This is a genomic window from Pseudoalteromonas sp. 2CM28B (assembly GCF_023161935.1).
In genome coordinates this window covers 1-115,343 of sequence record NZ_JALNTH010000004.1, presented here as the reverse complement: position 1 = coordinate 115,343, position 115,343 = coordinate 1, and the positions used below count along the sequence as shown (strand labels likewise).

Annotated in this window: 107 protein-coding genes and 1 tRNA gene (1 of these 108 running past the window's edge); 57 read left to right on the top strand and 51 right to left on the bottom strand. The window is 40.9% G+C overall.

The annotated features are described in order from the left end of the window. From MTN96_RS07280 to MTN96_RS07220, 13 genes are all read left to right on the top strand, one after another. Positions 1–375, top strand: the end of a protein-coding gene (locus MTN96_RS07280; protein ID WP_138684550.1) for a monovalent cation/H+ antiporter subunit D. 1,143 nt of this gene lie to the left of the window's left edge; 375 of the gene's 1,518 nt are visible here — the last part of the coding sequence; the start codon falls outside the window, past its left edge; the stop codon is at positions 373–375. Further along, positions 375–911, top strand: coding sequence for a Na+/H+ antiporter subunit E (locus MTN96_RS07275; protein WP_029772199.1), 537 nt, complete (start codon positions 375–377; stop codon positions 909–911). Before MTN96_RS07280 ends, MTN96_RS07275 begins: the two co-directional genes overlap by 1 nt. Then, positions 905–1,174, top strand: a complete 270-nt coding sequence (locus MTN96_RS07270; RefSeq protein WP_004585896.1) for a K+/H+ antiporter subunit F — start codon at positions 905–907, stop codon at positions 1,172–1,174. Before MTN96_RS07275 ends, MTN96_RS07270 begins: the two co-directional genes overlap by 7 nt. Positions 1,175–1,183: 9 nt before the next feature. Next, positions 1,184–1,516 (top strand): Na+/H+ antiporter subunit G, encoded by a 333-nt coding sequence (locus tag MTN96_RS07265; protein WP_004585897.1) that lies wholly within the window; start codon positions 1,184–1,186, stop codon positions 1,514–1,516. Positions 1,517–1,807: 291 nt separating this feature from the next. Continuing rightward, positions 1,808–2,305, top strand: a complete 498-nt coding sequence (locus MTN96_RS07260; protein WP_054982209.1) for a DUF2059 domain-containing protein — start codon at positions 1,808–1,810, stop codon at positions 2,303–2,305. Between the two features lie 150 nt (positions 2,306–2,455). Then, a complete protein-coding gene (locus MTN96_RS07255; protein WP_055253052.1) occupies positions 2,456–2,893 on the top strand; it encodes a MerR family transcriptional regulator in 438 nt (145 codons plus the stop codon). After that, positions 2,890–5,133 carry a heavy metal translocating P-type ATPase gene (locus tag MTN96_RS07250; RefSeq protein ID WP_248531102.1) on the top strand — a complete coding sequence of 748 codons (2,244 nt, stop codon included), beginning with the start codon at positions 2,890–2,892 and terminating at the stop codon, positions 5,131–5,133. The genes MTN96_RS07255 and MTN96_RS07250 overlap by 4 nt, the downstream gene beginning before the upstream one ends. 10 nt (positions 5,134–5,143) lie before the next feature. Continuing rightward, complete coding sequence (locus MTN96_RS07245) at positions 5,144–5,494, top strand: cupredoxin domain-containing protein (RefSeq protein WP_024033779.1); 351 nt, start codon at positions 5,144–5,146, stop codon at positions 5,492–5,494. 101 nt (positions 5,495–5,595) lie between these two features. Further along, a complete protein-coding gene (locus tag MTN96_RS07240; protein WP_055017208.1) occupies positions 5,596–5,811 on the top strand; it encodes a TIGR02450 family Trp-rich protein in 216 nt (71 codons plus the stop codon). Positions 5,812–6,367: 556 nt separating this feature from the next. Continuing rightward, the gene (locus tag MTN96_RS07235; RefSeq protein ID WP_004585903.1) at positions 6,368–6,580 is read left to right on the top strand and encodes a calmodulin-like protein; all 213 of its coding nucleotides are present in this window, start codon (positions 6,368–6,370) and stop codon (positions 6,578–6,580) included. A gap of 422 nt (positions 6,581–7,002) precedes the next feature. Beyond that, positions 7,003–7,206 carry a hypothetical protein gene (locus MTN96_RS07230; protein ID WP_024033777.1) on the top strand — a complete coding sequence of 68 codons (204 nt, stop codon included), beginning with the start codon at positions 7,003–7,005 and terminating at the stop codon, positions 7,204–7,206. A gap of 73 nt (positions 7,207–7,279) precedes the next feature. Beyond that, positions 7,280–7,486, top strand: coding sequence for an EF-hand domain-containing protein (locus MTN96_RS07225; protein ID WP_029772194.1), 207 nt, complete (start codon positions 7,280–7,282; stop codon positions 7,484–7,486). Between the two features lie 232 nt (positions 7,487–7,718). Beyond that, positions 7,719–8,663 carry an EAL-associated domain-containing protein gene (locus MTN96_RS07220; RefSeq protein ID WP_054982213.1) on the top strand — a complete coding sequence of 315 codons (945 nt, stop codon included), beginning with the start codon at positions 7,719–7,721 and terminating at the stop codon, positions 8,661–8,663. A gap of 52 nt (positions 8,664–8,715) precedes the next feature. Here the strand turns inward: MTN96_RS07220 and MTN96_RS07215 are convergent, their stop codons facing one another. Then, positions 8,716–10,338, bottom strand: a complete 1,623-nt coding sequence (locus MTN96_RS07215) for a M28 family metallopeptidase (protein ID WP_248531101.1) — start codon at positions 10,336–10,338, stop codon at positions 8,716–8,718. A gap of 155 nt (positions 10,339–10,493) precedes the next feature. Here MTN96_RS07215 and MTN96_RS07210 point away from each other — a divergent pair, with 155 nt between their 5' ends. After that, entirely contained in the window at positions 10,494–10,643 is a 150-nt protein-coding gene (locus MTN96_RS07210; protein ID WP_024033773.1) for a hypothetical protein, read from the top strand. Between the two features lie 55 nt (positions 10,644–10,698). Here the strand turns inward: MTN96_RS07210 and MTN96_RS07205 are convergent, their stop codons facing one another. Then, on the bottom strand, positions 10,699–11,724 hold the full coding sequence (locus MTN96_RS07205; protein WP_374274895.1) for an MBL fold metallo-hydrolase: 1,026 nt from the start codon (positions 11,722–11,724) through the stop codon (positions 10,699–10,701). A 182-nt stretch (positions 11,725–11,906) separates the two neighbouring features. Between MTN96_RS07205 and MTN96_RS07200 the strand changes: the two genes are divergently transcribed. After that, positions 11,907–12,500, top strand: coding sequence for a TetR/AcrR family transcriptional regulator (locus MTN96_RS07200; RefSeq protein ID WP_024033771.1), 594 nt, complete (start codon positions 11,907–11,909; stop codon positions 12,498–12,500). 56 nt (positions 12,501–12,556) lie between these two features. On the opposite strand, the gene MTN96_RS07195 is transcribed toward MTN96_RS07200, so the two are convergent. Then, positions 12,557–12,796, bottom strand: a complete 240-nt coding sequence (locus tag MTN96_RS07195) for an RNA recognition motif family protein (RefSeq protein WP_024033770.1) — start codon at positions 12,794–12,796, stop codon at positions 12,557–12,559. Between the two features lie 215 nt (positions 12,797–13,011). Between MTN96_RS07195 and MTN96_RS07190 the strand changes: the two genes are divergently transcribed. Next, a complete protein-coding gene (locus MTN96_RS07190) occupies positions 13,012–14,289 on the top strand; it encodes a VCBS domain-containing protein (protein WP_248531099.1) in 1,278 nt (425 codons plus the stop codon). Here the strand turns inward: MTN96_RS07190 and MTN96_RS07185 are convergent. Beyond that, positions 14,278–15,216, bottom strand: a complete 939-nt coding sequence (locus tag MTN96_RS07185) for a LysR family transcriptional regulator (protein ID WP_024033768.1) — start codon at positions 15,214–15,216, stop codon at positions 14,278–14,280. The two genes, MTN96_RS07190 and MTN96_RS07185, sit on opposite strands and share 12 nt — an antisense overlap. 148 nt (positions 15,217–15,364) lie before the next feature. Here MTN96_RS07185 and MTN96_RS07180 point away from each other — a divergent pair, with 148 nt between their 5' ends. Both MTN96_RS07180 and MTN96_RS07175 read left to right on the top strand, forming a co-directional pair. Beyond that, entirely contained in the window at positions 15,365–16,597 is a 1,233-nt protein-coding gene (locus MTN96_RS07180; RefSeq protein ID WP_248462485.1) for an efflux RND transporter periplasmic adaptor subunit, read from the top strand. A gap of 2 nt (positions 16,598–16,599) precedes the next feature. Continuing rightward, positions 16,600–19,728: an efflux RND transporter permease subunit gene (locus MTN96_RS07175; RefSeq protein WP_248531098.1), complete on the top strand. Its 3,129-nt coding sequence runs from the start codon at positions 16,600–16,602 to the stop codon at positions 19,726–19,728. A 64-nt stretch (positions 19,729–19,792) separates the two neighbouring features. Here the strand turns inward: MTN96_RS07175 and lipA are convergent, their stop codons facing one another. The 13 genes from lipA to leuS form a co-directional block, all read right to left on the bottom strand. Then, entirely contained in the window at positions 19,793–20,758 is a 966-nt protein-coding gene (gene lipA, locus MTN96_RS07170) for a lipoyl synthase (protein ID WP_004585911.1), read from the bottom strand. Continuing rightward, positions 20,755–21,408, bottom strand: coding sequence for a lipoyl(octanoyl) transferase LipB (gene lipB, locus MTN96_RS07165; RefSeq protein WP_004585912.1), 654 nt, complete (start codon positions 21,406–21,408; stop codon positions 20,755–20,757). The genes lipA and lipB overlap by 4 nt, the downstream gene beginning before the upstream one ends. Before the next feature lie 19 nt (positions 21,409–21,427). After that, complete coding sequence (ybeD, locus tag MTN96_RS07160; protein WP_024033764.1) at positions 21,428–21,706, bottom strand: DUF493 family protein YbeD; 279 nt, start codon at positions 21,704–21,706, stop codon at positions 21,428–21,430. A 342-nt stretch (positions 21,707–22,048) separates the two neighbouring features. Continuing rightward, positions 22,049–23,209, bottom strand: coding sequence for a serine hydrolase (locus MTN96_RS07155; RefSeq protein ID WP_004585914.1), 1,161 nt, complete (start codon positions 23,207–23,209; stop codon positions 22,049–22,051). A 311-nt stretch (positions 23,210–23,520) separates the two neighbouring features. Beyond that, the gene (locus MTN96_RS07150; RefSeq protein ID WP_248531097.1) at positions 23,521–24,285 is read right to left on the bottom strand and encodes a septal ring lytic transglycosylase RlpA family protein; all 765 of its coding nucleotides are present in this window, start codon (positions 24,283–24,285) and stop codon (positions 23,521–23,523) included. Beyond that, positions 24,285–25,391 (bottom strand): rod shape-determining protein RodA, encoded by a 1,107-nt coding sequence (gene rodA, locus MTN96_RS07145; RefSeq protein WP_004585916.1) that lies wholly within the window; start codon positions 25,389–25,391, stop codon positions 24,285–24,287. The genes MTN96_RS07150 and rodA overlap by 1 nt, the downstream gene beginning before the upstream one ends. Then, positions 25,388–27,268, bottom strand: a complete 1,881-nt coding sequence (gene mrdA, locus MTN96_RS07140; RefSeq protein WP_248531096.1) for a penicillin-binding protein 2 — start codon at positions 27,266–27,268, stop codon at positions 25,388–25,390. The genes rodA and mrdA overlap by 4 nt, the downstream gene beginning before the upstream one ends. Positions 27,269–27,277: 9 nt before the next feature. Then, positions 27,278–27,748: a 23S rRNA (pseudouridine(1915)-N(3))-methyltransferase RlmH gene (gene rlmH, locus MTN96_RS07135; RefSeq protein WP_004585918.1), complete on the bottom strand. Its 471-nt coding sequence runs from the start codon at positions 27,746–27,748 to the stop codon at positions 27,278–27,280. Positions 27,749–27,784: 36 nt separating this feature from the next. Next, a complete protein-coding gene (rsfS, locus tag MTN96_RS07130) occupies positions 27,785–28,102 on the bottom strand; it encodes a ribosome silencing factor (RefSeq protein ID WP_024033760.1) in 318 nt (105 codons plus the stop codon). A gap of 54 nt (positions 28,103–28,156) precedes the next feature. Then, positions 28,157–28,792, bottom strand: a complete 636-nt coding sequence (gene nadD, locus MTN96_RS07125; RefSeq protein ID WP_248531095.1) for a nicotinate-nucleotide adenylyltransferase — start codon at positions 28,790–28,792, stop codon at positions 28,157–28,159. A gap of 11 nt (positions 28,793–28,803) precedes the next feature. After that, positions 28,804–29,841, bottom strand: coding sequence for a DNA polymerase III subunit delta (gene holA / locus MTN96_RS07120; protein ID WP_248531094.1), 1,038 nt, complete (start codon positions 29,839–29,841; stop codon positions 28,804–28,806). Further along, complete coding sequence (lptE, locus tag MTN96_RS07115; RefSeq protein ID WP_248531093.1) at positions 29,841–30,332, bottom strand: LPS assembly lipoprotein LptE; 492 nt, start codon at positions 30,330–30,332, stop codon at positions 29,841–29,843. The genes holA and lptE overlap by 1 nt, the downstream gene beginning before the upstream one ends. Beyond that, positions 30,333–32,921 (bottom strand): leucine--tRNA ligase, encoded by a 2,589-nt coding sequence (gene leuS / locus MTN96_RS07110; protein WP_029772179.1) that lies wholly within the window; start codon positions 32,919–32,921, stop codon positions 30,333–30,335. A 174-nt stretch (positions 32,922–33,095) separates the two neighbouring features. Here leuS and MTN96_RS07105 point away from each other — a divergent pair, with 174 nt between their 5' ends. From MTN96_RS07105 to MTN96_RS07095, 3 genes are all read left to right on the top strand, one after another. Next, a complete protein-coding gene (locus MTN96_RS07105) occupies positions 33,096–33,554 on the top strand; it encodes a hypothetical protein (protein ID WP_004585924.1) in 459 nt (152 codons plus the stop codon). Between the two features lie 77 nt (positions 33,555–33,631). Next, positions 33,632–36,055 carry a Lon protease family protein gene (locus tag MTN96_RS07100; protein WP_241232299.1) on the top strand — a complete coding sequence of 808 codons (2,424 nt, stop codon included), beginning with the start codon at positions 33,632–33,634 and terminating at the stop codon, positions 36,053–36,055. Beyond that, positions 36,056–36,532 carry an FKBP-type peptidyl-prolyl cis-trans isomerase gene (locus MTN96_RS07095; RefSeq protein WP_029772177.1) on the top strand — a complete coding sequence of 159 codons (477 nt, stop codon included), beginning with the start codon at positions 36,056–36,058 and terminating at the stop codon, positions 36,530–36,532. Between the two features lie 147 nt (positions 36,533–36,679). Here MTN96_RS07095 and MTN96_RS07090 read toward each other — a convergent pair whose 3' ends face one another. Continuing rightward, positions 36,680–37,132: a DUF302 domain-containing protein gene (locus MTN96_RS07090; protein ID WP_029772176.1), complete on the bottom strand. Its 453-nt coding sequence runs from the start codon at positions 37,130–37,132 to the stop codon at positions 36,680–36,682. 451 nt (positions 37,133–37,583) lie between these two features. On the opposite strand from MTN96_RS07090, the gene MTN96_RS07085 reads away from it, so the two are divergent. After that, positions 37,584–39,719, top strand: coding sequence for a TonB-dependent siderophore receptor (locus MTN96_RS07085; protein WP_248531092.1), 2,136 nt, complete (start codon positions 37,584–37,586; stop codon positions 39,717–39,719). A 29-nt stretch (positions 39,720–39,748) separates the two neighbouring features. On the opposite strand, the gene MTN96_RS07080 is transcribed toward MTN96_RS07085, so the two are convergent. From MTN96_RS07080 to MTN96_RS07060, 5 genes are all read right to left on the bottom strand, one after another. Beyond that, positions 39,749–40,828 (bottom strand): mechanosensitive ion channel family protein, encoded by a 1,080-nt coding sequence (locus tag MTN96_RS07080; protein ID WP_248531091.1) that lies wholly within the window; start codon positions 40,826–40,828, stop codon positions 39,749–39,751. 169 nt (positions 40,829–40,997) lie between these two features. After that, positions 40,998–41,399 (bottom strand): DUF6691 family protein, encoded by a 402-nt coding sequence (locus MTN96_RS07075; protein ID WP_248531090.1) that lies wholly within the window; start codon positions 41,397–41,399, stop codon positions 40,998–41,000. 4 nt (positions 41,400–41,403) lie between these two features. After that, entirely contained in the window at positions 41,404–41,817 is a 414-nt protein-coding gene (locus MTN96_RS07070; protein ID WP_096042003.1) for a YeeE/YedE family protein, read from the bottom strand. Position 41,818: 1 nt separating this feature from the next. Then, a complete protein-coding gene (locus MTN96_RS07065) occupies positions 41,819–43,078 on the bottom strand; it encodes an OmpP1/FadL family transporter (RefSeq protein WP_096740395.1) in 1,260 nt (419 codons plus the stop codon). 221 nt (positions 43,079–43,299) lie between these two features. Beyond that, positions 43,300–44,724: a sugar porter family MFS transporter gene (locus tag MTN96_RS07060; RefSeq protein ID WP_248531089.1), complete on the bottom strand. Its 1,425-nt coding sequence runs from the start codon at positions 44,722–44,724 to the stop codon at positions 43,300–43,302. Positions 44,725–45,210: 486 nt separating this feature from the next. Here MTN96_RS07060 and MTN96_RS07055 point away from each other — a divergent pair, with 486 nt between their 5' ends. From MTN96_RS07055 to MTN96_RS07045, 3 genes are all read left to right on the top strand, one after another. Beyond that, positions 45,211–45,576, top strand: coding sequence for a type II toxin-antitoxin system RelE/ParE family toxin (locus MTN96_RS07055; protein WP_232510930.1), 366 nt, complete (start codon positions 45,211–45,213; stop codon positions 45,574–45,576). 1 nt (position 45,577) lies between these two features. Further along, the gene (locus MTN96_RS07050; RefSeq protein WP_096739896.1) at positions 45,578–45,880 is read left to right on the top strand and encodes a DNA-binding transcriptional regulator; all 303 of its coding nucleotides are present in this window, start codon (positions 45,578–45,580) and stop codon (positions 45,878–45,880) included. A 265-nt stretch (positions 45,881–46,145) separates the two neighbouring features. Further along, the gene (locus tag MTN96_RS07045) at positions 46,146–46,625 is read left to right on the top strand and encodes a hypothetical protein (protein WP_096739895.1); all 480 of its coding nucleotides are present in this window, start codon (positions 46,146–46,148) and stop codon (positions 46,623–46,625) included. 91 nt (positions 46,626–46,716) lie between these two features. Here MTN96_RS07045 and MTN96_RS07040 read toward each other — a convergent pair whose 3' ends face one another. Further along, positions 46,717–47,211: a dual specificity protein phosphatase family protein gene (locus MTN96_RS07040; RefSeq protein WP_096739894.1), complete on the bottom strand. Its 495-nt coding sequence runs from the start codon at positions 47,209–47,211 to the stop codon at positions 46,717–46,719. Between the two features lie 89 nt (positions 47,212–47,300). Between MTN96_RS07040 and MTN96_RS07035 the strand changes: the two genes are divergently transcribed. From MTN96_RS07035 to MTN96_RS07025, 3 genes are all read left to right on the top strand, one after another. Beyond that, entirely contained in the window at positions 47,301–49,538 is a 2,238-nt protein-coding gene (locus MTN96_RS07035; protein WP_096739893.1) for an exonuclease domain-containing protein, read from the top strand. A gap of 135 nt (positions 49,539–49,673) precedes the next feature. Continuing rightward, a complete protein-coding gene (locus MTN96_RS07030) occupies positions 49,674–50,567 on the top strand; it encodes a hypothetical protein (RefSeq protein WP_096739892.1) in 894 nt (297 codons plus the stop codon). Positions 50,568–50,629: 62 nt separating this feature from the next. Further along, positions 50,630–51,583, top strand: coding sequence for a hypothetical protein (locus MTN96_RS07025; protein WP_248531088.1), 954 nt, complete (start codon positions 50,630–50,632; stop codon positions 51,581–51,583). Here MTN96_RS07025 and MTN96_RS07020 read toward each other — a convergent pair. After that, positions 51,567–52,913: a S8 family serine peptidase gene (locus MTN96_RS07020; protein ID WP_248531087.1), complete on the bottom strand. Its 1,347-nt coding sequence runs from the start codon at positions 52,911–52,913 to the stop codon at positions 51,567–51,569. The genes MTN96_RS07025 and MTN96_RS07020 overlap by 17 nt on opposite strands. A 139-nt stretch (positions 52,914–53,052) precedes the next feature. On the opposite strand from MTN96_RS07020, the gene MTN96_RS07015 reads away from it, so the two are divergent. The 5 genes from MTN96_RS07015 to MTN96_RS06995 all read left to right on the top strand — a co-directional run bounded on the left by MTN96_RS07015 (position 53,053) and on the right by MTN96_RS06995 (position 60,421). Further along, positions 53,053–53,544 (top strand): RNA polymerase sigma factor, encoded by a 492-nt coding sequence (locus tag MTN96_RS07015; protein ID WP_054982238.1) that lies wholly within the window; start codon positions 53,053–53,055, stop codon positions 53,542–53,544. Beyond that, on the top strand, positions 53,541–54,281 hold the full coding sequence (locus tag MTN96_RS07010; RefSeq protein WP_248531086.1) for an anti-sigma factor: 741 nt from the start codon (positions 53,541–53,543) through the stop codon (positions 54,279–54,281). Before MTN96_RS07015 ends, MTN96_RS07010 begins: the two co-directional genes overlap by 4 nt. A gap of 25 nt (positions 54,282–54,306) precedes the next feature. Further along, positions 54,307–54,819: a hypothetical protein gene (locus MTN96_RS07005; protein ID WP_096739887.1), complete on the top strand. Its 513-nt coding sequence runs from the start codon at positions 54,307–54,309 to the stop codon at positions 54,817–54,819. A gap of 494 nt (positions 54,820–55,313) precedes the next feature. Beyond that, complete coding sequence (locus tag MTN96_RS07000) at positions 55,314–57,668, top strand: TonB-dependent receptor (RefSeq protein WP_248531085.1); 2,355 nt, start codon at positions 55,314–55,316, stop codon at positions 57,666–57,668. Between the two features lie 350 nt (positions 57,669–58,018). After that, positions 58,019–60,421 (top strand): TonB-dependent receptor, encoded by a 2,403-nt coding sequence (locus MTN96_RS06995; protein ID WP_096041992.1) that lies wholly within the window; start codon positions 58,019–58,021, stop codon positions 60,419–60,421. Between the two features lie 515 nt (positions 60,422–60,936). Here MTN96_RS06995 and MTN96_RS06990 read toward each other — a convergent pair. The 4 genes from MTN96_RS06990 to MTN96_RS06975 are packed head-to-tail and all read right to left on the bottom strand — an operon-like array spanning position 60,937 to position 65,487. Next, the gene (locus tag MTN96_RS06990; protein WP_248531084.1) at positions 60,937–61,791 is read right to left on the bottom strand and encodes a nuclear transport factor 2 family protein; all 855 of its coding nucleotides are present in this window, start codon (positions 61,789–61,791) and stop codon (positions 60,937–60,939) included. Continuing rightward, positions 61,788–62,891: an ester cyclase gene (locus MTN96_RS06985; RefSeq protein WP_064386752.1), complete on the bottom strand. Its 1,104-nt coding sequence runs from the start codon at positions 62,889–62,891 to the stop codon at positions 61,788–61,790. The genes MTN96_RS06990 and MTN96_RS06985 overlap by 4 nt, the downstream gene beginning before the upstream one ends. Positions 62,892–62,900: 9 nt before the next feature. Further along, positions 62,901–63,866: an ester cyclase gene (locus MTN96_RS06980; protein WP_248531083.1), complete on the bottom strand. Its 966-nt coding sequence runs from the start codon at positions 63,864–63,866 to the stop codon at positions 62,901–62,903. A gap of 10 nt (positions 63,867–63,876) precedes the next feature. Next, on the bottom strand, positions 63,877–65,487 hold the full coding sequence (locus MTN96_RS06975; RefSeq protein WP_096739882.1) for a sodium/solute symporter: 1,611 nt from the start codon (positions 65,485–65,487) through the stop codon (positions 63,877–63,879). A gap of 238 nt (positions 65,488–65,725) precedes the next feature. Here MTN96_RS06975 and MTN96_RS06970 point away from each other — a divergent pair, with 238 nt between their 5' ends. Continuing rightward, positions 65,726–66,739, top strand: coding sequence for an ester cyclase (locus tag MTN96_RS06970; RefSeq protein WP_096739881.1), 1,014 nt, complete (start codon positions 65,726–65,728; stop codon positions 66,737–66,739). Between the two features lie 55 nt (positions 66,740–66,794). On the opposite strand, the gene MTN96_RS06965 is transcribed toward MTN96_RS06970, so the two are convergent. The 5 genes from MTN96_RS06965 to hisD are packed head-to-tail and all read right to left on the bottom strand — an operon-like array spanning position 66,795 to position 71,578. Beyond that, positions 66,795–67,817, bottom strand: a complete 1,023-nt coding sequence (locus MTN96_RS06965; protein WP_138684582.1) for an ester cyclase — start codon at positions 67,815–67,817, stop codon at positions 66,795–66,797. Beyond that, entirely contained in the window at positions 67,804–68,583 is a 780-nt protein-coding gene (locus MTN96_RS06960; RefSeq protein WP_248531082.1) for an HpcH/HpaI aldolase/citrate lyase family protein, read from the bottom strand. The genes MTN96_RS06965 and MTN96_RS06960 overlap by 14 nt, the downstream gene beginning before the upstream one ends. After that, a complete protein-coding gene (locus MTN96_RS06955) occupies positions 68,580–69,281 on the bottom strand; it encodes an alpha/beta fold hydrolase (protein ID WP_096739878.1) in 702 nt (233 codons plus the stop codon). Before MTN96_RS06955 ends, MTN96_RS06960 begins: the two co-directional genes overlap by 4 nt. 14 nt (positions 69,282–69,295) lie before the next feature. Beyond that, positions 69,296–70,303, bottom strand: a complete 1,008-nt coding sequence (locus MTN96_RS06950; protein ID WP_024033720.1) for a LacI family DNA-binding transcriptional regulator — start codon at positions 70,301–70,303, stop codon at positions 69,296–69,298. Continuing rightward, a complete protein-coding gene (gene hisD, locus MTN96_RS06945) occupies positions 70,304–71,578 on the bottom strand; it encodes a histidinol dehydrogenase (protein WP_248531081.1) in 1,275 nt (424 codons plus the stop codon). Positions 71,579–71,707: 129 nt separating this feature from the next. On the opposite strand from hisD, the gene MTN96_RS06940 reads away from it, so the two are divergent. Continuing rightward, complete coding sequence (locus MTN96_RS06940; RefSeq protein WP_024033718.1) at positions 71,708–72,448, top strand: SDR family NAD(P)-dependent oxidoreductase; 741 nt, start codon at positions 71,708–71,710, stop codon at positions 72,446–72,448. A gap of 18 nt (positions 72,449–72,466) precedes the next feature. Continuing rightward, complete coding sequence (locus tag MTN96_RS06935) at positions 72,467–73,465, top strand: cupin domain-containing protein (RefSeq protein WP_096041984.1); 999 nt, start codon at positions 72,467–72,469, stop codon at positions 73,463–73,465. 29 nt (positions 73,466–73,494) lie between these two features. Here the strand turns inward: MTN96_RS06935 and MTN96_RS06930 are convergent, their stop codons facing one another. After that, a complete protein-coding gene (locus MTN96_RS06930) occupies positions 73,495–74,379 on the bottom strand; it encodes a DMT family transporter (protein WP_096041983.1) in 885 nt (294 codons plus the stop codon). Between the two features lie 106 nt (positions 74,380–74,485). On the opposite strand from MTN96_RS06930, the gene MTN96_RS06925 reads away from it, so the two are divergent. Next, the gene (locus MTN96_RS06925) at positions 74,486–75,010 is read left to right on the top strand and encodes a hypothetical protein (RefSeq protein WP_096041982.1); all 525 of its coding nucleotides are present in this window, start codon (positions 74,486–74,488) and stop codon (positions 75,008–75,010) included. A 2-nt stretch (positions 75,011–75,012) separates the two neighbouring features. On the opposite strand, the gene rsmS is transcribed toward MTN96_RS06925, so the two are convergent. The 6 genes from rsmS to dinG are packed head-to-tail and all read right to left on the bottom strand — an operon-like array spanning position 75,013 to position 79,836. Continuing rightward, positions 75,013–75,165 (bottom strand): pleiotropic regulatory protein RsmS, encoded by a 153-nt coding sequence (gene rsmS, locus MTN96_RS06920; protein WP_024033713.1) that lies wholly within the window; start codon positions 75,163–75,165, stop codon positions 75,013–75,015. Next, entirely contained in the window at positions 75,149–75,430 is a 282-nt protein-coding gene (locus MTN96_RS06915; protein ID WP_004585951.1) for a late competence development ComFB family protein, read from the bottom strand. The genes rsmS and MTN96_RS06915 overlap by 17 nt, the downstream gene beginning before the upstream one ends. Positions 75,431–75,479: 49 nt before the next feature. Then, the gene (locus MTN96_RS06910; RefSeq protein WP_096041981.1) at positions 75,480–76,376 is read right to left on the bottom strand and encodes a histone deacetylase; all 897 of its coding nucleotides are present in this window, start codon (positions 76,374–76,376) and stop codon (positions 75,480–75,482) included. After that, positions 76,376–76,984: a primosomal replication protein gene (locus MTN96_RS06905; RefSeq protein WP_004585953.1), complete on the bottom strand. Its 609-nt coding sequence runs from the start codon at positions 76,982–76,984 to the stop codon at positions 76,376–76,378. The genes MTN96_RS06910 and MTN96_RS06905 overlap by 1 nt, the downstream gene beginning before the upstream one ends. Then, a complete protein-coding gene (locus tag MTN96_RS06900; protein WP_024033710.1) occupies positions 76,985–77,761 on the bottom strand; it encodes a TSUP family transporter in 777 nt (258 codons plus the stop codon). Next, on the bottom strand, positions 77,761–79,836 hold the full coding sequence (gene dinG / locus MTN96_RS06895) for an ATP-dependent DNA helicase DinG (protein ID WP_248531080.1): 2,076 nt from the start codon (positions 79,834–79,836) through the stop codon (positions 77,761–77,763). Before dinG ends, MTN96_RS06900 begins: the two co-directional genes overlap by 1 nt. Positions 79,837–80,068: 232 nt before the next feature. Here dinG and MTN96_RS06890 point away from each other — a divergent pair, with 232 nt between their 5' ends. From MTN96_RS06890 to MTN96_RS06855, 8 genes are all read left to right on the top strand, one after another. Beyond that, complete coding sequence (locus MTN96_RS06890; RefSeq protein ID WP_248531079.1) at positions 80,069–82,411, top strand: DNA polymerase II; 2,343 nt, start codon at positions 80,069–80,071, stop codon at positions 82,409–82,411. A 245-nt stretch (positions 82,412–82,656) separates the two neighbouring features. Then, entirely contained in the window at positions 82,657–85,278 is a 2,622-nt protein-coding gene (locus tag MTN96_RS06885) for a TonB-dependent receptor domain-containing protein (RefSeq protein ID WP_064386740.1), read from the top strand. 67 nt (positions 85,279–85,345) lie between these two features. After that, positions 85,346–86,215, top strand: coding sequence for a class I SAM-dependent methyltransferase (locus tag MTN96_RS06880; RefSeq protein ID WP_248531078.1), 870 nt, complete (start codon positions 85,346–85,348; stop codon positions 86,213–86,215). A 455-nt stretch (positions 86,216–86,670) separates the two neighbouring features. Next, complete coding sequence (locus MTN96_RS06875) at positions 86,671–89,508, top strand: TonB-dependent receptor (RefSeq protein WP_029774022.1); 2,838 nt, start codon at positions 86,671–86,673, stop codon at positions 89,506–89,508. Between the two features lie 60 nt (positions 89,509–89,568). Next, a complete protein-coding gene (locus tag MTN96_RS06870; RefSeq protein WP_248531077.1) occupies positions 89,569–91,392 on the top strand; it encodes a putative 2OG-Fe(II) oxygenase in 1,824 nt (607 codons plus the stop codon). Positions 91,393–91,406: 14 nt separating this feature from the next. Next, the gene (locus MTN96_RS06865) at positions 91,407–91,637 is read left to right on the top strand and encodes a hypothetical protein (RefSeq protein WP_029774020.1); all 231 of its coding nucleotides are present in this window, start codon (positions 91,407–91,409) and stop codon (positions 91,635–91,637) included. 233 nt (positions 91,638–91,870) lie between these two features. Then, a complete protein-coding gene (locus MTN96_RS06860; protein WP_004585960.1) occupies positions 91,871–92,173 on the top strand; it encodes an H-NS histone family protein in 303 nt (100 codons plus the stop codon). A 171-nt stretch (positions 92,174–92,344) separates the two neighbouring features. After that, positions 92,345–94,096 carry a DEAD/DEAH box helicase gene (locus MTN96_RS06855; protein WP_248531076.1) on the top strand — a complete coding sequence of 584 codons (1,752 nt, stop codon included), beginning with the start codon at positions 92,345–92,347 and terminating at the stop codon, positions 94,094–94,096. A gap of 16 nt (positions 94,097–94,112) precedes the next feature. On the opposite strand, the gene MTN96_RS06850 is transcribed toward MTN96_RS06855, so the two are convergent. Continuing rightward, positions 94,113–94,448, bottom strand: a complete 336-nt coding sequence (locus MTN96_RS06850) for a ribonuclease E inhibitor RraB (protein ID WP_024033700.1) — start codon at positions 94,446–94,448, stop codon at positions 94,113–94,115. A gap of 238 nt (positions 94,449–94,686) precedes the next feature. On the opposite strand from MTN96_RS06850, the gene MTN96_RS06845 reads away from it, so the two are divergent. The 3 genes from MTN96_RS06845 to MTN96_RS06835 are packed head-to-tail and all read left to right on the top strand — an operon-like array spanning position 94,687 to position 100,975. Beyond that, positions 94,687–96,390, top strand: coding sequence for an autotransporter assembly complex family protein (locus MTN96_RS06845; protein WP_374274985.1), 1,704 nt, complete (start codon positions 94,687–94,689; stop codon positions 96,388–96,390). Beyond that, entirely contained in the window at positions 96,390–100,073 is a 3,684-nt protein-coding gene (locus tag MTN96_RS06840) for a translocation/assembly module TamB domain-containing protein (RefSeq protein ID WP_248531074.1), read from the top strand. The genes MTN96_RS06845 and MTN96_RS06840 overlap by 1 nt, the downstream gene beginning before the upstream one ends. A 20-nt stretch (positions 100,074–100,093) precedes the next feature. Then, on the top strand, positions 100,094–100,975 hold the full coding sequence (locus MTN96_RS06835) for a peptidylprolyl isomerase (protein ID WP_121637247.1): 882 nt from the start codon (positions 100,094–100,096) through the stop codon (positions 100,973–100,975). Between the two features lie 65 nt (positions 100,976–101,040). Here the strand turns inward: MTN96_RS06835 and queF are convergent, their stop codons facing one another. Next, the gene (gene queF, locus MTN96_RS06830) at positions 101,041–101,886 is read right to left on the bottom strand and encodes an NADPH-dependent 7-cyano-7-deazaguanine reductase QueF (protein ID WP_121637248.1); all 846 of its coding nucleotides are present in this window, start codon (positions 101,884–101,886) and stop codon (positions 101,041–101,043) included. 59 nt (positions 101,887–101,945) lie between these two features. Between queF and syd the strand changes: the two genes are divergently transcribed. Then, a complete protein-coding gene (gene syd, locus MTN96_RS06825; protein ID WP_121637249.1) occupies positions 101,946–102,485 on the top strand; it encodes a SecY-interacting protein in 540 nt (179 codons plus the stop codon). A gap of 226 nt (positions 102,486–102,711) precedes the next feature. Here the strand turns inward: syd and MTN96_RS06820 are convergent, their stop codons facing one another. The 3 genes from MTN96_RS06820 to MTN96_RS06810 form a co-directional block, all read right to left on the bottom strand. After that, positions 102,712–103,485 (bottom strand): Zn-ribbon-containing protein, encoded by a 774-nt coding sequence (locus MTN96_RS06820; protein ID WP_004585968.1) that lies wholly within the window; start codon positions 103,483–103,485, stop codon positions 102,712–102,714. Between the two features lie 13 nt (positions 103,486–103,498). Then, entirely contained in the window at positions 103,499–103,762 is a 264-nt protein-coding gene (locus tag MTN96_RS06815) for a hypothetical protein (protein ID WP_004585969.1), read from the bottom strand. 270 nt (positions 103,763–104,032) lie between these two features. Next, a complete protein-coding gene (locus tag MTN96_RS06810) occupies positions 104,033–104,272 on the bottom strand; it encodes a DUF2789 domain-containing protein (RefSeq protein WP_004585970.1) in 240 nt (79 codons plus the stop codon). Positions 104,273–104,483: 211 nt separating this feature from the next. On the opposite strand from MTN96_RS06810, the gene MTN96_RS06805 reads away from it, so the two are divergent. Beyond that, positions 104,484–105,128: a GNAT family N-acetyltransferase gene (locus MTN96_RS06805; protein ID WP_055255230.1), complete on the top strand. Its 645-nt coding sequence runs from the start codon at positions 104,484–104,486 to the stop codon at positions 105,126–105,128. A gap of 740 nt (positions 105,129–105,868) precedes the next feature. Here the strand turns inward: MTN96_RS06805 and MTN96_RS06800 are convergent. Together MTN96_RS06800 and MTN96_RS06795 are read right to left on the bottom strand one after the other, a co-directional pair. Beyond that, positions 105,869–106,168 (bottom strand): DUF3301 domain-containing protein, encoded by a 300-nt coding sequence (locus MTN96_RS06800; protein WP_004585972.1) that lies wholly within the window; start codon positions 106,166–106,168, stop codon positions 105,869–105,871. Further along, on the bottom strand, positions 106,168–107,196 hold the full coding sequence (locus MTN96_RS06795; RefSeq protein ID WP_024033692.1) for a DUF3549 family protein: 1,029 nt from the start codon (positions 107,194–107,196) through the stop codon (positions 106,168–106,170). The genes MTN96_RS06800 and MTN96_RS06795 overlap by 1 nt, the downstream gene beginning before the upstream one ends. A gap of 105 nt (positions 107,197–107,301) precedes the next feature. On the opposite strand from MTN96_RS06795, the gene MTN96_RS06790 reads away from it, so the two are divergent. Genes MTN96_RS06790 through MTN96_RS06780 form a run of 3 tightly spaced genes read left to right on the top strand, consistent with a single transcriptional unit; the run spans position 107,302 to position 108,828 of the window. Continuing rightward, positions 107,302–107,622, top strand: a complete 321-nt coding sequence (locus MTN96_RS06790) for a YqcC family protein (protein ID WP_121637250.1) — start codon at positions 107,302–107,304, stop codon at positions 107,620–107,622. Further along, complete coding sequence (truC, locus tag MTN96_RS06785; protein ID WP_248531072.1) at positions 107,615–108,379, top strand: tRNA pseudouridine(65) synthase TruC; 765 nt, start codon at positions 107,615–107,617, stop codon at positions 108,377–108,379. Before MTN96_RS06790 ends, truC begins: the two co-directional genes overlap by 8 nt. After that, positions 108,379–108,828, top strand: coding sequence for a flavodoxin (locus MTN96_RS06780; protein WP_024033689.1), 450 nt, complete (start codon positions 108,379–108,381; stop codon positions 108,826–108,828). Before truC ends, MTN96_RS06780 begins: the two co-directional genes overlap by 1 nt. 273 nt (positions 108,829–109,101) lie before the next feature. Here MTN96_RS06780 and MTN96_RS06775 read toward each other — a convergent pair whose 3' ends face one another. Both MTN96_RS06775 and gloB read right to left on the bottom strand, forming a co-directional pair. Next, the gene (locus tag MTN96_RS06775; protein WP_248531070.1) at positions 109,102–110,679 is read right to left on the bottom strand and encodes a LysM peptidoglycan-binding domain-containing protein; all 1,578 of its coding nucleotides are present in this window, start codon (positions 110,677–110,679) and stop codon (positions 109,102–109,104) included. Positions 110,680–110,863: 184 nt separating this feature from the next. After that, positions 110,864–111,637, bottom strand: a complete 774-nt coding sequence (gene gloB / locus MTN96_RS06770; RefSeq protein ID WP_248531068.1) for a hydroxyacylglutathione hydrolase — start codon at positions 111,635–111,637, stop codon at positions 110,864–110,866. A 53-nt stretch (positions 111,638–111,690) separates the two neighbouring features. Here gloB and MTN96_RS06765 point away from each other — a divergent pair, with 53 nt between their 5' ends. Further along, positions 111,691–112,467: a class I SAM-dependent methyltransferase gene (locus MTN96_RS06765; protein WP_004585979.1), complete on the top strand. Its 777-nt coding sequence runs from the start codon at positions 111,691–111,693 to the stop codon at positions 112,465–112,467. Positions 112,468–112,545: 78 nt separating this feature from the next. Here the strand turns inward: MTN96_RS06765 and rnhA are convergent, their stop codons facing one another. After that, complete coding sequence (gene rnhA, locus MTN96_RS06760) at positions 112,546–113,010, bottom strand: ribonuclease HI (protein ID WP_248531066.1); 465 nt, start codon at positions 113,008–113,010, stop codon at positions 112,546–112,548. A gap of 68 nt (positions 113,011–113,078) precedes the next feature. On the opposite strand from rnhA, the gene dnaQ reads away from it, so the two are divergent. From dnaQ to MTN96_RS06745, 3 genes are all read left to right on the top strand, one after another. Then, a complete protein-coding gene (dnaQ, locus tag MTN96_RS06755) occupies positions 113,079–113,792 on the top strand; it encodes a DNA polymerase III subunit epsilon (RefSeq protein WP_138579816.1) in 714 nt (237 codons plus the stop codon). 8 nt (positions 113,793–113,800) lie between these two features. Then, positions 113,801–115,171: a TIGR03503 family protein gene (locus MTN96_RS06750; protein WP_248531064.1), complete on the top strand. Its 1,371-nt coding sequence runs from the start codon at positions 113,801–113,803 to the stop codon at positions 115,169–115,171. Positions 115,172–115,269: 98 nt separating this feature from the next. Next, a tRNA-Asp gene (locus MTN96_RS06745) sits at positions 115,270–115,343 on the top strand.

Genomic DNA, 115,343 nt, shown 5'->3' with positions numbered 1-115,343 from the left:
ATTGCTGCATTAACCGTAGTAGGTATGCCGCCGCTATCGGGGTTTGTTGGAAAAGTTTGGATCCTCAAAACAACCTTAAATAGCGAGCAAGCCTTACTATTTTGGCCTGTTTATTTAATTGCTAGCTTTGTTTTATTAGTTGCACTTTCTCGTGCTGGTACAAGTATGTTTTGGGAAAGAAAAGGCAATAAAACAGAAAGCGCCGAGGGCGAAAATGCTCACCCATTACAAGTGATGATAATTGTAGGGCTACTTGCGTGCTCACCTTTGTTAGTTGTTTTTGGCGGACCAATAAGTGAATACATGGTCAGTGCTGCTACGCAATTGCATGATATAAGTGGTGGCATTAATGCAGTTATGAAGGGAGGTGAGTAATGAGGTTACAAGCCCGTTATCGTTGGTTGCCAACGCCGTTTCGTAGTTTGTTTTTATTTTTAATTTGGTTGTTGCTTAATAATAGTGTATCCGCAGGGCATATAGTATTAGCTACGTTTTTTGCGATATTTATTCCGCTATTAAGTGTTTCATTACGTGATCCGCAACCTTTAATACTAAAACCAGGTTTGGCACTAAAACAATTGCTCATTGTACTTTACGATATAGTGGTTGCTAATTTACAGGTAGCCTTATTAATCATTGGTCCAGCTAAAAAGTTACGTCCTGCTTTTGTTAAAGTGCCTATAGATTTAATACACGATATGCCCATTACTATTCTTGCCAGTTGTGTATCTCTTACACCTGGTACAGTAAGTGCCGAGGTATATCCTATTCCTGAGTCACTAGACGAAGGCGAAAAGCCTAAACAGCGCTATTTACTTATACATGTGCTTGATTTAAAAGATGAAGAGGCACTTATTAAACAAATTAAACAGCGCTACGAAGCTCCCCTAAAGGAGATATTTCAATGTTAGATACTGTATTACTTATTGTATTTGCCATGATTGGTTTATCGTTACTGTTAAACCTATGGCGATTAATTATAGGCCCCTCAGTGCCTGATAGAGTTTTAGCCCTAGATACTATGTACATTAATGTTATCGCGTTAATTATTTTATACAGCATTAGTATGGGCACTGGTTTGTACTTTGAAGCCGCGTTATTAATCGCGATGCTTGGCTTTATAAGTACTGTTGCAGTATGTAAGTATTTACTACGCGGCGACTTAATTGAATAGGATATTATAATGATAAGCGAGTGGGTTGTATCAATATTACTACTTTTTGGTGGGCTATTTATTTTAATAGGGTCACTGGGCTTAATTAAATTACCTGATTTTTACATGCGCTTACACGGCCCTACTAAAGCAACAACACTGGGTATGGCCAGCATATTAATTGCTGCAATGGTATTTTTTGCAACGTCGGTGCACACCATAAGCGTAAAAGAGATTTTAATTACCGTGTTTTTATTAATTACTGCCCCTATTAGTGGGTATATGTTAATAAAATCAGCGATTCATCATAAGCTTAAAGCAAAAGAAGGCACAAAAGGGCTCGATAACGTAGAAGACGATTAGCCCCTGTGCACTGATAAAAAGGCCAAATAAACATGTTTTATTTGGCCTTTTTAGTATGGGTTTACACATTTACAAACTATTTTATACCCGTTCGCATAATTAAGTAATTTATTCTGAGGCTGGTAAAACGTGTTGATAATTTAGTAAAAAATTAGCTATTTAGTTGTTCTGAATGAGCATTTTTTAACGTAAGTAGCGACCCGTTTAGCCCCGTAAAATGAGTAAGTATTATTGCGGATTGATATTAATCATGTGAGTATGGTCTTACTTTTTATATTTAAGGATATGACAATGGCTAAGGCACTATTACTTTCGTTACTTATATTTTCTGGCAGCGTATTGGCTGACGAAGCAACTAAGCAGCAAAAAATAGACGAGCTGATAAACGTGATGAACATGGATGCTATGGTTGACTCAATGTACGGGCAAGTTGAAGGCATGATGAAAAATATGTCTGCACAAATGGGTGTTAAGCCCTCTGAGCAAGCTATTTTTGATAAATACTATGCAGATATGACCAACGTACTTAAAACCGAAATGAGCTGGAAAAAAATGCAACCGATGATGGTTAACGTTTACGACAAACATTTTAACGAGCAAGAAATTGCCGACATGCTGGCGTTTTATAAAACTGAAACAGGGCAAAAAATTCTTCAAAAAATGCCTGTAGTAATGCAAGAGTCTATGCAAATGTCGCAAAGCTTAGTGCAGGATGCAATGCCAAAAATTCAGCAAATAGCCGGTGAGCTAAGTGAAGAGCTAAAAGCCTCTCGCCAACAAGAAAATTAATCTCTCTGCCTCTTTTTAAGCGCGCTCATTAGCGCGCTTTTATTTTATCAGCTCCAGTAAATTTAAATTATGCTTTAATACTCCCCTCTATTGACCTGTGTGTCACACATAGGTTTACAATTGAGCTCTAAAATCTAAGGGGGCTAAATTATGTATGTTAAGCAATTAGCGAAGTTAATGGGTGTAACGCCTGATACAGTTCGTCATTACACACGAATAGGCCTTTTATCGCCCATACGTAGCCAAAGTAATGGCTATCAACAATATACAAAAGCAGACCGCCAACGTTTACAGTTTATTATAAGCGCCCGAAAGCTCGGGTTTTCCCTAAAAGATATACAGCATATCATTGGCGAGTCAGAACAAGGGCATTGTCCATGCCCCCTTACACGGCAAATTATTGCAAAACGTTTAGAAGAAACCGAAGCCTTGTTTCAAGAAACCCTTAAATTACGAGTGCGTATGCAAGCGGCGTTAAAACAGTGGGAAACATCGGCAGACGGCGCTGTTGCAAGTGATGTGTGTAGCTTAATAGAGACGTTTGTTGACCCACTTGTTGAGCCAAATAAAAGCGGAGATGTGCAATGAGTAGCAGTAAAACAACAGAGCAAAACTTTATTATTGAAGGTGCTAATTGTGGCAGTTGTGTAGCCAAAATAGAAAAAGCCCTCAATAGTGTGCAAGGCGCAAACAATGTCGAAATGAACTTTGCAGATCGCACGGTACGAGTAGAGGGCAGCGCGCAGCAAAGCACATTAATTAGCGCCGTTGAAAATATAGGTTACGGCGCAAAACCTATGGATAACACATCAGAGCAAGATGCGCTTGATGAAAAAGCCAAGTCAGACGAGGCACATTACAAAAAGCTAATGCGCAACATGATGCTGGCTTTAGGTGTGGGCGTACCGCTTATGATTTATGGGCTTATTTTTGATATGAGCGTGACAACCATTAACCAGCGAATTGCATGGGGTGTGGTCGGTATTATCACGTTTGTCGTTATGGCTGTAGCAGGTAAGCAATTTTATAAAGGTGCTTGGCAGTCATTTAAAAATCATGGGGCTAACATGGATACGCTTATTGCTTTGGGAACGGGCACTGCGTGGTTATATTCAATGTTTGTTGTGCTTGCGCCTAGCTTACTACCTGTGGTTGCAAGGCACGTTTATTTTGAAGCTTCTTCAATGATAATCGGGTTAATTAGTTTAGGCTTGGCTTTTGAAGTGAAAGCGCGTGGACGTACTTCGCAGGCTATTAAGCGTTTAATTGGCTTACAAGCAAAAACAGCCCGTGTAATACGCGATGGCGCAGAGCAAGATATAGACATTAGTGATGTGCAAAAGGGCGACCATGTAAGGGTACGCCCAGGCGAAAAAATCCCGGTAGATGGTGATGTGCTCGAAGGTAGCAGCAGATTAGATGAATCTATGCTCACGGGTGAGCCTATGCCAGTGAGTAAACAAGCTGGCGATAAAGTGGTTGCTGGCAGCATTAATAAAAGTGGTACATTATTATTTGAAGCCACACATATAGGCCAAGAAACAACCCTTGCCAATATCATTAATATGGTAAAACGCGCGCAAAACTCTAAGCCTTCAATAGGGCGATTAGCCGATGTTATATCGGGCATTTTTGTGCCCACAGTAATGATAATTGCGATACTAGCAGCCCTTGCATGGTTGAATTTTGGCCCAGCTCCTTCAATAGCTTATGCAGTGGTAGCGTTAACCACCGTGCTGATTATTGCATGCCCATGTGCGCTGGGTTTAGCAACGCCTATGTCGGTAATGGTGGGAATAGGTAAAGCCGCCGAGTTTGGCATATTAATTCGCAATGGCGAGTCACTGCAAACTACCTCTAAAATTACTACCATGATTTTAGATAAAACCGGCACTATCACCCAAGGTGCACCACAGGTAACAGATGTTGTAACGTTTAATAACGCAGATGAAAATAACGTAATGCAATTAGTTGCAAGCCTAGAGAGTAGCTCTGAGCACCCACTTGCGGAGGCGATTACACAGTACGCTAAAAAGCAAAGCGTAACCTTGAGTAAAGTTACCGACTTTGATGCCATTACCGGTAAAGGTGTAAGTGGAACGGTGAATGAGCAAACACTGTTATTTGGCAATAAAGCGCTTATGGATAAATACGAGATTGCAGTTGATGACGCCACAGAGCAAGCACACACCTTTGCAAATGATGCAAAAACCCCGATGTACTTTGCCTGTAATAACCAACTTATGGCCTTAATTGCGGTGGCGGACCCGCTAAAAGAAGACTCAGTACAGGCAATCAAGCGCCTGCAAAATGAAGGTATTCATCTAGTAATGCTCACTGGCGATAATAAAGCGACCGCACACGCTGTGGCTAAAAAAGTCGGTATTGATGATTTTATCGCAGAAGTGTTGCCAGAGGATAAAGTAAACGAAGTCACTAAACGCCAGCAGCAAGGCGAGATTGTAGGCATGACGGGTGATGGGATCAATGATGCCCCCGCGCTTGCTAAAGCAGATGTCGGTTTTGCAATTGGCACAGGTACAGATGTAGCCATAGAAAGCGCCGATATTACTTTAATGCGTGGCTCACTTCATGGCCTTGCCGATGCTATTGCCATTAGTAGCGCAACAATTAAAAACATTAAACAAAACTTGTTTGGTGCCTTTATTTATAACGTTGCGGGCATCCCTATTGCAGCCGGTGTGTTGTATCCGTTTATTGGTGTACTACTAAACCCAGTAGTGGCGGGCGCAGCTATGGCGCTTTCATCACTGACAGTAGTCACCAATGCTAATCGCTTACGTTTTTATAAACCCAATAAGCGCTAAGGAGTCGATAATGTTAATGATAAATTTACTTGGTGCAGTATTAATAGTGGCCATTATTTATTGGTTTTGGCTTTATAAGCCAAAGCAAATACACAGTAATGATAATACGCAAACCATAGTGGTAGATAACGGCGTTTATCAACCAAGTCACATAAAGGTGGCGGCCAATAAAAAAGTAACACTTACATTTGATAGAAAAGACAGTGCACCGTGCGCCGAAACTATGGTGTTCCCGCAGCTTGATGTAAGTGAAAGCCTTGCAATGGGAGATAATAAAATCACTTTGCCTGCACTAAAAGCAGGTGAGTACGACTTTCATTGCCAAATGAAAATGTATAAAGGTAAGTTAATCGCTGAGTAACCAGTAAGTTGATTAAGTAACATTAATACGGCCTAACTTTATGTTGAGCTAAACAACGGGTTATGTCGTATTAGTGTTAATTAAGCACACTAGATTATTTAATGAATAACTTAAACCCTAAAAAATTACTAAACAGTAAGTGGACTGCCACTCCAGCTATCAACAAAGAAAAACACTTTATCATTGTAGAAGTAGAATACGATGAAGAGGGTAATGTAATTGAATGCATTACCGAGTCGGTATTTTCTAAAAATCAGTACCCAATACGCTGGCGAGATTTAAAAGACACACAAAAATGGCGTCAAGGCTGGAAGTAGTTAAATTGTTTTTATACTTTAAAAACGCCAATTTGTTATGCCCAACTAAATGCAATGCCCAACTAAATGCAATGCGCACCCTTTTTAACCCCTGCCTTTTACTAAATTCGCCATTTGGCAACAAATGCCTGTTTTTTACAGGCTTGCCATGCTTATAAAAAATAAACGCTAAAAACTTTATAAATATCAATACATTTCAATTGGTTATGTTTTAGGTTTTATAACGTTTAATTGTTTTAATTAAGCTGTTCAGCTTTAGTTTATTCTTAAACTTCCCCACATTATGTTTTTAGTTAGCTTTTAGCTCATGTGTGGCTTTTTTATAAATCATAAGTTGTTGATTCTATTGTTTTATTTTAAGTGGCTCATCTAACTGTTGCTAAAAAGCAACAAAAATACCCCTCGAAGCTTAATTTTTTCATATACTTACCATGTAACTTATTGTTTATTAAGTAAAAATAAAACATGGCACTGAAGTTGTAATAGCTAAGCTGTATTAAGCAAAACGTGGGTAACGCCAATTGGCTACTCCCCTAACCCTATGAAGGATTTCATTATGAAAAAGGCACAATCAACATTGGTATTAATGGCTTTAGCCTCTTCATCAGCGGCTTTTGCAGTAACAGATTTTGACACACTCGATAAAGATGGCAGTGGCACATTAAGCCCGTTAGAAGCATCTGCTGATGCTGAATTAATGAGTCAGTTTACAAAACTTGATACTGACAAAAACAACGAGCTATCTAAGAGTGAGTTCGACAAAGCATAAGTGAGTGCTTTGAGTAGTTAACGCCCAGTGACACGTTAATTCTGAGTTGCCAAAGACAACCTAAGTAGGCAAGGGAGCTTACCATAAAGAATAACAAGGACAGTGTAATACACAGGGCATTTTATTATAAACGCATAGCGAAGGAATCGATATGTAAAAGCGATACCCAACTTTGCTTGCAATAGCGCTGGTATTTTCTGGCACATTTGCAAAGTTTGATACCAACACAAACGGTAAACTTTTTAAAGCAGAGGTTTTACAAGCGTAGACGATTAATGCGCTGTGGTGTAAGCATAATTCTGAGTTGCCAAAGACAACCTAAATAGGCAAGGGAGCCTATTAAAAAGAATAACAAGGAAGTGAATTGTAACCACCTCAGTGCAAATTTATACAGGTAATGCATATTATTGAAGGATTACATTATGACTAAGCTGAAAACAACACTTGTACTTATCACCTTGGTGTCATCATCGGTGGTATTGGCAAATACAGAGTTTAAAACACCTATGCAAGGCGAAGGTGGTTTAACAAACCAAAGTGATCAATCAGCAGAACAAATAATGCAGCAATTAAATATGCAAAGCCGAAATGGCCTAACCGAAAACGATTTTTTTGAATACAAATAACCGATTCTCCCTTTATGGATCTCAGAAAAGGATTTCTTCCCCTTTGCCAAGCACTTAGCCTAAGGAAATGATTATGAAAAAATTTATCGCACTTCTAGCCCTTGCCTCTTCATCAGCGGCGTTTGCCGCGGTCGACTTTAACAGTTTTGATGCCAATGGCGATGGCGTAATTAGCAAAACAGAAGCACAAGCCAACGCACAGTTAGCACGGTTGTTTGATAAGCTCGATACAGATAAAAATGGTGAGCTTTCACAGCAAGAGTTTTCTAAAGTACAATAATTTTATGGCGTAGTTTTACGCGCTTAAAATTTATCAGGTCATACTCACAAAGCAGTTAAGTAACATTTACTTAGCTGCTTTTTTTGTGCATGGCGCAGGCATAACGGCTTTTTCACCAAATAGGTGCAAATGAGCGTATGTTAAAACCTTAACCTTATGAATAAAAACACTTTTTATACTTGGTTTTAAACTTGCTTAGTTAACGCTATAGCAATTGAGTGAGTACACAATTATGGCGCGAATGAGTTATATAAGTAGTGTTGAGCGCTACCATGAGTATGAGCAAGTAATACACAGCTTGCTTGACTCTATTTTAATGAGTATTGAAGATGGGCTTAACAAAAATCGAGATACACGTTTTTTAGTAAAGCAATATCCCTTTTTAGAGCTGCAATATTGTTTAAACGAATCTGGGCTTCAGCAAGGCAATAACGTTTGCTTTAAGCGTGCCTATAAAAAATTAGCCGAGCAAGGCAATCAGCAAGACTTAAGTGAGCGCCCTTACTTTTTACAATCTAAACAAACCGATTCGGTGTGCTTTACCGATCCGTATATTTCTATCGCAACTAACCATTTATGTATTTCGGCTATTAAAGAGTTAAAAAAGCCAATTAACCAGCAGCATTATTTAGTGTTAGACGTATGCTTAACCCAGTTAATTGAGTTTGTAATGGGAGACAGCGCGCGTGCCGGTATTTCGCCTTATTTTAAAGCGGGTTATGGGGTGATTGTGGCGTGTTTATTTACTTTGGTACTCTTTTTACTGAGCATAGTATTTAACGATATATATGCATTATTAACCCACTTTGACTCAGCGTCTGATCCCCTCGAGCCCTTTAGCATTATTATATATATTACTTTAGCGTTGGCCGTGTTTGATTTAGGAAAGACCATTCTCGAAGAAGAGATTTTAATGCATAAGGATATATTTAGGCACTCTTCTACACGGCGCACAATTACTCGGTTTATATCTACCGTGCTAATTGCAATATCTATTGAGGCGCTATTAACCATGTTTAAGGCAGCGTTGGGGCAGGCTGAATACTTATTACCGGCCATTGCGATGATGCTTGCGGTGGTAGGGCTTTTAATAGCCTTGGCTATTTATGTGTATTTAGGGGCCAAAGCCGAAACCTTACTAATGCGGGCGCGCTCAAAATTAAAATCCTCCAAGTAGGAGGATTTTAATGCGATTGGTATGATTATTATTTAGCTTTAAACTTTACCTGCTAATGCGGCTTATCTTGCTCGCGCTTTGCTTTAAAGTCTGAGTCACTCGTCCATGTAGGCCAATCGCCATTGTTAGCAAGCTGCGTGGCTATATCAACAATAAGCTCTATGTCTTGCTTTACGCCACCTAAGGACCACTGCGGCGAGTAATCGTCGGCTTCTTTATGGTATTTATGCGCAATGTAATCAGGGTCGGTATCGCCAAGGCTCATAAATAATAAACTCGGCACACCTTGCTTAGCTAAAGAAAAATGATCTGATCTAAAAAACAAACCGTTTTGCGGGCGAGGGTCCATTTTAACAAGGCGACCTTGAGCTTTTGCCGCGTTTGCTAGGTAGTTTTCTAGGGTGGATAAATCGTTACCGTATTGCAAAATGTAATCGGTGCCATCTAGCACGTTCATTCCGTCAATATTCAATAGCCCGACCATTTGTTTAGTGGGCACAACGCCACCGGTTGCAAATTCTTGCGAGCCAATGAGGCCAGTCTCTTCTGCGGTAAAATTAGCAAATAAAATAGAGCGTTTAAACGGTGTTTGCTGGTGGATTTGATTCATAATGCGGGCAATTTCGAGTGTTGCCGCTGTGCCAGAGGCATTATCCACTGCACCGTTATAAATTTTAGGGCCGCTGTCGGTTTGCTTGGTACCAAAATGATCCCAATGAGCACCTATTACCACGTACTCATTAGGGGCGTCGCTTCCTGTAATTTGCGCAACTACGTTATGTGATTTGGCATGCGATACTTCGTTTTTAAATGAAAGGTTGGCTGTTAAATTAAGCGCTGTGGCTTTAAAGTCATCACTGAAAGCCTTTTGTTTTAAATTTTGATAGTTAAGCTGTGCGGCATTAAAAATTTGCTCAGTAGTATTAAGTGTTAGCCAGCCCATAACTGGGAGCTTAGAAGCGTTTAGGTTATTGTCCATCAGGGTGTATTTAGTCCCTGTGTTTGAGCTTTCAACCACGCCCCAAGGGTAAGCCGCAGGGGCAGTTTCGTGCACAATAAATACCGCTTTGGCACCTTGGCGTGCGGCTTCTTCGTATTTGTAAGTCCAGCGGCCGTAGTAGGTCATAGCATTACCTGTAAATAACGCATCGTTTTGTGTAGCAAAGCCAGGGTCGTTTACCAATACAATAACGGTTTTACCTTCAACATTAATGTTTTCGTAATCGTTCCAGTTGTATTCGGGGGCATTAATACCGTAACCCACAAATACAATGTCAGAGTTTCGTACATCTATTACTGGCTGTAATTGCTCTGTACGGGCGGTAAAATCGTTACCTGCTTTAAACTTTAAGTCGCCTACCTGCAATTGCATATTTTGATTGGCCGTGACCATTGTCATTTTTACCGGCTGTAAAAACTTACCATTATACGCCCCAGTTAAACCCATAGCTTCGTATTGCTCGCTCAAGTAACCCACTGTTTTTACTTCACCATGAGTAAGTGGGCCGCGACCTTGAAAGTCATCAGAGGCTAGCGTTTTTATATGCTGTTTAACGTTATTTAGGCTTACGCCGGGCGTATTTTCTAAAGAAGAATGCTCGCTTGCAGGTTCAGAGCAACCAAAGAGAGCGACTAGCAGGCTTAGGCTAGCGCTTTTAAAAAAAGTAGAGGCCATAGTTTTCTGAATAGTTTTAAAAATTGGCTTTTAATATAAAGGAAGCACTGATGTGAGTCGAATATTTATCATCTTGCCAGTTCTATTTTTCAAAAATTGAAAATTGCCGGTGTAGGGTGTATAAATAATCGACAACAATAAATGGAGCACACACAATGAGCCAATCTAAAAAAAGCGGATACCTGTTTATAGGCAGCGGCGTAGCATTTTTTGCAGCAGCTTTGCTCGCACAGCAAGCGATGTTTTTTGCTTTAGCTGCATCTTTTGTAGTGTTAGGTACAATTAGTATAAAAAAAGCGGCTTAATAGCCGCTTATTTAATTAACACCTTGTAATAAATACCTTTAAAACACCTACCAAATTAGTTTTTCCACCATTTATGGGTTATTGCAGCGTCGGTAGGGGTAAATATTTGTCCAAACTTGGGTGTACTCAATGTTACGTTATTTATGTTGCTTGCAACCGTTACTCGTTCAAATGGGTCAACCCAAGCATGAAACGCCAAGTCAAACGTACCGTTATGAATAGGCACTAAAGTTTTACCTTGTAAATCAATATGAGCTTGAACCGATTGCTCTGGTGTCATGTGTATATCGGCCCAATCTTTGTCGTAGGCGCCTGTCTCAATTAGGGTTAAATCAAAAGGACCGTACTTGTTACCAATTTCTTTAAAGCCTGCGAAATAACCCGAATCACCACTAAAATAAACACTTTGCTGGGAGGTTTTAATAACCCACGAACCCCAAAGTGTGTTGTTTGCATCACTTAATCCACGGCCCGAAAAATGCTGGGTAGGAGTAAAGGCAACTAATGCATGTTCGGTTTGTAACTCCTGCCACCAGTTAAATGTGCTAATTTTGTTTTCATTCACTCCCCACTTAACTAAATCGGTATCTACACCAAGTGGCACATAAAACTGCTTAGTTTTTGCAGACAGCTTTTTAATAGCTGATTTATCAAGGTGATCGTAATGGTTGTGCGAAATAAGCACCTTATCGATTGGTGGCAGTTCGCTAATACTAATAGGTAATTTAGAAAAGCGCTTTGGCCCTACAAAAGAAAAAGGAGATGCGCGCTCACTAAATACCGGATCGAGTAACCAGTATTCGCCATGCACTTTTAAAAGCACGCTAGAGTGGCCAAGTTTAATGACATGCACAGTATTATTTGCAAGGGAGTTAAGCATTTTTGCTGTAACACTTTTAATTGCAATGGGCTTTTTAGGTGTAATGTTGGTACGCTTTTCTGTTATGTAACGCCCTAAAATTCCGAGTGTTTTCTTAAAGCTATTCGGCTCAACCTGTTGATGGTTATGAAATCTACCATTTTCGTAGTTATCTACATTAGGTGCTTCATTAACACCTTGCGCAACTATCTGTTTATTCACGCTACAACCTCCAAAAACAATGATGGCGATGATCACAACTACCCATTTTATAAATGTCATCGTTAAACCTTAAAGTAAACTAATGAGTGTAGTTTTTCATTGTTTTGATGAAAAGTAAACTATACAGTGCATTTTTTTATTGTTTAGTTAAAATGTAGCTATTAACAATTGCAGAACCTATTATGAAATTATCAGAAAAAAAACGCATAAATATTCTTCAAGCAGCAGAGCATCTGTTTTTTGAAAAAGGTGTAGAGCACACTAGTATGGATCAAGTTGCTGCAAAAGCGGAGGCTTCTAAGCGAACTGTTTATAATCACTTTGCGACAAAAGAAGAGCTATTTCAGGCTATTTTAACGACTATGCTGGCTAAAATTAATCATGGTGATGTTATTTACTTTAATAAAAATCAACCAATTGATTTGCAGCTTACTGCTATTGCCGAGCAAGAAGTGGCTATGCTTACATCGCCTGATTTTTTACGTTTAGCTAAAATTGCCTTTATGCAGATGCTACAAGAGCCGCAGCTAGCAAAGTCTTTAAGTAATAATACTATGGGGTGTATGACTTATTTAGAAGATTTTTTAGAGCAAGCTAGAACAGCAGGTGTTTTAAAAGGTGATGAGCTAAATATAGCTGCTAAACAGTTTGTGTATCAATTAAAATCGTTTGTGTTTTATCCGCTACTTTATGGGTTTGAAACAATAACAGAGCAGCAAAATAATAAAGTAATTGAACAAACAGTCAGCTTATTTCTGGCTAAATATAAAGCGTAAACTTAAAAGTAAAAAACCAGCAAATAGCTGGTTTTAATCATATAGCAAGTAACTAATTACTCATCTGCGTATTTTACGCGAATTTTGCTTTTATCAACGCTTAATTGATTAAGTGCTTTAATAGCGCTTCTACTTTCTATGTCGTTTGGCATTTCTACAAAGGCAAAACCTTTTGATAAACCAGTGTCTTTATCAAGCACCAAGTTACAGGTAGTTACTTTACCGTGTGCTGCAAACAACGTGCGAAGGTCTTGCTCTGTGGTAGCGCGAGACAAATTACGAACTAATAATTTCATATATAACCTAAATAAGGGGTTCGCTGAGGATTATCTCAAGTAACTTGGTTTTAACCTAATTTTATTTTTACCCTTTTATTTAAAGTTGTTTTTTACAAATAGCTCAGCTAACAATTATAAAACCATACTGGTAATAAAGATCTAGTTATTAAAACAAATAATTGGTAAGTTATATTTTACTTTATTTACTTACCATTAACCTGGGCTGGTTGTTTATGTCAAAGTTTGGCTTGCGTGTTTTAACTATTACTTGTGTTTGTTCTTTGGGTATTTTAGCTGTAGGGTGCGGCAGCTCAGGGTCAAATAGTGAGCCTGTAAATGCATCGGTTGTAGCGCTAAGCGCCGCGGTAATTAGCGGTCAAACAACTGTAAGTATTGAAAACACCCGCGATATAGCAATTACAGGTGAACTATCTATAACGGATGCACAAGCCAATGAGACAGTATTTAAAACGCAAAGCAATAACACCACAACTTATGGTTCATTTAGCTTAACTGAGGATGGTAATTGGTCATATACACTTAATGGCGAGCATGCCACTGTGAGTGCACTAAACGAGGGCGAAACCTTACTTGATGAAATAACTGTCACATCGGCAGATGGCACCGAAGCGACAGTGTCTATAACCATTATAGGCACTGCAGGCCGTGATGATTTTATAGTAACGCAAGAAACAACCCTCAATGCCGATGGCGAAAACACAGGGCTAAGTGCTTATACATTAATAGAAAATGCGTTTAGTGAAGGTGCAATTGAATCGCCTGATATGTATAGCGGTAATCATCAAAATGTTGTGCATATTATTGAAGATACTGACTCAACTGTAGGTAATCACTTTGTGTTTTTAGCACATCGTGATGAAGACCAAGATAAAGATAAGGGCGCAACCGACCGCCAGCGTAACGAAATAAAAGCCTTTGATAAATCGCCCGCCGCAACACTTGCCTTTAAAGACGAAACCGTACAATACAGTTGGAAGTTTAAAGTCTCTAGCGAGCTTGAGCTGAGTAGTAAATTCAGTCACTTTTTCCAAATAAAAGCCCGTAACGACAGCAACGACAATACCAATGGCAACGACGACCAACCTATTATTACGCTCTCTGGTGCACAAAAAAACAGTACAGGTAATCAGCTGCAAGTACGTTATAGCGCAGGCTTTGATGAAAACGGTAACAGCACAGGGCTTGATAAAAACCTTATCGAAACCGACTGGTCACTCATTACTGATGAATGGATAGCGGTATTTGTACAAGCCACTTTTAGTGAAGCGGGGCAATTTGAAATGACCCTAACCCGCTTAAGTGACAACGAAGAGCTATTTAGCATTAGCGAGCAAAACATAGATATGTGGCGAGGCTTTAGCGATGATGATTTTGCCCGTCCTAAATGGGGTATCTATCGTTCAATAGTCGAAACCGATAGCCTTCGCGCTGAAGAAGAGCAGGTACGATTTGCTGATTTTGTGATTAAAAAAGGCGTTTTAGCGCAGTAAATATTTGCCTAGTTTTTTATCGTGGCTACTTACACGTTGTTGAATAATAGCCACTATGTGACGGCGTATCCACTGCAAACCGGCATCGTTGTCTTGGCGCTTATGCCAAATAACAGAGACAGGCGTTGGTGGCGTATCAATAGGGCTTTTTAAAACCACGAGCTTATTGGTAAATATTTCCTGCTCAAGCGCTATTGAGGGAATGACACAAATAAGATCGGTATTTTTAAGAATATTAGGTACATTTGCCGCGTTATTTACCGTCATCGCTACTCGGCGTTTTAACCCTAATACTCTTAGTGCTTGATCAGATGGCCCTAAAATATCGCCCGTAATTGATACTAATAAATGATCTGTATTAGCAAAGTCAGTAATACTTAATGGGGCATTAGCAAGCGGGTGGTCAGGGCGCATAAGTACAACATATTTAGGCTTTAATAAGTGCTCGGCTCTAATAACGTTTTCAGACAGGGTGTAGCGATTAATTGCCAGTTCGGCTTCGGCGTCTTTAAGTACATTGGCAGCCTCTACCGCCCGATTAGGGATTGCATGGATATTAATGCCTGGGGCCTGCTGCTCAATAATTTTACGAAGAGGCCCCCATATCATTTCTACAAATATATCAGCGGCAGAAATCCGAAAAGTGCGCTGCGCTGTCGCTGGGTTAAATTCACTTTGGTTTATAGCATGCTCTAATGATCCAAGTGGCCCCTGTATTTGCCCCCATAAATTGTTAGCAAATGCTGTAGGTTGAATATTTCGGCCATCTTTTATAAATAACTCTTCTCCCCACGCTGCGCGCATACGTGCAAGCGCGTTAGATACCGCAGGTTGTGTCAGCGATAATTGCTCTGCTGCACGAGTGATACTGCCTTCAGTCATGATGGCATCAAAAATCATTAGTAAATTAAGCTCTTGAGGACGCATATAGCACCGTTATAAATTTTAAATGTAAGATTATTTTACATCATTTTTAGTGATGTGTTTTATACAATAATATAATTATTTTTATGCTTTTGCCGCGTTCATAATATAAGCAGATTTTAACACAACTCGTACAGCAAGAGAGTTAACTATGTCAGCTATATATAAATTTACATACACGTTTATTATTGCGCTATTAGCGATAATACTGGGTGCATGCAGCGATAAACCAAGTTCTATTCAAAGTAATGATGATTCTACGCAAGGAGTGGCCGTAGAAGTGGCCGAAGTAATAAGTCAGCGAATAACCGAGTGGGACAGCTTTACAGGGCGGCTAGAGTCGCCGCAAATAGTGTCTTTGCGTCCTCGCGTATCTGGTTATATTGAAGCGGCAGTATTTGAAGAGGGTGAGCTGGTAAATAAAGGCGACACCTTATTTTTAATTGATAGCCGCGAATTTAATGCACAAGTAAACCGCCTTACAGCGCAACTTGATGAAGCAAAAAGCCGCTTAAAACTAGCAAAGCAAGATTTTAATCGAGCTAAAGAGCTATTTAAAAGTAAATCAATATCTAAAGAGTTATTAGAGACCCGAGGCGCAGAGGTTGACCAAGCAAATGCCTACGTAGCACAAAGTAATGCATCCCTTGAGCTTGCACAGCTAAACAAAACCTTTACACGCGTAGAAGCGCCTATTTCTGGGCGAGTGTCTCGTGCGTTAATTACCGAGGGCAACTATGTCAGTGCAGGGCAAACTGTAATGACCTCTATTGTCTCTACAGAGCAGGTTTATGCCTATTTTGATATTGATGAAGCAACATGGCTTAACTATCAACAAGCGCACCTTGATAACAATCAATCTACCGCGTTACCTGTGGCGATGCGTTTAGCGAATGAGCAAAATTACCAACACTGGGGCAAGCTTGATTTTGTTGATAACCAAGTAAATACCCAAACCGGTACATTACGCGTGCGGGCTGTATTTAATAATCAAGACGGCGCGATTTTACCTGGGTTATTCGCCCATTTAAAATTAGCAGGGGGCAATACTGAGCAAGGTATTTTAATTGCTGAGAAAGCCATTGGTACCGATTTAAATAATAAATACGTTTTAACGGTTGATGAGCAAAATAAAGTGCAATACCGCGCCATTACTTTAGGCGACAAAGTGGGTGAGCTACGAGTTATTAAACAAGGTTTAAAAAGCGGCGAACGCATAGTAGTTAATGGCTTGCAGCGCGTGCGCTCTGGCGTACTCATTACGCCAGAATTAATTAATATGGCTAAGCAAAGTACTTTAAACGAGTTACAAGCTTGGCAGCAAAAGGTTGATAATCAAAACCGCTTAGCCAATGCCGAGCCAACACTTGAAATAGGCATGTAATAATGAATTTTTCTCAGTTTTTTATTCATCGACCTATTTTTGCAGCGGTTTTATCTATTCTTATTTTTATAGGGGGTGCCATAGCCATATGGCAATTACCTATTACAGAATACCCAGATGTAGTACCCCCAACAGTTGTTGTTACAGCTAACTACCCAGGTGCAAATCCTAAGGTAATAGCCGAAACCGTGGCCACAGTGCTTGAACAAGAGATAAACGGCGTAGAAAACATGCTGTACCAGTCATCGCTTGCAAACTCTGCCGGCACCATGACATTAACAGTCACCTTTGCGATAGGAAGCGATCCTGACGACGCAACTACTTTGGTACAAAATAGGGTTAATAGAGCAATACCTCGCCTACCAGAGGAAGTACAAAGGCTAGGCGTGGTCACCGAAAAGTCATCACCGAACCTTACCCTCGCGGTACATATAACTTCGCCTTCAGGGCGATACGACAGTTTGTACCTGTCTAATTATAGCGATCAATTTATAAAAGATGAGCTAAAGCGCATTAATGGCGTGGGCCAAGTACGTGTATTTGGCGCAGGCGATTACAGTATGCGTGTGTGGCTAGAGCCTAACAAATTAGCGGCGCTCAATTTAAATCCAAGTGATGTAGTCAATGCTATTCGCTCGCAAAATCAGCAAGCTGCGGCAGGAAGCCTAGGCGCACAACCCATAGGCACCAGTGAGTTTCAATGGCTTATCAATGTAGAAGGGCGTTTAATAGAGCAAGATGAATTTGAAGAAATAATCGTAAAAACGGGCGATAACGGCGAAATTACACTGCTAAAAGATGTTGCTAGAGTAGAGCTAGGTGCAGATACTTATACCCTTAGGCCACTTCTTAATAATGAATCCATTGCCGCTGTGCCTGTTTTTCAAGCGCCAGGCTCTAATGCATTACAAATTTCTGACGATGTGCGCGCTAAAATGGCTGAACTGTCGGCGCTATTTCCAGAGGGCATGAGCTATGAAATAGTGTATGACCCTACCGTATTTGTAAGGGGCTCTATTGAAGCTGTAGTCGATACATTATTTGAAGCGGTTTTATTAGTTGTGTTGGTCATCGTGCTGTTTTTACAAACATGGCGAGCATCTATTATTCCGCTGGTGGCAGTGCCAATTTCATTAGTGGGCACCTTTGCTTTTATGCACTTAATGGGATTTTCACTTAATGCGTTGTCGTTATTTGGCTTGGTGTTAGCAATCGGTATTGTTGTTGATGATGCCATTGTTGTGGTCGAAAACGTTGAAAGAAACATCAGTGAGGGATTAAGCCCCATTGATGCAACCACTCAAGCAATGAAAGAAGTAACAGGGCCTATTATTGCCACTACTTTAGTGCTTGCTGCGGTGTTTATTCCTACTGCGTTTATGAGCGGTTTAACAGGGCAATTTTATCGTCAATTTGCTCTTACAATTACTATTTCAACAGTGCTTTCTGCCATTAACTCGCTTACGCTGAGCCCAGCGCTGGCTGCGTTATTACTCAAACCTCATGGGCAAGACAACGATTGGTTAAGTCGTGCCATTAATAAATTATTTGGCCGTTGGTTATTCGCGCCTTTTAACAAAATGTTCGATAAAGCCTCGGGTAAATACACAGGAGCCGTTGGCCGAATAGTGCATAAAGGCGGCATAATTGGTGTGCTATACGTTGGTTTACTGGCCTTAACGTGGCAGCAGTTTGAAAATACGCCAACAGGGTATGTTCCGCCGCAGGATAAAATGTATCTCGTCGCTTTTGCGCAATTACCTAATGCAGCATCGCTAGATCGCTCTGAAGCGGTGGTTCGCCAAATGTCAGAGATAATCAGGGCGCACCCAGGCGTTAGTGACGCTGTCGCCTTTGCAGGTTTAAGCATTAATGGTTTATCTATAAACCCAAGTTCGGGGATGATGTTTACACCGTTAGAGCCGTTTTCAAAGCGGCAGGGCCCGCGCATGTCGGCAGCTGAAATAGCGGAAGATTTAAATAAACAACTTAGTCAAATAAAAGGCGCTAATGTTGCTATATTTCCGCCTCCTCCAGTAAGGGGAATGGGCACCATTGGTGGCTTTAGGCTGCAGCTTGAAGATAGAGGCTCATTAGGGTTTGACACCTTGCAGCAAGTAACAAATGAAGTAATTGCTAAGGCTAAAGCCGACCCCGCCCTTGCTAATGCGTTTACCAGTTTTACAACCGACGTACCACAGCTAGATGTAAAGGTAGACCGTAAAAAGGCACTAAGCTTAGGGCTTGAAATAAACACCTTATTTGAAGCAATGCAAGGCTATTTGGGCACAGTTTATGTGAACGACTTTAATTTATTTGGTCGCACGTATCAGGTAAATGTGCAGGCCGATGCACCGTACAGGGAAGATGTAGAGCAAATTAAGCAATTAAAAGTGCGCAATAAAAATGGTGATATGATCCCCCTTGGCGCAGTGCTTAGTATTGAGCATAGTTTAGGGCCAGATAGAGTAATGCATTATAACGGCTATGTTACGGCTGAGGTTAACGGCGTACCCGCACCAGGGTATAGCTCTGACCAAGCTAAAGCCGCAATAGAAAAAATACTCGATGAAACACTGCCAATGGGTATTGCGTATGAGTGGACAGACATAACCTATCAGCAAATTTTAGCGGGCGATACTTCAATGTATGTATTTCCACTTATTGTATTGCTTGTATTTTTGGTTTTAGCAGCGCAGTACGAAAGCTTACGTTTGCCTGTCGCTATTATTTTAATTGTGCCTATGACATTGCTAAGTGCGCTGATTGGTGTGGCTATTTATGGTGGTGATAATAATATTTTTACCCAAATTGGCCTAATTGTGTTGTTTGGACTTGCCACTAAAAACGCTATTTTAATTGTTGAGTTTGCAAAAGAGCTGCAAGATACCGGTATGGATGCATTTAATGCCATTAAAGAGGCGAGCCGGTTGCGATTACGCCCAATATTAATGACCTCAATAGCATTTATTATGGGGGTTGTACCTATGGTGTTTTCATCGGGAGCAGGCTCTGAAATGCGCCAAGCTATGGGCGTTGCGGTATTTTCTGGCATGATAGGCGTAACGATATTTGGCTTAATACTTACACCTGTGTTTTATTATATACTTAAACGCAGTGGTAAAAATTAAACCGACAAAAAAGCCCTTAGCAATTTAATTGCTAAGGGCTTTTTTAATGCGTTTTAAAAAGTAACTATTTTACTTCTTTACCTGCAGCTTGCTGGTCAGCGTGATAGCTTGAACGAACAAATGGGCCAGAGGCAGCATGCGTAAAGCCAATTTCATCAGCGTATTCTTTCAGTGCGTCAAATTCCGCTGGTGGCACGTAACGTTTAACTGGCAAGTGATGCTTAGAAGGCTGTAAGTATTGGCCAACGGTAAGCATGTCAACGTTATGCGCACGTAGGTCACGTAATACTTCTTCTATTTCACTAATTTCTTCACCTAGGCCAACCATTAAGCCAGACTTAGTTTTTACCTCTGGGTGCGCTTCTTTAAAGCGACGAAGTAATTCTAACGACCATTTATAATCGGCACCCGGGCGCGCAAGCTTGTACAAACGCGGGGCAGTTTCTAGATTGTGATTAAACACATCAGGTGGCGTTTCAATTAAAATCTCCAGTGCGCGGTCCATACGACCACGAAAATCTGGCACTAAAATCTCGATAGTAATGGTTGGATTGTGCTTACGGATTTCGCGAATACAATCGGCAAAATGCTGTGCGCCGCCATCACGTAAATCATCACGGTCAACCGAGGTAATAACCACGTAGCTAAGCTTCATGTCTTTAATTGTCAGTGCAAGCTTTTCAGGCTCTGCTGCATCAGGTTTTAATGGGCGACCATGGGCAACATCACAAAATGGGCAACGACGAGTACAAATAGCACCTAAAATCATAAAGGTAGCAGTACCGTGGTTAAAACACTCAGAAAGGTTAGGGCACGAGGCCTCTTCACATACTGAGTGTAAGCCGTGCTTGCGCATAGCTTGTTTTATACCGTCGATACGCTCGGTAGATTTTGGTAAGCGAATTTTAAGCCACTCTGGCTTGCGCAACATTTCAGTTTTTTCTGTAGGTAAAACTTTAACGGGGATCAACGCCATTTTTTCTGCGTCGCGTAGTTTTACACCTGGTTCCATTTTGACTGGTTTATTCATTCGTTTTCAAACCCTTCAGTATGCTTAACCTGTGTTGCATTAAGCTTCTTTATCATGTGTTTTACCAGCCCTTCACCTGCTTGTGCTAAGTTTTGAGGGCCGTTTAATTCTTTCGTTTGCACCATGTTCATGCCGGCATAACCACACGGGTTGATGCGTAAAAACGGGCTTAAGTCCATGTTAACATTTAATGCTAATCCATGAAACGAGCAACCACGACGAACACGTAATCCTAATGATGCAATTTTACTGTCGTTTACGTACACACCGGGTGCATCGGCTTTTGCGTAGGCTTTAATATCATACTCATTAAGGGTATCAATAATGCACTCTTCAAGCCAAGTAACAAGCTCGCGCACACCAATTTTTAAGCGGCGCAAGTTAAATAACACATACATCATTTGTTGGCCGGGGCCATGGTAAGTAACTTGCCCGCCACGGTCTACCTTAATGACTTCTATGTCACCAGGGGCGAGTAAATGCTCATCTTTACCAGCTTGGCCTTGTGTAAATACACTCTCGTGCTCTACAAGCCAAATTTCATCTGGCGAGCTGTCGTCACGGGTGTCGGTATAGGCCTGCATTTTTTGCCAAATTGGCATGTAACGCTGACGGCCTAGTTGGCGTACGATTAAAGTGTTTTCGTTCACAACAAGTCTCAACTATGGCTTAAAGCATATGGCGTACGTCATCAATGTTGCTGATCACGTTGTAAATTTCTTCTATGTGTTTACCGCTTGTCACTGTGGCAACAAACGTTACCGACTCATAATTGCCTTTACTACTTGGCTTTACTTTTGGTGCGTAGTCACCAGGTGCAATAGGTTGTAATTTAGCTAAAATTTGTTCCGTAAGGTTAACGTTTGCTAAACCCATAACTTTAAATGTGAACGGACATGGGTACTCAAGGTACTCATCAAATTTAGTATTTTTAACAGGTTGAACCACGACGGTGACTCCTCAAACAAAAAATGTTGGCTACGTGAGATAATATCAATCCGCAATAAGACTTAATCATTTTGCGGGGCTAAACATGTTGCTACCGGCGTTAAAAAATGCTCATTTAGAACAACTAAATAGCGATTTATTAGCCAAGTTATCAACACGTTTTTCCAGCCTCAAAATAGATTACTTAATTAACCGAATTGGTATAACGCTAAGCGTGACTGGCAGGTTTAGGGTGATCCTGCTTATATGGGGCGCATTCTAGCATTTTTCAAGCAAAAAAAAACGCCTCATAACAGAGGCGCTTCGTTTAACAACCCAACGACTGTTGGGTTATTTTTACGTTTACATAATTTGTAAACGTAAGTAGTCGTAAATTTTGCTAAAGAAGCTTCCTTCTTCCACTTCTTCAAGTGTTACTAGCGGGTATTGTGCAATGTCTTCGCCCTCTAGTTGTAAGAATAACGTACCTACTTTAGTGCCTTTCGCTAATGGTGCTTCAAGCGTGTTGTCTAGCTCAAAGTTAGCTTTAAGGTTTTTATGTTGACCACGTGGAATGGTAATTGGGGTATCTTCTAAAATGCCTAACGATACATTTTCTTTATTACCCATCCAAATACGTTGCTCTGCAAAGCTGTCGCCTGCTTTGTAAGGTGTAATTGTTTCAAAAAAGCGAAATCCGTAGTTAAGTAGTTTTTTGCTTTCTACTTTACGTGCGCGCTCGCTTGATGTGCCCATAACAACCGCAATTAAACGCATGTCGTTTTTAGTCGCAGACGTTACTAAACTATAACCTGCCTCTGATGTGTGACCCGTTTTAATGCCATCAACATCTAGGCTTTCATCCCATAACAAAGAGTTACGGTTATATTGTTTAATGCCGTTGTAAGTAAACGATTTTTGCTTATAAAGTGCGTACTCATCAGGTACATCACGAATAAGTGCAGCGCCTAGGGTCGCCATATCACGTGGGGTAGTGTAATGCTCGTCTGTATCTAAACCGTGGCTATTAATAAAGTGGCTGTTGCTCATGCCTAATTTTGCGGCATGGGCATTCATTAAATCAGCAAATGCGCTTTCGCTACCTGCAATGTGCTCAGCCATGGCTACACACGCATCATTACCAGATTGAATAATAATACCGTGATTAAGCTCATCAACACTTATTTGCTTGCCTACTTCAATAAACATTTTTGACGATTCAGGGAAGTTTTTAGCCCAGGCTTTTTCACTCACTGTAACCATATCGGTTGGTGCAATGTTACCGGCGTTTATTTCTGTACCAATTACATAACTGGTCATCATTTTAGTTAAGCTTGCAGGGGCTAGCTTTGTATCAGCTTCACCTTCAGCAATAACTTTACCTGTTGTAAAGTCTACTAAAAAATAACCTTTTGCATTAATTTGAGGTGGAGCCGGAATAATTTGGGCGCTGGCTGAAAATACGGCGGCTGTGCAAACTAAGCCGCATACACCTTTGAGGATTTTATGTTTAATTGATTTCATCATACTCATTAATGGTTAAAGTTAAAAATTCGCGTTAGTCCATCTTATACCCAAACTACCCCGAGATGCGAGCGTCGTTGGAATTAAAAACAACTTAGACAAGGTATTGATTGTCAATAATAGTCACTCTATTGTTCAAATCAATAACGCAGTATAAATCGTTTTTAAACCACGCTTCAGGGCGTTTCACTAAGGCTGATTTTCTGTGTTGTTATTTTTTAAAAGGGATTCCCATTTAAAAAATAACACCTAGATTTTAAGCCCCAATACAACGCTGAATCCTACATTTTGGCGTGGTTTAGGTATTTGTCTTACTGAGTGTAAAGCAAGAACGCGTTTTGAAATTGGTTTTGTTTTAATTTTTTTAATACGTCTTGTGCATGCTGGGCATCTTTAATCGGGCCCAAATGCAAACGATATATGTTGTCTGCTTTTACTATATTAGTAGGTACTTGATACTGCAGGCGTAATGTAGAAGCTAATGCTTCAATATTGCTAAGCTTACTACCCGCAGCTACCTGTATATATGTTTTACGTGCAGGAATGCTGTCGAGCGTAATCGCCTCTAGCTTAACCTTGGCTGTACCGTGAGTGTAATAGCCTAATTTATAAGCAGCAGCATACGAAAGATCTATTATTCTGTCATCATGAAACGGCCCACGGTCGTTTACACGTACAATTACCGATTTATTGTTGGCAGTATTAGTAACGCGTACAAAGCTTGGCAGGGGTAAGGTTTTATGGGCCGCGCTCATGGCAAACATATCGTAAATTTCACCGTTTGAGGTATGGTAGCCATGAAACTTACGGCCGTACCACGAAGCGATCCCTTCTTCTGTATACCCTTTTTCATCAAGCATTGGCGTATAACGTTTGCCTAATACCTCGTACGGGCGACTTGCACTGGCACTTTTTTTAACATCCACCACAACGGCATCTTGCATCTCAAGTGCGGTTGGCGCGCGTAAAGGTGCGGCATCGTGCTCCATATGATAACGACTATTAGAGCCGCTACTACATGCGCTTAACATAAATATTAAGGCTGAAATAAATAACAGCTGGGTAGGCTTATTCATTATTTTAAAAGCATCCTTTTATCTGTCGCAATTGACATAATAATGCCAAATCCGGCCATTAACGTCACCATAGAGGTGCCGCCATAACTAATAAGGGGTAAAGGTACACCTACAACAGGCAACAAGCCCGATACCATGCCTATATTTACAAAAATATAAACAAAAAAGGTGAGGGTAAGGGCGCCGGCCAATAATTTACCAAACGCATCTTGCGCGTTTACCGCAATGTATAAACCACGGCCGATAATAAATAAGTACAGGCTTAATAAAACACATACACCAAATAAGCCAAACTCTTCACTTAATACCGAAAATATAAAGTCGGTATGGCGCTCTGGTAAAAATTCGAGTTGTGATTGCGTGCCTTGCAACCAGCCTTTACCTTCTATACCACCTGAGCCGATGGCTATTTTGGATTGAATAATATGATACCCCGAGCCAAGCGGATCGCTCTCTGGGTCTAAAAACGTTAATACGCGCTGCTTTTGGTAGTCGTGCATACCGTAGTGCCAAAATGGCCATGCAGCCAGTGCGACAACCGAGCTTAAAAAGCCAATTAAACGCCAGCTTAAACCCGATAAAAACAACACAAATATTCCTGAGCTGGCAATCAAAATTGAGGTGCCTAAGTCGGGCTGTTCTTTAATTAATAAGGTAGGCAGCATCACGATGACAAAGCCAATAATAAGGTGTAATGGGCGTGGCGGAAGTTGGTTTCGGCCAATGTACCAAGCCACCATCATAGGGACCGCCAGCTTCATAAGTTCTGAGGGCTGAAAGCGAGTAATACCTAAATTTAACCAGCGCTGAGCGCCCTTTGAGCTCACGCCAAAGAGCAATACGCCCACCAACATGAGTAACCCAACACAGTAAAGGGGGATCACTAAGCGTTTGAGAGTCGCGGGGGAGAACTGTGCAAGCACTATCATGCCTATAATAGCGCCGCCCATACGGGTGATATGGCGGATCATCATGGCCGAGTCTTGGCCGCTTGCGCTATATACTATGGTGATACTGCCTGCCATCATAAGTAATAAGGCAATTAGTAACGGTAAGTCTAAATGCATGCGCATCCATATCGAGCGCTGGGTGTTTAATACGGTCATTGCACTGTATTCCTAGCAACTTCTATTGGGTTTGCTGCAAAATAGTAATCCATTAGCTCACGTGCAATAGGTGCACCCACAGAGCTTCCGCCACCGGTGTTTTCTACCACAATTGAAACCACAATTTTAGGGTCGTCATACGGAGCAAAACCAATATAAATCGCGTTATCGCGTTGGCGCTCCTTTAGTGATTTCGCATCGTAACGCTCACCTTGGGCAATACTCACTACTTGCGCTGTGCCTGTTTTACCCGCAGGGTCATAATTAGCGCCTTTAAATGCACGGTGTGCCGTTCCTGTTACTTTTTTTACGGTATTGTGCATGGCATCGAGCGCGATACGCCAGTTATCAGGGTTATTAAGTACCACCGGCGGTTTTTCTTCGTTATTAATTTGCGTCACTTGGTCTTCTTTTTTAGCCACTTGTGCTAAATGCGGCGGGTGGTTTATGCCTTTATTAACCAATATGTTAGTCGCGTTAGCAATTTGAATAGGGGTGGCAGTCCAATACCCTTGGCCAATCCCCACTGAAATAGTATCGCCACGCCACCACGACTCTTTAAAGCGGCCTTCTTTCCACTCTTTTGAGGGCAGTATGGCTGTGGTTTCTTCGTGTATGTCTATTCCCGATAAGTCACCAAAGCCAAAGCGGGCCATAAAATTACTAATTTTTGTTATGCCTAAGCGGTACGCCGCATCGTAAAAGTAAGTATCGCACGACTCTTCAATCGCTTTGTAAACATCTACGTGGCCGTGGCCCCAACGTTTCCAATCGCGCCATTTATGTTCAACATTCGGTATTTGAAAAAAACCAGGATCCCACACCGAGGTGCTTTCACTGACAATGTTTTCTTCAAGTGCCAGTATGGCCATATGCGGTTTTACTGTGGAAGCTGGCGCATAGCGCCCTTGAGTAGCACGGTTAATTAGAGGGCGGTCGGGGTTTAGCAGTGCTTTATAATCTTTACTGCTAATACCATGGACAAATAAATTAGGGTCGTAACTCGGGTTTGAATAAAGTGCTAATACGCCGCCATCTTTGGCATCCATTACTACAACCGCGCCGCGCATATCTTTAAGCGCATGTTGGGCTATTTGCTGTAAACCTATATCTAAGGTAAGCACTAAATCACTGCCCGGCTGCGGGGGGGTCATACTTAATGTGCGAATAACACGGCCGCGGTTATTCACCTCAACGCGTTGAGAGCCGACTTGGCCATGCAAAAGCTGCTCGTAATATTTTTCTATGCCAAGCTTACCAATATCGTGCGTAGCGCGGTAATTTGTGGCTTGGTCTTCTTGTTCTAACTTATTAAGTTCTTTGCGGTTTAGTTTTGCAACGTAGCCTAATGCATGGGTTAGCGTATCGCCATATGGGTAAAAGCGTGCAAGGCGCGCCTCAATGCTAAAGCCCGGAAATTTATGCTGATTAACCGCAAATTGGGCCACTTCGGTTTCATCTAAGCGGGCTTTTAGTACTTGCGACTTAAAACGACGCGTATGCTTTATGTCATCAATAAAGTCTTTTTTTTGCTGCTCGGTAATCGTAATTATTTTGCTAACTTGCTCAAGCGATTTAGCTAAATCGTCGACCTCTTCAGGAATAACCTCGAGGTTATAAACGGGTTTGTTTTCAGCAAGCAGTACACCGTTGCGGTCGTAAATGAGGCCACGGTTTGGCGCAATAGGAATTACTTTAATACGGTTATCGTTAGAGCGGGTTTGATAGTCGGTGTGTTCTTCTACCTGAATGGTATAAAGATTAGAAAGCAAAATTGCTACTAAGCCTAAAACAAAAATAAAACCCACAAATGCGCGCCGTGCAAATAAGTTTGCCTCAGCGGAATGGTCGCGTATTGTGGGTCTTTGCTTAATCATAACAAGGCGTTACTCGCGATGATAAGGATGGTTGTTATTTAAGCTCCAGCCTCGGTATAGGCTTTCGGCAACAATAATACGCACTAAAGGGTGCGGTAACGTTAAGTTAGATAACGACCATTTTTGCTCAGAGGCGGCAATGCACTCAGGGGCTAACCCTTCAGGGCCGCCAATAAGCAAACTAACGTCGCGGCCATCGAGCTGCCACTTTTCCATATTTTTAGCAAGCTGGTGAGTATCAAGTGGTTTACCTGTTACCTCTAGGGTAACAATGCGATTGCCTTTTGGAATAGCGGCTAAGGTTTTTTCACCTTCGGTGTGCAAAATGCGTTTTATATCGGCATTTTTACCGCGTTTACCGGCCGGAATTTCTATTAGCTCAAGCGCCATATCTTTAGGAAAACGGCGTTGGTACTCTGCAAATCCGGTTTCTACCCACGCTGGCATTTTTGTGCCAACGGCGATCATTTGTATTTTCACGTAATACTTCCAAGCTCAATTAAAAAATAGTGGCGCTTAGCCCCACAGTTTTTCTAGATCGTAATAGCTACGTGCGTGATCTTGCATCACGTGTACAACTACATCACCTAAATCTACCAGTACCCATTCGCCTTCGTCTTGACCTTCGTAACCTAAAGGTTCTTCGCCAGCGTGGCGAGCTTCTTTTGCTACGTTATCGGCAATTGATTGCACATGACGCTTAGAAGTACCCGAGCACACAACCATGTAATCGGTAATGTCTGAGCTGTCACGTACGTCTAGTTGTACCACGTCGCGTGCTTTCATATCGTCAATTTTGTCTAGTGCAAAGGCAAGTAGTTGTTTCGAATCCAAGGTATTGTCTCAATTTTAAATTTAATAGCGTGCATTTTAACATGCTAGGGGGTTTTAATCATCACTTTGATAAAGCTGGTGTTGCTTAATGTAGTGACTGACAGGTTCGGGTAATAGTTCATTATTTTTATTGGTTTTTTTTAATTGCTCTCGAATAGTGCTTGAGGCAGCATCAAGGGTCTCACCAGGTAAAAAATAAAGCTTACCAAAGTTGTTTGTGGCAAGTTGCTGTGGCGCTTCAGTGTGGGCATTACTGACATAGCTTTTAAGCGCCTTATTTGGGTTACATGTTTGCCCCGGGCGATGATAAACCACTATATGGCATAGCTGTGTAATTGCTTGCCATTCATACCATTTGTCGAGGTTATTAAACGAGTCCATGCCCATTAAAAAAAGAATTGGCGTATCTGGGTGCTCAGCTCTTAGCTCTTGTAAACTTAACAATGAGTAAGAAGGCCCAGTACGATTAAGCTCTCTTAAATCAAGTGCAAAATGAGGGTAAGGGGCAATAGCGGCATTGAGCATATTAATACGGTGCGCTGTACTTATATCTGGCGCAGCTTTGTGCGCGGGAAGTGCACAGGGCATAAAGTACAACGTGGATAAGTTAAATGTATTTACACACTGTGAGGCCATATTTAGATGGCCTAAATGCACGGGGTCGAAGGTGCCGCCAAAAATTGCAATCATGTTAAAAATCTTTAGTTAAGTGCGTGGCAAGGCATTGGAATATCAAGCGGCTGGCAAAACTTAATACAAATATGGGCAAGCGCTTGGTAAGGCGCAATTAAGTTACCTTGTTTGTAGCTTGAATCAAACAGTGCAAGCTCACTGCTTATTTGCTCAAGGGTATTAATATTTAAGCGGTTAATCGCATTTTGCACTGGGCCTTGCTGGTTTTTCCAAATACCATTTTTTTTAAATAACTGTGCGATAGGCTCGCCATTTAAAAGCCCTTGCTGAATAGTGAGCAAACTGGTGAGCTCTTTATTTATAGCCCATAAAATACTCACCACTTCGGTGTTATCGCTGGCCAGTTTATTAAGTACTTTAATTGCTTGCTTGGCGTGGCCATTTAATAGGGCATCACTTAAGTCAAAAATATCAAACTTGGCTTGATTTAATAGCCCTTGCATCACAAGTTGCTGGGTTATTAAGGCATTACCATGCAGTAGCGAGAGCTTTTCGAGCTCCTGGAAACACGCTAACAAATTGCCTTCGGTAGCGTTAATTAAGCTCAATTTTGCTTCGTTTTGCATATTTAGAGAAAGGCGCGCTACTTGTTCATCTAACCAGCGTTTTAAATGATTCCCTGCAAGCGGGTAGCACGGTACAAATACACCGTGTTTATCGAGCGCTTTAAACCAAGCGCCACGTTGTACGTCTTGGCTGGCTTTAGCCCCTTTTACAATTAAAATGGTATCAGGGTTAATTAACTCGACTATTTTTTTGAAGGTATTACTACCTGGGGTGCCAGGTTTTTGTTGGTTTAAATCAAGCTCAATTATAGTGCGCGCACTAAACAAAGACATGCTTTGATATTGAGCTATAATTTCTTGCCAATCAAACCCTTGCATTAGGGTAAATTTAATTACCTCATCAAAGCCTTGGGCTTTTGCTATGTCGCGTATTTGCTGCACACATTGCGCTTCTTGAAACGGTTCTTCACCAAACACTAAATAAAAGGGTTTTAAACCTTTATTTAATTCACTCGGTAACTGATTAGCATAACAGCGCATTATAGTTGCGACAGCTCTCTAACAATACGACCACTGGCTTGCTTACGAATTTCGCTAATAAGCAGCTCAAGCTCTTTTGCTTTTGCAAGTGCGTGATCGGGGTCGTCTTGGTAGTTACGATAAAGCTCAAAGCGCTTTTCTATGGCTTTTTCGCCTGGGCGTTTAACAACATAGCTTACCCCGTAGGCAAGCTCGTATTCAGCCACCTGACCATTTTGAAACAACGATAAGGTTTGGCGCTCAATGCTTTCTTTGCGTAAGTACAGCTGGGCAACATTTTTAGCCGAAGGCGTCAGTTCTACGTTACTGGCTTTAAGCTCTTTTTTAAGGTTTAAAAATAACGATGATTTTTCATCATCACCTTTAAGTGTAAGCGTTTTAAGGTTATCGGGCAGGCTAGAGGCTTTCTTTAAATGAAAGCCACAGCTAGATAACACAAAACACATTAGCACTAAGGCTAATGTGTTTTTAAGGGCGTTAAAGCTAACCATTTAGTTAGCTACCACGTTAAGTAGTTTACCCGGTACGTAAATAATTTTACGAATGGTTGCGCCATCAGTAAATTTAGTTACGTTAGACTCAGCAAACGCAAGTGCTTCTACCTGCTCTTGTGTTGCATCGGCGGCTACAGTTAGCTTAGCGCGTAGTTTGCCATTTACTTGTACGATGATTAATTTTTCATCTTCAACAAGGGCAGACTCGTCTACTTTAGGCCATGCTGCATCTAAAATGTCACCCTCTTTACCAAGCTCTTGCCATAACTGGTGCGATAAATGCGGCGTAATTGGCGCAAGCATAATAAGCAGGGCTTCTAATGCTTCGTTAGCAATAGCAACATCTTGCGTATCGTTTAATGGCGCTTTTAATAACTTATTAGAAAGCTCCATAATGGCAGCAATTGCAGTGTTAAACGTTTGACGACGTTCAATATCATCGCTCACTTTTGCAATGGCTTTGTGTAGCTCACGACGCAGTACTTTTTGTGGGTTACTAAGCGCTGATTTATCAAGTGCTTGGTAGCCAACTGTTTTCACATCTACTGCGTATTTCCAAATACGTTTTAAGAAGCGGTGCGCGCCTTCAACGCCTGAGTCTGACCATTCAAGCGTTTGCTCTGGTGGTGCGGTAAACATCATAAATAAACGCACAGTATCTGCACCGTATTGGGCAATTACTTCTTGTGGGTCTATACCGTTGTTTTTAGACTTAGACATTTTGCTCATGCCCGATGAGAACACAGGTTCACCATCTTCTTTGTGCCATGCTTTAGTTACGCGGCCTTTTTCGTCAGTTTCGGTATTTACATCGCTTGGCGAAATCCATACGTCACCGCCTTTTTCATCTTTACGGTAGAACGTTTCGGCAAGTACCATGCCCTGACAAAGTAAGCGATCGAATGGCTCGTCTGAATTTACTAAACCAAAATCACGTAATAACTTATGGAAAAAACGCGAATACAATAAGTGTAAAATAGCGTGCTCAATACCACCTATGTATTGGTTTACTGGTAACCAATAGTTAGCTGCTGCTGGGTCTAGCATGCCTTCATCGTGACGCGGGCTACAGTAACGTGCGTAGTACCAAGATGACTCCATAAAGGTGTCAAAGGTATCTGTTTCGTGTGTTGCTGGTACGCCATTTACCGTTGCTTTTGCCCATTCTGGGTCTGCTTTGATTGGCGAAGTAACGCCATTCATAACTACATCTTCTGGTAAACGTACTGGCAGCATTTCTTCGGTGGCGGCTAATTCGTTACCGTTTTCGTCGCTCAGCATTGGGATTGGTGAACCCCAGTAACGCTGGCGGCTAACACCCCAGTCACGTAAGCGGAAGTTAACTTTACGCTCACCCACACCCAGTGCTTCTAGTTTGTCGGCAATAGCGTTAAATGCGCCTTCAAAATCAAGGCCATCAAATTCGCCAGAATTAACTAACACGCCTTTTTCAGTGAATGCTTCTTCTTTTAAATTTACTTCAAGCTCTGAGCCTTCAACTGGTGCAATTACTTGTTTTATGTCTAGGCCGTATGCTGTGGCAAATTCATAGTCGCGTTGGTCGTGAGCAGGTACTGCCATCACCGCGCCTGAGCCGTAATGCATTAATACAAAGTTAGCAACCCAAATTGGAACTTGCTCGCCCGTTAATGGGTGAGTCGCGTAAAAGCCTGTTGCAATGCCTTTTTTCTCCATAGTGGCCATGTCTGCTTCGGCAACTTTGGTGTTTTTGCATTCTTCAACAAACATTGCAATTGCATCGCTGTTTTTAGCGGCTTCTTGCGCAATAGGGTGGCCACCGGCAACGGCTAGGTAAGTTACACCCATAAATGTATCTGGACGTGTAGTGTATACGCTAAACTTTTCGTTGTTGTCGGTACGCGTAAACTCAATGTCTAACCCTTCAGAGCGACCAATCCAGTTGCGCTGCATGGTTTTAACTTGCTCAGGCCAGTCTTCTAACTTGTCTAAGTCGTCTAAAAGCTCTTGTGCGTAGTCAGTAATTTTAATAAACCACTGTGGAATTTCTTTTTGCTCAACCACTGCACCAGAGCGCCATCCGCGGCCATCTATAACTTGTTCGTTGGCAAGTACAGTTTGATCAACTGGATCCCAGTTAACCGTTGACATTTTTTTGTACACTAAGCCTTTTTCGTACAGCTTAGTGAAAAACCATTGTTCCCATTTGTAGTATTCTGGGTGACACGTGGCTATTTCACGATCCCAGTCGTAACCAAAGCCTAATTGCTTAAGTTGGTTACGCATGTAATCAATGTTTTCGTATGTCCACTTAGCTGGCGCTGTTTTGTTTTTGATAGCGGCGTTTTCTGCAGGTAAACCAAACGCATCCCAACCCATTGGTTGCATTACGTTTTTGCCTTGCAGGCGCTGGAAACGAGAAACAACATCACCAATTGTGTAATTACGCACATGACCCATATGCAGTCGGCCACTTGGATACGGGAACATAGAAAGGCAGTAATACTTTTCTTTGCTCTCATCTTCGGTGACTTTAAATACCTGGTTTTCTTCCCAGTAACTTTGGACTTTTGACTCTATGTCTTGCGGGTTATATTGCTCTTGCATCTATGATTCCAGACTTCTTGCAAACTAATAAAAAATTGCCGATAGGATACCCCAAATAAAAGCCTAATCACAGCGTATAAGCACGGTTTTGTTAAAATCTCACTTTCAGTGCAGGTTAACCTATACTTATCTATGTTAAAGGCCAACACGCCCTTGATTTTGATGGAGTATAAAATGGCAGATTATAAAACATGGCTTAGCGATTTAACTAATTGGTTAAAAGATGTAAAAGATCACGAAGTAAAAGATGCAATGACCCGATTTGTTGAATCTGAGCAAGCACTTAAAGACCTAGGCAAAGAAAAATACGGACTCTATAAAAGTTATTTGCAGCGCGACATAGAACACGTTCAAGAAAACGAATCGCACTATAATTCGCTTGCATGGCAAGAGCTTAAAGAGTCGTTATGGTATGAGCTTTCACACATAGAGGACAAAACCCAGCTTGAATGGCAGTCTCTTAGTCAAGATTTTAAGCACAATGGGATGTATCACGCAGGCGAATGGATAGCCATGGGCACATTAGTATGTAAGAATTGCACCCATAGTTTTGATATTTATCACGCTACACAAATTACACCGTGCATTGAATGTGATGGTATTTATTTTAGCCGTAAGGCATTACAACCCTAAATATATGTATTAAGTGGCTTGTAGGCCACTTAATACGCCCAAAGCCAGCGAGTATGTTGGTACAAAAAGAAGTTAGAATGACGAAAAAACTGCTGCCATTATCTGTTTCACAGCTCGCACCGAGCATTTCTACTAATCACGTTAGCACGTGTATGAGCAATCCATACCCAGAGCAACTTACCTTTATAGGCCAACAACGCGCCCAAAGTGCGCTCGACTTTTCACTTGGGATGGAGCTGCCAGGCTATAATGTTTATGTAATGGGTGAGGCCGCGCATGGCCGATTTACACTTGTAAAAGACAAACTTAAACAACACGCAAAAGATCGCCCCACACCTAACGAGTGGTTGTATGTTAATAATTACGATGACCACCGCGAGCCAATTGCGCTATTTATGCAAGCAGGGCAAAGCAAGCAGTTAAGCGACGACATAGACTCATTTTTAGATGAAGTACTCGACACCTTTCCGGCAGCGTTTGATAACCCAGCTTATCAACGCAAAAAAAAGTCAATCGAGAGCGAATTTAACGACGCTTACGACAGCGCTATTACCGCAGTAGAAGAAATGGCGCTTGAGCAAAGCGTAGCGCTAATAGAAGAGAAAAACGCCGTAGGTTTTGCGCCTTTAGTTGAAGGCAGGCAGTTAAGCGATAACGAATTTGCCGCCCTAGATGAAGAGCTTCGTGATGAGTTTTTTGAAAAAATAGAAAAACTAGAAGATGCCTTAATTGAAGCGCTGATTGAGCTGCCTCGCTGGAAACGCGAATCAAAAGAAAAACAGCGTAATCTAAAAAAGGCCACAGCCGAGCAAGCTACAAAGCCATTATTAAAAGACTTAGAGCATAAATACGCTGCACATATTGGAGTGCTGCGCTACTTAAAAGATATTCGTGTAGAAATAATTGATGCAGTACTTGAGTGGCTAGACGATGAAGATGAAAGCGAAGAAAGCAAAGAAGACTTTGACCGTAAAGGCATGCTTACCGACTTTTTTGCGCCTAACATTTTAGTTGAATTTAAAGAAGACGATGCCGCACCTGTGGTGTATGAGCCAAACCCAACCTTTGGCAATATATTTGGCAAAATTGAGTATTCAACATCACAAGGCTCGCTTATAACCAGTTACCGCTCTATACAGCCTGGTGCATTGCACCGTGCAAATGGCGGTTACTTAATTATGGATGCCGAAAAAGTAATGGCCAACCCGCAAGTGTGGGATGGCTTAAAGCTTTCGCTTAAAACGCACCAAATTAAAAACGACCTACCATATCAAGACAGCTCAGTAGGCAGCAGCTTTACACTGCGCCCGCAATTAATTCCTCTTGATGTAAAAATTATTTTATTAGGCTCGCGCGATTTGTATTACACCATAGGTGAGTACGATGAAGAATTTGCAGAGCTATTTAGAGTACTTGCCGACTTTGATTACTATTTACCAAGTAGCGATAAGCTTCAGTACCAATTTATTACTAAAGTAAGTGAGTACTGCCAGCAAACGTTAAAGTGCACAACCACAGAGGCCGCCATGGTGCGGTTACTTAAATTTAGCTACCGCCAAGCAGAGCACCATAATAAATTATCGGCGCGCTTTGCCGATGTGCTTGAACTGGTGGCTGAGGCCAGCTTTTACGCCAAGCAAGATAAGCAAACACTGATTGATGCGCATCATATTGATGAAGCCATTGAAGGTAAGCAGTACCGCACCGGCCAAATAAGTGAAAATATGCTAAGCGACATAAAAGAAGGCCACACGCTTATTGCCACACAAGGTCAAGCCATTGGTAAAGTAAACGGCTTAACAGTGTTGCACATTGGCGATACGTCGTTTGGTACACCCGCACGCATAACCGCCACCGTATATGCCGGCGCCGATGGTGTAATAGATGTTGAGCGTGAAGCCGAGCTAGGTAAAGCAATTCACTCAAAAGGTGTAATGCTACTTACCGGTTATTTAGGTAACAAATACGCCCAGCACTTTAGTTTAACGCTAAGTGCTAACATAGCTATAGAGCAAAGCTACGGGTATATAGATGGCGATAGCGCCTCACTTGCTGAGTTATGTGCGCTTATATCGGCTATTACCAGTTTGCCTATTAGCCAGTCTATTGCCCTTACAGGCTCTATTAACCAACACGGTGATGTGCAAGCCATTGGCGGCGTAAACGAAAAAATAGAAGGCTTTTTTAAGCTGTGTAAAATGCGCGGCTTAACAGGCGAGCAAGGCGTTATTATTCCAAAATCTAACCAAGTTAACTTAGTACTTGATGATGAAATACTTGAAGCGGTTGAACGCGGTAAATTTAATATTTACGCAGTAGAAACTGTAGACCAAGCACTTAACTTATTAATGGATATTGATGCAGGCGATATTATTGACGGCGAATACCCAGAGGATTCTGTTAATGGTATTGCTTTAGCACGCTTAAAAGATATAGCCGACATAGTTAATGGCGATAGCGAAGAAGATAAAGAAGCCGATGAAGATGAGGAAAAACACTAAATGATCAATATAATTTTAGCGGTGATCATCGCTATATTTTGTTTTTTAATTTTTCAAAATAGTAAAAAAGCAAAGCAACAAGCTGGCATTAACGCGCAAATTGAAGCCGACTACCTTGTCGCTAACGCAAAAGTTGAGGGCGTAATAGAAACCGCCTCAGGCTTACAGTACAAAGTGCTGCACAAAGGTGAAAGCGAAAATACACCTAACCCTACTAGTAAAGTAAACGTGCATTACCACGGCACGTTAATAGATGGCACCGTATTTGACAGCTCAGTAGAGCGTAAAACGCCAATAAGCTTTGGTTTAAATCAGGTTATTAAAGGCTGGACCGAAGGCTTACAACTTATGAGCCCAGGCGATAAGTACATATTTTATGTACCGCACCAATTAGCCTATGGCGAAAAGCGAGTGGGCAGTATTCCACCTGCATCACTGCTTATTTTTGAAGTAGAGCTTTTGGCTATTGAGTCTTAATACACGCGTAAAAAAGTGTTATTAACTTTATAAAAAACCCGTTAGCTAACGGGTTTTTTATTGCGTGTTTTTTTAAGTTATTTAAGTTATTTAATATTAAAACCAATTCGCTTAATTAAGTATTACTGCGGTTTGGTATAACTTTAATTATTTGGCCACCGCTGCCATAGAAAGCTTATTAAGCACCACAGCTATTTTATTAAGTACTTCTTCGCAGCCTTTTATATTGTGGCGTTCTTGTAAATAAGTGGGGCTGTTATAGGTAAGCCAAACTTGGCCATTGTTGTCTTGAGATATATGTACTTTTTGCGGTAAATCTATCGCCACACTTTGCTGGCACTGCATTAACGGTGTGCCTACCTTTGGATTACCAAAAATAATCACTTCACTTGGGGCCAATTCCATATCAACATTTTGAGCGTTTTTTTGATGATCTACCCGCGCAAAAATGGTTATACCTTTGTTACTGGCTATTTTTTCAAAACGGTTAGCCGTTTCTTGAACAGAATAATTACTTTGAAAACGTACTAAGCTGTCATTCGCACTCGCCACGGCCGTGGCCGAGAGTAAAATAACCCCTAAAAATAGTCGGTTTAACATGGTTTGCTCCTCATAAAAAGGCTGATACCAATTCGCTTAATTAAGTGGTTTATTTTGATGCTAGAAAAACGTGTTGATAGCTAGGCAAAAAATTCGCTATTTAGTCGTTCTCGGCAATTGCTCCTGCATTGCGCTAACTTCTGCATCCATGCAGTCGTAAAAGAGAATTTTTAACGCAAGTAGCGACACGTTTAGCCCCACAAAATGATTAAGTATTAATGCGAATTGCTATTATAAAGCGTATGAAAATACACACTATCTGAGTTCCTTATTTGGTTCAACACTGCGCAAAGGGAATATGTATAAAACGTGAGCATAAAAGTCTTTAAGTACCTATTTTAGTTGCGATTAATTCGAAATATAAGGATGAATATGAAATTATTTGCATTGCATATAGTAATGATAGTCGTTATCATTCGCGGTGTTTTATACACCTCTTTTCAGGATCAACATGTTTAACCAAAAATACTTGGCGCTTAGTATTGCTGCGTCTTTTTCTGCTTTTTCTAATGTGGCATTTGCCGAGCAAAATAACGAGATTGAAACAATAGAAGTAACAGGCCGCGCTCAGCAGTTTTACCTAGAAACCGAAAGTAAAATTGGGACTAAAACGGATTTAGATCTTATTAAATTACCGCAATCTGCGCAGGTATTAACCGAGCAGCTTATTATTGACCAAGCCGCGCGCGATATTACCGATTTATACCGCTCAATAGCCGGGGTAAGTGAGTACAGTTATTCGGGTGTTACTTTTCGCGGATTTAGAGACGATGCCAATGTATTTTACGATGGCGTACGCGGCGACCCGTACTCGGGCTTTGGTGTACCCCAATTATTTAATGTAGCACGTGTAGAAGTATTAAAAGGCCCTGCCTCTGCGTTATATGGTGGCGGTGAGCCAGGCGGTATGATCAACTACGTGACTAAAAAGCCAAGTTATACGCAAACTAAAGAGCTAAAACTAACGCTTGGTAATTACAACACACATGGTGCCTCACTTGATATGACCGGCGGTTTAACCGACACCATGGCATACAGAGTAGGTGGTTATTACGAAGAGCAAGACAGCTTTCGTAATAATGCAGATTCAAAAAACAGTGAGTTTACCGCTGGTTTATTATTTGATTTAACCGATTCAACCACACTAACCACCACAGTTGATTACATTAAACAAGACTTAGGCGGTAACCGTTTACGTGGTGTACCGGTAGATGACAATGGTAACTTTTTAGTTGACCCTAGTTACAACGCAAATGAAGCATTTGACTACCAAGACATGGAAGCGTTAGTGCTGCAAGCCGAGTTAAAGCATTACTTTAATGATGATTTTTCTGTAAGTAGCACACTGCGTTACATGGATAACAAACGCGACCAAGCCTACCATGAGTCGCAAAGCTGGGTAGATGTAAACGGCGATGGTGAAGCTAACATTGATGACGAAACCATTAAACGCGAATACCGAAAGCAATACCGCGCCAACGAAGAAACAAGCTTAACCACCGACTTTGTTTATAGCTTTGAGCAAGGCCAATTAGCACACCAAGTATTATTTGGTGGCGACTACCACATAGTTGATACCGAGTACGATTACTTACGCGCCCGTTATGAAGCGGACGGCGTGGCTAACTTAAACATATTTGACTTAAATTACGGCGAAACCGACCCAAGTACTTATAACCTTACCGACATGAACCGCGATGGTGTTGAAACCGACCGTTTTGGCGTTTACGTACAAGATGTTGTAAGCATTAACGAGCAATGGACCGTGATTGCCGGCCTGCGTTACGACTATTTTAAAGAGCTAAATAAAGAAACCGGTTACAGTTACTCAGATAACGATGTAACACCGCGCGTGGCCGTTACATACCAACCTGTTGAAAATACCTCGTTATACATAAACTACTCAGAAAGCTTTAACCCAGCATCATCGGGTGACCAAGAAGATGTAGAAGGCGAGGGCAGCTTAACGCCAGAAACCGGTAAACAAACCGAAATTGGTATGAAAAACCAATGGCTAGATGGCAAAATTATGAGCACCTTTGCTATTTACCAAATTAATAAAGAAAACGTAGTAATGAGTAACCCCGACGACACGGGCGCGGGTGACGGCATTGCAGCACTTTTAAATATTGGTGAGGTAGAAAGCCGCGGATTTGAAACAACGCTGGTGGGCGATTTAACCGAGCACTGGACGCTAACCGCTAACTACGCCTACAACGATACACTAGTTGTTGAAGGTGTAACCGGCGATACTATTTCAAGCACCTACGGTGATGGCTCTCGCTTTGCTAATGCGCCGCGCCACCAAGCTGGTTTATGGTCGCGTTTTGCGCTTGATAGCATCGACTCGTCTATAGCATTTGGCGCAAATTACGTAAGCGAGCAAATAAGCCAAGATGGCCAAAAAGTTAAACCCTTTACTGTATTTGATATGAGCTGGACTTCTCGCTTTGACGATGTGTTATTAAGCGTAAATATTAATAATATATTTGATAAAGAATACGCAGTAAGTGGCTTTAGTGAGCGTAACGGTCATTTCCCGGGCAGCCCACGAGAAATAGTAGGCCAAGTAACCTATAAATTTTAAAGCAATTTAAGCGCGAGCTTATCTCGCGCTTATTTTTTATCGCTATTAAAATTAGCGGCTTCTTGCGCTGTGTTAATAGCTGTAATAGGGAAGGGGATCACAATACCTTCTTGGTTATAGCGTTTGTGTAGCGCTTTAATAAAAGCAGATTTAACCCAAAACCGATTAAAGTACTCTTTTGCGCGCAGCATTACGGTAAAATTAATGCTTGAGTTATCAAAGGTGTGATACACCACAAAGGTATTGTAATCATCAACCCCCCATTCATGGTCAATCAGTACTTGGCGCGCAACTTCTAGCGTTACTTGCTCTACAAATTCTAGGTCTGAGCTGTAGTGAACGCTTACATCAACAGGTACGCTCAGTTCTTTTTCGGGGTAAAAGTAATTAATAACACGCGATTTAGAAAGCTGACTATTAGGAATAATAATCATATTATTTGGCAGCATTTTAACCCACGTAGAGCGCCAACCAATTTTCTCTACAAAGCCTTGCTCCTTTGACTCAAGCTCAATAAAATCCCCCACCCGTATGGGTTTATCTATAACAAGTTGTACGCCCGAAAAAAAGTTTTCAAGGGTGGGTTGCAGGGCAAGTGCCACCGCTAATGACGTAATACCTAACGAGGCAATTATAGGCGTAATAGAAATACCCAAGGTGCCTAACAGCACTAAAGCCCCGACCGATAAAACGCTTACCCTAATAATGCCTTTAATAATACTTTGCGAATTAAAAATTACCGCCGACTCTTTGCTGTAGTAATTAATGGTGCCCACAAAAAAGCGGTCAAAAAATAAAATAATAGCCACTAAGCCCAAAATAATATTAATGGTCGAAAACGAAATATAGCTCGCAACCGGCTCGCCTTGTATTAACAACCCTTGCTCTATAATGGTGAGTAGCACAATAATTGTGCAAAGGGTGAGCGGTTTAGAGATAGAGGCGATAAGTAAGCTATCGAATATAAATTTAGTGTGAGAGGTCCACTTTTTAAGCCAGTACATTATAAAAAAGCGGATGCAAAACAAAGCTATAGTTATAGAAACTAAACAAATAGCAATAACAACCCAAGGTTGCTCTGTTAGGTTGTAAAAAGTAGTAGCAGACATTACTTACCTCTCTTTTATAAACTTAAAAGAGTAAGCAGCAAGTTATGTACCTATATGAATAGTTAGCCAAGGCAAGTAAGTTGAGGCTATTTAAATAGCGTTAAACTGGCAAGCTAATACCTGCCAGTTTAAATGAAGGACTAAGGCCGTATATCTTCCGAGGTTAAATTTATACTTTTTTAGCTATCCACATACCGCCAAGTACGGCTGCAAAAAATAACCAAAATTCCATTTTAAGTGAAGTAAGTTGCACAAGGCCAGGGCCTGGGCATATGCCGCTTAATCCCCAGCCTAAACCAAACAGTACAGAGCCAGTGATTAGCCGAGGGCTAATGTTTTTAACATCACTTAAAGTAAACGCTTCACCAAGCAGTGGTTTATCTTTTTTGGCAACCCAAAACCACGCCAGCATCATTATTCCCATAGCCACAGCCATTACAATAATTAAACTGCCATCCCATTGGTTTTGAAAATTTAAAAAGTTAAGTACTTTGTCGGGGTTTGTCATACCACTAATGATAAGCCCTAAACCAAATATAAATCCTAAAATAACATGAATTACTGCTGTCATTTTTTTACCCTACTAGGTTTGCTGTAATTATAGCCACGGCCATAAATGTACATGTTGAAACCCACGAACGGGTAGAAAAACGCGACATGCCACATACGCCATGGCCACTTGTACAGCCATTAGCTAATGAGGTGCCCATACCGACAAGTAGCCCAGCTATAACTATAAGCACAGGCGATAAGCTCAGCTCACCTTCTAATAAAGACGGCGCAAATATACGCACCGCAATACCGGCTAATAATAACCCTACAATAAAGTATAGTTTCCAACGCGACTCAGCCGTTTGCTTATTAAAAACAGATTTAACAATGCCTGATATACCGGCTATTTTTCCGTATAAAACCAGTAATAGTGCGCACGCTATTCCTATTAAAGCACCCCCTATAGCTGCCGCTATTGGCGTAAACTCTGTAACCATTTTATATTCCCCAAACAACCGACACACCTAGGCCTGATTGCTCCATTTCAATTGATACTTGTTGGTTTGGCGCTAAGTAGTTAGCACCCGATACTTTTTTAGCTGGCGAGTAAAAAGCCATTGCATTCAATTGTACCGTGTTACTAATAGAATGGCTAAACCCCGTAGTAAAATGCCATTCTTGCACACCTGGCGCTAAAATATTAAGTAAAACGTTTGATGAAGGAATAGGTTGCTCTGTATACGAAATACCAAAGCGAATTTTTTGTTTTGCTGTACGCTGCCACTGATAGCCAAGTTTATAAATGGTCATATCGTCCCAACCAAAACCTGCGCCTGCATCGGCACCTAGTGGAGCCGACATTAAATTATCAATCGGGTTAGCAATGCTGTTTACTTCACTGTAATTAATTTTTTGCCAATCAAATACAAGCTGGTTGTTTGGCGTAATTTTATAAGCTGCGCCAATTTGAAGCGAACTAGGTAAATCAAATCCACCTTGCTCTGCAAACAAACCTTTATAGCTATCAAACTCTTGCATAGATACTGATGAGCGGTAACTTGCTCCCAAGCTTAATGACGAGTTTATATCTTGGCTAATACCTAATTGAATACCTAAGCCTGTGCTGGTGTCGGTACCATTATTGGTAAGGGCTTGGGGCGATTGCGAAAAAGGCGCAAAGTTTCCAAGGCCTGTAGCTTTAAACTGCTGCACTGCATAAATTGGTGATACACCAAGGCGTATTTGCTCGTTAAGTTTGTAGCTTATTGTTGGGCTAATAAACATTTGCTTTAAATCAACACCCGTAGTGCCAGCATAAAATGTGCCTTCAGGCTCTGAATCGGCGCTGTAGTCGGTGTTCATACCGCCATTACCATAAACTAATAAGCCAATACTTACTTTGTCATTAAGCTGGTGGCCAATAGCAAATTCAGGAATAGCAAATAAAGTGTTATCACTTTTTTGGGTTTTTGCTTGCAGGTAAAATGCGTCAGGGTAAAAGGTATCTACATCGGATGCTGAGTATTTTCGAACAGGCGAAAAAAGCTCCAAGCCCACAGATAATTGCGTGCCATTTGCTAAAAAGGTAGCAGGGTTATTAGCGCCAGACATTAACTCTTCAGATAGCGCAACACCCGCACCCGCCATGCCTTTGTGGGTCATGCCATAACCATGAGTAAAATACCCATTGGTAGCAAATGCGTTAAACGAACCTAAAGTAAGGGTTAGGGCCAAACCAGATACTAACTTATTTTTCATTTTGATAGACATACGTAGTGGGAAAACGCGGACAATAGCTAATTTTCTATATTCAAAAAAGGAATTTAAATCGATTACTTATAGTAAAAAGGAATACTGAACGAGAGGGGTAAGCCAATGTTTAGTGCAATAATTATTAGATGGTTTAATACTGATATTAAATCAATCATTTACCTAAAAAACACAAAGCGGTGAAAAGGGTTCACCGCTTTCAGGACTAATTACATAGACTCAAGTGTTTTACCACGGGTTTCTGTAATGTATTTAGCCACAAAAAATATGCTAATAAGTGCCGATAAAGCATAAAAGCCGTACGCACCTGCAAGGCCAATTTTAGCCAGCATAATAGGGAAGGTCATGGTAATGGCAAAGTTAGCAATCCACTGCGCGCTTGCAGCAACAGCAAGCGCTGCACCGCGAATACGGTTATTAAACATTTCGCCTAATAACACCCACACAACGGGGCCCCAACTTAAACCAAAAAATACCACAAATAAGTTAGCCATAATAAGCGCAAACGTACCCATGTTATCGCTAAGTGCAAGCTTGCCTGCTTCATCAAGGCCTGCGCTGCCAAATATATAAGTAAGCGCGCTTAAGCTGATAAACATACCAATACTGCCTACTAATAGCAGTGGCTTACGGCCAATTTTGTCAACAAGGGCAATAGCAATAAAGGTCGATACAATATTAGTCGTCCCCGCTAATACATTTATAAATAACGATTGCGACTCGTCAAACCCTGCGGCTTGCCAAAGCTCAGAGCCGTAATAAAACACCACGTTAATACCTACAAATTGCTGAAACACACTCAGCGCAACACCTGCCCATACAATCGGGTGTACTTTTTTACTGCCATCAATAAATAAGTCGCGAATACTTGGCTTTTTATCGCTACGTAAGGAGCTTTTAACATCACTTATTTGTGCAGCAACGTTGTCGTTCGAAATTTTACTAAATACTGTTTTTGCATCGTCCACTTTACCTTGCGCCACTAAATAACGAGGCGACTCAGGAATAAACAACACCCCCACTAAAAACAGTATTGCAGGCACAAGCTCAGCCCAAAACATCCAGCGCCAAGCGGCTATATCAAGCATTAAAATATTTTGCGCACTACCAGCTGCATCAGCAATTAAATAATTACTTAAAAACGCAGCAAATAAACCCAATACAATAGCGAGCTGTTGTAATGTAGCTAAACGACCACGAAGGGTAGGTGGCGCAACCTCTGCAATATAAGCTGGCGCCAATACCGATGCAGCACCAATACCTAAGCCACCAAATAAGCGGTAAAAAATAAACTCGGCCGAGCTTTCGCTAATGCCTGAGCCAAACGCACTAATGGCAAAAATAATCGCGGTGATGATCATAATTGCACGCCGGCCAAACTTATCAGCCAGCGGCCCCGCAGCAAGTGCACCTAAGGCACAGCCAAGTAATACAGACGCTACGTTAAAGCCCGTAGCTACACTGCTTGAATTAAACGCATTACCGAGTGCCGACACCGTGCCGTTAATAACACCCGAGTCAAAACCAAATAAAAAGCCACCAATAGCAGCCACGGCCGATATAAATATTACGTAACAAAGAGAGGTGTTTTCAGCTGTGTTGGCTGCGTGGGAAGGCGGTGTGTACGTTGTCATTATATGCCCTGAAAGTTAATTTAAATTTAAAGGAGCATAATATCGTAAAGCGTTATGGCTGAATACATTTGTGCAGGTATAACGATTTAGCGGGTTTAAATTGAGCTGTATTCTAAAGGTTTTAGCTTAGAGGTATTAATTTAAAGGTATTAGCTTAAAGGCGTTAGTTTAAAGGCTTTAAAATTAAGAAACCGACTTTTAAATAACACAGGCTGAATTCAATAAGTAATGTGCGTTGTGTAGGAAGTAGCTGTTTTGTCCAATATTGCTGATCTCTACAATTATGTGTTTTCGCAATTATAAAACCTGATTTTAAGTTATGTAATTGTTTACATGTGGTTATATGGTGGTTAAGGTAAATGCATTGAATTTTGGGACGCTTGTCGATTTATAAAGCGACAAATGTTGTAGATTAAGTTGTTAGCTTTTTCATCAACATAGGAGTTGAATTTTAAATGTTGAAAATATACCCTTTTGGAGTATACTTTGATTTATAAGACTAAAGATTTTAGTTCTTTGACTAAAAAAGAAAGCTTATCTGATGATGATCTTATTATTGCTTGCAGAGAAATGAATAATGGTCTTTATGATGCGGATTTAGGTGGAAATGTATATAAAAAGAGAATTGCATCAAGTAATAAAGGAAAGAGTGGTGGTTATCGTACAATAATAGGTGCCGCTATTGGAAGTAAGTACTTTTTTCTCTATGCTTTCGCTAAAAGTACCAGAGCTAACATTAATGCTAAAGAAAAATTAGCGTTAAAAGAATTAGCTAAAGAGTTTCTTGATTTTGATCAAGATGAATTAGACGAGCTTGTCCAAACTGGAGAGCTAATAGTAGTAGGTGAATAATATGAGTGACATTTTAAAATCAGTTCATAGAACGGCTAAAGGCCTTAAAAAATCTGGTGTAATTGATAAAACTACAATGCGTAAATTCGACGCACTATGTTTAACCAGTGTTCATGAATTCACACCAGCCCAAGTTCGAAACTTAAGGTTGAAAAATAACCTTTCTCAGCCTGTATTTGCGCAGTACTTTAATGTTAGCGATAAACTAGTGAAAAAGTGGGAACAAGGCGATAGCTCTCCAAGGGGGGCTGCATTAAAAATGTTATCATTAGCTGAAAAAAAAGGTCTTGAAGTTATAGCGTAATCAAAAGCTAAAAAGATAATTTAAAGCGGACGCGGAACAGTTGACCATCGCTTTGCGAGTATAGCCAACGTTACTTAGCCGTTAAATATAGGCGCTAAGGCTTTAGAATCACTCCTTTTAAGAAAAATAGCCTATTTTATGGATTCCAAATAATGCATTACCTAATGCTTTGAAAACGTTTAGAGTTAATTACAGGAACTTATTGTTAAATTGAATTTAGCTGTTGGAGTTATTCTACAGTCTCGTTATATTTCAAGGAGTGAACGTGGTTGAATTTGTTAAGTCTGCATTACCTTTTCTGTCGCTTGTAATTGCGATGCTAGCTGTTGTAGTTGGCCCTATAGTTTCAATGCGGATATCTAAAAACCAAAATGCCAATAATTTACGTATTGCAAATAAGCAAATTATTGCACCTATTAGGCAGTCATGGGTTAATGAATTAAGGGTTTTACTAGCTGAAATAACTGGTAAATGCTCTCATTATTGGGCATCTGGTTACGAAAACCGTACAGACGCAGAATATCAATATATTACTGAATCCATTAATAAACTTAATTTATATATAAATTCTAAAGAAGAGAGTCATCTTAAATTGCTTGTCCATGTAACTGAGATGCATAATGCTTTACTTTCAGGCGGTTCTATTGAGAGTGATGCAGAGTTTTGGAATTCGCACAAATTAACCATAGAGCAGTCGCAATTTGTTTTAAAGAAAGAGTGGGAGCGAGTTAAAAATGAAATATAACCAGTGGTATGGTATATCATCGCTAACTCATTACTAGCATAAAAATATTTTTAGCACTATTCATAGTGCTAAATCTCCCCCAGTTTCTCCCTCACACCTCAACGTTATTAAAGTATTCTTTTTGTAGTTCTATAGTCAGTGCTTTAGGGCGAATGCCTTGTACTAGGCTGTATACCTCATCTTTTGTGTAACCTGCCGAATTTAAAATAAGCGCAGCAACCAACCCTGTGCGGCCAGTGCCGCCTTTGCAATGAATGGCAATGGTTTGTTTTTGCTGTATAGCTTGTAGTATGTCTGCTTTGTGGGTGTTCCAGCTTGATATAAAAGGCTGTTTGGGTGCTTCGTCGTCATTTATAGGTAAATGAAACCAGGTTATATCGTGCTTTTTGCACTCACTATTAATTGTTTCTACGTTGTTTTTTTCAAGCTCCTTTTGCGGCATAAGCGATAGCAGCATGTGAGTGCCAGCGGCTTTTAATGTAGCGATTGAATCCGCTAGGTTTTGCGTTTTTGTACCAGGGCAAGGCGTAAAAATAATATTTGCGCCGTTATTGAGTGATAAAACATCGTATGGGTGCGCGCTCATGGTAAGTCCTTTATTTTTCATAAATTTACTTTTATACGCTCACTATAGCGTGTTTTAGTTACAAGTTTAAGATTGAATAATAAGCACAAATGCTAGATACTGTTTTTATATACAGTTATGGCGATGTTATGAAAAAAGAATTACCAGCAAAATACTATTTAGCGCATTTTAGAGAGCTTATTGAGTTTGTAACAAGTAAATGTATGCATTTACTTGAGCCCAAACACAGCCAATTTATTAGTAAAATTAACCAGCTAGATGAGCAAAGCCAGTGCATGTTGGCGCGTGTGTATTCGCGTAAGCCTTATTTAGTGCAGGCGCAATCGCTCAATTATGAAGAAATAACTTCGCCGCATCAGGCTATTTATACGCTAAAAACAGCGGGTATTTTATATGAGCCAAACGCACAGCATTACAAGCAGCTTATTGCGCATTTAACCAAGCCCATGTTGGTGGAGTTACTCAGTAATTACAGTGAGCAAGTAAGCTTTAAAAAAAGCGCAGCTAAAGGGGAGTTGGTCACTATTGCGTGCCAATTTTTTAGTGAGCGCGCAGATGATTTAGCCCCTTTATATAGCCAATATGTGATAAATAACCGTGAAGATTATTACGAGTATTTTGAGTTTTTATTTGCAGGGCGCTTAAGTAGTGGCGATGTAAACCATCAAAACCGCTTTGTTATGCGCGATTTAGGGTTAACCGCTACCCGCGAAGGGCACAGCGAGAGCTTATCGCGCTTTAATACACTAGCTGAGGCGCAATCTAATTACGTTTTAAATCGTTACCGTTTAGCGTTTAAAAACATCGGCAAAACGGCCGGTAATACAAAAGATGAAACCTTGGATGACAAAACCCCTTACACCGAGCTTGCGCATTTAGTATTGGCGCAACCGGCGCATGGCACACAAGCGCACGACATTAAAAACAAACTGCTGGTTAGGCTGTATAAACAACTTAAAAATACCGATAGCGAACTTGCCTTTAGCCTACTTGAAGGCTGCACCGATTACGCCGAAGCACAAGAAATTCAAATAAGAGAGCAATACCGCCTAGGTAATAAAGCGTGGGTTAAAGCGCAGCTAGAGCAAATTATAGAAAACCCGCTCACCGACGATTTACTGTACTTTGCTGATGACTTTTTAATGCGTAAGTTTAATAAACAAACGCGTTCGCGCTTAAGTACTATGCTGGCCGACACCCAGTGTGTGCTTGAAATTGACGAAATTTACCGAGGCGATGTAGAGCAAGGCGTAAATGAGCATTACAGTGCAAAAGGGTTAACGGTTTTTAACACCGAAAACACCTTATGGCAAAGCTTGTTTGGCTTAGTATTTTGGCACGAGTTATTTATTGAATCGCCATACCCGCCGTGTAATGAATTTGATATTTACCCGCAAGTTTTGCAGCTTGGTAATTTTTATGAAGCACAAAGCACGCAAATTGACGCACGTTTAAAAAGCTGTAGCACTAATCAGGCGCTGCTTAATTTGGTATGTAAGCATGCCGCGCAGTATTTTGAGCAGCCCAATGGTTTATTTAGATGGCGCAGCAATTTATTAGAGCCACTAGAGGCACTTATTTTAAACAGCCCGCTTGAAGCGTTAATTGCGCACTTAACGGCTATGAGCAAACACTATTTACAGCTAAAAGACGGCTACCCCGACTTAATGGTTATTAATAATGGCCAAGTACATTTTGAAGAGGTAAAAGCCCCAGGCGATAAACTTAGGCGCAACCAACTTACCACTATTGATAATTTAAAAAATGTAGGCTTTACAGTACATATTGCTGCAGTTAGGTGGTTTGTAGACCCTAACCGTATTTACAGCGTGGTTGATATAGAAACCACGGGTGGCTTAAAAGGCGGTAACCGCATTACCGAAATTGGCATTGTTAAAGTGCAGCACGGTAAAGTAATTGATACCTGGACGACACTTATTAATCCGCAGCGCCATATCCCAAGCTTTATTACTAAATTGACCGGCATAAGCGATGGCATGGTTTACAACGCGCCTGTATTTGCCGATATAGCACAGCCACTACTAGATAAACTTGCAGGCAGTATTTTTGTAGCCCATAACGTAAACTTTGATTACGGTTTTATTAAAAAAGAATGCGAGGTTGCAGGGCACTTTTTTAAAATGCCAAAAATGTGCACCGTGGTTGAATCGCGCAGAGCGTTTAAAGGCTTAAAGTCGTATTCGCTTGGTAACCTCAGCGCGCATTTTAATTTAAACTTAACCAGCCATCACCGCGCATTGGCCGATGCTACCGCCACTGCCGAGCTGTTATTGCTGATCCAAAACAGTGAAACGCTAACACAATAAACGAGTAATTTATATTTAAGAGTATGAAACTTAAATAATTAAGTAACGTTATTATAATTTTTAATTATTTTTGGAATAAAGTGTTTTTGTAAATCGTCTTCTTTATGTCAATCCGACAAACTAGAGGACAAAACAATGACTAAATTAAATAAAATTGTAAGCGTAATGATGTTAAGCGGTGTGTGTACTTTTACAGGTGCAGTGCATGCCGCTGATATTGAACTATCTCAGTCAACGTCGGCGCAGCAACAAACATCTACATCTATTGCGCTTTCACAAAATGGTTTAACAGCCAGTGGTAGCAACGAGTCAAACGTATCTAACGATACACAAGTAACGGCTGATGACTCGCAAAACACAGATTCAACGGCGAATAATACGCAAACTCCAGCGCAAGAAAGCAGTGAGGCCGCAGAGCCTGCAAATTCATTAGTTGCATCTGCCGGCTCATCTTTAAATAATGCATTAAATGCATCGGCCTCGTCTTTAAATACCACAGCTAATTCCACAAACAATACCACAGCCAATACAGCGCTTGATGCAACAGCGCAGCTAACCTCATCGGCGGGTAATTTAACGACTGCAGTGAACCAGTCGTCATTACTTTCTGTTACCTCTGAGCAAGGCACTCAGCCAGATACTACCGATACATCAGCCGATACCTCTTTACTTTCAACTGTAAGTAGCACTACCGATTCAGTAACGCAAGCTGATGCAATAAATGCGCTTAATGCGGGTGAGCTTACAAACCAATTAGCAATGACTAATACGGCTGCAAACTCAGTGAGTTCTGCACTGCAAATGGGTGATGCAATTAATACCAGTAATGAAGTAGTAAGCAGTGTTCAGCAATCTTTAATTGCCAGTGTGCAAGACAGTACGGTTAGTAGTTTACAAAGCACGGTACAGCAAAGTGTTAGCGGGCAGGTGAGTGCAGCGGTTACTGATCAAATTAGTAACGATGTAGCACTTAGCACCGCAAGTGAAGTAGTAACCAACATTACTAACGATTTAGACCTAGGCCTTTAATACGCCAAGTGCTTGCACAAATGCCGAATGGGGAAACCTATTCGGCCTGTTGGAGAATAAATATGAAAGCAGTTATAACCGCCACATTGTGTGTTTTTAGTGCTCAAGCGGTGCTTGCACAAACTAACCACATTAAAACAGCTGAGCAAAATAAGCCCTTTAAAAGTAGCTTTGAAGTAAATGCAGATGCAGAAGTTGGGGTATTAAGTAACTCGGCGCTCTCTGTTCAAGAGCTCGACGATATTTCGTCGCAAAGCGACAGCGGCATAAAAACCGCAGCCGGTGTTAATGCAAAATGGCAAGTAACCAAAAGCACTAAATTAACCTCAAGCTATAAGTTTGAACAACAAGACTACGATGAGTTTGATCAATACGATTTAGACCTGCATCAATATGGTTTAGATGGCAGTTATAGCTTTAATAGCCATGAGTTAGGGGTTCGTTACGATGGCGCAAAAGCAAATGTAGATGGCGATACATTTTTACATTTTAATCAAGCCAGCGCCTACTATGGCCATTTTTTAAACCCGCATACGTATTTGCGTATGAGTGTAAAAACCAAAGCTAAACGTTTTGCTACTGCAAAAGCACGTAATGCCGACGGCGTAGGTGGCGATGTAGCGCTTTATCATTTTATAAATAACGGCCAAACCATGCTAATGTCAGCGCTAAGTGCCGATAAAGAAAACGCCGACGACAACCAATACGACTTTAACGGCTACGGTTTTACTACTAAAATTACGCACAAATTTACGGCCTTTAATGTGGCTAACAAAGTGGGAGCTGGCTGGCGATATCAAAATAAAGATTACGATGAGCAAACAACGGATGATTTTTTTGAGCAAATACCGTCGCGAGATGAGCACAGAAATGTCGTTAATGCGCTTTATAATCTAGCTGTGTTTGAGCACGTAACATTAATAGCCGAGGCTGAATATGGCGATTATAAATCAAAGCTTAGTAGCAATACCTATACGCAATCGGTTTTATCGGCGTCAGTTAAAGTGCATTTTTAGGTGGGTAAATGGCACCATAACCAAAGGTGGTGTCTTTGCCATGCTCGCCTAAGTCGATGGCAAGCGATGTAAGCTCGTTAAGTGCTTTGGTTTTATTATTACCATGCTTTAACAATAAACAACTTAATGCCGCGCTTACATGCGGCGCCGCCATTGACGTACCCGACTCCCTTCCAAATTTTCCATTGCCTTGGCTTGTAACAACATTTACACCAAGGGCTGCAAAGTCTATGTAATCGCCTTTATTTGACCATCTATAAATTTGGTTTTGTGAATCAATAGCACTTACCGCTATCACGCTTTTATACGCACCTGGGTATAACGGCTGCGACGCCGGCCCTTGGTTACCTGCAGCGGCTACAACTAACACGTTTTGTTTTATTGCAGCAGTAATACTTGCTTCTAAAACTGCGTTATTTGGCCCTGTTAGGCTCATATTAATTACGGGTATTTTATTACTGACTAGCCAGTTAAGTGCTTCTACTATGGCAAATAATGTAGCCCCTTGTGCATATTCAGATTGCCTATAAAACACCTCGGCACTGTAGAGCTTGGCATTGCCTAAAAGCGGGCTAAGTTTTGCGCCTTTACCTGTAATTAGCCCTGCAATGGCGGTGCCGTGTAAATTTGGAGAGCTTAACCCTTGTGGTAAAAAGCTTTGCGTAGTGATATTTGCGCCTTCAAAAGCACTGTGTTTGGTATTAATGGCGCTGTCGATCATGCCAATTTTTACGCTTTGTGTGCAGTAGGGGGCAATAGAGTTATTTGGTGTTACTTTTGCGGTAGGCTCGCCAGTTTGCGCTTGGTATATGTGGTTTCGGTCAAGTATTGCAGACTCATCTATGTTAAGCGCTTTTAATAACTCACTTTTAGAATTAACACCTTGGGGGGCGTTAAAGCGTACTAAGCTCATGTTAAGTGCGTTGTAATTTTTTACCGATACAATGGTTACATTTTGCTGTTTTAGGGTATTAAGTTGTTGGCTATTTGCCATTAATAACCATTGGCGCTCTATTGCTCTAAAGCCGTTTTCTAGCTCTACTTCAACAAATGCGGTGTTTTGGCTATTTATATTAATGTTAAGTACATTGGGTAAGCTGCTAATTGGCTCACTAATTTGCGCTTTTAGTTCATCAATCGAAACTTGTGGTACAGGCACTGGAAGCGGCAGACGCTGTGCTCGTTCTATTGTTTGCTCAATACGCTGCTCTATTGGGTTTAACTGCCCAAGCACTTGATCGACACTCACTATATTGGCAGAGCTCGTTGCGCTAAATATGCAAAGCGAAGCGGCTATTATGTGTTTAACGCGTGTGTTTTTAATATTCATAGTGGGTTACTTCTATTAAATTTATCATGCTTGTAGTTAACGTTTAACACATAGAAATATTTCATTATTCAAATTATTTTGATTATTTGGGAATAAATGTTTTTTTGAATCGTCTTCTTTATAAAAGGGGTAAAAATCAATGAACGAAACTCTAAAAACCTTATTGCCCATGCTTAGGCGTTTTGCCTATTCGCTAACGGGTAGTAAAGCAGATGCAGACGATGTAGTGCAAATAACAATTGAAAAACTATTAGTAAAAGGCATTCCAGATGACGTTGAGCCTGCTAAATGGGCGTTTAAAATTTGCCGCAATGTGTGGATAGACGAATACCGCTCACGCAAGGTAAGGCAAAATACGGCCCAGGCCGATGTTTTACCAGAGCCAATTACAAGTAATGAGCACCAAACACTCGAAAACAAACAAATGCTTAAAAATGTAAATACAGCACTTGGGCAATTACCCGAAGAGCAACGCGCCATTGTATCGCTGGTGGCAGTGCAGGGCATGGCCTATAAAGAAGTAGCACATACACTCGATATACCTATAGGCAGTGTAATGAGTAAATTATCGCGAGCACGCAGTACACTTTATAATTTAATAAAACCCGACTTTAAAAAGGAGCAAGTATGAACATTAACGACGAAACACTTAGCGCCTTTTTAGACTCAGAGCTAAGCGAGCACGAAATGGAGCAAGTGCGCAAAGCCCTTGAAACCGATGATGAACTAGTAATGCGACTTGCAGAGCTAAGCGAAGTAGACATGCGAGTAAAAGAGCACGCAACAAGTATTGATGACGCACCCCTTAGTGACTCATTAGCTAAAACGGTTGCAAAGCTCGATACAGCAACGACAAAAAACACGTTAAATAGCAATGTAGTAATGTTAACGCCTTGGCAAAGGGTTAAGCAGTCGGCTAATAAAAGCTTAGCAATAGCTGCAAGCGTTGCCGTGGTATTTGGTATTGCAATGACTAGTTATTTACAACCCAATGAGTCGCAAAATTTAGTAGCCAGTAACATAGCATCAGCACTTAATACACAGCTAAGTAGTGGTGAGTATAAGCAAAGTGATGGCTCAGTATTTAGCGCGCAGCTTAGCTTTAAAAATCAGCAAGGTGAGCTTTGTAGGCAGTATGCGCTAAGCTCAAACAATACCATGCAAACAAGCATTGCTTGTAAAACGCAAAGCGGCTGGCAAATAAAAGCGCAAACAGCCGCGCAGCAAAGTGATAGTGGCGCGCAATATCAAACGGCCTCTAATAACAGTGAGTTAGATGCTGTTATAGATAGCATGATCAGCGGCGCACCACTAGATAGAGCGCAAGAGCAGCAAGCAATTAGTGCAAAGTGGCAGTTAAACCAATAATAGTTTTTATAAAACGAGGTGAATAATGAAAACATCTATTTTAATTATCAGTATTTTACTTATGGCGGGTTGCGCATCTAAACCAGACTACCGCCCAGCTAATAATGGCTCACAAGGTTATAGCGAGCAAAAAATTAGTGACGATCAATACCGCGTCGAGTTTAAAAGTGTGTCAAACAATGTAGCCGATGCCGGCGACTATGCATTATTACGCGCAGCTGAGCTTACCCAAGCGCAAGGCTACGACTGGTTTGTTGTAACAAATAAAGAAACCTTTGTTGAGTCTAAATCGCAAGCGCCCGCATCATCTATTAGTGCATCACACAGCCAGCAATATGAGCGAAACTGTGGTTTATTAACCTGCGAAACACGTGTACGCCCGAGCAATAGCGTAGGCGTACAAGTGAGCAACAATGATAAACGCAAAGAAGTACACACCCTGATTGACATTAAAATGGGCAAAGGGATAAAACCAAGCGACAACAGTTTTAGCGCACAAGACTTAATTGAAAACTTAAGCAAAAAAACACAAAACTAATTATGAGAATAGTTATTAGCTGTTGCTATTTTACATGTAATTATATTTCAGCCATACGCTTTAACTTTTAGTGACAGTGGGCACTTAATTATTAGTCGGTTAGGTGCCTACTTTAAATGTGATTACCCCTCCTTGGACTTCGAAGTCCTTTAATCTGTATTTTCTCTACCATACTTCTTTCTTTGGTTGTTATTGTTAAATTAAACAGATCAAACCAGTGCTTTAAAGAATAAACTTGTAAAATAACTTTATAATTTTAAAGGGTTTATTTTTGTTTAAATACGCTGCTTCGTTTTTAGTGTTATGAACATGTAAAACTTTTACATAATCTTTATTGCATTCGAATGCAAAAAGCGATAGTTTTTATAAGTCGAAAAAATAGGCATTTAAATCGCGCTTTTAATCATTATAAATACTTAAAATTCGGTTGCGGGTTATTTAGCCCTTAAATGCTTAATAAAATAACTTATATCAACAGGTGGAGAATTAATCTCATGGCCGCACATATTTTACGTAAAACACTTATTTTTGCTGCAGTAAACACGGCGATATTGGGCTCAGCCTCGGTATGCTCGCAAGAGGCAAAGTTAAACCCTAACAAAGAGTTGGAGGTTATTTCGGTTACCTCTACTAAGCGTGTTAAAAGTATTCAATCAGTGCCGTTGGCTGTGACCGCTGTATCTGCTAAAGATTTACTAGAAAATGGCGTTACTGATATCTTAAACCTTGATAGCTTAGCGCCAGGGTTAAAGTCGGGTGTGTCGGGCAGTGATGCTCGCCCTGCTATGCGCGGTGCTAGAACAGAGCAAGTAGAGGCTAACGATGTTGCCATCGCGTTTTATTCTAACGGTGTTTATCGTCCTCGTCACGGGCAGGCGCTTGCTGGGTTTGTTGATTTAGAGCGTGTTGAAGTATTACGCGGGCCACAAGGTACATTGTTTGGTCGTAACTCATTTGGTGGTGCGATTGATGTTATAGCTAAAAAACCAGAGCTAGATATTACCGAAGGCGGTATGGCCGTTACATTCGGTAATTATGGTCATTTACGTGGTGAGGGCTTTTTTAATGCAGCGCTTACTGATGATACCGCGGTGCGATTTACTGGCGTTCGAGAAATAAGAGATCCCTACGTTGAAAATACATTTAATGAAGATGCAGGCTTAAAAGATGCTGATATGTATTTTTTACGTGGCCAAGTTTTTACTGAAATTAACGACGATATAAATTTAAATGTAAAAGTAGAAACGTGGCAGGATGAATCAAATGGCGGCGGTGCTTTTGGCTACCATATTTTAGGCGTTCCTATAAACCCTGCAACGGGTAAAACAAGTTTGTCGGCACCATTAACTGAGCGAATCGGCCGTGACGATGTGTGTGGCAGTAATTGTGGCCGCTTTGGTGCAGGTTTAGATAACGCTGCAACACCAGGGCTTGATACAGCACAGGCGGTTTCGTCAGACCCATTTTCTCAGCAGTTTGACTATAAACCATCGCGTGATGTAAGTGATGTAAGCATTAGTGCAGAGCTTAACTGGTCATTAGAGTCGGTAGATTTGAAAGTGATTGCAGCCTCAATGGATTACGAAGAAACGCGCCTTACTGATGGTGATTTTTCGACTTATGCAACCACGGTTGATGGCAATGCGATTGAATCAAAAACAAACTCGTTAGAAGTGCAGGTTAGCTCAACGTATGAAAGCGACTTTGAATGGGTAGCGGGTATTTATTTGCTTTCAGAAGATTTAGACAACGCATTTTTAAATGGCAGCTATGGCGCTGTGGTTGATAATGTGCCAGATACAACGCAACCCCAAGAATTTCAGTACGCGTCGTGGTTAAATCAAATTCAGTTAGAAACAAGATCAGCTGCTGCCTACTTTCAAGGTAATTACACATTTAATGATGATACACGCGGTATAGCCGGCATTAGGTATACAAATGACAGCCGTGAGTGGGATATTTACGGCCAAAACCCAGATAACTTAAGCACGCTTGATTTTTCTGTACTTGAGGTTGATAACGCAGACGATGATTGGAGTAAAGTAACGTGGAAGCTAGGTCTTGAACACGATTTGGCAAGTTCTCAACTGCTTTATGCTACCGTTTCTACAGGCTTTTTAGCGGGTAACGCACAGGGCGCTTTTAATGGCGAAGATAGCTACGATGAGCAAACAGTAACGGCTTACGAGCTTGGCTTTAAAAGCATGCTGCTTGATAATTCATTAAGATTTAACGCTTCTTTATATTACAACCAGTACGAGGACCTGCTTTCTACTCGTTTTCAAAACGTGGGTGGTACGGCGGTGTCGTTTTTTGGTAATGCCGGCGAAATTGATGCTGCAGGTCTTGAGTTAGAAATTGATTGGCAGGCAAGTGATGCATTGCGCCTAGGGGCACGCGCCGCGTTTACAGACTCAACGTATGGCGATTTTGTTACGCCAAATGTCTTTGAAGAAGGTGGAGAGACCATTAATGGCGTAGATAACTTACTGCAACTAGATGGTAATGACGTGCAGCTAAGCCCTAAATACAATATTACACTATTGGCCAGTTATGAGTTTGATTTAGGTGATAAAGGCCGCGTTGTGCCTGCTACCAGTATTCAATTATCGGATTCGTATACAACCAACGATTTGCCTTTTTCATTTGGTACTCAAGAAAGTTACCAAAAGTACGATGCTAGCCTTGCATGGTATTCGGCAGATAATGAGTGGTCTGTACGTGCGTATGTTCAAAACGCAGGAGATGAGCTTATACTACTTAGGACAGTCCGCTTTGGTGGTAATGTGGCTGCGGCCGATTATGCTAATCCTCGCACTTATGGTGTAAGGGTAGGCTATAACTTTTAGGCATTTTTCAATAATGTATTTTAAGGTTTGAGTAAAAGTGTAAGTTTGTGCATTTTGCTAAAATATAGCATTGAAATTTTAAATTGAACAATCGCTTACATAGAGCCAGTAATAAATTATTACTGGCTTTTTTGTGTTTCGAAATCACTTTATTTTCATTTTAATATATTGTTTTATTTAGGTTAATTTCGACAAGGTTATTATTCGAGCAAAAAGTTGTTGATCTTTTTGACTTCGAAGTCTATTTTAGATCCATGCATTTTCAATTGATACAACTTGTTTACTGTAATAATTGAAAATGTAGGTTTGGGGAGAACTAAATACGTTTTATACTGGGGAGAATAACTATAATGAAAGCTAAATTTACACGGACTCTCGTTCACTTTGCTGTAACCACCGCTATTGCAGCAACCACAATGAACGCACACGCTGCGCAAGAGCCAGAACAAGCACAAGCGCAAGAACAAACCGCAGAGCCCGCGATAGAGCGTATAGCGGTAACGGCAAACCGTCGCTCACAAGACCTACAGGAAGTATCATCATCAATAACAGCATTAGGGGAAGGGGACATTGCCCGCGCTGGTATTATTGATGTTACGGGTCTTGAACAAGTGGTACCAGGCTTACGTATGGGCTCTTCGGGTGGTGAAGTTAGACCCGCTATGCGTGGCGCTCGCACCAACGAAGTAGGTGTAGCAGGCACCGGTATTGCTGAGCAAATTGTAGGTATATTTCAAGATGGTATTTATGTGCCGACTACCTCATCGGGCTTAGGCGCGCTGGTGGATGTTCAACGCATTGAGGTATTACGCGGGCCGCAAGGTACGTTATATGGCCGAAACACGTTTGCGGGCAGTATTAATATTATTACTAATCAACCTGTTTTTGACGATTTACTGGGGAGTATAAAAGTTGAAACAGGCAGTTATAACCGCAGCGCTTACGAAGGAATTATAAATATTCCAGTAAGCGACACCGTGGCAACCCGTTTTGTAGTGGCCTCTGATCGTCACGATGGTTATATCAATAATTTAGTTGTTCCAGGCCCTTCAGATGACTTGCGCGAGAAAAACCAGTTTTATATGCGTAACGTTACTAAGTGGGAGCCAAACGAAAAGTTTAATGCCACAGTACGCTTTGATTACTCGCGTAAAGACTCTAACTCAGAAGCTATTTGGGGTTACCAACAAATAGCGGGCTACCAAATTGAAGAAACCTCGCCGGGGTCGGGTGTATTTAACACTACGCCTACAATAACCGAGGGGCATATTTATCAGCCAAGTGATGCACAGCACGAAGACCTTGGCCCGTATGATGTTTACCGCAATGGTTTTTCACTTGATAAGCAAGAAAGCTTTTCGACCACATTAGCACTTGAATGGTATACCGACTTTGCTGATATTAAATGGACCACCAACTACTCAACGCTTAGTGGTAAGCAATATTACGATAACGACTACAGCGACGGTGGCATTGATTTTGTAGGTGGTTTTGGCCGTGAGGATGACCAAAAAACACTCTCATCTGAGCTGCAATTTTCATCTAACGATGAGGGTGATTTTTCGTGGATTGGTGGCCTTTATTACTTTGACCAAGAAGCAGATTGGAGCTGGTTATCGCATGCAGATACCACAGGCGATGGTGTATCAGACTCTGTTGTAGTGCCTTCGTGGGGGAACCCAGATTACGACCCGCATACGGCTAAATCAATTGCGGCGTATGGGCAATTACGCTACCAAGTAACAGAAGATTTGCGCGTGGTAGGTGGCTTGCGTGTAAACCAAGACGACAAAACATTTACCGGCGATACAATTCCTGATTGGGATGACTCAGCACTGCTTTATAAAGCGGCTGCCGAGTACGACATTAATAACGATATTATGGTGTATGCAAGTGTAGCGACAGGCTACAGAACCGGTGGCGCAAACGATTCGCGCGTTGTAGCTCGCGGTGCTGACCCACTTTACGATAACGAAGATGTTATCTCTTACGAAATGGGTATGAAAAGCTATTTGCTTGATGGCGCAATGCGTTTAAATCTTTCGGTATTTATGAACGAATACGAAGATGTAAAAGCACAGTTATTTGCAACCTCATGTAACGATACAACCACTGGCGATACTGTTTTAGAGTGTGTTGCCGCAGGTACTGCTACCACCTTTGAATACTACGAAAACGGCGGTGATGTAGAAACTGTGGGCCTAGAAGCCGATATTCAATGGGTGCCAATTGATAACCTAACACTAACCGGTACTTTATCTCTGCTTGATAGCGAATTTGCTGATGGCTATGCAGTAGGTAATGAGCAGCTTCGCCCATTATTAGCATTAGGTAACTTAGAAGGCCGCCAAGATATAAACGACAGCTCTAGTCAGTTTAGTTTTGAAGGCTGGAGCCCAGCTATGGCGCCTGAGTACAGTGTTGGTTTTTCAGCTCGTTATGAGTTTAGCTTAGGGGGGGATTCGTACTTAGTACCGTACATTCAACTAAATTACTTAGACGATTACTACGCGTTTGATACGAACATCCCAGAGGTGCAAGTAGATGCGCACTTAATGGCTGATGCACGTTTAACTTGGTATATTAACGACAGTGTGCAAGTAGAAGCGTACGTTAAAAACATTGGTGATAAAGCGATTTTAACTCGTGGTGTAGTGCACTCACAAATTGTTGATGGCTTACCTGCAAACTCAGTACAAGCTAACTGGAACAATCCGCGTACGTGGGGCGCAAGCTTAAAATATCAGTTTTAAAATTTCCTAAAATGGCCGCTACGGTCATTACTTTCAGCCAGCTATTTATTAGCTGGCTTTTTTTATTTTGAGCTTGTTAATTAGCTCAAGTTAGCTCCCATTTAACCTTACTATTGTATTTAACCCACCTTTACAGGTATTTATTAAGTGCGCTTTTATTGGCTTTAGATTGTAAGCTTAACCCCTCTAACCAGCCCTTCATTTAAGTTTGCTAAATGCATACGTGTATTTAAGCCATAAGTGCGTAACTTACAAAGTGGGGTGCTTGGCTTTTGGTTGCATACTCGGGCTTTAGTAAGGCGAGGCTGATATTTTATTTATTGCCTTTAACTATTTTAAAGCGTTATTTTTTAAATAAGTAATACCCACTCGCTTAATTAAGTGAGCTATTTTGAGTTATAAAAGCGAGTCATTAACAAGGTAAAAATTGATTAAGTATGATTACAGGTTGCTACAAAGGCCATCTATAAAAAAAGCGCTCAGTGAGCGCTTGAAGGGAAGTGGAAAAGGTGACCTTATAATGCAAACTGCTGGTTAAGTGCCAGCGTGTCGAATTGCATTACTTCGTGGGTTATTTGATTATCGCTGATGCTAATAACACTAATTATTTGCTGACGTACACGTACGTTTTTAGCATTAAAGCTGCCATCGAGAGTCCAGCATAGGGTGGCTTGGTTTTGCGTACTGTCATACTCAACGGTTTCTAGTTGAGCATAGCGTCTGCTTAGCGATTGCGTAAAATCTAAGTGGCAATCAAGCAGCGCGCTAATAGGTTGTGGCTGTGTGTTACCTGCAAATACAGCCGTAGCGCTTGGAGTATAAAGGGTTTCAAAATGAGCCAAGTTATTAGTTTGCCAAATTTGCCACCAGTTATCTAAAGTACGAGCAGTGTGAGAGGGCAGCTCGCAAATAGCGCTGGGGGTTGCATGAAAAGTAGTAGGGTGCAGCTGGTTATCTAAATCGCTAACAATAATCGGGTCACTTTTTGGTAGTTTAGGAATAACCGAGCTGTTATTTACCGTTGTATTTAAATACTCGTTATTCGCTAACGACAACGTATCAACCACACATTTTACTGACTTAATAAAAGTCCCGTTGTGTTTTATTATAAACGTTAAACGCACTGGATTTTTAAGCTTTTTAGGCTGTAAAACCAGCTGTAGGGTTTCACGTTCTGCGCCTACACTATGAGTGTGCGATACACACTCAGACACACCATATTGAGCTAAAAAGCTAAGCCACAAAGGCTGCGCCTGCAAAGCACCCATGGCGGTAAAGTGGTGCTGCTGCCAACGGCTACTGCGAAGCAACTTGCTGCTTAGACCTTCAATGTCGGCTTTAGTGTATAAATCGATAATAGCGTTGATCATGCATTTTCCTCCCACTGTGATTTGTTGACTAATGCATGTGCTTTAAATAAGTTTGCATAAAGTGCTACTTCATCAAAAACGGTGATCTCTTCGATGATTTTTTTGTTTTTAATACGCAAATGCGATGCGCCTAAAATAAAGTAAGGCTGCTGTTTAAGCTCACTTAGCTCGCTATTTTGCGGATTAAAGTGGCCTGCTAGCGACCAACGTATCGCTACATCTGTCGTGGTTTCGTCAAATGGGGTAATAGCTATATGATCAATCGTTAATTTGGCGTCGGGGCAGGTTGCAAAAAATTGTATAAATACGCCATTAATTTGTGCAAGTCCGGTGGCCATTCTGCCGCTAGGCCATTGTTGTGTTGCCGTTAAACTGTAAAATTCGTGTACTTTAGCAAACTGTTTTTGATTAAATAGCGTGTCTAACCAAGTGTGGGCAAATGCCGCAAGCTCACCCTCTACAATGGGCGTACTTGCTACGCGGTGATCTATGGCAATTACACGGTTAAATTCATCGTTTAGCCACTGCGTGTGTTTTTCTTTACTCGGAATGTTTGCCATGTGTTTGGCTACATTAATAATGTTTAAGCCAAGCTGCTTAACTAAAAAGCCGTTGTCGCGCACTAGCCACTCTTTAACTATTTTGTTTTCAAAGCATACGCAGTCGGCAATGGTTGTAACACGGCCTGTTTTATGTGTTGCTGGGCCAAACTCAGAGTTACCAGTGTTGGTCATTACACTGCTAATTAAATGTGATGAGTAATAGTGCTCGTTGGCTTCTTCTGAAAACACCACGTTTTCGCCAATTAGGCTTCTGTCGGGGAAGGCGGCAATAGTTTTAAGGGTGCCTTGAATAACATCTTCTATGTTTTCGCCATAGGCGCCAAGGGTAAAAACAGGGCATACATCGGCGTAATAGCGATAGCATAAGCCAATGTTTTTTTGCTCCCAAATACGGTGCGTTATGCGCAAAATGTAATCAACGATATCAACAAATTCGTCATCAAAACCGATTAAAGGCTGCTGTTTGTTACCTTGCGGGTTTAACACGCTCGATAACGGTAGCCAGTAAGGTTGGGTCATATTATTGTGTTTGTTCATGCTCACCTCTTAATTAGCTGCGGCTATTTTGCGTTGCATTTGCTCAAAAATATCAATGCCCATTCCATCTAATAAATGAGGGATATCAATAGCGACCCAGTTTTCTTTCAATATGCCGTTTTCGCAGCGCCAAAAGTCCATTACACGCGGGAACAGCTTATTGCCAGAAGGCGGTAGACCTAACCAGTCTTCACCGGTATGGGTGCCATACATGTGAGGCCAGCCGCCGGTAGCAACAAAGTTATCGTGACTTACTAAACACAGTGTTTTATTAATACCGCGATCAGGAAAGCCTTTTAAAAACGGCCCTTGATGGTGCTCTCTAAAACCGCTAATTCCGCGGGTTGTACCAATGCCTGCTGGGCCATACCAAATAAAGTCTGGGTGCCAGTATTTTTCTAAATTAATGCTGTATAAGTCTTTACCGTCATAGCGGCCAAGCTCTGTGAGCATATCAACTACAAGTTGCTCGTTGGTTTTGCTAAGCGTTTCGTTTTTATCACCTGTTGGTACGCCATCAAGTGTGGTGGGGGGCATAACTAAACCTGGGTAACCTAAGCTTGGGCGTAATGGGTTTACGCCTACTTGGTTCATTACATCAATTAAATCTAAAAAAGTGTAAACACTAACCACTTTGTTGTTTTCTATTTGCGCCATTTCGCTGTAGCGAATAAACACACTTTTGCCACTGGCAGGAATACCCAATAAAGGCTGTGTAAATGTGCCGGTAAAATACCCTGTTGCACACACCCATTGCTCACCTTTGTAGTCGCCCTGGATAGAGATAAACGGTTTGCGCTCTATGTCAGGTAACGAATGTTTAAGTACGCCAAAGTAATCATTAATCACATTTTGCTTTGTGCTAATAGGCTCAAAAGGGTGGCTTACCTGCCATTGAACGGAGTCTGCAAGCAATGCTTGATTTGGCAATTCTGCAGCGCTGAAGTTTTCGAAAAGTTGTTCTAAAATATTCATTTATTTCACCTTACACAAAATATTCAAATAACATGAGAGAGGCAAAGCTCAGTACAAAAAAGCCAAGTAACCAGTAATTGATTGAGTCAAACTTACCCGGAATTAAGTACCAGCCGTTTTCTTTTTCTGGACGTTTTTCATTTTTAAATGCTTTTAACTGACCTTTAATGGTGTATTCGTTGTAATCCTCTTGATAGCCATCAAATGCAATACTTAACGCAATGCTAAATACAAGGCAGGTTATTGCCCCTATGGCGCAGTACCATGGCCATGCAATGTCGGTAAACAGTGCGCACACAGCAACGGTAATAAACGACACTAAGGTGCCTATTAATAAGCCTTTTTCGGTGGTGTGCTTAGAGAAAAACCCAAGGGCAAACATGCCAAGCTGAGCACCTACAAAGTACGAGCCTACTTTAGTGAGTATTTCTAAAATTGAGCCTTCGCTGTATAGGTGATACATAATGGCCGGAATAATAATGATCACCGCCCAACCTAGCGTAAATAAGCGAGTAACATTTAAATAGTGAGCGTCGTTTTTTTCAGGCGCAAAGTACTTTTTATAAAAATCGATAGTACTTATGGTTGAAAGTGAGTTAAGTGCTGAGTCGAGGCTCGACATAGACGCTGCCATTACCGCAGCGGCAATAATGCCCATTAATCCCGGTAAACCATAATCAGCTGCAAACTGTAAAATAATTAAGTTGTCGTTTTCAAAAGTGCGCCCGCCGTAGTAGCTATAAAACAGCACGCCCATAAATATAAAAAACAAGTAAATAAAGAACGCGATAAAGCCCATTAGTAAGTAGGATTTTTTAGCATCGCCAATATTTTTAGCGGCAAGGGTACGTTGTACCATCATTTGGTTAGTGCCATACACCGTAATGTGATACAGCGACATAGCCAGCACGCCAGACCACACGGTAGTTACTTGGGTAAAGTCGAGCGAGAAATTAAGTGGGTCTAATTTACCTTGGCTTTTTAGCTCGCTCAGTGTTGAGCTAAATGAACCATCCATAGAGGTGATAAGGGCATACATAATAATACCAGCCCCTATAAATAAGATGGCTGACTGAATTACATCGGTCCATATAACGGCGGTTATGCCACCTAGCATGGTATAAATAAGGGCGATTATGGTAACTAAAAATATCGCAGTTATAACATTTATATCAATAATAAAGGCCAACACTAAGGAGGTTGCATACAGCACTGCGGCTGAACCCATAGTTTGTGATATTAACCAAATAGTAGAGATAAGTAAGCGGGCCTTTTTACCAAAGCGGCGCTCTTGGTATTCGTAAATAGAGGCCACACCCGCATTGTAAAAAAACGGAAAAAACAAACACACCACCGCCACAATAACCAGTGGGTAGTTAAGGTGTATGGCAATAACCGAGAGTCCCTCTTTGTAAGACCACGCTGGCGCACCTAAAAAGGTGAGCGCACTTACATAAGTAGCAACAACCGATATACCAATAGCCCACCAAGGTGTTGTTTTTCGACCTATGTAAAAGTCGTTAGCACTACTGATCTTTTTACTAATTACAAACCCAAGTATTAGGTTGGCAATTATGTACCCGATGAGAATGCTCCAATTCAACAATCCAAAATCATTCATAATTAATCCTGTTAGATTAGGTTTTACGGGCTTGAGAGCCTATTTGTATTTTTTATTTTGAATCATCATGAATCACTTTGACTTCGAAGTCAATTCTCATTAGTATTATTTTAAAGCAATTTATAACTTACTATTCACAGGCTTTTAATTACTCTTTAAATGCAATACATTTTGTTAAAGTGTATTTAACGGCGGTTTGAAGACATTAATTTGACTGCGCAAACAATGAGGAATAATCATGGCAGATATACTTAGAGATAAACAACTAGTTCGTCAATTTCATACTGCATTAGAAAAAGCACAAGGTAATGATTTACAAGCCGTATTTAATGAGTTTATGGCCAGTGAATACAGCTTTAAAGGGGTGCATCCGTTTAATGAGCTTGAGTGTGCGAATGATGTAATTGCCCAAGTTTGGCAGCCATTATTTAGCTCGTTTAGTGCGCTGCAGCGCCGTGAGGATATTTTTATTGCAGGGCAAAGCGAAGCCGACGGTGGCCAGTGGGTGATGAGCATGGGCCATTTTATGGGCTTATTTGATAAAGACTGGCTAGGTATTGCGCCAACCCATAAGCTTGCCACTTTGCGCTATGCCGAATTTAACTGTGTTAAAGACGGAAAAATAATTCAGACCGGTTTTTTTGTCGATATTATTGGCCTTATGATGCAAGTAGGTTTAAACCCGCTGCCGCTCTCTACTGGGCAATATTTTACGTATCCTGGGCCGCGTACGCACGATGGTATTCGTTTGGGTAAAAGTAGCGATGAGCAAAGCGAAAAAACAATGGCGCTGGTAAATCAAATGATTGATAACCTAACCGCGCTTAATAAAAGTGGCGTTGATACGTGCCCGCCCGAAGTGCTTGGTAAAACCTGGGATGAAAACATGGTGTGGTATGGCCCAGCAGGCATTGGCGCAACTTACACAATTAAGCGTTATCAGCAGCAGCACATGTATCCGTTTAGAGAAGGGTTAACGGGTAAAGTATTTAACGGCCATATTTGCCGTTTTGCTGAAGATGAGTTTGCCTGCTTTTTTGGCTGGCCTAACTTAACTAACACGGCCATTGGGGGCTTTTTAGGCCTACCAGGTGCTAATACCCCAGCAGATATGCGCGTGGTGGATGTGTATCACCGCGAGGGCGATAAACTGGTAGAAAACTGGGTCATTATTGATATTCCTTATTGGTTAAAACAACAAGGTCTAGATATTTTAAAGCGCACGCAAAGTATTGCGAACCCCGGCGCATAGTCTATTTAAGTAATAAAAAAGCTCTGTTTAACAGAGCTTTTTTTGTTTATACGCCCTAGGGCGCAAAGTTTAAATAGCGCGCTTTGGTAAGCTCTTTCATGCGTGCGAATACATCTACCCCAATTTGATGGTAGACATCAAGAATATCTATCAGCACCCAGTTTTCGCGAATTAAGTTATTCTCGGCGCGCCAAAAGTCGAGACTACGCATGGTTATTTGCTGATTTGCAGGCGCAATACCTAACCAACCATCATTACTAATTGTCATGCTCATACCCGGCCACGCGGTAAAGCCAACATAGTTTTCATCGGCAAATAAATAGCCTTTACTTGCATCACCTACTCGGTTTGGGAGGGCATTTAAAAACGGAATTTGATGCCAGTTTCTAAACCCTTTTATACCTCGTGCAGTGCCTATGGTACTTGGCCCATACCAGCTACAGTGCGGGTGCCAAAATTGCTCAAGCTTCATGGCCTCTATACCGCCTTTGGCATAAAAGCCAAGGTGCTCACACATGTCGCCCACCAGTTTTAAGCTTTGTGCTGCGTGCTCTTCATTGTATGCGTTTGTGATTAATCCATCTTGCGTTGCAGGGCCTGGTACATGCCACTCTTTACCTAAGCTCACCGAAAGCGGCCATACTTTAGCTTGCATCATTACTTCGGGAATATCCCAAATAGCTTGTACTTCTACCACTTTGTTATTTTTAATACGGTAAAATTCATGAAAACGCATGCTAACTTGGTGCCCAGTAGGGGGGATATCAAGCCATGGCTTTTCAAACGAACCGGTATAATAACCGCAACAACCTACCCAGTCTGAGTCGTTAATTGAGCTACCTGCCATAACTATTGTATCGCGGCGCTCTAAGCCTACAAATGCCTCGCTAAGCGGTAAATAAACTTGCTCAATAAGTGCATTAGGGTTGGCAAGTGTTTCAAACGGGTAACACAGCTGAATGAGCGCGTCATCGCTAAACACGGTATTAATTTGTGTATGCAAGGCGTTTATATCAAAGTTATACAGAGCCTGTCTAAAGTCGTGTATTAACGCTTTATTTTTATTATGAATGTTCATTGTTTTGGGCTCCTGTTGCTGTTTCAAATTGCTCTCGCAATTGCTTAGCGCCACTTAATAAAAAGCTGTGATCTGAGCCTAATAAATAAAAGCTCACGCCTAATGATTGCCAATGGCTCAGCTCGCTCAAATTACCTACAAACATGCCACAGCATTTATTATATTTAGCCGCTGCCTTGGCTATTTTAGTGACTGCCTCAAGTACAATAGGGGCACTTGGGTTGGTTTCGCCAAGGGAAATAGTTAAATCCATACGGCCTATAAAAATGCAGTCTATTTCATCTATTTGGCACAGTTGCTCGATATTATCCAGTGCATCGGCATCTTCTATTTGCGCAATAATACAGGTTGATGACTTATTGCTTGCTAGGTTATCGGTTAAGGCATGGGTTGTGTAACCAGCAAAGCGGCTTGAACCGGCATAGCCTCGGCCGTTATTACCATAAAAGCAGTTTTTAATAATTGCTTTTGCTTGTTCGGGGGTTTTTATATGCGGCAGCACAAGGCCATCTGCGCCTATATCTAAGCTACTTAATAAAGTGGCGTGGTCTGTATTACTAACACGTATAAGCGTGGGCATATTTTTAGTACGTGCTGCCATTATGCAGCTATCTAAATCGCCTCTATCAAAGGGCGCATGCTCTGCATCAAGGCACAGAACATCAAGGTTAGTGTGAGCCAATACTTCTGTATTATGATATTGCGTGCTTTTAATAAAAGTACCTAGCAGTAGCTGTTTTGCATTTAACTTTTGCTTTAAATTCATGATAAAGACTCCAACCAGTCTAATAAAATTGCGTTTACCGTATTACTTCGTTCAAGCGGGGCAAAGTGAGCGCAATGACCAAGCAGTACAAGGTCACTATTAGGCGCTGCTTCATGCATACTTTGCTGAACACTTGCCGGGCATAATGGGTCATGCTCGCCCCCAATAATGAGTAGTTTTTTTGTACTTTGCTTTATTACGCTTAACGTATCTTCGCGGGTGGCAAGTGCACTCAGCTGGGCGTTAAAGGCGTTAATACCCAGATCGTTTGCCATGCTAAGTACGGTCTCTTCATGGGCTTTATTTGGTTGGTAAAAGTAGTGCGGCAAAAAGTCACGTTTAAGCAGCGCTTCTAAACTGCTGCTTTTGGCGTGTTCAATTTGTTTGAGCCTAATTGCAGGGCGCTCAGGTTTATCGGCTAAATAATTGCTCGACATTAAACACAAGGAGGTAACTAGCTCAGGGTTTGATTTTAACAGGGCAAGCGCAACAATTCCGCCCATGGAAAAACCTATAAATGGGCCCGGCTCTTGTGCAACTTTTTTGCAAAGTTCCACCATTTGCAAAATGCTAGATTGCTCGGTGAAGGGTATTACACACGGTGTATAACCTGCATTTTGCAGTGCGTTAATTTGCGCTGCAAACATGCGGTCATTACATAGCGTACCAGGTAAAATATAAACAGGATTTTTGGCCACAAAAATTCCTTAATTTAACGTTTTTTAATAGAGTTCCCTTCAATTAATGAACCAGTAAATACCCGAACTTCTGCAGCCGCTTGAGGGTTTTCAATGCGCTCCATTAAAATATCAACAGCGGCTTTAGTAAGCTGTTTCATTGGCTGTTGTATTGTGGTTATTTGATAGTTGTACCACGAAGAGGCATTAATACCATCAAATCCTACAACCGACATGTCGTCGGGCACTTTAATGCAAAAGTTTTCTTTTAGTTCATCAATTACGCCAATTGCCATAGCGTCATTACTGCATATTATGGCATCGGGCTTGGGGTGTTTTTTTAACCATTTTTTAAGTGCGTCGCGTGCCGATTTATACCCATAATCACCATAAATAACCGGCGTGTCTTTAACGCCTAGGGTTTGTAAATAATTTTCGGCTATTTCTCTGCGCTCGTTTGCAACATCTGAGTCGGTAGGGCCGGAGATAATTAAATACGATTTATGGTTAGCTTCGTGTAATAAATCAATTAACTGTTTAATGCCTTTGTCGTGATTACAGCAAACGGTGTTTGCATTCGACTCAGGCACATGACGGTTATAAAGCACAATAGGCGTACTGTGTTTAGCAAATAAGTTTAAGCTTTTACTATCAAAGTGAGCAGCTAGGGCAATTACACCATCAACCTGAAAGGTCCATATGTTTTCGAGTAATTCATCTAGCTCTTCTGCGTTATCAAGTGTAAAGAGCAGCACACGTTTATTGTGCAGTGCCAGCTCTCTGTTTAGCTCAGAAAGCACCTCTGGGTAATTCAGGTTTGCTTGCGATGACAATATAACCGCAACCATACCCGATTGTTTGGTGATCAACATACGGGCAATAGCATTCGGGCGATAGCCCATTTCATTGGCCGTTGCGATTACTTTCTCACGGGTTTTTTTAGACACACTAAAACCAGGTCTAAAAACACGTGATACCGCCGATTGCGATACGCCCGCTACACGGGCAACATCGTATGAGGTGACTCTTTTTTGCTTCAAGATTTACTTCCTATATCGTCTTACACGAATGTCTGCTTGTTCTTTGTGGCCTGCGAACCCTTCTGCAGCACATAATCGTGAACAATACTCACCAACAACCACCGAGGCTTGCTCTGTTACTTGCTGAAAAGTACATGTTTTTATGAATTTTCCTACCCATAGTCCGCCAGTATAGCGCGCAGCTTTACCTGTGGGTAGTGTATGATTTGTACCAATACATTTATCACCATACGAAACATTAGTTTGCGGACCTAAAAATAAAGCGCCAAAGTTTTGCATGTTCTCTTTAAAGTAATCGGTATTGCTGGTCATCACTTGCACGTGTTCAAACGCTAAGTCGTTAGCAACTTGAAGCATTTCTTCGTAGGTGTCACATACAATTACTTCACCGTGATCTTCCCATGCTACGCCTGCAATATCGGCAGTGGGTAAAATAGTAAGCTGCCTTTGCACCTCAGCTATTGTATCTTTAGCTAGTTGCTCTGAGTTGGTGAGTAAAATAGCCGGTGAAGTAGGGCCGTGCTCTGCTTGGCCGAGTAAATCTGCCGCACATAGCTCGCCATCTACACTGTCATCGGCAATAACGAGGGTTTCGGTAGGCCCTGCAAATAAATCAATACCGACACGGCCAAATAGCTGACGTTTTGCTTCGGCCACAAACGCGTTACCTGGTCCAACTATCATATCTACCGGCGCAATAGTTTGTGTACCAATTGCCATTGCAGCTACTGCTTGCACGCCGCCTAAACAATAAATTTCATCAGCACCGGCCATATCCATCGCGACTACAATTTCAGGTGATGGCTTGCCATTAAACGGCGGAGCCATGGCTATAACGCGTTTAACACCCGCTACTTTAGCGGTTAATACGCTCATGTGCGCAGAGGCTAATAGCGGGTATTTACCACCTGGCACATAACAGCCTACGCTATCCATAGCGATATGTTTATGACCAAGGGTTACGCCCGGAAGAGTTTCTACCTCTACGTCTTTCATTGAGTCACGTTGTATTTGTGCAAAATTACGCACTTGGCTTTGCGCCCACTTAATATCGTTAATTAATTGCTCATCAAGTTGTGTATAGCAGGCTTTAATTTCGTCTTCTGAAAGTTTGAAAGACTCCGGAGTCCAGTTGTCAAACTTTTCAGAGTACTCACGAATGGCTGCGTCACCTTCGGTTTCAACATGCGCTAAAATATTCTCTACAATATCTATTACTGATTGATTTTGTTTTTGTTTTGAGTCAATTGGTTGACCCTTTTTTAAATGCTTTATCATTGCTAGTGTCCTTAGTGAGTCGTTGTTATATACACATTTGATGAGACGTATTGGTTAAATAATGTCTTGCATCTAACTGCACTCTAATTAATAATGACTTCGAATGCAATATAGAATTTAGGTGAACAAATGGGATTTGATAAAACGCTTTTAGTGGGTAAAACCATTTTAGTGACAGGTGCAGGCAAAGGTATTGGTAAAGCATGCGTAGAAAAATGCGTAGATGCAGGGGCTCAAGTTATTGCAGTAGCACGTACCCTCAGTGATTTACAAACATTACAGAAATACGCGCCTGAGCAAATAGAAATTTGGCCGCTAGATATAAATAGCGATGCTTTTTTTGAGCGTTTAAAGGCGCTAAAAACACTTGATGGGCTGTTAAATAACGCTGGTATAAATCGGGTTGCGCCAATGCTTGAGCAAACAGATGAAAATATTGATGACGTAATTGCGATGAATATTCGCAGCGTTTACAAAATTAGCCAAGCGGCACTGCCAGCGCTAATAAATTCTGGCGCTGGGGCGGTGGTTAATATGTCGTCGCAAATGGGGTTTGTTGGTTCACCTAAACGTACTTTGTATTGCATGAGCAAACATGCGGTAGAGGGGTTGAGCAAAGCAATGGCGGTTGAACTTGCCGATAAAAATGTGCGTGTGAACACCGTAGCCCCCACCTTTGTAGAAACCCCAATGACCAAACCCATGCTAGAAGATGCGACGTTTAAGCAGTTTGTTTACGACATGATCCCACTGAAAAAAATTGCCCAAACCGATGATATTGCCAATGCTTGTGTGTTTTTACTAAGCGGCCTTTCAGCAATGATCACCGGAACAAGTATTAAAATTGATGGCGGTTGGACCGCACAGTAACCAATTTAGGAGAGAGTAATGAGTGTATTTGCAGATAGGTTAGTACGATACGACGATTTAATTGCGTGTAAAAATGCCTTTATTGATACACGCTCGCCGGGGAGCGATCAAAAAGAAAATTTTACAATTATTGGCCCAGGCGTTGCCGAAAACCCAAATCAACATGTGCATATTTCTATTCCTCATGGGTTTAATATTGGTGGTGCGCGCCAACCTGCAGGGTGTTTAAATTCGCAGCATAGCCATTTAACTGAAGAAATTTTTGTAGTACACAGTGGTACGTGGGCTTTTTACACTGGTGTTGACGGTAAAGATGCCAAGGTAATTTTAAATGAAGGCGATATTATTTCGATCCCGATGGATATATTTAGAGGGTTTGAAAATGTTGGCGACGGCGTAGGCTATTTATATGCGGTACTTGGAAGTGATAACCCTGGTAGAGTACTTTGGGCTCCGCAAGTATTTGACATGGCAAAAGAATACGGACTAATTTTGCTAGAAAATGGCAGCTTAGTAGATACCACGTTAAATGAAACCATTCCCGACGGCGTAAAGCCAATGGCAGTCACCAGCCAAGAGCAAATAGCGCAGCACAGAGTAATAACCGATGAAGAGCTGGCACAAACAGTGGTTAAAGCCAGCAACTTTAATTGGAATAAACGCTCGTACCTTAGCCAGTTTGGTGGCGTATATGAAGCGCCATTAGTCGGTAATTTAAACGCCAAAACATGTATTCAAACACAGCTAAACTGGCCTCATGGCTTTAATATTTCTGCGTTAAAGTTACAACCTGATGCACAGATTGCGCCTCATATTCGTTTTGAAGAAGAGGTTATATTTGTTCATCAAGGAAGCGTAACAATCGACTTAGGTGATGAAGTATTAACGCTTAACCAAGGTGATACTTTTTCAGTGCCTATTGAGCAAGTAAGAGCCTATAACAATAATAGCCAAACCGACTGTGTGCTTTATATAACGCGCCGCCACGACGCGCCAAAAGACCCACAATTTATTTAAACTTTAATGCTATATAAAATTTAAGGCACTTAGCTTGTTTTAGCTAAGTGCTTTTTTCGTGGTAAAAAACCAGTAACCAACATAGTACCCACAATAACAAATAATGCGCCGAGTAACGTATTTGGCCCTATTTGCTCATCTAAAATTAAATGCCCCCAAAAAATGCCAAATAGCGGAATTAAAAACGTGACCGTTAAAGCTGAGGTTGGGCCTATATCGTCAATAAGTTTAAAAAATAAAATATAAGCAAGTGCGGTACACACCACGCCAAGTGCTAATACGCCAAGCATAACGTTGGTACTAGGTACTTCGCGTATTGGCATAAAAAGTATAAGGGGCAGTACTATAAAACTGGCTGCCCACATAGAGCCGTGTGCGTTATCGAACGGGGCAAGCTTTGGGGCATTTTTTGTATAATGGGATGCAATGGCATAACACAGGGAGGCGCTTAGCGCTGCTGCAATAGCAATAAGTGACTGACTATTTAATACAAAATGATTTTGCCCAACTAAAATTGCCACGCCTATTAAACCCAACAGCAAACCTAACACCATGCTTTTAGTCGGTTTGGTTTTGCTCCAAATAATGCCCACCACCGCGCCCCATATGGGCGTTGTAGAATTTAAAATAGATAAGGTAGAGGCGCTAATCGTTTGCGCGGCATAAGCAAACAGTAAAAAGGGTAGGGCGGAGTTAAGTGCGCCAATTATAAAAAAGTGCTTTGTTTGCGCAGTAAACGCCAAGCGGCGTTTTAAGTACAGCGCCACAATAAAGAGGGTGAGTGCGGCAAAGCCAACTCTAAACTCTATTAACACCGCTGGGCCTAAGCTGTTTGCTGCCATTCGCATAAATAAAAATGACGCGCCCCAAATTGCAGCCAGAAAAAATAACCGAAGTAAACTTGCTAAGCTCATGATAGTATTTTAATTATACAAATTAATTTACAGAGTAACAGGCTTTGCATTAACTGTAAGCCAGATTCGGTACTCGCATATAAAAATAATAAAAAAAGGAATAGTCATGAGGCGATATTTACTGATCACAGCAATTATGGGAGTGGGTTTATTAAGTGGTTGTGGGTCTACGCCTATTAATTTATACGATGACATAACCATGAAAAAACATGAGTACAATGGCATAAAAGCGTATAAAAAAGGAGATTATAAACAAGCCTTTATGTACCTAAAAGACCCTGCAGCACTTGGGTATAAAAGCGCGCAATACACATTGTCGTTTATGTTTTTAAAAGGGCAGTACTTAACACAATCCACTAACATGGGTATGGGGTGGCTAGGCGTTGCAAAAGAGGCTGGAGTTGAAAGTTGGCAGGCGCAATACAATACCTTTTATAACGCAGCCACTTCGGCGCAACAGCTTAAAATAGACGAAACCGTTGCGTTGTACATAAGCCAATATGGCAGTAAAGCACAAAAAATGACGTGCCGTCGCTCAACAACCCCAAGACGCACGTTTGGCGAGATTAAAATTGATTGTAACAAACACGAGGGCACTGTGACTAAATACGAAGTGCAAACAAAAGAGTAATGCTAAGCGGTGGCTTGTTTTTGTTCAAAGTCACTTTTTACAATTTCGAGCGCTTTTAATACATCCTCTGGAGCAACCTCGTGCTGCTCCAAAAGCATAATTAAATCTACTGCCAGTTTTACATGTGTAGGGGCGTTATCAAGTGGGCTGGTCATCTAAATCTTTCTTTTTTGAAATTTGGCTAATAGCAACGTCTATAGCGGTTTGTACGCGCTCTTCCATGTGAATACGTTCACTTTGTGGTAAATAAAAGGCCATATCTACATCGTATCTAATATAACGTGGCGGCAATTGATTAAGTACCGTGCAACAAAAATCGGCCATTACATCTTCACTGTAAACTTTATCTAGTTTACGTTTAATGATTTCTTCAACCACAATTTTTTCGTAAAAGTTATGTATGTCGTCGTGCAGTCGCATCGTGCTAGCGCCTTTTATAGAGTCCGTTTATTTGAGTGTATACTAAGCACTAAAATAAATCGATAGCAGCTTTAAATAGTTGTTTATGAACATTAATTAACGCATTTAAATTACGCTGATAACCGCCACCTAAAGCGCACATAAGTGGGATGTTATGGGCTTTGCAGTAGTTAACAATAAAATAATCGCGCGCATAAACCCCTTCAAGCGATACGTTAAATAACCCTAGCTCGTCTTTTTCGTAAATATCAGCCCCTGCGTTATATAAAATAATGTCGGGGTTATGAATACGCACGCAAAATTCGAGGGCTTGTTTTAACGTTATTAAGTACTCGGTATCTGATGTGTTGGCAGGTAGGGCGAAGTCGTAATCGGAGTGTTGCTTTAAGCGCGGAAAATTTTGCTCGCAATGGATAGAGCAAGTAATTATAGCGTTATTATGTTGCGTAATTTGTGCCGTGCCATCGCCTTGGTGTACATCACAATCAAATATTAATACGGTATCGGCTTGGTCTGTATTGATTAAATGCGCCCCAGCCACAGCCAAATCGTTAAAAATACAAAAGCCACTGCCGTAATCGCTATATGCATGATGATAGCCACCACTTAAATTAGCGCAAAAACCATATTTTAGTGCGTATTCGCTGCCTTGAATACTGGCCCCAACTGAAAGTAGCGTACGCTCTACTAATTCGCGTGAATACGGGAAACCCATTTTTTTAATTGCTTTATTACTGAGCGTGGCGTTTAAAAAATCATTTATGTAATCTTGGCTATGGCACAGTGCAAGCTGCTCGGGCGTTGCTTTGGTTGGTGTATTAAACTGTGTAGTCCCAAAGCCTAAGCGTTCTATTTCTGCTTTTAGCATTTGGTATTTTTGAATAGGAAAACGGTGGCGCTCAGGAAGCGTTAAAACACTGTAAAGCGGGTGGTAAAAAAGCTGCATTAGCGTAATTGTTGTTTTTCGACTTGTTGAATTTTATCTTCGGTGGCCGAAATAGCTTTACGGCAGCGGCCTAAACGCGCATGCGTGGTTAAAATTTCCATATTAAGTTTTTGTGCTTGCGCTGGGCTGGCTTTTTCCATTTGTAGTTTACGCTCTTCAATCATTAACACTAAGCGTCGTTCAAACTCATGGTTTTGTTTAAGCTCGTCGTATAGCTCGTGCGACGATTGCATTATTTTTTTTACGGCTTGCTTATAAACTGTATTTTTTGGCCTAGGTTTGTACTGGCTTTTGTTTTCTTTTGCCCAGATGGGGGTCGATTTAATAACACTAAATACAGCTTGTACTTGATTACCTATGCGCTCGAGTGCATAAGCATAAGCATGGCGATGATCACTGGGTGGTAAGCTGGTAATTTCGTCTTCAATTTCTGTTACGTAGTCAGTTAGGTTCATGCTTTTAGTACTAAATACGCCGCGGTCAAATAAACTAGGCTGCGCCTGCATATAGCGGTTTTTAGAAAACAATTTAGCTTTATCAAATTGCTCAGCTTGTTGTTTAAGCGTAGCAACTTGTTGGCGTAATTTATCTAACGCGTGGGTTTGCATTTACAAATAAGCCTCGTAAATCAGTTTTAATGCTAGCAGTATAACCATAGTGTTAAAAACAGGGCGAATAAACTTACCGCCAAAGCGAATGGCTGAGTGAGCACCAATCCAAGCACCTAACATAATAAAAAAGCCCATGATAAGGCCTAATAAAAAGTTTACATGACCAAGTGCCACAAAGGTAATAAGCGATATAAAGTTAGATACAAAGTTCATTGAACGGGCTAAACCACAGTTAAGCAGTAAGCTCATTTTATAAAATAAACTATTAGATGCGGTCCAAAAAGTACCGGCGCCTGGGCCTGCTACGCCATCAAAAAAACCTAACGCTAAGCCCTGTAACCACTGCTTTAGTTTAAGTATTGGTGTTACTTTTGGTAAATCATCGCCCTGTGTGGTGCTTAAACTACCAAACAAGCTATAACAGGCCACCATAATAATAATGATAGGCAAAAGCTTATTTAAAAATTCAATACTTAAGTGATCGACTATTAACGTACCAATCACAGCGCCTATGGCTGTAGCAAAAATGGAATTTGCCCAAAATTTAGGACTAAATAGATTTTTTTTATAATACGTGTAGCTGGCCGTTAATGAGCCAAAGCTTGCCGCAAGCTTGTTGGTGCCAAGCGTTACATGCGGTGGCAAGCCAGCGGTGAGTAGTGCAGGGACTGTTAATAAGCCACCGCCGCCGGCAATTGCATCAATAAAGCCAGCAGCAAGGGCCGCGGCACATAAAACTGCCAGTGTTGTGGGATCTAAAGCAAGTTCAAACATTAATAATCTATTTGTCTTTTAAAAGGTGGTAAGGTGTCGAGCATGGCTTTGCCGTAGCGCTTGGTAACTAAGCGTCTATCGAGAATGGTTATACGGCCTTCATCGCTCTCTTTTCGCAGCAGTCTACCACAGCTTTGTACCAATTTCTTTGCTGCATCGGGCACCGTTATAGACAAAAATGGATTACCGCCTTTACTTTGTACAAATTCGGCTTGGGCTTCTTCTATTGGTGATGTAGGTACTGCAAACGGTATTTTTGTAATTATTAAGTTTTCTAAATATTTACCTGGTAAATCAAGCCCTTCTGAGAGGCTTTGCGTACCAAATAAAATACTACCTTTACCGCTATCAATATTTTGGGTGTGTTTTTTTAATAATGCCTCGCGCGACATTTCGCCTTGCACTAATAAGTTAAAACCTTTTGTTCTAAGAAACTTAGCCACATGGTCCATTTGCCAGTACGAGGCAAACAATACCAAATTAGCTTTTTTTGTATTTAAGTACTCAGGCAAAGTTTGCGCTATATGGTCACTAAATGCTTTGTCGGTTGGCTCAATTTTACTTACCGGGATACGCAAGGTTGCTTGTTTAGGGTAATCAAACGGAGAGGGCACTTTAATAAATTTAACGCCTTCTTCTTTTGCTAATCCGCTTTCATAGGCAAAGTGGTCAAACGAACCGAGAGCACTTAAAGTCGCCGAGCATAGTACCGCCCCTGCGCATTCATTCCATAGCTTGTCTTTTAAGTAGTAGCCAACTTCGATAGGGCAATCACTTAATAGGTGATCGTGATGGTTTTTATATTCTAAACGTTTGATCCACCTTGCGTGAGGTGTGCCTTCGCCTTTATTTGCATAGCTATACCACAGCTTATTCAATTGCTCTAAGCGGTTTATATAGTGCCCGCTTTCGGCTAAGACAGGGTCTGCAACGTAGGGTTTTATATCGCCATCGCTTACATCTTGAGTGAGGGTATCGTGCATTTTATTTAAACAACGCAGTGCATCTAGTGTGGCGTCACTTATATCTTTAGCTTTGTTGTGCAATGATTTTGGTATTTCGCCATGCTCAAAACGATATGTATCGTCTTTTGAGTATTCAAAGTCGGCGTTATCGAGAATATCACGCACCACTTTTAAGTCTTTATTAGCATCGTTAATGCTATCGCACAATTTGAAATTTTGACCAATGGCCTTTTGACCCACTAATACCTTAGACATTTTGCCACTAAATTTAGTGAGCTTATCGAGCCAATCAATGGTGCCTTTAATAGTGGCCGCTGCCGATGAAAAGTCGCGGGTAATATGCGCTAGGTGGTGCGCTTCATCTATGACATAAATGGTGTTATCGGGTTCGGGTAAAATTTTACCGCCCCCTAAATCCAAATCTGCCAGTAGCAGTGAATGGTTAATAACAAGCACATCCATTTGCATAAGCTGATTACGCGCAAGCTGAAACGGGCAGGTTTGATGGGCTTTCATTTGGCGCTGGCAAGCGTGTTTATCGCATGCGATTAAGTTCCACACTCTATCGGGTATGGTGTCGGCCCAGCTATCCCTGTCGCCTTGCCATTTTTTATTTACATAGGCATCGTAAAGGCCTTTTAAGCATTTAGTTTCCATATCACTTAGCGGCGAGGTAAGTGTGGGCATAAACTCCATTTGGGTTTGGCTATCGCCATTAACAGCGTTATGTAATTTATGGGCACATATATAGCGTTGCCTACCTTTTACTAGGTCAAACTTAAAATCGAGCCCTGAGTGTTTTTTAAAAAAAGGCAGCTCTTTTGCTATTAATTGCTCTTGCAGGGCCACGGTAGCAGTAGAAATAACCAGCTTCTTTTTTTGAGCAAGGGCAAGCGGTAACGCGCCTAAACAATAAGCAAGCGATTTACCAGTTCCTGTGCCAGCCTCAATAACACATATTCGCTGCTTTTTATGGTATTCGCCAGCCAGTGTTTTTGCTATTTCGGCAACAAGGTAGTTTTGGCTACTGCGTGGGCGGTAATCAGTAAGGTTACTAGCCACATGCTGGTGTACTTGCCTAATTGTTTTTTTTAGTTGGTCAGAAAGCATGGGGAGATAAACCTAAAATATGTATATAATTACAGTGTATGGATTTTAGAGTTATAACCGTGTAACTACAAGCAAGGATGAAATTAATTTAGTAAATTAATGCGGCGATTTTTTAAGTTTATAAATTACTCCCTATTATGGCCTGTTTATATTTTGAGGTTGAACAATTTTCAATCCTTAACGTTCATGGCCTTAAAGTAGAAAAACAAAATATAAGTAAGGTTTATTGATAGTGTATTTAACATCTGGTTTTGTACTTTCTGCACAAGCGCACGATAGCGCTCAGGGTTTACAATATGAAATTTGGTTTGCTACCGATAATGGACCAATAAAGACAATTTCTGAGAATGAAACCGCACTATTTTTTATAAAAAACTCAGATACAAAAGCAGCTCAAGCCATTTTATCTGCCGAATCACTAAACTTTTTAATTAAACCTCTTTCACTTAAAAATTTTCAGCAGCAAGATATGTGTGGCTGTTACTTTTACTCACTCAAACACTTTTATAGCGCGAGCAAAGCGTTAAAAAGTCGCGGTATTACACTTTATGAAGATGATATAAGGCCCATTGAGCGTTATTTAATGGAGCGCTTTATTAAAGGCGGGGCGTGGATCACGGGTAAACGAGTGGATCATGCACATTACACTGAAATTTTAGATGCTAAATTAAAAACCAACGCTGACTATACGCCTGTGCTTTCTAAGTTGTCACTTGATATAGAGTGCAATGAAAGTGGGGTGTTGTTTTCTATTGGCTTGGTAGGCTGTGGTTTAGATTGCGTAATCATGATTGGAGAGCCTGAGCATCACGACCCAGTGATTGGTTATACTATTATATGGTGCGCAGACGAGGTTGCACTATTACAGCAACTTGTAACACATATTAAGCAGTGCGACCCAGATATTATTATTGGGTGGAATGTTATTGAGTTTGATTTTGCAGTTATTTATGAGCGCTCTGTGGCACTTGGGGTAAAACTATTACTAGGAAGAGGAAACCTTCCTTTATATGTTCGAAAAGGCCATTTTACACGGGTTTCTATTCCCGGGCGCTGTGTAATTGATGGCATTGATACTCTAAAAAATGCCACTTATAGTTTTGAAACTTTTTCACTTGCTAATGTAGCTAAAGAAATTTTAGGCGAGTCTAAATTAATTGAAGCTAGCAACAGCTTACAAGAAATTATTCGTCAATTTAATGAAGATAAACTCGCGCTCGCTAACTACAATCGCCAAGACTGCATACTCGTGAATAAAATATTCGATAAGCTAAAACTTCTCGATTTTGCTGTTATTCGCACACAATTAACAGGCCTTGAGCTGGAAAAACGCGGCGGCTCAGTGGCGGCTTTTGTAAACATGTATTTGCCTTTATTACATCGCAGCGGTTATGTAGCACCTAATATGGGCGACCATGGGCTGACGTTCGAAAGCCCAGGTGGTTATGTTATGGAGTCGGTACCGGGGCTGTATAAAAATGTCATAGTGCTTGATTTTAAAAGCCTGTATCCCAGTATTATGCAAACCTTTTATATAGACCCGCTTGGACTAATAGAAGGGATTGAAAACCCTGAAAACAGTATTGAAGGTTTTAATAACGCATTATTTTCAAGAGAGCAGCACCATTTACCAGCGCTTATAAAAAGCCTAGCGCTACAGCGCCAGCGGGCAAAAGATAATCACGATTTAATGCTATCCCAAGCGATTAAAATAATAATGAACAGTTTATATGGTGTATTAGGCTCACAAGGCTGTCGTTTTTATGACCCTCGACTCTCAAGCTCTATTACTTTGCGTGGTCATGAGATAATGCTGCAAACTAAAAAGTGGATTGAAGAGCAAGGTTATAGTGTTATTTACGGAGATACAGATTCGACCTTTGTAAAACTAACGGATGATTTAAGTGTTGAGGCCTGTAATAAAATAGGTAAACAGTTAGCTAAACACATAAACACATTGTGGCAGCAAAACATACACGCTAAACATAATTTAACTAGCCATTTAGAAATAGAGTTTGAATCGCTTTACAGCCCATTCTTTTTACCCACCATAAGAGGTAAAAGCGTGGGGTCTAAAAAACGCTATGTGGGGCAGTTAATAAAGCCGGATGAATCAAAATTGGTTTTTAAAGGCTTAGAAACCGTAAGAAGTGACTGGACTAGACTGGCTCAACAGTTTCAATTTGATTTATTTACCCTCCTTTTTGATCAACCAGAGCAAATAAATGACCTTGTACACGATTACATTAGTAAACTTTTACGTGGCGAATTTGATCATTTGCTGGTTTTTAAAAAACGTTTAGGTCAAAACTTAACCGACTATCAAAAAAATATCCCTCCACATGTGCAAGCAGTAAAAAAGTTTCAGAAACAAAATAGTGAATTTACGCTAAAAAGAGGTGAATTTGTTACATTTGTTTACACAACCCACGGTGTTGAGCTGTATCAAGGGCTGCATAGCTACGACTACCCATTGTATATAGACAAACAAATTGTACCTTTATTAGAAATGGTTACGCAATTTGTTAACGTTAACGTAAACAGTTTCGAGCTAAAACAGTTCGAACTATTCTAACTTGTACCTATTAATGCAATTTTTGATTACATAATCTACGCTTTAGCTTTATTTTTGTACAGTTATTCCTCATCTAAGCTAAAAAACAATAAAAAACCCTTTTTTAATTAATATTTGGTTAACAGTAGTTGGCTTTTAGATATTTTTTGTTTAGTATTTGGTTTAGTCGCTGTTAACAAACTGTGACAACAAAAAATAATTAAATAATAGTCGCTTCTAACAAGTGGTGACCCAGGGAGAATCAAATGTTAAATAATAAAGTTTCAAAGGCAGTTCGCTTAGCGATTGCATTTGGTGCAGTATCAACAGCTGCATTTTCGTCAAGTTCATTTGCTGCAGAAGAAGAGTCTGCAGAGAAAGTAGAACGCATCCAAGTAACTGGTTCACGTATCAAACGTACAGATTTAGAGGGTGCTTCTCCGGTAGTATCTATTACTTCTGCTGATATCAAGCTAGAAGGTGACTACACAGTTGCAGATGCACTACGTTCTAGTTCATTAAACTCATTCGGTTCGTTCTCAGAGCGTTCTGGTAGCTCAGCACAATCTCAAGCAACTATCAATTTACGTGGTGCTGGCTCACGTCGTACTTTAGTACTTTTAAATGGCCGCCGTTTCCCAGGTTCACCAACACTAGGTGGTGCTTCTGCTAACCTTAATGCTATTCCAATGGCTGCTGTTGAACGTATCGATATCATGACTGAAGGTGCATCTTCTATTTATGGTTCTGATGCAATGGCAGGTGTTGTTAACGTAATTATGAAAGAGAACTTTGAAGGTTTAACTTTCAACATTGGCGCGGGTCACCGTGACCAAGATGAAGGCACTACTTCAACTGAATTTTCTGTAGTTGGTGGTGTTTCAAACGATAAAGGTAACATTACATTCTCTTTCGATCACCAATCTCGTAAAGGTATTTCAGATGCTGACCGTGACTACACTAAAGCTCAGCTTGGTGATTTAGACGGTGATGGCGACATTGAAGCTTACACTGCAGATACTGTAGGTTGGTCATACTTTGGCGCTACTGTACTTTCACCTGATTTTTCTACAGCGTCAGCTTCACTTTTATGTGATGATTTAATCTCTGAATACGGTGAAGATACTTTCCGCCGCGTTGATGCAAACGAAGATTGGGGCCCAGGTTCTGAGTACTGTATGTATGCATTCGCTAATGTATCTTACAACACAGCATCAATTGACCGTAACACATTATATGTTAGTGCTAACTACGAGCTAACAGACGACATAGAGTTCTTTGCTCAAACAATGTTTGTACAAAACTCTTCATTTGGTCGTTACGCTCCACCGGCTGCAGCATGGGAAAACATGGCAGCTGATAACCCGCATAACCCATACGGTGAAGACGGTGCATATGGTTTATTCCGTTGGGTAGGTATTGGTACACGTGATGGTAACGTAGATGATTACAACCAAGATTTAACAGCTGGTTTACGTGGTGACTTAGATTGGAACAACGCTTCTTGGGAAGTTTACTACCACCACAATAAAGCAGATAACAAATCTGTAGGTGAGTACTACCTTTCTTACAGTGGTTTAGCATACAACGAAGCTAACGATATCGATTTAGGCTCTGATGAAGGCATTGCCAACATGAAGTCGACTACGTTACAAAACTCAGGCTCTACTTTTGACCAATACTTTGCTGGTTTAGGTTTTGACTTATTTGAACTACCAGGTGGTGCTGTTGCTCACTATGTAGGTGTTGAATATTTTGAACAAACTTACGAAGATATTTACGATGGTCAATCTGAAGCTGGCTTAATCGGTGGCTCTGCTGGTAACTCTTCAATGGGTGACCGTGATGTGACAGCTGTTTTCTTCGAATCAGTACTACCAGTTTCTGATACAGTAGAAGTGAACTTAAAAGCTCGTTACGATGATTACTCTGACTTTGGTGACAACGTTGCTCCAGCAGTATCTGCTCGCTGGCAGGTTGCTGATAACGTAGTGATTCGTGGTTCTTACTCTGAGTCGTTCCGTGCACCAGGCCTTGATTTACTTAATGCAGCACGTACATTCTCTGCTGAATCTGCAATCGATTATAATAACGGTTCTACTACATCACGTCAGTACAACACATACTATACTCAGAACTCAGAGCTTGAGGCAGAGACTTCAGATTACATCAACTTAGGTGTGGCATGGGATGTAAACGATAACTTAAGCTTTAAGTTAGATTACTTCCAACTTTCTATTGATAATGTTATTCAGTCTAAATCTCTACAAGGCTTATTATCTGATGAGGCTGCTGGCCTAATCACTGCAGTAGGTGTTGATACAGATACGTCTGATGAAACTTTCTACCTTAAGCGCTCTGCTTCAGGTACGCTAATCGAAGCAGGTACTTCTTACTTTAACGGTGCTGGTTTTGAAATTGAAGGTTTTGATTTCACTATTAATGCAAACGTAGAGACTGATTTTGGTGACTTCCGCTTTAACAATGTTAATAGTGTAACACTTTCATACGATTCTGAAGTAGGTGGTGTTGTACAAGACACTGCTGGTTGGTCTGGCCAACCTGATCTTAAGTCAGTAGCAACAATTTCTTGGTCACTTGATGATCATACAGTATCTTGGAACTCTACTTACACAGCAAGCACGTCTGAAACTGAAGTTGATGAAGATGGCGATGGTTTCTACGAGCAATCAGGTGATTTAGACAGCTGGTTAATCCATAACTTAACTTACAGCTACAATGCAGGTCCTTACGGCGCTGTAACATTTACTGTAAGTAACTTAACTGACGAAGACCCAGTTCTTTCTTCAGCTGGTACATGGGATAACCAAGACCTTTACAACAACTTTGGTCGTGATTACCGTGTAAACTACTCAATTAGCTTCTAATATTAATTAGAAACAGGTTGATATATAGGGCTGAATTTATTCAGCCCTTTTTTTATGGGGATTTTTTATGGAAAATTATTGGAGTGAGTATTGGTCTCAAGGGTATTTAACTTCATTTGGGCAGGATATTAAGAAAAACTATACAGGCAAGCTCAAGCAGAGCTGGACAAGTTTTGCTACTGAGCTTAGTCCACAGTGTAAAATACTAGACATAGGCACAGGCAATGGTGCACTGATACAGCTTATACACGATAGTAGTAAAGATCAGCTGAGCTTTATTGGTATTGATAAAGCAACAGTGGCAAAGAGCGTTACAGGCGTGCCCGACTCTAGTATTTTATCAGATGTAAGTGCAGAGTCCTTACCTTTTGAAAATAATGAATTTGATGCGATAGTGGCTCAATTTGCAATTGAATACAGTGAGCTTTCGAAGAGCATTTCTGAATTATTTAGAGTATTAAAACCGGGTGGGTTATATCAAATTGTTTGCCACGAAATAGATTCAGATATAGTTAAACCAAATGTGCTTATATTGGAGTCTGCTGTACGTGTACGTAGTGACTTGTTAACTCCTTTAAAGCAGCTAATTGATGAGCTGAAAAAAGATGATAATGCTCAGGTTAATAGCTTGATAAAAACAATAAATAACCTTATCCAGCTTGAAAGACAAGTACACCCTCACGCAGTTAATGGAACACGGTATCCCGACTTTTTTCAGTTTATTTTGAATAATAGAAAAATTGATTTAGAAAGCGCTTATCAATTATTTACTCAAGAGCTCGAAGGGCTGATCTTTAGGTTAAGTGACTTAAAGCAAGCGGCGTTAAACTCTCAGGATATTAGCCAGTTGTTATTGTTAGGCGATAAAACATTTAAAGAGGCTTTAGTTGACTCTAATAATGAATATATCGGAACGCTTTACAAAGGACGCAAATAGCTAGCCCCATTACTAAAATTTGTTCTGTTCTGCACATTAATAATCTAGCAGCTTTGATGGTATTCCAAAGGCCATACGAGCTGCAGCTCCCGATTCCTTTACTTTTTGGCGACTTGTTAAACATTGTTCTTGGTCACCTTGTCATTTATAAATTTTAAATTACCTTGTTAACACCTTTATAAATGTAAATAAGTAGAAGTATTTTACGTTTTATTTTCAAAAATGCATTGTTCCGTTTATTGGTATATTCATACTTTATTTTTTGTCCCCTTTATCGAAATAAACTAATATTAATTATATTTAAATTGATGTGAATTATTGGTTTTTAATGTGTTGACTATGTTTATATATTGATACTAACATTCACAAAAGAAGCGGTACTTTCACTTCTTAAGCTATTTATTTAATGGCTAAAACAATAAATATATAAATAAAATTATTTCAGGGAGAATCCAATGTTAAATAACCAAGTTTCAAAAGCGGTGCGCTTAGCGATTGCTTTTGGTACGGCATCTACAGCTGTATTTTCAGCAAATTCAATTGCTGCTGAAGAGGGAGTTGAAAAGGTAGAGCGTATAGAGGTTACCGGTTCACGAATTAAACGTGCAGATCTTGAAAGCGCTTCACCAGTGAGCATTATTACTACTGAAGATATGAAAGTTCAGGGTATTTCAAATATTTCCGATGCGTTACAAAACCTTACCGCTCAGTCGGGCGGATTAACTGCTGCTGTAAATAATGGCGGTAATGGTAATGCAACTGTTAACTTAAGAGGTATGGGTTCATCACGTACATTGGTACTTGTCAATGGACGCCGTATGATTGCCTCAGGTACTGGTGCATCTTCTACCGTGGATCTTAATGCCATTCCTTTTAGCGCTGTAAAACGCATAGAGGTTTTAAAAGACGGTGCATCAGCTGTTTACGGCTCTGATGCTCTTGCTGGTGTGGTTAATATTATCATGCGCGATGACTTTGAAGGCTTTGAGCTAGATGCCAGCTATGCAGAGACAGGTGAAGGTGACGGTGAAGAAGCTAGCTTAAGCAGCACCTTTGGTGTGAGCAGTGATAAAGGTAATGTTGTTGTAAACGTTGGTTTTTACGACCGTGGTACTGTACGTGCTAGCGACCGAGATTATTCAGCATGTCCATACGCAGAAAGTGGCGGTGAGCGTTTTTGTGCCGGTTCTGGTAACTCTTTAGGTATGAATGCAATCTTAGATGATGGTAGAAGAGTTCAGTTTGAGCCTGGCGGTAACGGTTCATCAACTGATACTGGCTATCACACATATGTGGGTAGTGGCGAAGGCAACGATACCTATAACTACTCTTCTGCTTCATACTTATCTACGCCTGCAACTCGTTATAATGTGAGCGTGTTAGGTAATTATGAATTAGCAGATAACTTAAACTTTTTTGCAGAAGCGTACTACACAAACCGTACCTCAACGCAGCAAATGGCACCAGCACCTATCAACTACACATACAGTGTTGATGGTCGTAGTTGGGTATTAAGTCAAAATCCAGAAGTTTACCCATTCTCAGGCTTGTATGATTTTGCAACTCCTGGCGACAATGTAGACATGTTACCACTGCGTCGTATGTCAGAAATGGGTGGCCGTGTATTTGAGCAAGAAGTAAATACAGCACAATTTACGACTGGTTTAGAGGGCTTTATCGCTGATCAATACGCTTGGAATGTGTTCTATACATATGGTCGAAATAGCGCTATTGACCGTTCTAAAAACTACATCAACGTAGACAAAATGATAGCGTCAGTAAATGAAAACTGTGAAGGTGTCTCGGTTACAGGTTCGCCTAGTGATTACACGGTTACAGGCAACGATGCATCTGCTCCATGTATTAACTACTTCGGTGAAGGCGCGCTTTCACAGTCAGATGCCGATTACTTGCGTTACACCGATCAGGGTACTTCAGGTACAGAAATGCACCACTTAGGCGCTTCAATTTCGGGTGATTTATTTGAAATGCCTTCTGGTGTTGTTGGCTTTGCATTTGGTCTAGAGCACCGTGAAGAATCAGCATTTAATCAACCAGATGCATTCTCTTCATCAGGTATCGGTTCAGGTAATGCCGTACAGCCAACTTCTGGTGGCTATAAAGTTGACGAAGCATATGTAGAGCTTGTTGTTCCACTATTGAATGATTTACCACTGGTTCAGTCTTTAGATTTAGAAGCTGCGCTTCGCTACTTTGACTACGATACGTTTGGATCAGATACTACTTATAAGTTAGGTCTAACTTGGCGTATGACAGATGAAGTTATGCTTCGCTCTGTATTATCAACAGCATTTCGCGCACCAAGTGTAAGTGAGCTTTACGGTGGTCAGTCAGATAGCTTCACCAATTATACAGACCCTTGTACTGGTTTTGGTGGTGCTGGCTTTGATTCTAGATACCAAACAGCCTGTGCTTCTGATGCAGCAGCCGGCCTAATTCCTTCAGATGGTACGTTTGCACAAAACAGTGGTCAACTTCGTGCGGTTGTTGGCGGTAACCCAGACCTAGGTCCTGAAACTGCTGATACATTTACAGTTGGTCTTGTTGTTGAGCCAATTGAAGGGCTAAGCTTTACTGTTGATTACTACGATATTGAAGTAGATAACGTAATAAGCTCTGTTGGTATTACGACTAAGCTAGATAAATGTTATAGCGCGGGTGAAGAAGGTGGACAAGGTGGTTCTTTTGCACTTTGTGAAGGTGTTGTACGTGATGCAACGGGTAACTTTGATGGTACTCCATCACTTGATCAAAACCTTTCTACTTGGAACCTATCGGGCGTAGATTTCAACGCTCAATATAGCTTTGACGCTGCTGGCTTAGCGTGGAGAGCTGATTGGGAAGCTTCTTACATCTCTAAATGGGAAGTACAAGAGTTTGCTGGTGAGCCTATTCAAGATTACGTAGGTGTTGCATCAAGTGGTTCTGGCTCAATTCCTGAGTGGAAACATAATGTAAGCTTACGTGCAGCCGGTGATGATTGGACTGTTTCATACAAAGTGATGTATGTAGATTCGCTTGTTACAGAATCAGTTGCATTATTTGATGGAGACCCTGCGGATTACTATTCACCAGAAGCTGACTCGTTTGTATCACATACACTAAGTGGTACTTACCAACTTAACGAGCATGTTTCGTTACGTGGTGGTATAGATAACCTAACAGATGAAGAGCCTCCATATTACAGCGATTATGATGATGCCAATACAGATACTACGTTGTATAAGTACATCGGTCGTAACTTCTTTGTAGGTACAACTATTTCATTCTAAGCATAAGCTTTAATGCTAAGGCCGGTATATTATCGGCCTTTTTATTATTTAAGAGAACATATGCAAAGCCAAGGCATGTCATTTCAAGATGTAAGCAACTTAATCCTTAAGGAAATTAATAATAATAATTTCCTTAAGGCATTAAAAATTGCTAATTCGATTAAAAGTAATGAATCGAGTATTGTAGCGCACCTTCATCACTTAAAATCTATAGCATACCAAAAGAAAAAAGATTATATATTATGTTTAGCCGAGATTGAAAAAGGTATTAAACTAAGTCCACGTCATTTTCATTTAAATGTAAATAAAGCAAAATTATATAACTTGTTGGGTGAACCTGATAAGTCAATAAAACAATATTTAAATGTATTGGCTATATATAGTGACGATATAGAAACACTTTATAATATCTCTGTTTTGTACTTTAAAAAGAATGAATTTACTAAAGCAAAAGAATACATTGATAAAGCATTTACACTATCCCCTCAAAATGCAGTTATTCTCAGTGCAAAAATAAAAACAGACTTAAAGCTTGAGAAGTTTACTGAGGTCGATAGGCTCACAGATGATTATATTCGCAATTTTGGTGCTGATGCTAGTATTCTCAATAGTAAAGGGTTGGCTTTAAAAGCTTTATGCTTTTGGGATAAAGCAATTATAACTTTTGAGCAAAGCTTAAAATTAAGCCCTGGTTTAGTTGAAGCTAAAAAAAATATGGCCAGCTGCTATCACTTAGCCGGTAAGTTTAAAAAAGCCAAAGCAATATATACAGAACTAACAACTATCAACCCGCTAGATTTAGACAGTCATCATTGGCTAAACCAAATGCTATGGGAAACTGCAGACTCTGGTTTTTTATCCTCATATAACCATGCTTTAAAAATAACTGGAAAAAATACTGCACTGGAAGCTGAGCTTGCACAAAAGCTTTATACATCGGGTAAGCAAACTGAGGCTTACAAAATAGCAAAGCAAATACTCTCTCAAAGCAATTGCCCACAAAAAGCGTTTTCTATAGTGGGTGATTACGAACGTGAAAACAGCTTATTTGATGAATCTTTAAAGACCCATTTAGCTGCCAGTAATAGGTTTAAGAATAATCACGCGTACATAGAATTAGCCAAAAGCTATATTGCGATAGATAAACCAGAACACGCATTGAACATTATAAATAAGTTATTAAATCAAGTCGAATATAACCAAGAGTACTTGTGTATTAAAAATACAGCATTGAGATTACTAAAAAGCGAGCTGTACTCATATTACTGCAATTATGATTTATTTGTTATGCAGGAGAAAATAGCAACACCTTCTGGCTTTGCTTCTATAGATGATTTTTTAACTGAGCTTAAAGGTACGTTAAAACAGTATCATTATTATCAAAACCATCCTTTAGAGCAATCTTTAGTGAATGGTTCTCAAACCGCAGAAAAGTTATTTGATTATCAACTGCCGATACTAAAAATACTAAAGCAGGAGCTATACGAGTTAACGTCATGCTTTTTATCAAGGCTTCCAAAAGATAATCAACACCCTTTTTTAAAAAGAAATGTTGGTGATTTTAAAGTAACTGATTCATGGTCGGTAATTCTGAAAGATAAAGGTTTTCATAAAAATCATTATCACAGCCACGGTTGGATGAGTTCACCATTTTATGTATCTATACCCACGCTGATATCTGAATCAACCAACCAAGAAGGGTGGTTAAAGCTAGGTGAGCCAGGATTTAATATGCACACTAAGCTTTTACCTGAGACAACATTAAAACCAGAGGAAGGCAAACTTATTCAATTTCCATCCTATTTTTGGCATGGGACTAATACCCTAAATAGTGAAATGGAACGAGTAACAATTGCTTATGACATACTCCCTCAACACACTTAAATTAAGGATAAACAATGAAACATCTTTGTACCGTATTATTAGTAATTTTAGCTTCAGGTTGCACTAGTGCAGCAGCACTTAAAGCCAGTGAAAGCGATGGCAAAATATGTAAACTCGAAAAAACCACAGGTAGCAACATTGCAACAAGAGTGTGTAGAACACCTGAACAAATTGCTTACCAAGAAAAATTAAGCCAAGAGGCAATGAGAGAGATGACCCGTGGTAGTGTAAAAATTGATAAATAGACTTTAACTTTATAAGTTTATTAACCTCTATTAAAAAATTAATAGAGGTTAAATATTTTTTATTTGATATTAAAGTCCATTACTATACTTATTCTATGCTGATTTCTCATGCTAAAGTATTTGCTTTTATACCTTTTGCTATGGAGTAAAATTGCTCATGGTAAAAATATATTGTTGGGTTTATACTTGCTTTGAAACTAAAAAGTTAACTCCAACAAGCAAGAGAGATATAAATGAAAGAAGTTCGATCTTTTATTAAAACAGCATCATTAACTGAGCTAGAAAAAGCACAACAATTAATCACTGATGCGATTGCAAAATATACTGAGCAGCTACAAGCTAAACAGGAAGTGTTGGATCTTTTAAAAGAAAAAGGACTTACGTTAGAAGATTTACAAGACGGTACTGCAGATAAACGTACTAAAGTAAAAGCTAAGTATCGTATTGAAGTAGATGGCGAAGTGATTGAATGGACCGGTCGTGGTCGTCGCCCTAAAGCGTTTGAAGGTGTTGATTTACAAAAGCACCTAGCTTAATAAAGTAACAGAGAAGCCACGGCTTCTCTTTTTAATGGCGTATAATTTAATAACTAAACTTAGGCTTACGCTTTGTAGGCGAGATTTAATTGGCCAAAACTTACCTTAAACTCCCCGCAGTCGCTTAGTATTTGTTAAACTGCATTTCTGGTTATTCTATTTACTATTTTCATGAGCTATAAATTAAGGCCGTATCAGCAAGAGGCCGTAGAGCGCACTGTTTTACATTTTCGAAAAACAAATGATCCTGCCGTGATTGTACTGCCTACCGGTGCGGGTAAAAGCCTTGTAATTGCAGAGCTTGCGCGAATTGCTAAGCAAAAAATTTTGGTGCTTGCACATGTTAAAGAGTTGGTAGAACAAAACGCACAAAAATATAAAAGTTTTGGTTTAGAAGCGAGTATATTTTCAGCAGGGTTAAAAGAAAAATCACTCAGCCACCAAGTTACCTTTGCCAGTGTTCAGTCTTTATCGCGTAATTTAAATAAATTAAATGAGCATTATTCTTTGCTTATTATTGATGAGTGCCACAGAGTAAATGGTGATAAAAAAAGCCAATATGGAAAGGTTATAAATGCGCTCAAAGAATATAATCCTCAGTTAAAAGTATTGGGTTTAACAGCCACACCTTATAGATTAGGAATGGGGTGGATATACCATCATCATTACCATGGTTTTGTAAAAGGTAATAAAGAAAGTCCATTTAAAAACTGTATATTTGAATTACCGCTCAGGTATATGATCAAACATAATTACTTAACGCCGCCAAATGAAGTGGACGCGGCAATTAGTCATTATGATTTTTCGTCCTTGGCTACTAATGCGTTTGGTCAATATACGACTGATGACATGAATGCGCTTTTAAAAAATAGTGAGCGCGCAACGCAAGCTATACTGAAGCAGGTAATACAATACAGTGAAACCCGCCAAGGCGTGATGATATTTGCGGCAACGGTGATGCACGCGCAAGAAATTTTAACTTATTTACCCGCAGAGCAAAGTGCCCTTATAACTGGCGATACCCCAAATGCAGAACGCGATAAATTAATAAATCAATTTAAACAAAAAAACATAAAATACCTCGTTAATATTTCTGTTTTAACTACCGGATTTGATGCGCCGCATGTCGATTTTATCGCTATTTTACGCCCCACCGAATCGGTTAGCTTATACCAGCAAATTGTTGGCCGTGGGCTTAGGCTAAATGAAGGAAAAACAGACTGCTTAGTTATAGATTACGCAGGCAACGGCTTTGATTTATTTCACCCTGAGGTGGGCGATAAAAAAGGTGATAGCGATAATGAGCCCGTTCAAGTGCTTTGCCCTGGGTGTGGGTTTGCAAATATTTTTTGGGGAAAAACCGATGCTGATGGCAAAGTAGTTGAGCATTTTGGCAGGCGCTGCCAAGGTTTATTAGAAGATGACGAAGGCCATAAAGAGCAATGCGATTATCGGTTTAGGTTTAAAGAGTGCGAACAATGCGGCGCTCAAAACGATATAGCAGCTCGTAAATGCCATGATTGCGGCGCAGTAATGGCCGACCCCGACGACAAGCTACGTAACGCCCTTAATTTAAAAGATGCGTTAGTACTGCGCTGTAGTGGGTTATCAGTGGTAAAACTTAAAGATGATTTAATTAAAATAACCTACTTTGATGAAGATGGTGCAAGTTGCGATGAGGTATATAACCTTGCCAGTAAAGGCGGGCAGTATATTTTTAATAAACAGTTTGGTAAACGCCTAGGGCAGGGGCAAGCGCCTGTCGAATTTAAAAGTGCTGAGCAGGTTATTAAGGCACAGTTTGATTTAGTGCATCCCGATTTTGTTATCGCGCGTAAAAGTAAAAAGTATGGCTGGAAGGTATCTGATAAATTATTTGATTACACTGGCAGCTTTAGAAAAGCTAATCAGTTAAGCGGCTAAGCTTAACTGATTTTTGTTAAGCGGCGTCTTCGTCCATTAAACCCCAGCCATCGCCATAGCCATTGTAACTATTAGCAATACTTTCAAGGTATTGCTCTGCTTGACCAAGCAATGTGTGCTCTGGCACCATTTGTACATGAGTAATCACTTCCCACACGCCAGTGTCTTTACACTTTTCAACGTTTGCGCTTTGTACTAATGCATCAGAGATTATTTCTTTGGCAAATTTTTCTGCATCAGCTTGTTGTTCAAATAAAATGAAAAAATCGATTTGGTGCATTTTGCTTAAATCAACGCCAGCAGCGGCTATTTCGGCTAAAAGTTGGCCGTTATCATCATCAGGGAATTGCATTAAAAACTCATTTAAAATTAATTTTGTATTCGTAGCCACTATTGTAACCAAAATATTGCTTTAAAGCGTATTAATTTTAACTTTATAGGCTTTTAAAGGGGAGTGAAATTTGGTGCAAGATTACCATTAAGTTAATGTGTTGCTCATTATGGCTATGGTAGTATGCAACTCATTGGTGGTTAAATTTTAAAGAATAAAAAGTAAGGATATTTACTTGTTCAAACAGTTATTACGTTTTGTGTTTTTTTTAGCTTTTTTTATAAGCACTCAAGCCAGCGCTGAGCAAAGGGTAATTGAAGATTACGAAATTAAAGGGATTAGTGGCGAGTTAGAAAGTAACGTTGAGCTCTATTTAAAACAACTGGTTGGCGAAAAACCCACCAGAACCTTGCGCCGTTATGCTAAAAAGCAAGTGCAAAGCAGTATTAAAGCGCTGGGGTATTACAACCCAACAGTAGACATTGAGTTTGATAAAGACGATAAAGAGCTTATCGTTAAAGTAGAGCGCGGCCCTGCAACGCGCATAGAAGCTATTAATATAACGCTTAATGGTGAGGGTAAAAACGACTCGCAATTACAAAACGTTGTTAAAAATTTAAATTTAACCCAGGGCGATATTCTTAATCATGGCAGGTACGACTCAGCTCATAAAAAAATAGAGTCAATGCTATTAGAGCTAGGCTATTTTGATGCCAAATGGCCAGCCCGAAAGCTTGCTGTATCAGTACAAAAAAACAGTGCTGTTATTACATTTAATATAGATACCGGCGTGCGCTACACGTATGGCAATATAATCATTGCCAGCGAAACCCCCGCAGAAAAATACATTCGTTCACTTGCACCTTTTACCCAAGGGCAAGCTTATAAAGCCACACAAATTGCCGATTATAACCTTGAGCTCTCAAGCACACCGTATTTTGCAAGCGTGCGTATTTATGCCGATATACCAGCAAGAGCCAACGGACAAGTGCCTATAAATATTGATGTGCTACACAAACCTGCTAATAGCTACGAAGTAGGCGGTGGCTTTAATACCGAGCTGGGCCCGAAAGTGCGTTTTAAATGGAGTAAACCCTGGATCACAGAAGACGGGCATTATCTGGAAAGCAATTTAAATATAGCTGAGAAACAGCAAGATATTTCTATGGCGTACACCATTCCGGTAGATGACCCTAACGACGATTTATGGCGTTTATCAGTGGGTTACAAGTTAGAAGATGAACTTGCCGATGACATATACAGTGAAATACTGACCGGCCAACTGCAGCGCCAATGGTTAACTGAAGATAAATGGGTACGCACGGCCTTTTTACGTCGAGACCAAGAAACATACCGCATTGGTGATGAACCAGAAGAAAGCACCGAAATGTTTATGCCCGGTATTAGCTATGCCCGTAAAAAGTCAAAAGGAGGCACAACGCCTTATTGGGGTGAGCAGTGGCTAATTTCGGCTGAGTTTGGTTTAGATGATGTACTTTCAACCACAAACTTAGTGCGGGTGCAGCTGCAGCATGCGTGGCTGCGAACCTATTTAGATAAACACTTAGTTTTTTTAAAAGCAAACGTGGGCGCCATGCTGGTCGATAATATTGAAAACGTACCTTACTCGCTGCGCTTTTATGCTGGTGGTGACCAAAGTGTACGTGGTTTTGCTTATCAGTCTATTTCTCCTGAAGATGAAGACGGTGATTTAATCGGTGGTAAATACTTATTAACCAGTACTATTGAATACAATTACCAATTTGCACAAAATTGGCGAGCAGCTTTATTTGTTGATGGCGGTACCGCCACAAATGACTTTTCGGACGACTTTGAAGTGGGCGCAGGCTTTGGCTTTCGTTATTTAACACCCATTGGCCCTGTGAAAGTAGACCATGCATGGGGGCTTACTAAAGAAAGTAAAAGCACACGTTTAAGCATTACCATAGGGCCAGAAATTTAATGTCAGTATTTAAAAAAATATCCGCCGCCGTCATCGGCGTTTTAATCACGCTTGCCGTTATTATATTTTGTTTGTTATTTACTGCGCCCGGTAATCAATTTATTGCTTATAGTGCCAATAAAATGGTGGACGGCTTACATATTGAGATTAAAAAAGGGCGCTTTTTATATAACAACCCGTTTAATGTGAGCTTTAAAAACCACAGTACAGATTTTAAAGCGCAGCAGCTTAAAATAGATTTATTTTGGTGGCAGTGCGATGGCCTATGTATTGAAAATGCAAGTGCGCGGTCAATCAAACTTGCCCTTGGCAATACACCTGAAGCCACACAACAGAGCAACCAAGAGCCATTAGCTAAAATTACGTTTCCCTTTAATATTGCCGTTAAAAATGTAGCAATAAACGAATTTGTATTAAATCATTCCAGTGCTGATGTAACCGTAAATAACTTTACCCTTGCAGCGAAAGCTGAAGATGCAACCTTAGCACTAAAAAGCCTAACTATTAGTGATGTATTGGTAAAGCTTAAAGAGCAACCCGCCTCATCTAATCAAGCAACGGCTAATCAAGGCCAGGCGCTAACAGCGCTGCCTGCGTTACCAGATATAGAATTTACATCGCCCCTTAATTTACGGGTAGAGCAGTTTGACGTTAAAAAGGTAGATATTGAGCAAGGTGAGCAAACTCACACAATCGAAAATATAGCGCTTGTATTAAATGTAGAAGATGAAAAAGTTAACTTACAAACGCTTAGCGCGCAGTACCAACAATGGCAACTAAATACAGAATTAACTAGTGAGCTTGCAGGTAACTTACCATTAAACGCTAAAGTAGCGCTAAACAGCGACTTGCACCAAGCGAATTTAGCGTTAAGTGGTGATCTATCTGATTTAAATATAAATTTACACACGACTGGTCAGTACCCATTAAATTTAACGGCAACGGCTAATTTAAAACAAAAAAATTATCCGTTTGAACTTACTGGTAAAGTTGAGCAATGGTTGATTGACGCTCAAAGTAACGAGCTAAAAGTAAATAATGTTGATTTATCAGCCTCGGGTAATGCGGATGATTACACGCTAAGTTTAAAAGCGCATAGTCAATTAGGTGCCTATCCAGCGGTAGTATTAAACACGCAATTAAACGGCTCGCTTAGCCAAGCGCAGCTAAGTACCTTAAGCTTAAAAGCAAACGACAGTAGTGCAATATTTAAAGGTAATGTTAATTGGCAAAAGGGCATACAAGCCGATTTCACCGGTTCGTTAAATAGCTTAAAAGCGCAATACTTAACAGATGCGCTTACAAGTAATATTTCTGGCCAGCTAGAAGGGCGCTTTAATAGCGAAGGGCAAAACTGGCACTTGCAAATGGATAATACACAACTTGCAGGTACACTGAACCAAACACCGCTTGAATTTGCCTCAAACTTTACACTGAATAATACGCTAAAGGCCAACATAGACAGCCTGTATTTAAGTAGCGGTGCCAATAAATTAACCTTGAGCGGGCAAGTTGACGACACTTGGCAGGTTGACGGAAAAGTAACACTGACAGGAAATGAGCAAACTAATCTGCCATTTGTTGCAAACGGTAAGGCCGATTTAAAAGTTAGAGGACCCCGTTTAACCCCTGCCGTTGATTTATCGTTATTACTCGATAACTTTATGTATAACGACATAAACGTTAATAAACTCGCCCTTAAAGGTCAGCTCGATACAGCCGCAGATTGGCAAACCGATGTGAGCTTAAACGTAGGCTCAGCAATGGTTGCTGATCAGGTAATTAATAGTGTTGAGCTAACTGCCACTGGCGATAAAACCGACCATCAGCTGGTGGCCGCCATAGATGCAGAGCAAGGCGCTGCTGAGCTTGAAGTAACCGGTAAGCTCAATAATAACGTATGGAATGGCTCGCTCAGTAACATAACGCTAAGTGACAAAAAGCTCAGCTTTAGTAATAGTAAAAAAATTGCGGTGATGTTTAATACCCAAACCAGCGATTTTGATGTGAGTGCACATTGCTGGCGCTCAAACAAAAGTGAGCTATGTATTAACACCCTAGCGCAAACTAAAAACTTGGGTCAATTTAATGCTACGTTGAGCAATTTAGCGCTTGAAGAGCTTAAACACTTTTTACCAGATAACATGCGTACGCGTGGAGATATAAGCGGCGACTTTGCTGCAAATTGGAACGAGGGAGCATTAAAAACACTTCGCGCTAATTTAAATGCGCACGACCTTGTTGCTGTTCTTACCTCAGAGGAAGACCGGTTTAGATTACCCATCGAAACGCTAAAAGTCAGTGCCTACACTGATTCTCAAACGGGTAAGCTAGAGGCCGATTTACGCTCAAGTGTGCTAGGTAAAATAGCCACCGAAATTAATATTGATGATATTCAAAATCAGCAAACATTAAACGGTCACCTTAATATAGATAAAATATTGCTATCAGACTTACATCCATTTCTCGAAACCCTTGAGCAATTAAAAGGCGATATAACAGGAAACGTGGCAGTAGCCGGCACTTTGCAAGACCCTCTATTAAATGGTGAACTAAATGTCAGTGATATTAATTTAGAAGGTGAGCAATTGCCGGTGGTATTGCAAAAATCTAACGTAAACATTTTATTTGATAAAACCACCGCCACAATTAAAGGTAATTTAAACGACACCCAAGGCGGTAAAATCAACCTAACCGGCGACGTAGATTGGCAAGGCGCCCAGCCTGAGGTAAATGTAAGCGTTAACGGCGAGCAGTTTTTTGTACGTGCGCAGCAAGGCGTTACGTTTAAAGTATCGCCTGATTTAACCATTGGACTTGCAAATAATGCATTAAAGCTGTCTGGCGAAGTGATTGTGCCTTATGGCAGGGTAATGATTGAAGAGCTGCCAGAGGGCGCCGTTCAAGTGAGCGACGATGAGATTATTGTTGATCAACAAACTGAAACGGCAGAAAACGTGCCGTTTGATTACGATGTAAATTTAAAAGTGATTGTTAAAAACAATGTAAAAATAGAATCGTTTGGTCTTGAGTCGAAAATAGCGGGCGATTTAGCCATCAAAATGAGCCAGGGCGCCCCTATAATTGCCACCGGCGAGCTAAATTTAATCGATGGTACGTATTTAGCTTTTGGCCAAGATTTAATTATTAGTACTGGGCAAATTGGCTTTAGTGGCTCGATTGAGCAACCATTTTTAAATATTAAAGCCATACGTAATCCAGACACCACAGCAAACGATGTTGTGGCTGGTGTTACGCTTACTGGTAACGTTGAGCAACCTACCTTAAAAGTATTTTCTGAGCCGGCAATGGATCAAGCACAAGCGCTGGCCTATTTACTCAATGGGCAGCCGCTAGGCGAGGGCGACAGTTCAAGCGATGCCATGCTTACTCAGTTATTGCTTTCACAAGGGGTGAGCCGCAGTGAAGGCGTTGTATCTAAAGTTGGCGAAACCATTGGTTTATCTGATGTAAGCTTAAGTTCAACGGGCTCTGGCGATAACACTAAGCTTGAAATATCGGGCTATGTAGCGCCTAGCTTACAAGTTAAATACAGCGTAGGGGTATTTGACTCGCTCAGCGAGGTCGCTATTCGCTATCAGCTGCTTTCGCAGTTTTATGTAGAGATCACCAGTGGTTTAAATCAAAATGTTGATTTACTCTATAAGTTTGATTGGGACTAAATAGGCAGTATAAGGGTTATATGAAAGGACTATATTTAGCAGCACTAATAACAGGATTAACTGGGTGCGCCCAATACACAGAGCAACACGCGGGCACTCAACAAACCCCAACCCGTAGCGCAAGCGAGGTAATAAAGCACGCTAAAGCTCACGAATGGCGAAATGTAGACAGGCATAATGTTTTAAAAATTACGCTGCCTACAGGGGCGGCTTATGTTGAGCTTAACCCACAGCTTGCAGCTAAACATACTGCGCACATAAAACAACTTGCACGAGAAGGCTTTTATAAAAATACCCGTGTTTATCGTTTTGTTGAAGGGTTTGTAGCACAAGGTGGCGACAGCTCAGGCAATAAAGCAATTAAAACGGCTAATAAAACTGTGCCTGCAGAGTTTTACCATAGCACCGCACAGCCGCTTAAAATTACAGAGCTACAAGGCGATGGGTACGCGCCTGTAACGGGGTTTTTAAACGGTTTTGCTGTCGCACAAAACGCCTCTAATACACAGACTTGGCAGGTACATTGCCACGGTGTGTTTGCCATGGCGCGTGGCAATGAGATAAACAGTGCAAGTACTGAATTTTTTGTCACCATTGGCCAAGGTCCGCGCTACCTTGATAAAAATATTACCGTATTTGGAAGAGTGCTTGAAGGTATGGAGCACTTTAATCGTTTACAGCGTAAGCCTGTTCCTAATACGCCATTTAACCCAATTACAAACATTGAGGTATTAGCCGATATTAAGCGTGATAAAAGCACCTTTAATGTTATGAAAACAGACTCGCAATCATTTAGAGAATTGATTGAGGCGCGAAAAAATCGTACCGAACCTTGGTTTGTATACGCCCATAATTATATTGATGTGTGCGCAATGCCTATTCCGACTAAGCGCATTGACTAGCTTATAACGGGTATAAAAAAGGAGCTTAAGCTCCTTTTTTATGGTGATATTTAAGTCGATTGGTATTACTGGCGATTAATTTTTACCGCAAAAGGCGTATCGTTATAGTGCGTTGAACGATACGGATTTATATCCAGCCCACCGCGGCGTGTATAACGCGCATAGACTTCAAGCTCTTTAATGTTTAGCTGCGTGGTTAAATCACTATAAATACGCTCTACACATTGCTCATGAAACTCATTGTGGGTTCTAAATGAAATTAAATAACGCAAGAGTGCCTCATGGCATATTTGCTCACCACTGTAACGAATAATTATACTGGCCCAATCTGGCTGCGAGGTAATTAAGCAGTTAGATTTAAGCAAATGGCTATGCAGGGTCTCAGTAACCAGGGTGTCACTTTTTGATTTAAGTGAGTAGGCGTCAATATCGTAGTTATCTATTTCAATATCTAAATCGTCAATACATTGCCCTGGTAATGGCGTGCAAGGTAAGCAGTTATAGTCATCAGGTGCGTATAACGTTACCGCTACATCGCTATTTACCGCATTTGATAAGTCTTCAATTAAATGCTGTTTTACCACCTCAATACTTTCAAAGCGGGTTTGATTAAAGCTATTCAAGTAAAGTTTAAACGACTTAGACTCAATAATATGGCTGCTTTGGCACGCAAAAGTAAACAGCGCCACGGCAACCTGCGGTTTACCTTTAGCGTTTAACCACGAAAGCTCATAACCTGTCCAAATATCTTGGCCTTTAAAGGGTAACTCGGCTTCGTCAATATTTAAAGCATCACGATTTAACTTGCGGGCAATAGGAAAAAGCAAGCTAGGCGAATATACATCTACGTATTCAGTAGATTGTCCTAACACACTACCTTTAAGGTCTGGAGAATTGCTGTAATCTGTCATGTTTGCTCTTAAATAGTTACAATAGGGACATTATATCTAATTTAAATGAGTTTCGCAGTATGTCTGTTGCAATGCAAATGGCCCAACTTCACACGCAATTTTGTGAAAAAACCGTTAAAAACACCGCTAAATATCCGCTTATGGCACACGATGAACAATGGCCTAGCCCTTGCGAGTTTGGCGAGGTAGACGCACAAGGCAATATTCAATGGAAAAGTGCTTTGCAAACCCCCGCAGGTTCGTTATCAGATTTAGCTAACGCGCTTGAGCTGAGCTTCCCAGCAGGGGTTGATGGGTTTTATGGGCACATGTATGGCGGTAGCATTTTAGCCAGCATAGATGGTCATCGTGTGGAGTTATTACAAGCTTGGAATAAAGATGATTTTGACCTGCTGCAACAAAATATTACCGGTCATGTATTAATGAAACGAAAATTAAAACAGCCAGAAACCCTATTCATTGGTTTAACTGAGCAAGATGACTTACTGGTTACCGTGCAGGTAAATACCGGTGAGGTATGTTTAGAGTACGTAGGTAAAAAGCCGCATCATGTACTTGCACCCAATATAGAATCTTTTTTAAAAGCGCTTGAGGTTTAGATTAATTAAACCAATGTGCAGTAATCGTTAATTATTGTGCAGGATAAGCCCTTTGCAAGACGCGTTAAAGGTTGCTTAGTTATTACAGAAAAAAGTAACGATATTGTAGCTTTACTCGCCGCTTTTACTTAATTTAATTGAGCATTAAAAAATCAGCTTAGTGCAATGCATTAAGCTGATTTTGTATAAGGTGTGTAACTTTATTTTACAAAGTGCAGGCTTTTAGTTACTGAAAATCCCACGAAACATTAGATACCAACCCACACGGCTCACACCTAAAATCAAATAACCCAAACCACGGCTCTGGCAATTTCCACTCACTATTGCAGCTAGGGCATTTACGCTCAAGTTCTGAGGCTTTATCTACACCGCCTACACGGTATAAATAATAATAAACCGGTTTTTGAGTTAAAAAGCGAATACGTTTAGCAATGTCTTTACCGCGGCGATATAAGTCGCTTTGTGTGCTTGATATTTCTTCAAGCGCTGGAAATTCGCACCGAGTAGCGCCGTTAATTTGTATTTGATCGCAGGCTTGCCAATCTTCTTGCCATTTTATGAGTGTTTTATAATCCCCATTAGCAATGGCCGGAATAGTAAACAATGGCACAGGTAAAAAGTCATCACCACAATACAGTGGGCTACAGGTATGCACATAGGTTGTGTATAAAATATAGCTTGAAGGCGATTTACAGGTATCGGCACCGTTTGAGTGAATGTCTTGGCCAATAACTTTTATTTTAGGAGCAAGTAAACCTGCACTGTGCAGCTTCTCAATACTGTGTTTTACAAAAGGGCTATTATTTAATGGGTGCATGGCGTCTTCGGTTGGGCACATTACACGGGTAATAAAATAGCCATCTTTTAGTACAGTTGGGAATTCTTCCCCCATAATTTGGCCATTAAAACGCAGTGCATTAACTAATCGGTTAATGGCTTGCTCGGCGTGCTCTAGGGTGGTGTCTTGGTAGCAGTCAAACGTTAAATCAACAACGAACATTTATAGTCTCAAATTATTTTTGCTCTAACAGGGCTAGCAACCTATCGAGTTTTTTCTCAATGCGATCGAGTTGAGATGTTTTAGGCTCAACGATGCTCTGCTCAGGGTTTTTCATTAAATTATGAATTGAATCAGGATTATTTTTATATTGGCTTACTGCGGCAATAATAACCGGCATAGGCACAGGTTGTGCTAAACGGCTTTTAGTTAGGGCAACAGTAGGGGTTTTGCCTTCATCAAGAAGGACTTTAATTGCATCAAATACAACTGCATTCATTAGATTTGTAACTCTTTAATATATAAGCGCAGCAAGTGTTTGCTGCGCGGGTGCTATAGTAGCAACAATACCAAGGCGCATAAAGCCTTGGTATAAGCAGAGGGGGGATTATACCAATTCGCAATAATACTTAATCATTTTGCGGGGCTAAACGGGTCGCTACCTGTGTTAAAAACTTTTCATCTAGAACAAGCAAATAGTTAATTTTTGCTTAGCTATAAACACGTTTATCGAGCCTCAAAATAGGTCGCATAATTAAGCAAATTAGTATTACTTACCTTCTTGGCGAAGCCTCACATCAAGTTCATCAATTACTTCGCTCCACGCGCCATCTTCTGCTAGCGATTCTGCTAAAAAATGCTGCTGTGATTCATCCCAAAAAGGAGCTTGTTGTAAAAGCGTTGTGTCTTCTAGTGAGTGAGAAGCAATAAAATCGTCAATCTGTTGTTCTGAGCTAGGTAAACCCAATTGTGCAAACAACGTTTTCATATCGTGTTTTGTCGTATCCATATTATTACTCCATCTGATTAAATTAAACCAAGCTTAGAGCCAGACTATAGGCTTTGCTAGTTAAACTCTCGCTGAATTGACGATATTTTTGCTTTAGGTATATAGTTAACTTGCAGTATAGATAAACATTTTCGCCATACAATTACCAATTACTTTATATACGGTAAATAGTTTGGCAACGTTGAAGGTAGTAAAGCAAAAAGGATACATAATGACAGTCACCTCTAATGAGCACACATTAAGCGTACAATACCTTGCCCCTGAAGATATAAGCACTGCAGGGAGTTTAATCTATCAGGCCTATCATGATGATCCGCTACTTCAAAATTTATTAGGTTATGATCAACATAATATGGCTGCCTACGAGAAAAAATTACGCTCAGTGATACGCGAAGAGCTCAGTGCTTTTTGGCAAGAAAAACTGCCATTAATAGGCTTGTACCGCGATGATAAATTAAAAGCAGTGGCGTGTGTATTTGAGTCAAGCAGCCAATTACAACCAGAGCGTTATTGGCATTGGCGCTTAAAGTTAATGCTGAGCGCAGGGTATTTGCAAACCAACCAACTAATAGAAAAAGAGCAAACAATACGCACTGCGCTTAATGAGATTGGCGATTACTACTATTTAGCGTTTATTGCGGTAGACCCGCACGTGCAAGGCCACGGGCTTGGGCGATACCTGTTACGAGGCTTAGATGATTTAGCAACTCAAAACACAGGGGCCAAAGGGCTTGCCGTTTTTGTTACACGCCAAGAGCATAATACGTTTTTTAAATCAGAAGGATTTAGCACTTTTAAAGCACTTGCCTTTAATAAAGTATCCGGAGAGCTTCTTTTTAAACCATATGCAAAGTAAGTCTGTAAGCGATAAGCGCCATTACGGATATATGCCCGTGAGATATATCTTACATTGGCGTGCGCATTATCAGTTACGGTCGTTCACAAATGCAGCTTTAAAAGGGTAAGTTTTTGTTTTATATGTGGTTTTATATTTTTTCATATATATTACGAAAAATTAATTTTGTTTACCTAGTAGGATGAAACCCAAACTCGCGTAGTATTTAACTTGTCAAGACGACATAGCTTAATGACTAAGCTACTGCCAAGGATACGGAATAGGCAACATAGCAGATGCTAGCAGGAAGCATAAAGGACAAGTTAAAAAGGACGCAAGGACGAACTAGGAAGTGCATGAAGCGCTTAGTAGTTGGAACTACTTAAGGATATTTACGGATGAGGCTACAGGAAGTAGCAGGAGCGTTAGTTTACGCAGGATGGCCAAGGCGGCAAGTGGAAAATGCAGGATGCATTTAAAGTGGCAGGAGCTACTTAAAAGGATGACCAAGGATGATGCTACAGTAAGTAGCCAAGCGTTAGTTTACGTGGGTTAGCCAGGATGGTTATGGATTTTGCAGGATGCAATGTTGAGGGTAAATAGGGTTGTTTACTCGTTCAGGGGATGATAATACGGATTTTGGGTCAAGGATAACAAGCAGGATGCTGTAAGAGTGGGGCGTAACTTTTGTTACGCCTTAGTTTTATGTATTAACTTATTTTAGTGGTTCACTTTAACCCCACCGGTTTTAACGATTAAAGTTAAATTTTGTGTGGCGGCACAACAACGCTTTTTAGCATTTCATTTTCCATAATTAAAATACCTTGATAGGCATTTTCGCCATCACTTGAAAACTCAAACATAAATTCGCTTTTGATCCCCGGTTTGCCATTTTTTAAAATGCCAAAGCGGCGTTTTGTGCACGCTACGCTCATTAACTGAACCTGTAATTGCTCAGCTTGGCGCGCGGCATGACTGTTAGCAGCTTCTGCTACTTTTCGGTTTAGCCAAAATAAGTAAATTACAGCGCCAATGGCGATAAACGTCCACAAAGTAGCCATTAAGAGAACAACCTTCCAATTGCGCGAGCGAGCGTTTCGCTGCGGTTTTCTTTACGTAATAAGCCTAGTAAGTGTGGGCGTATAGTGGGTATTGCAACTAAATCAGCAAAGATACTGGGAAATAGCTCGGCAATTTGCTGGTGGTGCGCACAATTATCCATAAAAATATGTAAGCGTTCAGGCTCTTCTAGTTGAGAAAAGCATCGCCCTGCAATCGTTAAAAGTACATCTGAATCAGTGCCAACAGATGAGCTTAATGCAGCATCTACTAGTTGTGTACACAGCCCTTGGGCTTGGCCTTTTGAAAGCGAGCGCAGTGCGGCAGTTAGTGCAATTGTATCGTTATTTTCAATGGCAGTGTGGCCATAGGCGACTAAAAGCTCACTGAGTGATGGCGGTATTTCTACATGTTCAAGCATGGCGCTCAAAGGCTGCAATACCTCTAGTGGTAAATGCGGCCAAGCTTTTTGCAAGTTTGCTAAGTTGTTGTCGTTATTTAAGCGCAGTGCAAAATCGGCAATCCCTTGTAGCGCAACGCTTTGCCAATCATCAAAACCTAAAGCGCCACTAAAGTACAGCTGCGTGTGCTCGTAATATTTAGAGGCTGGTTGCTTTAACAATACTTTAAGTTGGGCGTTAAAAGCCGCTAATTTATTTGCATTAGGGGTAAACACATAAGGGTTATTATCTAGCTTACCATCGGCTTGCTCGCCGGTAATCTCGCTGCCTAGGGCTTCAATTACCATATTAGCGAAATGATCGCGGCTCGCGCTCACTAATTTACTTTGCTCATCAAGTGGAAACTTTAAAAACCATACATAAGGTTCTTTACTTGCTTTGCTATCCCAAAATTGAATAGCCAGCCATGCATGCCCCGCAAGCGGATAAGGATAAGGAACTTGCGCTTGCTCAATAGCTAAAAACTGTTTTTTATCAAGCTTAGTAATATGCCTACCAATATCAAAAGCACGCCATTGTGTACCGGCGCCATCTAAAAGTTGGCCAAGTGTCGCTATGTGTTCGCTCATCGTTATCTCAATTGTTTTTACTGCAAAATTACCTTAATTATACGCCATAGCAGGCATTGAGGGAACAGGGTATAATTGCCCTATAACGTAAAAAGAAGAGTGGTTATGTATCAGCAAACGCAGGCTTATTTAAACCAATTAAGCATACTTTTAAAAAAACATAAGTTGTGGCAAAGCACGCCAATAGAGGCGCATAAATTACAATCTCAAGTGCCTTTTTGTCACGATACCATGGCATTTGAGCAATGGTTACAGTTTGTATTTATTGAAAAAATGCAGCAGTTAATAACGCTCAGCCAACCATTGCCGCAAAATTTTGCCATTGCGCCTATGGCAGAAATGGCGCTAGTGGGTAAAACCGGCAGCGGCGAAATTATAACGCTACTTAGTGAACTTGATGCTTTTTTAGGTAAACCCAATGACTGAAAAGGGAGAACCTGTAGAGTACGGCGAGCTTAATATTCTTTACCAAGACGAATACTTTGTTGCCATAGATAAGCCCTCAGGCTTATTGGTTCATCGCTCTTTTTTAGATAAACATGAAACCCAGTTTGCAATGCAAATGCTGCGCGACCAATTAGGGCAACATGTATTTCCGGTGCATAGGCTAGATAGACCAACATCAGGTGTGCTGCTATTTGCTTTAAGTTCAGAATCTGCCCGAGACATGAACAAGCTATTTATTGAAGGCACTATTACAAAGCGTTATTTAGCGCTTGTACGTGGTTTTGCGCCTGAATCGGTGTTTTTAGATAAACCGTTAAAAGAAGAGCTTGATAAAATAGCTGACAAATTTGCCACGCAAGATAAAGCGCCACAAGCGGCGCAAACACAATTTAATTGTCTGCATCAAGCCACGCTACCAATTCCTATTGGTAAATACCCCACGGTGCGTTACTCGCTCGTAGAGTGTTTCCCAAAAACGGGGCGAAAGCATCAAATTAGGCGCCACCTTAATCATTTATCAATACCTATTATTGGTGATGTAAATCATGGTGATAATCAGCATAATCAATTTTTTAGGGAGCATTTTGCACTGAGGCGGTTAATGCTATTTGCAACGCAGCTTAGTTTTGTGCACCCTTACACGCATAAACCCATCGTAATTAAAGCGCCACTAGGTGAAGACATGCTTAGTATATGTAAGCAACTAGGTTGGCCACAGCAAGAAAAGGATTATTAATGGCACATATTAGTATTTTTGTAGGCAGCGTTAACGGCGGAGCAGAACGTTTAAGCTACGACGTTGCAAATACAATTGAAAAAGCGGGGCACACTGCGAGCGTTATTAGTGAGGCCTCACTTGATGATATAAAAAACGCCTCACATATATTAGTTGTTACCTCTACCACAGGGCAAGGCGATGTACCTAGCAATTTAGCTGGGCTCTACTTTGCTATGAACAGCACATTTCCGATGCTAACCGATAAGCCATTTGGTGTTATAGCCATGGGCGATAGATGCTACGGCGATACGTTTTGCGGTGCAGGGCGCAGCTTTGATGAGCTACTACGTGACTTGCAAGCTAAGCCAGTAGGAAACCGTTTAGAAATAGATGCCTGCGAAGACTTTGAGCCATGGCCTGTAGCAGAGCCGTGGTTAAAAGCATGGCTTGAAAAATTACCAGCTTAGTAACACCAATGCGCAATAATGCTTAATCATTTTGCGGGGTTAAACGTGTCGCTAGCTGCGTTAAAAAATGCTCATTTACGACCGCATGGATGCAGAAGGCAGAGCCATGCAGGAGCAATTGCCGAGAACAACTAAATAGCGAATTTATTGCCTAGCTATTAACACGTTTTTCCGGCCTCAAAATAGAGCATTTAATTAAGCGAATTGGTATTAACTGCTTATATGTACAAAAAAGGAGCGCATGCGCTCCTTTTTTAATTATTAAACCGTTGGTTAACTACTTCTTACATCAACCTTAAGCTTTAACTTTTGGCCAGGCTGTAAATACTTTTGGCCGGCTAAGTTATTCCACTTAATAATTTCGTTTACGGTTAAATTAAATTTAGACGCAATACGTGCAAGCGAGTCACCACGGCGTACTTTGTACGTAATGGTGCGATTAGTACTTGCAGTTGCTTGTGGTTTACTCGCTGATTTATAAACAGTGAGCTTTTGATTTAAGCGCAATACTGAGTTTTTCTTCAGTTTATTCCACGAGGCCAGCTCATCCATGGTGACATCGTATTCGCGACTAATGTCCCACAGGGTGTCGCCACTTTTAACCGTGTGCGACAGCTTAGTACGGGTGGCTTTATTAGCAGCTAAACGCATTTGCTTAGGTAAATGTTCACTATTAATTGCGCCATCGGTTAAGGGTACTAATAACTGTTGGCCAATACGTATGGTGTTTGACTTTAATTTATTAAGCGAGCGAATAGCACTGGTGCTAGTGGTAAACTTTTTAGCAATAACCGATAGGCTATCTCCGCTCGCCACAGTGTATTGCTGCCAGCGTAAGCGGTCTTTAACATCGGTTTGCGCCAGCTTTTGGCTGAATTGTTCCGCTTTATCGGTGGGTAATAGTAAAAAATGCGGACCGTTAGGGTCGGTCGCCCAGCGGTTAAAGCCTGGGTTTAACCTGTATAGCTCAGTAAGAGTCATATCGGCCATATCTGCGGCCAGTGCTAAGTCAATCTGCGTGCCTACATCAACCACTTCTACAACTTGCGCGTTGATAACCGGTTTCCATTTTACATTAAATTCATCAGCGCGTTTTAATAAATCGGCAAGGGCTAAAAGCTTTGGTACATACGCGGTGGTTTCGCTTGGTAAGTCGAGAGACCAAAAGTCTGTTGGTAAATGCTTTTTACGATTTTTCTTAATCGCACGCATTAAACGCCCTTCGCCTGAATTATAAGCGGCAATGGCGTTTAACCAATCGCCTTCAAGGGTTTTGTGTAAATACGATAAGTAATCAAGGGCAGCACGCGTAGATTGCACTATGTCGCGTCGGCCGTCGTACCACCAGTTTTGTTTTAAATCAAAACGCTCGCCAGTGGCTGGCATAAATTGCCAAATACCCGAAGCACTGCGATTAGAGTAGCCAAATGGGTCAAACGCGCTTTCTACAATAGGTAAAAGGGCAATTTCGATAGGCATTTTGCGCTTTTCTACTTCTTCAACAATAAAGTGTAAGTAAGGTTCTGCGCGTTTTGAAATGCGGTCTAAATAAGCTTGATGACGCGCATAGTAATTACGCTCGGTAACAACAGGGCGGTTTTGCGGTACATCAATAGACAGTTGGTAGCGAATGCGCTCCCACACATCGTCAAAAACGGGGGCGTCTTCGCTCTGCTCAACGTGTTGATATTGGGCGTTTACCATCAATGCATTGTTAATATCGTTAGGGCTTGCGCCTTCTAAGCGCTTATTTGCTTGGGTAGCAGCTTGTGCGTCTGAATCTACGGTTGTTAATGTTTGACAACCACTTAGCGCAAGCGCCAAGGCAATTAATAGAGGAGATTTATTCATATATACCAATACATCAGGTAAAAAAACTCGGCGAATACTACCCGTTATGAGTCAACATTGCCACTTAACGACCAACTTTAACATGTTGATAAAACCATTCGCTATTTTTAAACCAATGGTTTTACCTAGGATATACCTAACCACGATGCTGCAAAATTAATTACAACAGGTCAACATATCTTTACTAAAAGTTGTCTTTGAATCGTCTCAGACTTGCAAAGTTTTCCCATGGTTCATTGTTTTTTGTAACCAACACAAATTCTTTTGGAATTAACTCTGTAATAGTAGGTAGGTCGCTGCGCATAAACGGATTAACTTTAAGCTCTTGGCCTATTGTACTTGGCAGTGTAATTTCGCCCTTAGCACGCTGTGCATCAACTTTATCGCTGTATTGGAGTAGCTCAGGGTTACGCGGCTCTACGGCTTTTGCAAATGCTAAATTGGCTTGTGTATATTCATGCGTGCAATACACTTTGCAGCTTTTAGGTAGCTCACGCAGCTTAATAAACGACTCCCACATTTGCTCAGGCGTCCCTTCAAATAATCGCCCACAGCCCCCACTAAAAAGGGTATCGCCGGTAAAAGCCAACTCTTCATGAATATAACAAATGTGATCAAGGGTATGGCCAGGGGTGGTAATAATGTTAAAACGCGTACCCAATACCTCAATGCTATCGCCATCAACCAGTGTATTGGTGATCCCCGCAAACGGACTGTTTATAGGACCGTACACTGCAATGTTTGAAAACTGTTTTACAAGCTCGGCTACGCCACCGGTATGATCGCTATGATGATGGGTAATTAAAATGCCACCAAGTTGTAAGTTATGCTCTGCTAAATGCGCCATAACGGGCTGGGCGTCGCCTGGGTCAACTACCCATGCTAGGTCGCTATTATGGGTAGCTAAACACCAAATATAATTGTCAGAAAATGCTTTAATTGCTTTAACTTGCACCATATTAATTTGCTCTATAAAGTGACGGGTAACACCTAGTATAACGAGCTATAAAAATGAAACCAGCCCTTAGTTTTCAAGAAGGACCCAAACCGCTGTCATGGCAGCAGTTCCCTCATGGGGATTATTTACGTGCTGACATTGAACAAAAAATGGATCAATGGCTGCCGCGTATGTTTGGTTACCATATGCTTAAATTAGGTAATTTAAGTGGCGAGCTTAATACCAGCGTAAGCACTATAAAACACCAAGTATGTGTTGCCGAAGAGGGGCCTTACACAGGTGTAATAGCCGATATAGACGAACTGCCTTTTTATGAGCACAGTGTTGATGCGTGTATTTTAAGCCACTGCTTAGAGTATCACTCAGACCCACATCACATATTACGCGAGGCGCATCGCACACTTATACCCGGTGGTTACATTGTTATTACCGGATTTAATCCATTTAGTTTATGTGGATTGGCGCAAATGCTGCCCTTTAGCGGGCAAAAGCTGCCGTGGACGGGGCGTTTTTTTACGCCTGCGCGGGTAAAAGATTGGCTTAATTTATTGGGGTTTGAAATTATTAGCGATGAGCGCTTTATTTACTCCTCTCTTGCGCGGGGTAACAGGCTTTCACGGTTTGCATTTTGGCGCAGTTTTGCCAAACAGTATTTAAAACCTATGGGGAGTGTGTATATGCTGGTGGCGCGAAAACGCGTGGCTCCGCTTACGCCTATAAAACCTAAGTGGCATGCAAGGCCGCAGTTTTCACCTGTAAAAGGGGCAGGGCTTAGACAAACCTCAAAGCAGCACTTTAAACAGTGTGAGCAAAAAAATAATAATAGTTAAATAATGTAAGTACGCACTTTTTAACCCAGCCATGAGCTTTACATTCATGACATTAAAAAGTGCGAAAGCTTTAACGGGTTAAGGCTGATACCCTACATCATCAAGTAGGTTGCTACTGCCTGCAGCGACACGTGCCAAATCGTCAACTATTTCGTTATATTTATGCCCGCTATGTCCCTTTACCCATTTCCATGTAACCGTGTGCTCGCTACAAGCGCTATCAAGTCGCTTCCATAAATCAACATTTTTAACCGGCTTTTTTGCCGATGTTTGCCAGCCCCGTTTTTTCCAATTTGCAATCCACGACTCAATACCCTGCTTAACATACTGGCTATCTGTGGTGATGTTAACGGTGCAAGGGCGGGTAAGTGATTCAAGGGCAACAATGGCAGCGAGCATTTCCATACGGTTGTTTGTGGTGAGCTTATACCCTTGGCTTAATTTTTTTTCGTGGCCGTTATAAATCATAAAAATACCATAACCACCAGGGCCCGGATTACCTAAACATGAGCCATCGGTGTAAATCTCTACGGTTTTTTGCACTGTTTTACCTTGATATTATGTACAATAAAGTGATTATAGAAAGATACCAGAGTCAGGCTAAATTCGATATGGCACGTAGACAAATAGTTTTAGATACAGAAACCACCGGCATCGACCCCAAACAGGGGCACCGCATTATAGAAATTGGGTGTGTAGAATTAATAAACCGACGTTTAACCGGTAATAATTTTCATGTTTACATTAACCCACAACGCAGCATTGAAGAAGAAGCAATAGATGTTCACGGTATTACCAACGAGTTTTTACGTGATAAACCACTTTATCGCGATATAGCGCAAGAGTTTTTTGACTACATTAAAGGTGCAGAGCTTGTAATACATAACGCCCCGTTCGATGTGGGCCATATGGATAACGAGTTTGCGCTGCTTAACCAAGGCTACCCAAATACGCACGAGTACTGCCAAGTTCTCGACACCCTTAAAATGGCGCGTGACTTGCATCCTGGTCAAAAGAACAACCTAGATGCTTTGTGCCGCCGTTACGATATAGACAACGCAAAACGAACATTACACGGCGCATTACTGGATTCTGAAATTTTAGCCGATGTTTACCTTGCCATGACTGGCGGGCAAACCAAGCTAAACTTAAACCAAAATAAAGATGACGGCAGCGAGCAGCAGACTGGTGGCATAAGACGCTTAAGTAGTGACCGAGCACCTTTAGTTGTATTGCGCGCAAACGACGCTGAGCAAAGCGCACACGAAGCACGACTCGATCTTATAGACAAAGAAGGCGGCCACTGTTTATGGCGCGCTGAATAAGGCCAACTATGAAAACGATGTATTTTATAACTGTATTGTGCGCCACCTCACTGTTTAGCGCCAGTGCGTTTGCCGTTAAGCAAGTAGAGCTGCTTAAACGCGACGGCGAACAAAATGAAATACCGCTGCTAGATAACCGTTTTCGTATAGACAGCCAATTAGACGAAATAACCTTACTATTTTTTAGAAAGCCAGGTTCGCCCGCGGTTATTTTAGTCAGGCCCGATGGCAGCAAGTACTTTGCCACTAACGCCGTTAAAGATCCCAACCTCGATTGGTTTGATGAGCTTAGTTACGACTTAATCACCATAAAAAAACCGATGGCTGGCCCATGGCAAGTTATTGGCCGCATTTTGCCCGACAGCCGCATTGTGGTGTTAGGGGAAGTGTCTTTAAAAGCACAGCCACTACCTCCTATGTTGTTTAGAGGCGAGACAATAAAAATAACGGGCGAAATTTTAAATGATGATGAGCCTATCGATGCTAACTTATTCACAGATGTAGTTAGCCTAAACGTTGACTTTGTAAGTACTAACGATGAAAGCTATGCAAACTTCGGTGCAGGTACTCAAGAAGTTGCCGAATTTAAAGACGATGGGCGCGGCTTTGATGAACGCCCTAACGATGGAGTGTTTACTGGCGAATTTAAATTAGACTTTCCTGCAGGGCAGTGGACACCAGAACTCTATATAGCGACCCCCTTATTGCAGCGACGGATTGTGCAAGACCCTATCATTGTGCATGAACCGCCATTTAAATCTGAGGTCGCACTGGCAGAGCTTGATACTGACGATCACCAGCTATCTATTAATATAGATAGCAACATAGTTAAACCCGAAACCGTTATTGTGCAGGGAAAAATTTATTACCCTAACAATGAAGAGCAAATGTTTACAATTGACGCGCAAGCGGGTGATACACGCCAACTAGCAATTAAAAACTATGATTGGGGAAGATACAGCGTTGAACTGTCTGTTTTTGGCACTAATATAAACGGTCGTGAGTTTATGGCCAAAATACCAACATACAAATTTGAGATAGAAAGGCCAATAGAAGCAGTGCCCGAAATAGACCCTGCTACGCTTATTGATCAAAATCTGGCCTTGGAAGCTGAACCCGTTGAAGAAAAAATGGCCACTTCTACATTAGTGACTTTAATCGTGGGCTGTAATTTGCTCATTTTATTGTTAGGGTGGTTAGCAATTCGTATTTTTGTACAGAAAAAGCCAATCAAATTTAACTTTAAACTGCCTTTTTTAAACAAAAAGAAAGTAAACGATGAGAGCAACGCCGATGCAGAAAAAAATCAAGTCGGCAAAAATGGCTCAAAAAGTGACAAATCAGGTGAAATTTTAAACCTTTCGATGTCAGATGACTAAAAAACCTGTAAAAAAACAAAAAAGCCCTTGACGAAGTAGGGGCTGATTCGTATTATTCACGCCGCTGCAAAGGGAGACCTAAGCAGAAACGAAAATGCGGAGTGGTAGTTCAGTTGGTTAGAATACCGGCCTGTCACGCCGGGGGTCGCGGGTTCGAGTCCCGTCCACTCCG

Excerpts from the sequence above, each read along its gene's own strand:
- MTN96_RS07180 (WP_248462485.1), top strand. The coding sequence starts at position 15,365 with ATGTCAGCTATATATAAATTTACATACACGTTTATTATTGCGCTATTA.
- MTN96_RS07185 (WP_024033768.1), bottom strand. The coding sequence starts at position 15,216 with ATGCGTCCTCAAGAGCTTAATTTACTAATGATTTTTGATGCCATCATG.
- syd (WP_121637249.1), top strand. The coding sequence starts at position 101,946 with ATGTCTGTTGCAATGCAAATGGCCCAACTTCACACGCAATTTTGTGAA.
- nadD (WP_248531095.1), bottom strand. The coding sequence starts at position 28,792 with ATGATTGCAATTTTTGGCGGCACCTTCGACCCCGTGCATTTAGGCCAT.
- MTN96_RS07230 (WP_024033777.1), top strand. The coding sequence starts at position 7,003 with ATGACTAAGCTGAAAACAACACTTGTACTTATCACCTTGGTGTCATCA.
- MTN96_RS06995 (WP_096041992.1), top strand. The coding sequence starts at position 58,019 with ATGAAAGCTAAATTTACACGGACTCTCGTTCACTTTGCTGTAACCACC.
- queF (WP_121637248.1), bottom strand. The coding sequence starts at position 101,886 with ATGACAGATTACAGCAATTCTCCAGACCTTAAAGGTAGTGTGTTAGGA.
- MTN96_RS07090 (WP_029772176.1), bottom strand. The coding sequence starts at position 37,132 with ATGTTAAACCGACTATTTTTAGGGGTTATTTTACTCTCGGCCACGGCC.
- MTN96_RS06820 (WP_004585968.1), bottom strand. The coding sequence starts at position 103,485 with ATGTTCGTTGTTGATTTAACGTTTGACTGCTACCAAGACACCACCCTA.
- MTN96_RS07200 (WP_024033771.1), top strand. The coding sequence starts at position 11,907 with ATGAAATTATCAGAAAAAAAACGCATAAATATTCTTCAAGCAGCAGAG.
- MTN96_RS07020 (WP_248531087.1), bottom strand. The coding sequence starts at position 52,913 with ATGAATATTAAAAACACACGCGTTAAACACATAATAGCCGCTTCGCTT.
- MTN96_RS07030 (WP_096739892.1), top strand. The coding sequence starts at position 49,674 with ATGACTAAATTAAATAAAATTGTAAGCGTAATGATGTTAAGCGGTGTG.
- rsmS (WP_024033713.1), bottom strand. The coding sequence starts at position 75,165 with ATGACCAGCCCACTTGATAACGCCCCTACACATGTAAAACTGGCAGTA.
- MTN96_RS07175 (WP_248531098.1), top strand. The coding sequence starts at position 16,600 with ATGAATTTTTCTCAGTTTTTTATTCATCGACCTATTTTTGCAGCGGTT.
- dinG (WP_248531080.1), bottom strand. The coding sequence starts at position 79,836 with ATGCTTTCTGACCAACTAAAAAAAACAATTAGGCAAGTACACCAGCAT.
- MTN96_RS07075 (WP_248531090.1), bottom strand. The coding sequence starts at position 41,399 with ATGACAGCAGTAATTCATGTTATTTTAGGATTTATATTTGGTTTAGGG.
- MTN96_RS06875 (WP_029774022.1), top strand. The coding sequence starts at position 86,671 with ATGTTAAATAACCAAGTTTCAAAAGCGGTGCGCTTAGCGATTGCTTTT.
- MTN96_RS06855 (WP_248531076.1), top strand. The coding sequence starts at position 92,345 with ATGAGCTATAAATTAAGGCCGTATCAGCAAGAGGCCGTAGAGCGCACT.
- hisD (WP_248531081.1), bottom strand. The coding sequence starts at position 71,578 with ATGATAAAGCATTTAAAAAAGGGTCAACCAATTGACTCAAAACAAAAA.
- MTN96_RS06865 (WP_029774020.1), top strand. The coding sequence starts at position 91,407 with ATGAAACATCTTTGTACCGTATTATTAGTAATTTTAGCTTCAGGTTGC.
- MTN96_RS07155 (WP_004585914.1), bottom strand. The coding sequence starts at position 23,209 with ATGAAATCAATTAAACATAAAATCCTCAAAGGTGTATGCGGCTTAGTT.
- MTN96_RS06935 (WP_096041984.1), top strand. The coding sequence starts at position 72,467 with ATGAGTGTATTTGCAGATAGGTTAGTACGATACGACGATTTAATTGCG.
- MTN96_RS07025 (WP_248531088.1), top strand. The coding sequence starts at position 50,630 with ATGAAAGCAGTTATAACCGCCACATTGTGTGTTTTTAGTGCTCAAGCG.
- MTN96_RS06765 (WP_004585979.1), top strand. The coding sequence starts at position 111,691 with ATGAAACCAGCCCTTAGTTTTCAAGAAGGACCCAAACCGCTGTCATGG.
- MTN96_RS07150 (WP_248531097.1), bottom strand. The coding sequence starts at position 24,285 with ATGAATAAGCCTACCCAGCTGTTATTTATTTCAGCCTTAATATTTATG.
- MTN96_RS06915 (WP_004585951.1), bottom strand. The coding sequence starts at position 75,430 with ATGCGACTGCACGACGACATACATAACTTTTACGAAAAAATTGTGGTT.
- MTN96_RS06835 (WP_121637247.1), top strand. The coding sequence starts at position 100,094 with ATGAAAGGACTATATTTAGCAGCACTAATAACAGGATTAACTGGGTGC.
- MTN96_RS06975 (WP_096739882.1), bottom strand. The coding sequence starts at position 65,487 with ATGAATGATTTTGGATTGTTGAATTGGAGCATTCTCATCGGGTACATA.
- rodA (WP_004585916.1), bottom strand. The coding sequence starts at position 25,391 with ATGACCGTATTAAACACCCAGCGCTCGATATGGATGCGCATGCATTTA.
- MTN96_RS07190 (WP_248531099.1), top strand. The coding sequence starts at position 13,012 with ATGTCAAAGTTTGGCTTGCGTGTTTTAACTATTACTTGTGTTTGTTCT.
- MTN96_RS06925 (WP_096041982.1), top strand. The coding sequence starts at position 74,486 with ATGAGGCGATATTTACTGATCACAGCAATTATGGGAGTGGGTTTATTA.
- MTN96_RS07015 (WP_054982238.1), top strand. The coding sequence starts at position 53,053 with ATGAACGAAACTCTAAAAACCTTATTGCCCATGCTTAGGCGTTTTGCC.
- MTN96_RS06970 (WP_096739881.1), top strand. The coding sequence starts at position 65,726 with ATGGCAGATATACTTAGAGATAAACAACTAGTTCGTCAATTTCATACT.
- dnaQ (WP_138579816.1), top strand. The coding sequence starts at position 113,079 with ATGGCACGTAGACAAATAGTTTTAGATACAGAAACCACCGGCATCGAC.
- MTN96_RS06965 (WP_138684582.1), bottom strand. The coding sequence starts at position 67,817 with ATGAACATTCATAATAAAAATAAAGCGTTAATACACGACTTTAGACAG.
- MTN96_RS06900 (WP_024033710.1), bottom strand. The coding sequence starts at position 77,761 with ATGTTTGAACTTGCTTTAGATCCCACAACACTGGCAGTTTTATGTGCC.
- MTN96_RS06885 (WP_064386740.1), top strand. The coding sequence starts at position 82,657 with ATGTTAAATAATAAAGTTTCAAAGGCAGTTCGCTTAGCGATTGCATTT.
- MTN96_RS06840 (WP_248531074.1), top strand. The coding sequence starts at position 96,390 with ATGTCAGTATTTAAAAAAATATCCGCCGCCGTCATCGGCGTTTTAATC.
- MTN96_RS06815 (WP_004585969.1), bottom strand. The coding sequence starts at position 103,762 with ATGAATGCAGTTGTATTTGATGCAATTAAAGTCCTTCTTGATGAAGGC.
- MTN96_RS06750 (WP_248531064.1), top strand. The coding sequence starts at position 113,801 with ATGAAAACGATGTATTTTATAACTGTATTGTGCGCCACCTCACTGTTT.
- MTN96_RS06860 (WP_004585960.1), top strand. The coding sequence starts at position 91,871 with ATGAAAGAAGTTCGATCTTTTATTAAAACAGCATCATTAACTGAGCTA.
- MTN96_RS06775 (WP_248531070.1), bottom strand. The coding sequence starts at position 110,679 with ATGAATAAATCTCCTCTATTAATTGCCTTGGCGCTTGCGCTAAGTGGT.
- MTN96_RS06800 (WP_004585972.1), bottom strand. The coding sequence starts at position 106,168 with ATGGCTACTTTGTGGACGTTTATCGCCATTGGCGCTGTAATTTACTTA.
- MTN96_RS06805 (WP_055255230.1), top strand. The coding sequence starts at position 104,484 with ATGACAGTCACCTCTAATGAGCACACATTAAGCGTACAATACCTTGCC.
- MTN96_RS07245 (WP_024033779.1), top strand. The coding sequence starts at position 5,144 with ATGTTAATGATAAATTTACTTGGTGCAGTATTAATAGTGGCCATTATT.
- MTN96_RS07035 (WP_096739893.1), top strand. The coding sequence starts at position 47,301 with ATGCTAGATACTGTTTTTATATACAGTTATGGCGATGTTATGAAAAAA.
- MTN96_RS07105 (WP_004585924.1), top strand. The coding sequence starts at position 33,096 with ATGGCAGATTATAAAACATGGCTTAGCGATTTAACTAATTGGTTAAAA.
- MTN96_RS06940 (WP_024033718.1), top strand. The coding sequence starts at position 71,708 with ATGGGATTTGATAAAACGCTTTTAGTGGGTAAAACCATTTTAGTGACA.
- lipA (WP_004585911.1), bottom strand. The coding sequence starts at position 20,758 with ATGAATAAACCAGTCAAAATGGAACCAGGTGTAAAACTACGCGACGCA.
- MTN96_RS07225 (WP_029772194.1), top strand. The coding sequence starts at position 7,280 with ATGAAAAAATTTATCGCACTTCTAGCCCTTGCCTCTTCATCAGCGGCG.
- MTN96_RS06780 (WP_024033689.1), top strand. The coding sequence starts at position 108,379 with ATGGCACATATTAGTATTTTTGTAGGCAGCGTTAACGGCGGAGCAGAA.
- holA (WP_248531094.1), bottom strand. The coding sequence starts at position 29,841 with ATGCGCTGTTATGCTAATCAGTTACCGAGTGAATTAAATAAAGGTTTA.
- MTN96_RS06910 (WP_096041981.1), bottom strand. The coding sequence starts at position 76,376 with ATGCAGCTTTTTTACCACCCGCTTTACAGTGTTTTAACGCTTCCTGAG.
- MTN96_RS06985 (WP_064386752.1), bottom strand. The coding sequence starts at position 62,891 with ATGAACAAACACAATAATATGACCCAACCTTACTGGCTACCGTTATCG.
- MTN96_RS07215 (WP_248531101.1), bottom strand. The coding sequence starts at position 10,338 with ATGGCCTCTACTTTTTTTAAAAGCGCTAGCCTAAGCCTGCTAGTCGCT.
- MTN96_RS06905 (WP_004585953.1), bottom strand. The coding sequence starts at position 76,984 with ATGCAAACCCACGCGTTAGATAAATTACGCCAACAAGTTGCTACGCTT.
- MTN96_RS07050 (WP_096739896.1), top strand. The coding sequence starts at position 45,578 with ATGAGTGACATTTTAAAATCAGTTCATAGAACGGCTAAAGGCCTTAAA.
- MTN96_RS06790 (WP_121637250.1), top strand. The coding sequence starts at position 107,302 with ATGTATCAGCAAACGCAGGCTTATTTAAACCAATTAAGCATACTTTTA.
- MTN96_RS06795 (WP_024033692.1), bottom strand. The coding sequence starts at position 107,196 with ATGAGCGAACACATAGCGACACTTGGCCAACTTTTAGATGGCGCCGGT.
- MTN96_RS07250 (WP_248531102.1), top strand. The coding sequence starts at position 2,890 with ATGAGTAGCAGTAAAACAACAGAGCAAAACTTTATTATTGAAGGTGCT.
- MTN96_RS06930 (WP_096041983.1), bottom strand. The coding sequence starts at position 74,379 with ATGAGCTTAGCAAGTTTACTTCGGTTATTTTTTCTGGCTGCAATTTGG.
- leuS (WP_029772179.1), bottom strand. The coding sequence starts at position 32,921 with ATGCAAGAGCAATATAACCCGCAAGACATAGAGTCAAAAGTCCAAAGT.
- MTN96_RS06980 (WP_248531083.1), bottom strand. The coding sequence starts at position 63,866 with ATGAATATTTTAGAACAACTTTTCGAAAACTTCAGCGCTGCAGAATTG.
- MTN96_RS07005 (WP_096739887.1), top strand. The coding sequence starts at position 54,307 with ATGAAAACATCTATTTTAATTATCAGTATTTTACTTATGGCGGGTTGC.
- MTN96_RS07010 (WP_248531086.1), top strand. The coding sequence starts at position 53,541 with ATGAACATTAACGACGAAACACTTAGCGCCTTTTTAGACTCAGAGCTA.
- MTN96_RS07080 (WP_248531091.1), bottom strand. The coding sequence starts at position 40,828 with ATGTCTGCTACTACTTTTTACAACCTAACAGAGCAACCTTGGGTTGTT.
- MTN96_RS07210 (WP_024033773.1), top strand. The coding sequence starts at position 10,494 with ATGAGCCAATCTAAAAAAAGCGGATACCTGTTTATAGGCAGCGGCGTA.
- MTN96_RS07255 (WP_055253052.1), top strand. The coding sequence starts at position 2,456 with ATGTATGTTAAGCAATTAGCGAAGTTAATGGGTGTAACGCCTGATACA.
- MTN96_RS07040 (WP_096739894.1), bottom strand. The coding sequence starts at position 47,211 with ATGAGCGCGCACCCATACGATGTTTTATCACTCAATAACGGCGCAAAT.
- MTN96_RS07235 (WP_004585903.1), top strand. The coding sequence starts at position 6,368 with ATGAAAAAGGCACAATCAACATTGGTATTAATGGCTTTAGCCTCTTCA.
- truC (WP_248531072.1), top strand. The coding sequence starts at position 107,615 with ATGACTGAAAAGGGAGAACCTGTAGAGTACGGCGAGCTTAATATTCTT.
- MTN96_RS07095 (WP_029772177.1), top strand. The coding sequence starts at position 36,056 with ATGATCAATATAATTTTAGCGGTGATCATCGCTATATTTTGTTTTTTA.
- lptE (WP_248531093.1), bottom strand. The coding sequence starts at position 30,332 with ATGGTTAGCTTTAACGCCCTTAAAAACACATTAGCCTTAGTGCTAATG.
- MTN96_RS06960 (WP_248531082.1), bottom strand. The coding sequence starts at position 68,583 with ATGAATTTAAAGCAAAAGTTAAATGCAAAACAGCTACTGCTAGGTACT.
- MTN96_RS07085 (WP_248531092.1), top strand. The coding sequence starts at position 37,584 with ATGTTTAACCAAAAATACTTGGCGCTTAGTATTGCTGCGTCTTTTTCT.
- MTN96_RS07065 (WP_096740395.1), bottom strand. The coding sequence starts at position 43,078 with ATGAAAAATAAGTTAGTATCTGGTTTGGCCCTAACCCTTACTTTAGGT.
- gloB (WP_248531068.1), bottom strand. The coding sequence starts at position 111,637 with ATGGTGCAAGTTAAAGCAATTAAAGCATTTTCTGACAATTATATTTGG.
- MTN96_RS07265 (WP_004585897.1), top strand. The coding sequence starts at position 1,184 with ATGATAAGCGAGTGGGTTGTATCAATATTACTACTTTTTGGTGGGCTA.
- MTN96_RS07060 (WP_248531089.1), bottom strand. The coding sequence starts at position 44,724 with ATGACAACGTACACACCGCCTTCCCACGCAGCCAACACAGCTGAAAAC.
- MTN96_RS07275 (WP_029772199.1), top strand. The coding sequence starts at position 375 with ATGAGGTTACAAGCCCGTTATCGTTGGTTGCCAACGCCGTTTCGTAGT.
- MTN96_RS07070 (WP_096042003.1), bottom strand. The coding sequence starts at position 41,817 with ATGGTTACAGAGTTTACGCCAATAGCGGCAGCTATAGGGGGTGCTTTA.
- MTN96_RS07220 (WP_054982213.1), top strand. The coding sequence starts at position 7,719 with ATGGCGCGAATGAGTTATATAAGTAGTGTTGAGCGCTACCATGAGTAT.
- MTN96_RS07195 (WP_024033770.1), bottom strand. The coding sequence starts at position 12,796 with ATGAAATTATTAGTTCGTAATTTGTCTCGCGCTACCACAGAGCAAGAC.
- MTN96_RS07000 (WP_248531085.1), top strand. The coding sequence starts at position 55,314 with ATGGCCGCACATATTTTACGTAAAACACTTATTTTTGCTGCAGTAAAC.
- MTN96_RS06880 (WP_248531078.1), top strand. The coding sequence starts at position 85,346 with ATGGAAAATTATTGGAGTGAGTATTGGTCTCAAGGGTATTTAACTTCA.
- MTN96_RS06810 (WP_004585970.1), bottom strand. The coding sequence starts at position 104,272 with ATGGATACGACAAAACACGATATGAAAACGTTGTTTGCACAATTGGGT.
- MTN96_RS07270 (WP_004585896.1), top strand. The coding sequence starts at position 905 with ATGTTAGATACTGTATTACTTATTGTATTTGCCATGATTGGTTTATCG.
- MTN96_RS07240 (WP_055017208.1), top strand. The coding sequence starts at position 5,596 with ATGAATAACTTAAACCCTAAAAAATTACTAAACAGTAAGTGGACTGCC.
- mrdA (WP_248531096.1), bottom strand. The coding sequence starts at position 27,268 with ATGATTAAGCAAAGACCCACAATACGCGACCATTCCGCTGAGGCAAAC.
- MTN96_RS06990 (WP_248531084.1), bottom strand. The coding sequence starts at position 61,791 with ATGATCAACGCTATTATCGATTTATACACTAAAGCCGACATTGAAGGT.
- MTN96_RS07100 (WP_241232299.1), top strand. The coding sequence starts at position 33,632 with ATGACGAAAAAACTGCTGCCATTATCTGTTTCACAGCTCGCACCGAGC.
- MTN96_RS06850 (WP_024033700.1), bottom strand. The coding sequence starts at position 94,448 with ATGCAATTCCCTGATGATGATAACGGCCAACTTTTAGCCGAAATAGCC.
- MTN96_RS07260 (WP_054982209.1), top strand. The coding sequence starts at position 1,808 with ATGGCTAAGGCACTATTACTTTCGTTACTTATATTTTCTGGCAGCGTA.
- MTN96_RS06870 (WP_248531077.1), top strand. The coding sequence starts at position 89,569 with ATGCAAAGCCAAGGCATGTCATTTCAAGATGTAAGCAACTTAATCCTT.